Origin of the sequence: Amycolatopsis sp. lyj-112 (assembly GCF_046549055.1) — a bacterium.
Classification (GTDB): domain Bacteria; phylum Actinomycetota; class Actinomycetes; order Mycobacteriales; family Pseudonocardiaceae; genus Amycolatopsis.
Map to the genome: position 1 here is coordinate 57672 of NZ_JAJPWS010000018.1, position 106986 is coordinate 164657.

83 protein-coding genes, 1 rRNA gene and 1 pseudogene (1 of these 85 cut by a window edge) are annotated in these 106986 nt (G+C 69.4%); 26 read left to right on the forward strand and 59 right to left on the reverse strand.

Features of this window, described 5'->3' with window-relative positions; all coding sequences use genetic code 11:
* On the forward strand, window positions 1-165 hold the 3' portion of the coding sequence (locus tag ACLJRL_RS36780) for a hypothetical protein (RefSeq protein WP_410661001.1). 276 nt of this gene lie to the left of the window's left edge; 165 of the gene's 441 nt are visible here — the last part of the coding sequence; its start codon lies beyond the left edge, outside the window; it ends in the stop codon at window positions 163-165.
* On the opposite strand, the gene ACLJRL_RS36785 is transcribed toward ACLJRL_RS36780, so the two are convergent.
* From ACLJRL_RS36785 to ACLJRL_RS36800, 4 genes are all read right to left on the reverse strand, one after another.
* Window positions 137-3049 (reverse strand): BTAD domain-containing putative transcriptional regulator, encoded by a 2913-nt coding sequence (locus tag ACLJRL_RS36785; protein ID WP_410661002.1) that lies wholly within the window; start codon window positions 3047-3049, stop codon window positions 137-139. The genes ACLJRL_RS36780 and ACLJRL_RS36785 overlap by 29 nt on opposite strands.
* 23 nt (window positions 3050-3072) lie before the next feature.
* Window positions 3073-3738, reverse strand: a complete 666-nt coding sequence (locus ACLJRL_RS36790) for a response regulator transcription factor (RefSeq protein ID WP_410661003.1) — start codon at window positions 3736-3738, stop codon at window positions 3073-3075.
* Window positions 3735-4910: a sensor histidine kinase gene (locus ACLJRL_RS36795; protein ID WP_410661004.1), complete on the reverse strand. Its 1176-nt coding sequence runs from the start codon at window positions 4908-4910 to the stop codon at window positions 3735-3737. The genes ACLJRL_RS36790 and ACLJRL_RS36795 overlap by 4 nt, the downstream gene beginning before the upstream one ends.
* 119 nt (window positions 4911-5029) lie before the next feature.
* Window positions 5030-5401: an MmcQ/YjbR family DNA-binding protein gene (locus tag ACLJRL_RS36800; RefSeq protein ID WP_410661005.1), complete on the reverse strand. Its 372-nt coding sequence runs from the start codon at window positions 5399-5401 to the stop codon at window positions 5030-5032.
* Window positions 5402-5433: 32 nt separating this feature from the next.
* On the opposite strand from ACLJRL_RS36800, the gene ACLJRL_RS36805 reads away from it, so the two are divergent.
* From ACLJRL_RS36805 to ACLJRL_RS36820, 4 genes are all read left to right on the forward strand, one after another.
* The gene (locus ACLJRL_RS36805; RefSeq protein ID WP_410661006.1) at window positions 5434-5622 is read left to right on the forward strand and encodes an NPCBM/NEW2 domain-containing protein; all 189 of its coding nucleotides are present in this window, start codon (window positions 5434-5436) and stop codon (window positions 5620-5622) included.
* A gap of 146 nt (window positions 5623-5768) precedes the next feature.
* Entirely contained in the window at window positions 5769-6983 is a 1215-nt protein-coding gene (locus tag ACLJRL_RS36810; RefSeq protein WP_410661007.1) for an SGNH/GDSL hydrolase family protein, read from the forward strand.
* A gap of 59 nt (window positions 6984-7042) precedes the next feature.
* Window positions 7043-8428 (forward strand): FAD-binding oxidoreductase, encoded by a 1386-nt coding sequence (locus ACLJRL_RS36815; protein ID WP_410661008.1) that lies wholly within the window; start codon window positions 7043-7045, stop codon window positions 8426-8428.
* A gap of 26 nt (window positions 8429-8454) precedes the next feature.
* On the forward strand, window positions 8455-9717 hold the full coding sequence (locus tag ACLJRL_RS36820) for a class I SAM-dependent methyltransferase (RefSeq protein WP_410661009.1): 1263 nt from the start codon (window positions 8455-8457) through the stop codon (window positions 9715-9717).
* 19 nt (window positions 9718-9736) lie between these two features.
* Here ACLJRL_RS36820 and ACLJRL_RS36825 read toward each other — a convergent pair whose 3' ends face one another.
* The 5 genes and pseudogenes from ACLJRL_RS36825 to ACLJRL_RS36845 form a co-directional block, all read right to left on the reverse strand.
* Window positions 9737-11347: a thiamine pyrophosphate-binding protein gene (locus ACLJRL_RS36825; protein ID WP_410661010.1), complete on the reverse strand. Its 1611-nt coding sequence runs from the start codon at window positions 11345-11347 to the stop codon at window positions 9737-9739.
* Window positions 11344-12119, reverse strand: a pseudogene (locus ACLJRL_RS36830) (cyclase family protein). Before ACLJRL_RS36830 ends, ACLJRL_RS36825 begins: the two are co-directional and overlap by 4 nt.
* Before the next feature lie 325 nt (window positions 12120-12444).
* Complete coding sequence (locus tag ACLJRL_RS36835) at window positions 12445-13305, reverse strand: aminoglycoside phosphotransferase family protein (protein WP_410661011.1); 861 nt, start codon at window positions 13303-13305, stop codon at window positions 12445-12447.
* 8 nt (window positions 13306-13313) lie between these two features.
* Window positions 13314-14192, reverse strand: a complete 879-nt coding sequence (locus ACLJRL_RS36840; protein ID WP_410661012.1) for a sigma-70 family RNA polymerase sigma factor — start codon at window positions 14190-14192, stop codon at window positions 13314-13316.
* A 71-nt stretch (window positions 14193-14263) separates the two neighbouring features.
* Window positions 14264-15202 (reverse strand): glycoside hydrolase family 16 protein, encoded by a 939-nt coding sequence (locus tag ACLJRL_RS36845; RefSeq protein WP_410661013.1) that lies wholly within the window; start codon window positions 15200-15202, stop codon window positions 14264-14266.
* Between the two features lie 140 nt (window positions 15203-15342).
* Between ACLJRL_RS36845 and ACLJRL_RS36850 the strand changes: the two genes are divergently transcribed.
* From ACLJRL_RS36850 to ACLJRL_RS36860, 3 genes are read left to right on the forward strand one after another with little or no spacing between them, the layout of a single operon-like run.
* Window positions 15343-16053 (forward strand): GntR family transcriptional regulator, encoded by a 711-nt coding sequence (locus ACLJRL_RS36850; protein WP_410661014.1) that lies wholly within the window; start codon window positions 15343-15345, stop codon window positions 16051-16053.
* 51 nt (window positions 16054-16104) lie between these two features.
* The gene (locus ACLJRL_RS36855; RefSeq protein WP_410661081.1) at window positions 16105-19494 is read left to right on the forward strand and encodes a TM0106 family RecB-like putative nuclease; all 3390 of its coding nucleotides are present in this window, start codon (window positions 16105-16107) and stop codon (window positions 19492-19494) included.
* A gap of 9 nt (window positions 19495-19503) precedes the next feature.
* A complete protein-coding gene (locus ACLJRL_RS36860) occupies window positions 19504-19800 on the forward strand; it encodes a hypothetical protein (RefSeq protein ID WP_410661015.1) in 297 nt (98 codons plus the stop codon).
* A 4-nt stretch (window positions 19801-19804) separates the two neighbouring features.
* On the opposite strand, the gene ACLJRL_RS36865 is transcribed toward ACLJRL_RS36860, so the two are convergent.
* Window positions 19805-22903, reverse strand: a complete 3099-nt coding sequence (locus ACLJRL_RS36865; protein WP_410661016.1) for a BTAD domain-containing putative transcriptional regulator — start codon at window positions 22901-22903, stop codon at window positions 19805-19807.
* 130 nt (window positions 22904-23033) lie between these two features.
* On the opposite strand from ACLJRL_RS36865, the gene ACLJRL_RS36870 reads away from it, so the two are divergent.
* The 5 genes from ACLJRL_RS36870 to ACLJRL_RS36890 all read left to right on the forward strand — a co-directional run bounded on the left by ACLJRL_RS36870 (window position 23034) and on the right by ACLJRL_RS36890 (window position 27552).
* Window positions 23034-23975, forward strand: a complete 942-nt coding sequence (locus ACLJRL_RS36870) for an alpha/beta fold hydrolase (protein ID WP_410661017.1) — start codon at window positions 23034-23036, stop codon at window positions 23973-23975.
* Window positions 23976-24015: 40 nt separating this feature from the next.
* A complete protein-coding gene (locus ACLJRL_RS36875) occupies window positions 24016-24513 on the forward strand; it encodes a hypothetical protein (RefSeq protein ID WP_410661018.1) in 498 nt (165 codons plus the stop codon).
* A 168-nt stretch (window positions 24514-24681) separates the two neighbouring features.
* Window positions 24682-25371, forward strand: coding sequence for a sigma-70 family RNA polymerase sigma factor (locus tag ACLJRL_RS36880; RefSeq protein ID WP_410661019.1), 690 nt, complete (start codon window positions 24682-24684; stop codon window positions 25369-25371).
* Window positions 25372-25468: 97 nt separating this feature from the next.
* Entirely contained in the window at window positions 25469-26239 is a 771-nt protein-coding gene (locus tag ACLJRL_RS36885) for a hypothetical protein (protein ID WP_410661020.1), read from the forward strand.
* A 134-nt stretch (window positions 26240-26373) separates the two neighbouring features.
* Window positions 26374-27552, forward strand: coding sequence for a PucR family transcriptional regulator (locus ACLJRL_RS36890; protein WP_410661021.1), 1179 nt, complete (start codon window positions 26374-26376; stop codon window positions 27550-27552).
* On the opposite strand, the gene ACLJRL_RS36895 is transcribed toward ACLJRL_RS36890, so the two are convergent.
* Window positions 27549-27932, reverse strand: a complete 384-nt coding sequence (locus ACLJRL_RS36895; RefSeq protein WP_410661022.1) for a hypothetical protein — start codon at window positions 27930-27932, stop codon at window positions 27549-27551. The genes ACLJRL_RS36890 and ACLJRL_RS36895 overlap by 4 nt on opposite strands.
* A 216-nt stretch (window positions 27933-28148) precedes the next feature.
* Here ACLJRL_RS36895 and ACLJRL_RS36900 point away from each other — a divergent pair, with 216 nt between their 5' ends.
* Window positions 28149-29246 (forward strand): DUF3068 domain-containing protein, encoded by a 1098-nt coding sequence (locus tag ACLJRL_RS36900; protein WP_410661023.1) that lies wholly within the window; start codon window positions 28149-28151, stop codon window positions 29244-29246.
* Between the two features lies 1 nt (window position 29247).
* Here ACLJRL_RS36900 and ACLJRL_RS36905 read toward each other — a convergent pair whose 3' ends face one another.
* Complete coding sequence (locus ACLJRL_RS36905) at window positions 29248-29943, reverse strand: methyltransferase domain-containing protein (RefSeq protein WP_410661024.1); 696 nt, start codon at window positions 29941-29943, stop codon at window positions 29248-29250.
* 174 nt (window positions 29944-30117) lie between these two features.
* Here ACLJRL_RS36905 and ACLJRL_RS36910 point away from each other — a divergent pair, with 174 nt between their 5' ends.
* Window positions 30118-31350 (forward strand): glycosyltransferase family 4 protein, encoded by a 1233-nt coding sequence (locus tag ACLJRL_RS36910; protein WP_410661082.1) that lies wholly within the window; start codon window positions 30118-30120, stop codon window positions 31348-31350.
* Between the two features lie 924 nt (window positions 31351-32274).
* Here the strand turns inward: ACLJRL_RS36910 and ACLJRL_RS36915 are convergent.
* On the reverse strand, window positions 32275-32454 hold the full coding sequence (locus ACLJRL_RS36915) for a hypothetical protein (protein WP_410661025.1): 180 nt from the start codon (window positions 32452-32454) through the stop codon (window positions 32275-32277).
* A 3-nt stretch (window positions 32455-32457) separates the two neighbouring features.
* Window positions 32458-34161: a hypothetical protein gene (locus ACLJRL_RS36920; RefSeq protein WP_410661026.1), complete on the reverse strand. Its 1704-nt coding sequence runs from the start codon at window positions 34159-34161 to the stop codon at window positions 32458-32460.
* 76 nt (window positions 34162-34237) lie between these two features.
* Here ACLJRL_RS36920 and ACLJRL_RS36925 point away from each other — a divergent pair, with 76 nt between their 5' ends.
* Window positions 34238-35461: a lipopolysaccharide biosynthesis protein gene (locus ACLJRL_RS36925; protein ID WP_410661027.1), complete on the forward strand. Its 1224-nt coding sequence runs from the start codon at window positions 34238-34240 to the stop codon at window positions 35459-35461.
* A 4-nt stretch (window positions 35462-35465) separates the two neighbouring features.
* On the opposite strand, the gene ACLJRL_RS36930 is transcribed toward ACLJRL_RS36925, so the two are convergent.
* Window positions 35466-36413 carry a hypothetical protein gene (locus tag ACLJRL_RS36930; RefSeq protein WP_410661028.1) on the reverse strand — a complete coding sequence of 316 codons (948 nt, stop codon included), beginning with the start codon at window positions 36411-36413 and terminating at the stop codon, window positions 35466-35468.
* A 126-nt stretch (window positions 36414-36539) separates the two neighbouring features.
* Window positions 36540-40526, reverse strand: a complete 3987-nt coding sequence (locus tag ACLJRL_RS36935) for an alpha-(1->3)-arabinofuranosyltransferase (RefSeq protein ID WP_410661029.1) — start codon at window positions 40524-40526, stop codon at window positions 36540-36542.
* Between the two features lie 149 nt (window positions 40527-40675).
* Here ACLJRL_RS36935 and ACLJRL_RS36940 point away from each other — a divergent pair, with 149 nt between their 5' ends.
* Window positions 40676-41326, forward strand: a complete 651-nt coding sequence (locus ACLJRL_RS36940) for a class I SAM-dependent methyltransferase (RefSeq protein WP_410661030.1) — start codon at window positions 40676-40678, stop codon at window positions 41324-41326.
* On the opposite strand, the gene ACLJRL_RS36945 is transcribed toward ACLJRL_RS36940, so the two are convergent.
* From ACLJRL_RS36945 to ACLJRL_RS36965, 5 genes are all read right to left on the reverse strand, one after another.
* Complete coding sequence (locus ACLJRL_RS36945) at window positions 41320-43086, reverse strand: hypothetical protein (protein ID WP_410661031.1); 1767 nt, start codon at window positions 43084-43086, stop codon at window positions 41320-41322. The genes ACLJRL_RS36940 and ACLJRL_RS36945 overlap by 7 nt on opposite strands.
* Before the next feature lie 8 nt (window positions 43087-43094).
* Entirely contained in the window at window positions 43095-44693 is a 1599-nt protein-coding gene (locus tag ACLJRL_RS36950; protein ID WP_410661032.1) for a substrate-binding and VWA domain-containing protein, read from the reverse strand.
* A gap of 112 nt (window positions 44694-44805) precedes the next feature.
* Entirely contained in the window at window positions 44806-46920 is a 2115-nt protein-coding gene (locus ACLJRL_RS36955) for a diguanylate cyclase domain-containing protein (RefSeq protein WP_410661033.1), read from the reverse strand.
* A 105-nt stretch (window positions 46921-47025) separates the two neighbouring features.
* Window positions 47026-48075 (reverse strand): alpha/beta hydrolase, encoded by a 1050-nt coding sequence (locus ACLJRL_RS36960; protein ID WP_410661034.1) that lies wholly within the window; start codon window positions 48073-48075, stop codon window positions 47026-47028.
* Window positions 48076-48151: 76 nt separating this feature from the next.
* Window positions 48152-49495 carry a cytochrome P450 gene (locus tag ACLJRL_RS36965; protein ID WP_410661035.1) on the reverse strand — a complete coding sequence of 448 codons (1344 nt, stop codon included), beginning with the start codon at window positions 49493-49495 and terminating at the stop codon, window positions 48152-48154.
* A 173-nt stretch (window positions 49496-49668) separates the two neighbouring features.
* On the opposite strand from ACLJRL_RS36965, the gene ACLJRL_RS36970 reads away from it, so the two are divergent.
* Window positions 49669-50481: an SAM-dependent methyltransferase gene (locus ACLJRL_RS36970; RefSeq protein WP_410661036.1), complete on the forward strand. Its 813-nt coding sequence runs from the start codon at window positions 49669-49671 to the stop codon at window positions 50479-50481.
* 281 nt (window positions 50482-50762) lie between these two features.
* Here ACLJRL_RS36970 and ACLJRL_RS36975 read toward each other — a convergent pair whose 3' ends face one another.
* Window positions 50763-51251, reverse strand: coding sequence for a hypothetical protein (locus ACLJRL_RS36975; RefSeq protein WP_410661037.1), 489 nt, complete (start codon window positions 51249-51251; stop codon window positions 50763-50765).
* Between the two features lie 124 nt (window positions 51252-51375).
* Between ACLJRL_RS36975 and ACLJRL_RS36980 the strand changes: the two genes are divergently transcribed.
* The gene (locus ACLJRL_RS36980; RefSeq protein WP_410661038.1) at window positions 51376-54129 is read left to right on the forward strand and encodes a BTAD domain-containing putative transcriptional regulator; all 2754 of its coding nucleotides are present in this window, start codon (window positions 51376-51378) and stop codon (window positions 54127-54129) included.
* Here ACLJRL_RS36980 and ACLJRL_RS36985 read toward each other — a convergent pair.
* From ACLJRL_RS36985 to ACLJRL_RS37020, 8 genes are all read right to left on the reverse strand, one after another.
* Window positions 54122-54919 carry an alpha/beta fold hydrolase gene (locus tag ACLJRL_RS36985; RefSeq protein ID WP_410661039.1) on the reverse strand — a complete coding sequence of 266 codons (798 nt, stop codon included), beginning with the start codon at window positions 54917-54919 and terminating at the stop codon, window positions 54122-54124. The genes ACLJRL_RS36980 and ACLJRL_RS36985 overlap by 8 nt on opposite strands.
* A 70-nt stretch (window positions 54920-54989) precedes the next feature.
* Window positions 54990-56138, reverse strand: coding sequence for an epoxide hydrolase family protein (locus ACLJRL_RS36990; RefSeq protein WP_410661040.1), 1149 nt, complete (start codon window positions 56136-56138; stop codon window positions 54990-54992).
* A gap of 54 nt (window positions 56139-56192) precedes the next feature.
* Window positions 56193-58565: a polysaccharide lyase 8 family protein gene (locus tag ACLJRL_RS36995; RefSeq protein WP_410661041.1), complete on the reverse strand. Its 2373-nt coding sequence runs from the start codon at window positions 58563-58565 to the stop codon at window positions 56193-56195.
* 107 nt (window positions 58566-58672) lie between these two features.
* On the reverse strand, window positions 58673-60130 hold the full coding sequence (locus ACLJRL_RS37000; RefSeq protein WP_410661042.1) for an aldehyde dehydrogenase (NADP(+)): 1458 nt from the start codon (window positions 60128-60130) through the stop codon (window positions 58673-58675).
* A 15-nt stretch (window positions 60131-60145) separates the two neighbouring features.
* A complete protein-coding gene (locus ACLJRL_RS37005; RefSeq protein ID WP_410661043.1) occupies window positions 60146-61294 on the reverse strand; it encodes a hypothetical protein in 1149 nt (382 codons plus the stop codon).
* Between the two features lie 4 nt (window positions 61295-61298).
* Entirely contained in the window at window positions 61299-62555 is a 1257-nt protein-coding gene (locus ACLJRL_RS37010) for a glucarate dehydratase family protein (protein ID WP_410661044.1), read from the reverse strand.
* Between the two features lie 2 nt (window positions 62556-62557).
* Window positions 62558-63541: a 5-dehydro-4-deoxyglucarate dehydratase gene (locus ACLJRL_RS37015; protein WP_410661045.1), complete on the reverse strand. Its 984-nt coding sequence runs from the start codon at window positions 63539-63541 to the stop codon at window positions 62558-62560.
* 48 nt (window positions 63542-63589) lie between these two features.
* Window positions 63590-65101: a sodium:solute symporter family protein gene (locus tag ACLJRL_RS37020; RefSeq protein ID WP_410661046.1), complete on the reverse strand. Its 1512-nt coding sequence runs from the start codon at window positions 65099-65101 to the stop codon at window positions 63590-63592.
* Between the two features lie 159 nt (window positions 65102-65260).
* Between ACLJRL_RS37020 and ACLJRL_RS37025 the strand changes: the two genes are divergently transcribed.
* Window positions 65261-66076 (forward strand): IclR family transcriptional regulator, encoded by an 816-nt coding sequence (locus tag ACLJRL_RS37025; protein ID WP_410661047.1) that lies wholly within the window; start codon window positions 65261-65263, stop codon window positions 66074-66076.
* Between the two features lie 36 nt (window positions 66077-66112).
* Window positions 66113-66937 (forward strand): NAD-dependent epimerase/dehydratase family protein, encoded by an 825-nt coding sequence (locus ACLJRL_RS37030; RefSeq protein ID WP_410661048.1) that lies wholly within the window; start codon window positions 66113-66115, stop codon window positions 66935-66937.
* Between the two features lie 73 nt (window positions 66938-67010).
* On the opposite strand, the gene ACLJRL_RS37035 is transcribed toward ACLJRL_RS37030, so the two are convergent.
* The 10 genes from ACLJRL_RS37035 to ACLJRL_RS37080 form a co-directional block, all read right to left on the reverse strand.
* On the reverse strand, window positions 67011-68003 hold the full coding sequence (locus ACLJRL_RS37035) for a peptidylprolyl isomerase (RefSeq protein ID WP_410661049.1): 993 nt from the start codon (window positions 68001-68003) through the stop codon (window positions 67011-67013).
* Between the two features lie 72 nt (window positions 68004-68075).
* Window positions 68076-70367, reverse strand: coding sequence for a glycosyl hydrolase family 95 catalytic domain-containing protein (locus ACLJRL_RS37040; protein WP_410661050.1), 2292 nt, complete (start codon window positions 70365-70367; stop codon window positions 68076-68078).
* Window positions 70368-70400: 33 nt separating this feature from the next.
* Entirely contained in the window at window positions 70401-72704 is a 2304-nt protein-coding gene (locus ACLJRL_RS37045; protein WP_410661051.1) for a glycosyl hydrolase family 95 catalytic domain-containing protein, read from the reverse strand.
* A 132-nt stretch (window positions 72705-72836) separates the two neighbouring features.
* Window positions 72837-73778: a hypothetical protein gene (locus ACLJRL_RS37050; RefSeq protein ID WP_410661052.1), complete on the reverse strand. Its 942-nt coding sequence runs from the start codon at window positions 73776-73778 to the stop codon at window positions 72837-72839.
* A 145-nt stretch (window positions 73779-73923) separates the two neighbouring features.
* Window positions 73924-75336 (reverse strand): M1 family metallopeptidase, encoded by a 1413-nt coding sequence (locus tag ACLJRL_RS37055; RefSeq protein ID WP_410661053.1) that lies wholly within the window; start codon window positions 75334-75336, stop codon window positions 73924-73926.
* 21 nt (window positions 75337-75357) lie between these two features.
* A complete protein-coding gene (locus ACLJRL_RS37060) occupies window positions 75358-79233 on the reverse strand; it encodes a Pls/PosA family non-ribosomal peptide synthetase (protein WP_410661054.1) in 3876 nt (1291 codons plus the stop codon).
* A gap of 274 nt (window positions 79234-79507) precedes the next feature.
* Window positions 79508-80974, reverse strand: a complete 1467-nt coding sequence (gene der, locus ACLJRL_RS37065) for a ribosome biogenesis GTPase Der (protein WP_410661055.1) — start codon at window positions 80972-80974, stop codon at window positions 79508-79510.
* 4 nt (window positions 80975-80978) lie between these two features.
* On the reverse strand, window positions 80979-81653 hold the full coding sequence (locus ACLJRL_RS37070) for a lysophospholipid acyltransferase family protein (RefSeq protein WP_410661056.1): 675 nt from the start codon (window positions 81651-81653) through the stop codon (window positions 80979-80981).
* Window positions 81650-82354 carry a (d)CMP kinase gene (gene cmk, locus ACLJRL_RS37075; RefSeq protein WP_410661083.1) on the reverse strand — a complete coding sequence of 235 codons (705 nt, stop codon included), beginning with the start codon at window positions 82352-82354 and terminating at the stop codon, window positions 81650-81652. The genes ACLJRL_RS37070 and cmk overlap by 4 nt, the downstream gene beginning before the upstream one ends.
* A gap of 92 nt (window positions 82355-82446) precedes the next feature.
* Window positions 82447-83025: a TetR/AcrR family transcriptional regulator gene (locus ACLJRL_RS37080; protein ID WP_410661057.1), complete on the reverse strand. Its 579-nt coding sequence runs from the start codon at window positions 83023-83025 to the stop codon at window positions 82447-82449.
* A gap of 92 nt (window positions 83026-83117) precedes the next feature.
* Here ACLJRL_RS37080 and ACLJRL_RS37085 point away from each other — a divergent pair, with 92 nt between their 5' ends.
* The 3 genes from ACLJRL_RS37085 to ACLJRL_RS37095 are packed head-to-tail and all read left to right on the forward strand — an operon-like array spanning window position 83118 to window position 85211.
* A complete protein-coding gene (locus ACLJRL_RS37085; protein WP_410661058.1) occupies window positions 83118-83510 on the forward strand; it encodes a DUF4267 domain-containing protein in 393 nt (130 codons plus the stop codon).
* Between the two features lie 15 nt (window positions 83511-83525).
* Window positions 83526-84008: a cation:proton antiporter regulatory subunit gene (locus ACLJRL_RS37090; protein ID WP_410661059.1), complete on the forward strand. Its 483-nt coding sequence runs from the start codon at window positions 83526-83528 to the stop codon at window positions 84006-84008.
* A 6-nt stretch (window positions 84009-84014) separates the two neighbouring features.
* Complete coding sequence (locus ACLJRL_RS37095; protein WP_410661060.1) at window positions 84015-85211, forward strand: cation:proton antiporter; 1197 nt, start codon at window positions 84015-84017, stop codon at window positions 85209-85211.
* A gap of 75 nt (window positions 85212-85286) precedes the next feature.
* Here ACLJRL_RS37095 and ACLJRL_RS37100 read toward each other — a convergent pair whose 3' ends face one another.
* The 7 genes from ACLJRL_RS37100 to xerD all read right to left on the reverse strand — a co-directional run bounded on the left by ACLJRL_RS37100 (window position 85287) and on the right by xerD (window position 92109).
* The gene (locus ACLJRL_RS37100; protein WP_410661084.1) at window positions 85287-87155 is read right to left on the reverse strand and encodes a Xaa-Pro dipeptidyl-peptidase; all 1869 of its coding nucleotides are present in this window, start codon (window positions 87153-87155) and stop codon (window positions 85287-85289) included.
* A gap of 148 nt (window positions 87156-87303) precedes the next feature.
* The gene (locus ACLJRL_RS37105; RefSeq protein ID WP_410661061.1) at window positions 87304-88056 is read right to left on the reverse strand and encodes a pseudouridine synthase; all 753 of its coding nucleotides are present in this window, start codon (window positions 88054-88056) and stop codon (window positions 87304-87306) included.
* A complete protein-coding gene (gene scpB, locus ACLJRL_RS37110; RefSeq protein WP_410661062.1) occupies window positions 88046-88735 on the reverse strand; it encodes an SMC-Scp complex subunit ScpB in 690 nt (229 codons plus the stop codon). Before scpB ends, ACLJRL_RS37105 begins: the two co-directional genes overlap by 11 nt.
* Window positions 88732-89667 (reverse strand): segregation and condensation protein A, encoded by a 936-nt coding sequence (locus ACLJRL_RS37115; protein ID WP_410661063.1) that lies wholly within the window; start codon window positions 89665-89667, stop codon window positions 88732-88734. The genes scpB and ACLJRL_RS37115 overlap by 4 nt, the downstream gene beginning before the upstream one ends.
* Window positions 89667-90104, reverse strand: a complete 438-nt coding sequence (locus ACLJRL_RS37120) for a cobyrinic acid a,c-diamide synthase (RefSeq protein ID WP_410661064.1) — start codon at window positions 90102-90104, stop codon at window positions 89667-89669. Before ACLJRL_RS37120 ends, ACLJRL_RS37115 begins: the two co-directional genes overlap by 1 nt.
* Complete coding sequence (locus tag ACLJRL_RS37125; protein ID WP_410661065.1) at window positions 90101-91114, reverse strand: ParA family protein; 1014 nt, start codon at window positions 91112-91114, stop codon at window positions 90101-90103. Before ACLJRL_RS37125 ends, ACLJRL_RS37120 begins: the two co-directional genes overlap by 4 nt.
* Before the next feature lie 92 nt (window positions 91115-91206).
* Entirely contained in the window at window positions 91207-92109 is a 903-nt protein-coding gene (gene xerD / locus ACLJRL_RS37130; RefSeq protein ID WP_410661085.1) for a site-specific tyrosine recombinase XerD, read from the reverse strand.
* 117 nt (window positions 92110-92226) lie between these two features.
* Here xerD and ACLJRL_RS37135 point away from each other — a divergent pair, with 117 nt between their 5' ends.
* Window positions 92227-92742, forward strand: a complete 516-nt coding sequence (locus ACLJRL_RS37135) for a DUF1707 domain-containing protein (protein ID WP_410661066.1) — start codon at window positions 92227-92229, stop codon at window positions 92740-92742.
* Window positions 92743-92826: 84 nt separating this feature from the next.
* On the opposite strand, the gene ACLJRL_RS37140 is transcribed toward ACLJRL_RS37135, so the two are convergent.
* A complete protein-coding gene (locus ACLJRL_RS37140; RefSeq protein ID WP_410661067.1) occupies window positions 92827-93453 on the reverse strand; it encodes an NUDIX domain-containing protein in 627 nt (208 codons plus the stop codon).
* Window positions 93450-95150, reverse strand: a complete 1701-nt coding sequence (locus ACLJRL_RS37145) for a CTP synthase (RefSeq protein ID WP_410661068.1) — start codon at window positions 95148-95150, stop codon at window positions 93450-93452. The genes ACLJRL_RS37140 and ACLJRL_RS37145 overlap by 4 nt, the downstream gene beginning before the upstream one ends.
* Before the next feature lie 88 nt (window positions 95151-95238).
* On the opposite strand from ACLJRL_RS37145, the gene aroA reads away from it, so the two are divergent.
* Complete coding sequence (gene aroA, locus ACLJRL_RS37150; RefSeq protein ID WP_410661069.1) at window positions 95239-96525, forward strand: 3-phosphoshikimate 1-carboxyvinyltransferase; 1287 nt, start codon at window positions 95239-95241, stop codon at window positions 96523-96525.
* Window positions 96526-96532: 7 nt separating this feature from the next.
* On the opposite strand, the gene ACLJRL_RS37155 is transcribed toward aroA, so the two are convergent.
* The 10 genes from ACLJRL_RS37155 to rrf form a co-directional block, all read right to left on the reverse strand.
* Window positions 96533-97468, reverse strand: coding sequence for an aminoglycoside phosphotransferase family protein (locus ACLJRL_RS37155; RefSeq protein WP_410661070.1), 936 nt, complete (start codon window positions 97466-97468; stop codon window positions 96533-96535).
* A 93-nt stretch (window positions 97469-97561) separates the two neighbouring features.
* Complete coding sequence (locus ACLJRL_RS37160) at window positions 97562-98509, reverse strand: copper transporter (protein ID WP_410661071.1); 948 nt, start codon at window positions 98507-98509, stop codon at window positions 97562-97564.
* On the reverse strand, window positions 98506-99690 hold the full coding sequence (gene steA, locus ACLJRL_RS37165) for a putative cytokinetic ring protein SteA (protein ID WP_410661072.1): 1185 nt from the start codon (window positions 99688-99690) through the stop codon (window positions 98506-98508). The genes ACLJRL_RS37160 and steA overlap by 4 nt, the downstream gene beginning before the upstream one ends.
* 140 nt (window positions 99691-99830) lie before the next feature.
* Complete coding sequence (recN, locus tag ACLJRL_RS37170) at window positions 99831-101678, reverse strand: DNA repair protein RecN (protein WP_410661073.1); 1848 nt, start codon at window positions 101676-101678, stop codon at window positions 99831-99833.
* A gap of 53 nt (window positions 101679-101731) precedes the next feature.
* Complete coding sequence (locus ACLJRL_RS37175) at window positions 101732-102643, reverse strand: NAD kinase (protein ID WP_410661074.1); 912 nt, start codon at window positions 102641-102643, stop codon at window positions 101732-101734.
* Complete coding sequence (locus ACLJRL_RS37180; RefSeq protein WP_410661075.1) at window positions 102640-103455, reverse strand: TlyA family RNA methyltransferase; 816 nt, start codon at window positions 103453-103455, stop codon at window positions 102640-102642. Before ACLJRL_RS37180 ends, ACLJRL_RS37175 begins: the two co-directional genes overlap by 4 nt.
* A 4-nt stretch (window positions 103456-103459) precedes the next feature.
* Entirely contained in the window at window positions 103460-103708 is a 249-nt protein-coding gene (locus tag ACLJRL_RS37185; protein ID WP_410661076.1) for a hypothetical protein, read from the reverse strand.
* Window positions 103709-103730: 22 nt separating this feature from the next.
* Complete coding sequence (locus tag ACLJRL_RS37190; protein WP_410661077.1) at window positions 103731-104720, reverse strand: HAD-IIA family hydrolase; 990 nt, start codon at window positions 104718-104720, stop codon at window positions 103731-103733.
* Entirely contained in the window at window positions 104713-106668 is a 1956-nt protein-coding gene (locus ACLJRL_RS37195) for a hypothetical protein (protein ID WP_410661078.1), read from the reverse strand. The genes ACLJRL_RS37190 and ACLJRL_RS37195 overlap by 8 nt, the downstream gene beginning before the upstream one ends.
* Before the next feature lie 194 nt (window positions 106669-106862).
* Window positions 106863-106979: ribosomal RNA gene (gene rrf, locus ACLJRL_RS37200) — 5S ribosomal RNA — on the reverse strand.
* Window positions 106980-106986: the final 7 nt, after the last annotated feature.

The following is a 106986-nucleotide window of genomic DNA, read 5'->3' on the forward strand; positions in this document are numbered from 1 at the left end:
GAACTGGTGCTGTGCGACGAAGCGAACTGGGCTTGCGTCGTCCACGAGGTCCGCGACGGGGTGCACGTGACCGACGCCGGCGACGCCTACTTCGCGCGCTGGCGGACGGCGATGAACGGCCGCCGCTTCGAGATCCTCAACGCAGGTGTGCCGACGGTCTGGTGAGGTTCAGGCCTTCCAGCGCGCGGGTGCGCTGCAAGGACTGATCCTCGGGTCCGGTGGCGGTGAGCACCCACTCGAACTGCTCCCGCGCACCCGCCGGGTCGCCCGCGGCGAGATGGGTGTGGCCGAGCCGGTTCCGGATCTCGGTCTCCATCCCGATGATGGTCTCCTCGGTGACCGCGGTCAGCGCGCGCCGCTGGAGTTCGAACGCCTTGCCGAGATTCCCGAGTTCCAGTTCCGCGCTGCCCAGCCGGGCGAGGCTGGTCGCCGCCAGCAGCGCGTCCGTCGTCTCCTCGGCCAGTTCCGCGGCACGCCGGAGATCCATCGCGGCCTCGGCGAACATGCCGAGGTCGAGCCGGACCGTGCCGATATGGCACAGCGTCCTCGCCCGCATCCCGGGACTGCCGATCTCCTCGCTCAGCTCATGAGCGCGTCCGAGGTGGCCGAGTGCTTCCTCGTAGTCCCCGTTCAAGTAGGCGAGATAGCCGAGCGCGGACAACGCCCGTTCGGCGAGCCAGCCGTCCCCCACCTCCTCGGCCAGGATCATCACCTGCCGCATCCCGGGGAACGCGAGATCGTGCCGTCCCGCGATCAGGTCCACCATGGTGAGCCCGCCCAGCGCCCGCGCCTCCACCCCGCGGTCGCCTGAGGCCTGGCCGGCCAGCAGGGCGTCGTCGAACCACCCGCGTGCCTGGTCCAGGTGCCCCTGCATGCCGTAGGAGTAGCCGAGGCAGAAACGCAGCGACGAGACCATCCGTTCGTCGGCGGCCTGTTCGGCGAGCGGCAGCGCGATCTCCAGCGCCGCCCGGGATTCGTGGTACCGCTCCTGCCGGGCGAGGTAGTCGACGAGCGCCTCGGCGATCGAGCAGGCGTAATCGTCCAGCCCCGCCTCGGCGGCCTGGGTGACGACGTCGGGCAGTTCGCCCGCGAGATCGAGCCAGGTCGCGGCGACCCGTTGCCCGGTGAAGGGCCCGCCATCGGCCTCGACCGGGAACCGGGCGACGCCCCATTCGCTCGCCCGGCGCGCGGCGCTCAGGTACAGCCCGAACACTCGCTTCCGTGCCGCTTCCACGACTTCGGCGGGTTCGTCACTCGCCAGTCTTCGCGCGTACACGGCCACCAGATCGTGCAACCGGTACCGGCCGCTCGCCGGTTCCTGCAGCAGGCTCGCGTCGACGAGGCTCTCCAGCCCGCGTTCGGCCTCGGCGGGTGAGCAATCCAGCAGAGCGGCCACCGAGAGCCTGTCGAACTCCGGCGTCGGCGACAGGCCGAGCACGCCGAACGTGCGCTGCTCGGCGGGCCGAAGCTGCTCGTACGACAGTTGCAGCGCCATCTCGACACTGCGGTCCTCGGCGGTCAGCTCGCCGAGCCGCCGCTCGTCGTCCGACATCCGGTCCACCAGGTCCTTGAACGTCCACATCGGACGGTTCTGCAACCGGGCGCCGGCGATCCTCAGCGCGAGCGGCAACCGCCCGCACAACCCGGCGAGCGCGCGCACGGCGAACCGCTCGCCCTCCGCCCTCGGCTTCCCCACGATCCGGCCGAGCAGCCGTTCCGCGGCGTCGAGACCCAGCGCGCCGAGGGAGACCCGGCGATCGGTGTCCAATCCGGACAGTCGCCGCCTGCTGGTCACCAGTACCTTGCTACCGGGCCCGGCCGGCAGCAGCGGCCGCACCTGCCCCGCCGACTCGGCGTTGTCGAGCACCAGCAGCAGCCGCAGCTGCGCGGTCGCCGCCCGCCACGACGCGGCCAGTTCGTCGAGATCGTCCGGCATCGCGCCGTCTTCGACGCCGACAGCGCGGAGCAGCCGCCGCAGCACGCGTTCCGGAACCACCGGGTCGCGGCCTTCGGTGTGCCCGTGCAGATCCACGAACAGCGCACCGTCCGGATAGGACTCGCGGAGCAGATGCGCCGCCCGCACCGCGAGCGTCGTCTTGCCCGCTCCCGCGACACCGTCCACGGCGTCGACCGAAACCGCCACCGGGTCGGCACTGTCGACGAGCAGCGCGAGTTCCCGGTCGCGCCCCTCCAGCTCACCGATGGTGGCGGGCAGTTCGTTGCGGACGCGGCGCGGCGTCTCCCGGCGCTGCGCGACGCCGAGCAGCGCGTCGTCCCCGCGCAGCACCGCCTCCTGCATCTGGCGAAGTTCCTCGCCCGGCTCGACGGCGAGCTGGTCCACCAGCCGCTCGCGGACGTCGGTGAACACCTCCAAGGCCTCGGCCTGGCGCCCGCCGCCGTAGAGGGCGCGCATGAGCAGCGCGGCCAGCGGCTCGCTCGGCGGATCGGTCGAGACCAGCGCGGACAGCTCGCCGATCACCTCGTCGAACCGGCCGAGTTTCAGCTGTGCCTGCAGTTTCCGGCGCAGCAGCAGGAGTTTGCGTTCCTCCAGCCGCCTCCGCTCGCCTTGGACGAACGCGCCGGGCAGGCCGGTCAGCGGCTCACCGTGGAACAGCTGGAGCGCGTCCGCGAAGGTGTCCACCGCGGCCATGAGATCGCCGGCTTCCTCGGCCGCGGCGGCGGCGACGGCGACCTCTTCCAACCGGGCCACGTCCAGCCGCACCCCGCCGCTGGCGAACCGGTAGCCGCCGCGGTCGGAGACGATCACCGAATCCCGCGGCCGCTGCCCGGAGGTGTCCAGGCACTGCCGCAGGCGCCGGACGTAGACCGGCAGCACGTTCGACTCCGGCGGCCGCTCCCACAGCCCGTCGGTGAGTTCCGCTTGGCTGACCGTCACGTCCGGGCGCAGCAGCAACGCGGCCAGCACGGCCTGCTGCCGGACCGGACCGAGGTCCAGCCGGGTGTCTCCCTGCCAGGCCCGCAACGGGCCGAGCACCTCGAACCGAAGCCGCGAATCCGGCATCGTCCCCATCACTCCCCCGTCCCCCATCACTCCCCCATCGTTTCGCATGGCTAGCCCGGCACCACGATCCCGTGATCGAACGCATAGACGATCGCCGCGGCTCTGTCCCGCAACTGCAGCTTGGTGAAGATCCGCCCGATGTGGCTCTTCACGGTCACCTCCGAGATCACCAGCGCCGCGGCGATCTCCGCGTTGGTCAGCCCGCGGCCGACCGCTCGGAGCACGTCCTGTTCGCGTGGGGTCAGCAGCTCCGGCGAGAGCCCGGAGCGGCCGTCCCCGGCGGCCTGCCGGTAGGTGGCGAGCACCCGGGAGGTCACCCCCGGGTCGAGCCAGGCCTCGCCTCCGGCGACCACACGCACGGCCCGGATGAGGTCTTCGGCCGAGGAATCCTTGAGGACGTAGCCCGCCGCGCCGGCACGCAACGCGTCGGCCAGCAGCCGGTCGTCGTCGAAGGTGGTCAACGCGAGCACCGGCGGATGACTACCGGACCGCCGCAGCCGCCTGGTCGCTTCGACCCCGCCGACGTTCTTCATCCGCAGGTCCATCACGACGACGTCGACCTCGTGCGCGGCGAGCGCCGCGGGCACCTCCGAGCCGTCGCCGCATTCCCCCGCGATGACGAACCCGTCGCGGCGCCGGAGGATGCGCCGCAGCCCGGACCGGGCCAGCTCCTGGTCGTCGACCAGCAGGACCCGGACCTCCACGGCCGCGGTCATGACGTCACCGCCCGGGTTCCCGGCACGCTGACCTCCACGACCCACTGCCGCCCTTTCGGCCCGGCGCTGAGTTCGGCGCCGAGCTGGGTCGCCCTGGCGGCCATCCCCGCCAGGCCGGACCCGTCGTCAGACGATCGCCGGACCGTGGCGGGCAGGTTGTTGCTGACGGTGAGCCGGGCACCGGTCGACCCGGCGCGCAGCCGGACCTCCGCGGTCGCGCCGGGCGCGTGTTTGACTACGTTGACGAGAGACTCCTGCACGATCCGGTAGAGACCCAATCCTTCCGAGGCGCCGACGTGGGCGAGGTCGCCGTCCTGCGTATAGCGCACCTCGAGCCCGGCGACGCGGGTCCGTTCGACCAGCGTGGCGATATCCTCCACGCCCGGCAGCGGGCTGCTGCCCGAGGGGGTGTCGGCGAGGAGGCCGACGGTGCGGCGGACGTCGGCCATCGCCGACCGGCCCACCTGTTCGGCCTCGGTGAGCGCCTCGATCGCCTCGTCGACGTCGCGATCCTGCTGTAGCGCGTGCCTCGCCCCGGTCAGATGCAGCAGCGTGATGCTGAGCGAATGCCCGACGATGTCGTGCACCTCACGGGCGATGCGCTGCCGCTCGGCCAGCATCGCCTTGTCCCGGGCGACGTCGCGTTTACCGCGTTCGGCCTCCAGCACGCGGGTGTACCAGCGGACCACGAGCCCGCCGCTGAGGCCGAGCAGGATCGCGACCATGTACACCGGCCCGCCGATCAGCCCGCCCCAGATCCCCGCCACGACCAGGACCGCCTCGGACAGGAAGACGGTCACGACGATCCCCAGCGTCGTCTTCAGGACACTGCCCGCTTCGGTGGCCGCGACCAGCAGCAGCAACGGCGCGAAATCCGGGAGTACGGGCTCGATGAGCAGGGTCGAGGCCGCGGCGATCAGTGCCGCCATCCGCACCCACGGCACGATCCAGCCGGTGGCGACCCAGATCAGTGACGGCGCGATCACGAGCAGCCCGGCCAGTGCGAGCGGCCGCGGCGAGAACAAGGCATCCCTTTGCAGCAACGCGACCAGCGTGAACACCACACTCACCCCGGTGGCGCACAACGCTCCCCACCACGGCAGGCTCAACCCGGCCCGGGTGAGACTGACCTGCACCCGTGCCCGGAACCGGTCACGCAAGATCTCCAGCACCACCTCAGCCTAGGAAGTGGCGTCCGGCCCGTCATCCTGCGGCGGTCGGCACCCGTCTCCGCCCACGGTAGGAGGCCCGGCGAGCACGGCCGGATGAAATCCCGATGAAACCCGCCGGGTCACTCCTGGCTGAGCGCGACCCACTTCAGCTTCTCCTGCTCCCGTTTCGGCAGGCCGGCGACAACGAGGTCATAGGAGTCCTCGATCATCTCCCGGACGAAGTCGCCGGTGAGCGAGCCGTCCAGTTCGACGGTGTTCCAGTGCTGCTTGTTCAGGTGATAGCCGGGAATGATCGCCGGGTGCTCCGCCCTCAGCTGGACCGCCAGTTCGGGGTCGCATTTGAGGCTGATCCGCAGCGGCTTCGCCTTCAGCGGGCCGAGCGCGAAAACCTTGCCCGCGACCTTGAACACGCTGGTGCCCTCGTCGAAAGGGAACTCCTCGCGAGCGCCGGGCAAAGCGAGGCAGAGCTTCTTGAGAGCGGCGGGCTTCATCCGCTCAGCCTAGCGCGATCGGGCGAATCACTTTGTCCGCGATAGTCCGGGAACGGCGTCGGACTGGAGGTTGCGAAGGGCATCGGCGTGCACGCGCCGTCCGAGCTGTCGGTCTACTTAGGACCGTCGACACCACCGGCGTCCGGATGCTCAGCCTGCGGGTGACCGACGGCGGCGATGGACGGAACTTCGATCACGCCGATTGGGCGGAGGCTCGCTGACATGCGCCTGAAGGACCACAAAGCGGTACTTTCCGACGCACGACACTAGAGGACTAACCGCGGCAGCCCGCCAACCGCGACTCCCGGGGGTGATCAGTTCCATCCGGCGGATACCGTTCGCCGGAAAGCGCTGTCATGATCGAGGGATGAAACGCCTTCTGGTGGCAGTGATCTTGCTTTGGGGAGCGGTTCCGAGCGCGACGGCCGTCTCCGCGGCCCCTGCGGCGCCCGATTTCGGGTACACGGCGGCCGGTTGGGTGGGCACGTGGGCGTCGTCGCCCGCGGCCGGGGTCGCCGGCACCGAAAACGGCTATCCGAACTTCTCGATCCGCAACATCGTGCACACCAGCGCCGGCGGGCGCGAGGTGCGGGTGCGGCTGTCCAACGCGTTCGGCCGCACCCCGGTGCTGTTCGGCCACGTGACCGTGGCCGTCGCCGCCGGGCCGGACACGCCGCAGGCGGTCCCCGGCACGATGCGCACGCTGACCTTCGGCGGCGACCGCGAGGTCACCGTGCCGGCGGGCGCCGACATCCTCAGCGACGGCGCCGCGCTGAACGTGCCCAGGGACGGCGACCTGCTGGTGACCACCTACACGCCGACACCGTCCGGGCCGGTCACCCACCACCCGCTGGCCATGCAGAACTCGTACTTCACCCGTGACGGCGACAAGGCCGCCGACGAGTCCGCGACGGCGTTCCCGGAGCGGACCGCGGTGTGGCACTACGTGTCCGGAGTGGACGTCAAGGCACCCGGCCTGCGCGGCAGCGTCGTGGCGCTCGGCGACTCGATCACCGACGGCGCGGCCTCGACCTGGGGCGGGAACCTGCGCTGGCCCGACCAGCTGGCCGACAAGATCAACCGCGACCTGGGCGTGCTCAACGCCGGGATCAGCGGGAACCGCCTCCTGCTCGACGGCGGCGGCTACGGCGTCAACGCGCTCGCACGGCTCGACCGCGACGTGCTGAACCAGTCCGGCGTGCGGACGGCGATCGTGTTCGAGGGCATCAACGACATCCAGCAGACGCCCCACCAGACCGATCCGAACAAGATCATCTCGGCGCTCAAGCAGATCGCCACCCGGGCGCACGACCAAGGCCTGCGGGTGCTCGGCGCGACGATCACCCCGTGGAAGGGCTGGCGTTCGTACACCCCCGAACTCGAGGGGACACGGCAGGCGGTCAACCAGTTCATCCGGACCAGCCGGCTGTTCGACGGGTACATCGACTTCGACGCGGTGATCCGCGATCCCGCCGACCCGCAGCGGATGAAGGCGGAGTACGACTCCGGCGATCACCTCCACCCCGGGGACAAGGGATTCACCGCGATGGCGAACGCCGTCCCGCTCCACAAGCTTCGGTAGAGATATAAGAGCTGCGCGACGCGGTTTCGTGGGGCACGATGAACTGATGGCGATCAGGAATGACTAGCGGCGAGGACGGCAGACGGGCTACGGCCCGTCTGGTCCGCTTCGCTGAGCACGAAACCCGCGCCGAGGAGCTCCGGCGGCAACTGGCCGGGATCCACGGCACGATCCGGCTGGCGAAACGGACGTCGAACCTCTTCCGGTCCAGGGCGGCGACCAGTACGCCCGGACTGGACGTCTCGGGGTTCACGCACGTCCTGGACGTCGATCCGCTGGCGCGGACGGCCGACGTCGAGGGCATGGTCACCTACGAGCAGCTGGTCGACGCGACACTGCCCCATGGGCTGATGCCGCTGGTCGTCCCGCAGCTCAAGACGATCACCCTGGGCGGCGCGGTGACCGGCCTCGGCATCGAGTCGTCGTCGTTCCGCAACGGCCTCGCCCACGAGGCCGTCCTGGAGATGGAACTGCTCACCGGCGACGGCCGGGTCGTGCTCGCCCGGCCGGACAACGAGCACAGCGAACTCTTCCACGGCTTCCCGAACTCGTACGGCACGCTCGGCTACGCGCTGCGACTGAAGATCGAACTCGAACCGGTCAAACCGTACGTGCGGCTCGACCATGTCCGGTACGACGACACCGAGGAATACTTCGCGGCGCTCGACGAGGCCTGCCGTGCAGGGTCGGCCGACTTCGTGGACGGGACGATCTTCGGGCCGGGCGAGCAGTACCTGACCCTGGGCACCTTCACCACCTCCGCGCCCACGCCCAGCGATTACACCTGGCTCGACATCTACTACAAGTCGATCCGGGAACGCGAGACCGACTACCTCAGCGTCCGGGACTACCTGTGGCGCTGGGACACGGACTGGTTCTGGTGCTCGCGGGCGTTCGGCGTCCAGAGCAGGCTCCCCCGGCTGCTGATGGGCAGGCGGTTGCTGCGGTCGTCGGTCTACTGGAAGGCGGTCGCGCTCGACCGCCGGTTCGGGATCGCGGCGAAGATCCTCAAGCTGCGCCGGCTTCCTCCCGAAGAGACCGTGGTCCAGGACATCGAGGTGCCGCTGGCGCGCGCCGCCGAGTTCCTGGACTTTTTCCGCCGCGAGATCCCGATCAGCCCGGTCTGGATCTGCCCGCTGAAGCAGCGGCCCGGCGGGGTGAACTCGCCCCTCTACGAACTCGACCCCGAAACGCTGTACGTCAATTTCGGGTTCTGGTCCGCGGTGCCGCTGGCTCCCGGCGAGCCCGCGGATACGCACAATCGGCTGATCGAGGCCGAAGTGACGAAACTCGGCGGGCGAAAGTCGCTGTACTCCGACAGTTTCTATGAGGAAGAGGAATTCTGGCGGCTGTACAACGGTGACGCCTATTGGAAACTGAAGACGGCTTACGACCCGGACGGCCGCCTGCTCGACCTGTACGCGAAATGCGTGCGGCGGCGGTGATCCGGCCAGGCAGAAGAGAGACGAACATGGCTGAGACGACGCCTGTCGGCAAGATCTTCGAGCGGTTGCTCGGTGCGAGCGCCGAAGTATCGATCACCGCCTACGACGGCAGTACGAGCGGCCCGGCCGACGCACCGGTTTCGATACAGGTGCGCTCGCCGCTGGCCTTGACGTACCTGATGTCGTCGCCCGGGGACCTCGGTCTCGCGCGGGCCTACGTGTCCGGCGCGCTCGATGTGGACGGTGACCTCTACTCCGCTCTCCGCGCGCTCGTGGCGCAGGTCGATCAGCTCAGCGCCGCCGACCGCGTGTGGCTGTTGCGCCATCTCGGGCCCGCGCACCTGCGCCGCGTCGCCCCGCCCGCCGAGGAACTGCCGAGCCGCTTCAAGCGCGGCTTCGACGGGTTGCGGCATTCCAAGGCGCGCGACAGCAACGCGATCTCGAACCACTACGACGTCTCGAACCGGTTCTACGAACTGGTACTCGGCCCGTCGATGGCCTACACCTGCGCCGCGTTCCCGTCCGCCGACGCCTCGCTGGAAGAGGCGCAGGAGCACAAGTTCGACCTCGTCTGCAAGAAACTCGGCCTGAAACCGGGGATGCGGCTGCTGGACGTCGGCTGTGGCTGGGGCGGCATGGTGGAACACGCCGTCCAGCACTACGGCGTCGAGGCGCTGGGCGTCACCCTTTCCCGGGAACAAGCGCAGTGGGCGCAGAAGGACATCGTCACCAAGGGGCTCGCGGACCGGGCCGAGGTGCGGCACCTCGACTACCGCGACGTCACCGAGACGGACTTCGACGCCGTGTCGTCGATCGGGCTCACCGAGCACATCGGCGCGCGGAACCTTCCGGCGTACTTCCGTTTCCTCGCGGGGAAGCTGAAGACGCACGGGCGTCTGCTGAACCACTGCATCACGAACCCGGACACCTCCGTCGCGCACCGGTCGCGCGGGTTCATCGACCGCTACGTGTTCCCCGACGGCGAACTGGAATCCGTCGGCGAGATCACCACGGCCTTCCACGACAGCGGTCTGGAGGTCCGGCATTCGGAGAACCTCCGCGAGCACTACGCCACGACCCTCGCCGGGTGGTGCGCCAACCTCGACGAGCACTGGGACGAAGCCGTCGCCGAGGCGGGAGCGGGCCGGAGCCGGGTCTGGGCGCTGTACCTGGCCGCGTGCCGTCTCGCGTTCGAACGCCGGGAGATCGAACTGCACCAGGTGCTCGGCGTCAAAACCGGCCCGGACGGCGACTCGGAGATGCCGTTGCGGCCGGACTGGGGCGTGTAGGCCTTCTCACTTCGGGGATTCAGTGGCTGAAGGCTTCGGCGAGCCACCACGAGCCGCCGTCGCCGGCGATCTTGGCGTCGACGACGAGCGGCGCGGCGCGTGGCCCGCCGAGCCATTCGCCGACCGCGGTCAGGTCCTCGACCGACCGCACGGTGATCCCGGCGCAGCCGAAGCCGCGGCCGATCGCCGCGATGTCGGTGTCGGGGAACCGGACGGTGGTCATGTCGGCGTCGCCGAAGTGGTGGATCTCGGCGCCGTACGCTGCGTCGTTGTAGACGATCACGACGAGCGGGATTCCCAGCCGTACGGCGGTTTCCAGTTCGGAGAGAGCCATGTGGAAGCCGCCGTCGCCGACCCCGAGCACCGGCAGCCTGTCCGGCTGGGCCAGTGCCGCGCCGATCGCCGACCCCAGGCCGAGCCCGACGCATTGGAACGCCTGGGTGAAGCAGAAGCCGTTCTCGTCGGGGACGGACAGGTACGCGCTCGGGTAGCCCATGAAGTTGCCGGAGTCGATCGAGACGACACGTTCGGCCGGCAGGATCTCGTCGAGCCGCCGGCTGAGCGTGCGCGGATCGATCCGCCCGTTCCCGGACAGATCGTCATACGGGACGTCGTTCCAGCGTGCCGCCACGGCGATCCTGCCCTGGCCCTGGTGGCCGCGCCTGCCGAGTTCGGCATGGACGTCTTCGGCGGTGCTCGTGACGTCGCCGACGACGCCGAGGTCGATCAGCCGGTGGGCGCCGAGCGCGGCCTGCTCGACGTCGACCTGGACCAGCCGGGCGTCCGGGCCGAGGAGCCTGCCGTGCCGGGTGGTCCACCCGTTCAGCGCGCAGCCCCAGCCGATCACGAGGTCGGCGCCGCCGATGAGGTCCGCCGCGGCCGGTGACGAGAAGCCGCCCGAGATCCCGATCGAGAAGGGATCGCCGTGGAAGAGCCCGTGCGCCACCGCCGAAGTCGCCAGCAGCGCGCCGGACCGCTCCGCGAGGGCTCGGAGCGGCGCCGAGCTTTCCCGGGCTCCGCGACCGGCGATGAACACCGGCCGCCGCGCCGCCACGAGCAGGTCGGCCAAAGCCGTCACCGCCGCGGCGTCCGGCCGGATCGGCGCCGGACCTGGTACTTCCGGTACCGAAGCGGCTTCGGGGGCGTCCTGGGCTTGGACGTCGAGCGGGAGGTTGAGCAGGACGGTGCGGCGCCCCTGCACCGCCGTCCGGTAGGCACGGACAGTGTCGGCGACCGCGGTGACGGAGCCGTGGACGCGTTCGGGCACGGCGCCGACGGCGGTGGCGAGCGCGTCCTGGTCGACGCGGAAGTTCGACAGCACGGCCGAAGCGGCGGTGTCCGCGGTCAGCACGATCATCGGGGTGCGGCTCTTCGCCGCTTCGGTGATCCCGGTGATCGCGTTGGTCAGACCGCAGCCCTGGTGAAGGCTCAGCACCGACACGCGGCCGCTCATCCGGGCATACGCGTCGGCCATACTCGCCGCGCCGCCCTCGTGCCGCGCCGCGACGAACCGCACCCCACCGGCCCGTAACCCGTTGGTGGCCTCGAAATTGCCGCTGCCCACCACTCCGAACGCGGCTCCCGCACCGAGTTCCGCGAGTGTCCGGCCGACCAGTGTCGCGACGTTCATCCCCGTTCGACCAGCGCGTACACCCGGGCGGGCTGCCGGAACCGCCGACGATCGGGAGCGGACTGACGATCAGCACGGAACCGGTGGCCGGCAGGCTCGCCAGGTTCTGCAACTGCGTCAGGCCGTGTTTTCCCGCGCCCAGAAGGAGTTCGTGGCACGGGAAGGCGGGTTCGAGGCCCAGCGCCTGACCGGCGTCGGTCCCCACGGTCTCCACGCCGAACCCGGTGATCGGTGCCTCCTCCGCGAGCCAGCGGGCGCAATCCGCGGCGATTCCCGGCGTATGCGGACCATTCTCGTCGTTGTTGAGGAAGGCGTCCTGATCGTGCGAATGCGCGTCCCAGCCCGTCCGGTACAGCAGCCAGCCGCCGTCGGGCAACGGCCCGTGCTCGCGCTCCCACTCGCGGATGTCGTCGATCGACAGCAGATAGTCCGGATCCTCGGCCGCGCGAGCGGAGGCGTCGAGCACCACCGCCGGCGCGACCAGCGTCCGCAACGGCACCTCGGAGACGTCGTGACCGTCCTTTCCGGACAGCCAGTGCACCGGAACGTCGAGGTGGGTGCCCGTGTGCTCACCGGTGTGGATGTTGTTCCAGTACCAGCGCGGCCCGCGCTCGTCGTAGCGGCTGATCTCCTCGAGCCCGAACGGGATCGTGTTCGAGAACGGCTCCGGAAGCTGGAGTACCGGCGTCGTCTCACTCAGCGGGGCGGTGAGGTCGACGACCTCGACCGTGCCGGTGGTGATCGCGGTGGTGAGCTGGGCCAACAACGACATTTGCCTGCCTCCCGGATGTGACTGCGGTGTCCCAGCGATCACCTTAGGCCGGTTCCGAGGCGGGGGAAGCGGCCGTTGCGGCAGGTTTCGGGCGCTTTGCGGTCTGACCGGGCGGTTGCGGCCGGGCTGATGTCGCGGGACTGTATCGGCTCCGCGGTAAGGACCTGTGTGGAAATAGGGACGTTGAGTGTCCCTATTTCCACACAGCCCCGGCCCAGACGACCGCGCTTGCGAGGCCGGACACACGGGACAGACTTAGGTCGTGAGTCGCAATGCGGGTCAGAGCGGATCGCGGTTCGTGTACCCACGACCTCGCAAGCGACGTTCAGCCGACGAGGGCCTGGGTGATCTGGCGGGTGGTCTGCGCGGCGACGCGGGGATTGACGGCGGCGTAGGAGATGTAGGCGTTCAATCCGGTGGCCAAAGCCCAGCCACGACCGCGAGTCCAGGTGGCATCGTCGACGTCGAGCGCGGCGCGGAAGGTGCCTCGTGTCTCGGCCGACATGAGGGTGAAGGCGATGATCAGGTCGCAAGCCGGATCGCCCGTACCGAGCTCGCCGAAGTCGATGACGGCGCTGAGACGGCCCCTGGTCGTCAGCAGGTTGCCGGTGTGGAAGTCGCCGTGGAACCAGACCGGTGGAAAGTTCCCTTCAGGGGCGGCAAGGGCTGCGTCCCAGAGCTCGGTCATTGCCGTGGTATCGAAGGTGTCACCGACCTTCGTGATGGCGGATCGCGTCGCCGTGTCTCGTGTGGACAGCGGCCGGCCGGTGAGATCCTCGGTCTTTTCGGCGTCGAAACGGTGGAGTGCGGTCAGGAACTCGGCCAGCACGACGGCGGCCTCGTGCGAGCCGGACAGTGCGTCGGCGGTCGCCACCTCGCCGTCCAGCCAGCGGGACACCGCCCATGGCCACGGATAGCCGAAGTCCGGTTCTCCCACCTCCACCGGTACGGGGATGGCCAGAGGCAGGTGCGGGGCGAGCCGGGGCAGCCACTCGGCCTCCTTCCTCGCCTGTTTGATCGCGCCGGCATGGCGAGGGAGCCGAACGGAGAACTCCTCGCCCAGCCGGTAGATCACATGGTCCGAGCCAGCCGGGGCGTGCAGACGCAGCGGCAGCTCGGCCCACTGAGGGAACTGCGTGTCGACCAGGCGCCTCGCCAGCGCGGCGTCGATCGCCGGGGTCGTCACTGTTGATCTCACTCCTCCACCATCGCCAAGTCCAGCGCCCGCAACCGTTCCGGGTCCGCGACGACGTCGATCTCGGTGATCGTCCCGCCCTCGAACGTGAACGTGAGGACCACCGACGGCCGTCCTTCGTCGGCCATCACGAGACCGATGCCGCCGTTCACCAGCGCGAGCCGGGTGACCTGCGCCCGCACCGAAGCCGCCGCCGCCCCCCGTGCCACGACCGAAGCGCCCTGCAGGAAGATCGGCGCGCGCGAGGGACCTGCCGCCTTGTCGGCGCGAAGCACGACGTCGGGGTGCAGCAGTCCGAGGAGCGCCTCGAAGTCCCCGCCCCGGGCGGCGGCGAGATAGGCGTCGACGACCTGGCGCCGCCGGGCGAGATCCGGTTCCGCCGCCAGGGGGCGGCCCTGTACCCGGCGCCGCGCGCGGCTCGCGAGTTGCCGCGCGGCGGCCGGGGTGCGGTCGATCAGCGGGGCGATCTCGTCGAAGGGCACGGCGAACATGTCGTGCAGGACGAACGCGAGCCGCTCGGCGGGCGCCAGCGTTTCCAGCACCACGAGCATCGCCAGCCCGACCGAGTCGGCCAGTTCCGCCGCCCGCGCGGGGTCGGCGTCGGAGCCGACGGCCGGCTCGGACGACTGTGCTTCGAGTGGTTCCTCCCGCCGGTGGTCGCGCGAGCGCAGCACGTTCAGGCAGACCCGCGCCACCACCGTGGTCAGCCAGCCGCCGAGGTTCTCGATCTCGTCCGCGTCGCTCCGGCTGAGCCGTAGCCACGTGTCCTGGACCGCGTCTTCGGCTTCACTCGCCGAACCCAGCATCCGGTACGCCACCGCACGCAGCCTCGTCCGGTGCTCCTCGAACCGCACCGCCAGCCGATCCCGCTCGTCCACCGCGCTCCTCCACCTCACGCAGAACCCCGGTCCTATCTAACGTCCCGGGGGAAGGAGGCGGCGCGACCGGGTCAGCAGTTCCCGGTGCCGTCGATGTACCGCACGCCCGACGACCGGTATGACGCGGCCTGCGCGACCGCGGCTTCCGGCGTCAGGACCTGGTTCTTCGCGTAGTAGACCCAGTCCGCCTGCTCCAGGTAAGTGCTGGTGCCGCTGCTGTGCTGGGTCAGGTCGATGAACCACTGGTTGAAGTTGAGGGACATGTCCTGCCGCGGGTAGACGTCGAACGGACCGCTGCGGTCGTGGTCGGCCACCAGCGCGCCGTCGATGTAGTACCGGATGTGCCCGCCGGACACGGTCGCGACCACCGAGTGCCAGCCGTCGATGCTGCGGCGCTGGCTGTTGCTCTTGTTCTCGGCGTACCAGGGATCCGGCGTGTAGGTGTGCCAGCTGGTCTGGAAGTTCACCGGGCCCGCCTCGCCCCAACCACCGTTGGGCAGGTACTCCGAGAAGTCCAGCTCGCTGTAGATCGGGTCGTTGTTGTAGCGCAACGGGCTGATGGTGAAGAAGGTCTGGTTGATCCGGTCGCCGTCGGGGCCGGACGCCGGCGCGTCGGTGAACCGGATCCGCGCCGCGTAGGTCCCTTCGAAGAACCGCCGGTCCGGCTGCATGATCTCGGTCTGGGTGGTGCCCGCGGCCGAGCCATTGGTGGTGGCGGCGAGTTGCAGCACCTTGTCGCCGCCGGACGTCGGGAACGTGATGCCTTCGGGCGCCCACCGCGCACCCGGCACACCTGGACCGCCGCCGCCGGACCGCACCTGCCAGCCGTGCTGGGAGAGGAGCCCGTCGGTGTGCGAGGCGTAGTGGAAGTCGTCGAACAGCGCACCGCACGCGGCGGAGCCGCCGACGGCCGCCGCGCCGCTTCCGGTGCCGGCCAGCACCACGGCGGCCGCGGCCGACACGGTGGCGACGGCGGCCGCGGTGAGACGGAACTTCCTGGAGTTCGACATCACGGTTCCTCTCGGTGGGGATCCAAGGGTTTACCAGTGGTCAATCCCTAACAAGGTCTCGCCCGGAAGTGGTAAAGTCAATAGGTCTAGACAAGTTGTCCACCAGCCAATTTCCACCGACCACTGGGTAAGCTGCGATCATGCGGCGCACGGAGGTCAAGGAACGGCTGCGCGAGCTCATCGAGCAACGGCAAGCGGGCGAGGTCCTGCCTTCGGAACGCGCGCTGAGCACGGAACTGGGCGTCTCGCGCCCCACGCTGCGGGCCGCGATGGACGAACTCGCGCACGACGGCCTGCTCGTGCGCGAACACGGCCGCGGCACGTTCACCGCCCCCCGCAAGATCTCCCAAGACCTCTTGCCCGCCAGCGGCAGCGATCAGTTCGCCCCGCCCGCCGAAGGCCACTGGACCAGCCGCGTCGTCGACTTCCACACCATCCCGGCGGGCGCCCGGCTCGGCAAACGGCTCGAGGTCTCCCCCAGTCGCCCGCTGGTGGCCGTCACCCGCGTCCGCATCGTCGAAGAGGCGCCGATGGCGATCGAGCGGATCCTCGTTCCCCAGGACCTCGTGCCGGACATCGCGCGTGGCGACTTCGAGTCCGGCTCGTTCTACGAGCTGCTCCGCACGCGGTACGAAGTCGTGCCGGCCACGGCGGTGCAGATCACCGAACCGACCGTCACCGACGCCGACGAAGCCGTCCTGCTCGGAGTGCCCCAGTACTCCCCCGCGCTGCTGTTCGAGCGCACCACGCGGGACACCGGGGGCCGGGTCATCGAATACACCCGCTCGATCTACCGGGGCGACCGCTACCGGATCACCTCACACCTGAAGTTCGACCACACCTCCGGCTGACTCCGGCGTGTCGGGCGGCACGCCCGGGAGTCCATGTCAGACTTCCGGGCGATGTACACCCCGTCCGATCTCGCCGACCTGCTCGAATGCGAGCACCGCAGCATCCTCAAGCAGGCGTTCGCCGCCGATCTGCCGGGGGCGCCGCGGCCGGGATCCGGGCCGGATCAGCTCGCGGTCACGCATGGGCGCGCGCACGAGGCCGCGACGCTGGACAAGCTGCGCGGCGAGCGGAGTGCCGTCGTCGAGATCGACGAGCGCGACCCGGTCGTCGCCGCGAAAGCCACCGAAGAGGCACTGCGTGCCGGTGCACCGGTGATCTATCAGGCGGTCTTCCACGACGGCGAGTTCTCCGGCCGGGCCGACTTCCTGATGCGGGACGAAGAAGGCCGCTACGAGGTGTACGACACGAAGCTGGCCAGGCATGCGAAGCCCGCCGCCGTGGTCCAGCTGACCGCGTACGCCGACGCGCTGCGCCGCGCGGGCTGGCCCGCCGGACCGCGGATGCACCTGCTGCTCGGCGACCACAGCACCCGTTCGTTCCAGGTCGACGACTTCCTCCCGCTGGTGAACCGGCTCAGCGCCCGTGTACGGAACCGGCCGCCCACGCTGCCGGTCCCGCTGTGGGCCGACGAACGGCCCGCCTGTGGCGGCTGCTCCTTCGCCCAGCACTGCGCGAACGCCCGGGAGGCGGATCGCGACCTCTCGCTGGTGGCCGGGATGCGCGGTGACCAGCGGCGCAAGCTCGTCGCGGCCGGTCTCGGCACCATCGACGCACTCGCGGCCTCGGCTCCGGAGGACCGGCCGCGCGACATCTCGACGACGTCGTTCACCACCTTGCGCGCCCAGGCCGCGATCCAGGTCCGCCAGGACGCCACCGGCGAAATCGCCTACGAGATCATCGATCCGGACGCGCTGGCCGCACTGCCGCCGTCCGCGCCCGGCGACGTCTTCTTCGACATGGAAGGCGATCCGTACGCCCTGGCCGGCGAGGGACTCGAATACCTCTTCGGCGCGGTGACGGCCGAGGACAGCACGCTGTTCACGCCGTTCTGGGCGCACAACCGGACGCAGGAGAAGCGCGCCTTCGAGGAGTTCGTCGACTTCGCCACCGCGCGGCTCGCGGAGCACCCCGGTTCGCACGTCTACCACTACGCCCCCTACGAGGTCACCGCGATCAAGCGGCTCGCGGCCGTGCACGGAACCCGCGAAGACGCCGTCGACCAGCTCCTGCGCAGCGGCGGACTGGTGGACCTGTACGGCGTGGTGCGTAAGGCACTTCGCGTGTCGCAGCGGTCCTACTCCATCAAGTACCTCGAACCGCTCTACATGCCCGAGGCCCGCGACGGCGACGTGAAGACGGCGGTTTCGAGTATCGAGGCCTACGAGGAATACCTGACGCTGACCGCTTCCGGCGAGACCGGACGCGCGGACGAAATCCTGCGCGGGATCAGCGACTACAACGAATACGACTGCGTCTCCACGCTGCGGCTGTTCGAGTTCCTCCACAAGGTCCGCGCGGAGGCGGAAATCGAGCTCGCCACACCGCCGGAAGAGTCCGATGTGGACGCTCTGCTCCGCGAGACCGAAGAGGACGTCGCGGCTCAGAAGCGCGCCGAGCGCGCCGCGCAGCTGGCCGCGCTGGTCGATCCGCTGCTGGACGGGCTGCCCGACGATCCGGCCGAGTTCACCGCCGAGGATCGCGCCCGCGCGCTGCTGGCCGCGTCGGTCGGTTACCACCGCCGGGAGACGAATCCGGCGTGGTGGGAGTACTTCCGCCAGCTCGCCGCCCCGCTCGGCGATCTGGAGACCGACAACTCCTGCACCGTCCCGGTGGCCATGGAGGCCGGGGAATGGGTGCCGCCCTCGGGCCGGGTCCGCAAGGCCAAGCGCACGCTTCAGCTGCGCTGCGACCCGGACCGGCCGCATCCCTTCGCCCCCGGCGACGACGTCCGCCTGCGTTACGGCGCCGCCGCGCGGGACGCCAAGGTCGTCTCCGCCTCCGCCGTCGAACTGACGCTCGAAGAGAGCAGCGCGCCCGACGCGACCACCTCCGACCGCCCGGTCGCGGTCCTGCCCGGGAGCCCGGTGCGGCCTTCCCCCAAGGACGACGCGGTCGCGGATCTCGCCCGGCTCGTGGTGGACGCGTTGCCGTCGCTGCCCGCGCATCCCGGCGTCGACCTGCTCCGGCGCACGACTCCCCGGCTGCGCGACGACCAGGCGCTGCCCGAACCGGGGCCGGATCTGGTGCGCACCGTGATCGACGCCGTCGAGGTGCTCGACGGGTCCACGCTGGCCGTCCAAGGGCCGCCGGGAGCGGGCAAGACCTACCTGGCGGGCAGGCTGATCGCCCGTCTCGTGCGCGCGGGGAAGACCGTCGCGGTCACGTCGACCAGCCACAAGGCCGTGGAGAACGTGCTCTCGGCCGCGCTGAAGAACGCGCCGGACCTGCCGTGCGCCAAACGTGCCAAGAGGACGCCGGATCCGGCCGCGCCCTGGGAGCAGCCGAAGACCAATCCCGCGCTGGTGAAATGGCGCGAGGAGCACGACACCGGACATCTGGTCGGCGGGACCGCGTGGACGTTCGCGAACGCCGCGGTCCGCGAAGAGCCGTTCGACCTGCTGATCATCGACGAGGCCGGGCAGTTCGCCCTCGCCGACGCGCTCGCGGTGTCGATGTGCGCCAAGAACCTCCTGCTGCTGGGCGATCCGCAGCAATTGCCGCAGGTCGTGCAGGGCACCCATCCGGCCGGCGCCGAGGCCTCGGCGCTGGGGCATCTGATCGGCGAGGCCGACATCATGCCCGCCGAACTCGGCTACTTCCTCGACGAGACCCGCCGGATGCACCCGGCCGTCTGCGCGCCGGTCTCGCGGCTGTCCTACGCGGGCCGCCTGCACTCGCATCCGACGACGGCCGAGCGCGCCATCGACGGCATCAAGGCGGGCCTGTACCTGGCCGAAGTCGACCACCACGGCAACACGACGCGTTCGGTCGAGGAGGCCGAGGCCGTCACTTCGATCGTGGCCGACCTCCACGGCCGCTCCTGGACCGACCACTCTTCGACCGACTCAGCCGAGCCCAGGCCGATCGACGACGAGGACATCCTGGTCGTGGCGCCGTACAACCTGCAGGCCCGGGTCGTCGCCCGCGCCCTGGAACAGGCCGGGTATCCCGGGGTCCGGGTGGGCACGGTCGACCGGTTCCAGGGGCAGGAGGCTCCGGTCGTGATCACCACCATGACGTCGTCTTCGGCGGTGGATCTGCCGCGCGGGCTGGACTTCCTGCTCTCCCGCAACCGCCTCAACGTGGCACTCTCGCGGGCGCAGGCGCTCGCCGTCGTGGTCTGCTCGCCGCGACTGGTGGAAGCCGACATTCGCACGGTCGACCAGATGCGCCTGGTTTCGGGCATGCTCGGGTTGATGACCGAAGCAGCACCCTGGTAGGAGACGACGATGAGTGAGAACAGCCCGGAGAAGCAGCAGGAAGTGATCGACGCCGAGATCGTCGAAGAGCCCGCTACGGCACCCGTCGAGGTCCCGGAACCGGATTACAGCGAGGGCGGGGTGCCTTCGTTCGATCACGTGCGCGACCGGATCGAGCAGCGCTACACCACCTCTATCGGCTCGACCGAACTCGCCGGGATCGGCGGCAAGGAAGACGTCGCCTCCCTGGACAAGAAGATCGCCGACCGGGACGCGGCCGCCAAGGACAAGCTGGCCGAGATCCGCCGCTCGATGCGCGAAAAGTGAGCCGCTAGCGCTGAGATTCCAGGGCGGCGGCCGCCCAGTGCGGTGAACCCGCTCGCAGCGCGATGGCGTGCGCCCGCCGGTAATGCCCGGTGGCTTCGGGGCGGCCGAGGGCGGTGGCGAGGTCGCCGAGATGGTGCGCGACCGGGCGGAGGGTGAGCATGCCGCTTCCCGCACCGGCGATCTCTCCGGCGGCGGGCAGGAGTTCGGTGTAGAGGCGTTCCATCGCCGGCCGGTCACCGAGTTCGAGGGCGACGACGGCGTGCAGGCAGGCGCGGGCTTCGAAGAGCAGGTCACGGGGCGGGTCCGGGATCGACGGCACTTCCGCTTCGGGTGGCAGGCCTCGCTGGATCCGGTCGCAGAGCAGGGCGAGGTCGAGGATTCCTTTGTCCACCCCGGGCATCGCCGTCCCGGCGAGCCTTGCCGCCGCGGCCCGGTAGGCGGCCACCCCGCCCTGGCCGGTCATCGCGGCGCGCATCGCGCGGTACCACTGGGTGAACACGCCGACGAGCGGGAGACCGGATTCCTCGCCCAGTTCGTCCGCCGAGACGGCGTGCCGGTCCGCGGCGGCGAAATCCGCCAGTGCGCTGTGGGCCTGCATGAGGACCAGGTGCCCGAGCACTTCGAACGTCACCAGCCGGTGGCGCGCGGCGAGTTCGACCAGTTCGGCGCCGATCTCGGCTCGCCGCGGCGCGAGCCCGGCGCGTTCGAAGGACTGCAGGAATCCGGCGTTGAGCGCGAACGCCAGCAGGCCAGGGTCTCCGAGGCTGCGGGCGAGCACTTCGGCTTCCGCCGCCGCGTCCCGTGCCCGCTGTCCGCCCGCGTTCCGCAGTTCTACAGCGAGGGTGGCCAGCAGACGGCAACGCTCGGCCTCCCGCTCGACGGGTAGCGAGGCGAGGGTCCGTTCGACGATGTTCGCGATCCGGGCGGCGAGTTCGGCGTCGTCGCTCTCGGTCCAGATCGCGGGGACGTCGAACGCGCCGATCACCCGCGCCGTCAGCAACGGATCGTCGGCTTTCTCCGCCAGTTCCACCGCTTCCGCCCGATGACGGCGAGCCTGGCCGAGACTCCCGGACACGGCCGACGCGCGCGCCAGCCCCATGATCAGCTCCAGCCGCTCCCGTATGTCAGCCGCTCCGGATTCGCCGTACGCGGCGAGCGCGGCTTCCCAGAGCCGGGCGGCTTCCGTGAACGCGAAACGGCTTTCCGCTCGTTCGGCCGCGGCACGGGCGTATCGCGCGGCCTGGTCGAAATGCGCTCCGGACAACACGAAATGGTGCGCCAGGCCCTCGACGTCGTCCGGGCGCAGGCGTTCCAGCGCCTCGGCGATCTTGCCGTGCTCGCGGGCCCGGCGAGTGCGGGAAAGGTCGTGGTAGAGCGTGTCCCGTACCAGAGCGTGGGCGAACCGGAACCGGTTCGGCGCCGATTCGGTCAGAAATCCGCGCTGTGCGGCGGTTTCGAGCGCGTCGAGCGCGGTATCACCCTCGAGCGCTTCCAGCAGGGCGAGGTCGACGTCGGTGCCGATCACCGCGGCCCGGCGCAGGACGGCCTGAGCGTCGTCCGGCAGCCCGTGCAGCCGGTGCCGGACGACGTCACGGACACCCGGCGGCACCGAGTCGAGCGCGTCCCTGCCCTCGACGGCCAGCAGCCGGGCGAGTTCGCGGACGAAGAACGCGTTCCCGCCGCTGCGCCGGTGGATCACCTCCGCCGTCCTCTCGTCGACGTCGTCGCCTGTCGTGACGCGGACCAGATCGGCCACCGCCGCCTGGGGCAGGCCGCCGAGATAGAGCCGCACCGGCTCTCCACGGGCGGCGCGGCCGAGGAAGGCCGCCAGCGGCGCGGGCAGATCGGTGCCGCGGTAGGTCGCGAGGATCAGCAACGACCCGCTTCCCGGCTCGGCGAGGACCGATGTCAGCAGTGCCAAGGTTTCTTCGCCCGCCCAGTGCAGGTCGTCCAGCACCAGCAGAAGAGGCGTGGCACCCGCGAGATAGGACGTGACCGCGCGATGCCATTGCCAGCGGGCGGTCACGGGATCTTCGCCTGCCGGGCCGGCGAACTGGGCCGGGCCGTGACCGGCATCGGCCAGCGCGGTCAGAATCCGGTTCCAGGCCCAGGCGGGCGGCAGTCCCTCGTCGTCGGGATTGTTCCCCCAGGCCGTGGTCCAGCCCCGCGCGGCGAGCCGGGCGGTGAACGTCTCCGCCAGCGCCGTCTTCCCCACCCCGGCGTCGCCCGGGATCAGCACGAGACTGGACCGTCCACAAGAGACGGTCGCGGCGGCGGCTTCGGCCAGCCTGTCCAGTTCCGCGTCGCGGCCGACCAGCGGCCGCTCCACCGGCTTCACGATCGGCAACGCGGCCAGTGCGGGCGCCTGCGCGAGGATGTCGGCTTCCAGCTCACGAAGACCCGCGCCCGGGTCGATGCCGAGGTCGTCGGCGAGGATCTGGCGTGCGCGACGAAGCACCGCCAACGCGTCACCCTGGCGGCCGGACCGGTAGAGGGCCAGCGCCAGCAGCCGGGAACCGTTCTCTCGTAAGGGGTGTTCGCGCACCCGGGTCTCCAGATGCGGCACCGCCTCCGAAGCCCGGCCCAACGCGAGCAGGCATTCGGCCCGCAGTTCCTGGGCGAGCAGGCGGAGTTCGTCGAGCCGGGAGATCTCCCCACGCGCCCAGCCCTCTCCGGCGAACTCGGCATACGCGGGACCACGCCACAGATCGAGCGCTTCGTCCACTCTCGACAGTGCGACGTCCGGGCGGTGAGTGTCGATCAGCTCCCGGCACGCGGCCACCGCGTCCTCGAACCGCCAGGCGTCGACGGATTCCGCGCGCAGGGCGTAGCCGCGGGCGACCGTGACCAGCAGCCGCGACGGTTCGCGGGGCGCGCGGCCGGGTTCCAGGGCCCGGCGCAGTGCGCCGACGAAGGTCTGGACGGCGCCGACGGCGCCCTCGGGCGGACGCTCCCACAGGTCGTCGACCAGGTGTTCCACCGGCACGACCCGGCCGCGCGCGACGAGCAACCGGGCCAGCACCGCCCGGTGGCGCGGCCCCTTGAGCCCGACCTCGCCTCGTGTGTCCTCGGCCACGAGCGGGCCGAGTACCCCGAACCGCATCGCCACCTCCCTCGATCACCGACAGCGATCATCGTGCCCGGCCCGCTCGTTCGTCGCTGACCGGGTGCTGATTCGTCCTGGGGAGGCTGACGACACGGCAAGGAGCCGTGACCGACCAGAAAGGTTCCTCATGCGTATCCCCGGATTCGACTACCAGCGAGTGCCCGTGTCGGGTGAGGTGGCGCTCAGCGTGGCCGTCGCCGGTTCCGGCAGCCCGATCGTCCTGCTGCACGGCTTCCCGCAGACCCACCTGATGTGGCGGCACGTGGCCGCGGACCTGGCCGCCGACCACACCGTCATCTGCCCTGACCTGCGAGGATACGGCGAAAGCGATAAGCCCGCCGACACCGGCGAGACCTACTCCAAACGTTCGATGGCGGCCGACGTCGTCGCCGTCGCCCAGGCGTTCGGCCATGACCGGTTCGCCCTCGCCGGGCACGACCGGGGCGCGCTGGTCGCCCTGCGCGCCGGCCTCGACCACCCGGACCGGGTCGGCCACCTCGCCATCCTGGACGTGCTGCCGACCCTGGACATGTGGGACGTCCTGCACGGCACCACCGCCGCCGTGGGCTTCCACCTCTACCTGATGGCGCAGCCGCCCGGCCTGCCCGAAACGCTGATCAGCGCCGCTCCGGACGCCTTCTTCGGCCACTTCCTCGACGCCTGGACGCAGCGCGGTGACGCGATGCCGGCCGACGTCCGAGCCGCTTACCTGGAGGCATCGCGGAACGCCGTGACCTCGATCGTCGCCGACTACCGGGCGTCGGCAGGCGTCGACGTCGAGCACGACACCGTGGACCGGGAAGCCGGCACCCGGCTCGGGATGCCGGTCACCGTGCTCCAGCAGGACTGGGGCGCGGCGCTCGGCTTCGACGCCGTCGCGCGGTGGCGGCCGTGGGCGGCGGATCTGGACCACCGGACGGTCACCTCGGGCCACTTCATGGCGGAGGAATCACCCGCCGACGTGGTCAAAGTGCTGCGGGACCTGCTCGCGCGCCGGCCGTCCGATCTCCCCCTTGAGACGGCCGAACGGCACAACGCCTACCCCCAAGTGCCCCAATCCGAGGGTTGATCATGTTTAGCCGGACCGTGGCCGGGTAGAGGCAGTAGCTATGAGGCCCAGCCGAAGACCGGCGAACGTCATTGTCCGCGATCTGCTGTCGCTCACCAAGTCGGGACAGGCCGATCGGCTCGCCACCGTACTGGTGTCCACCGCGTCGACCACCCATCACGGCCCGCCGTTCGACGATATCGTCGGACGGCTGGTCGATACCTTTTCCCTGGCGACCAAGGACCGTCGCCGTTCGCTGAAGATCCAGGAGCCGTTCACGCTGCGGCTGCGGGACGACGCGGGCAAGACCGTGCGAACCGACCGGCTCGACCCCCGGGTGCGGGCGCTCGCCCGCGCCATCGCGGCGAACATCCGTGACGACCGGGACGCCTGCGCCGACCAGATCGGCGAGGCCTGCGACAACACCGATCTGGGGCAACGGCTCCGGGTGCTCGCGCACTGCCTCGTCTGGACCTCGGATCTCCTCTCGGCCGACGAAACGTCCTATCCCCCGATCCTTTCCTGTCTGAAAGGTGCGACGCCCGAACGTCCACAGTAGACATTGCGCGGTTCGGATGACTTCCTCCCGAACGTGTGGACATCCCTTGCGCGGCACGGCAAGCTGAATCACCGCGCACGAAGTCCAAGTCCCCGATGACGGGCGCAGATCCGTGACAACCCGTGGATCCGTTACGTGATTGGGACCACCCGAACCGGGAGTGAAGACTTGGATGAGGTAGCGCCATCGACGGTCCCCGCGGACTCCCGTGCCACCGCGACGGCGGGCCGGTTGCCCAACCCCGACAGCAGGCTGGTCCGCGCGGCCGTCGCCGGTGACCCGGAGGCGGTCCGGGAACTGGTCCTTTTCCTTTCCCCGCACGTTTTCCGTTACTGCGCCAGCAAGATCGGCGGCACCGAAACGGGCGCGTGCGGCGCCGAAGACTGCACACAGGAGGTGCTGCAGGCCGTCCTGATCGCGCTTCCCCGTTACCGGTACCGCCCGGACCGGTTCCTCGCGTTCGTGTTCGGCATCGCCGGGCACAAGATCGCCGACCTCTACCGGCGCCGCGCCCGCGAACCCGTCGCCTCCCTCCCCGACATCGCCGACAGCCTGACCCTCTGGGCCCGCCGCGGGCCGGACGAGATCGAACGGCTGGAGCACCGGATGCAGGCCGGGTTGCTGCTGGCCAAACTGTCGGCGCCGCATCGAGAGGTACTCGCGTTCCGCTTCGTGTTCGGCCTTTCGGCGGAGGAGACGGCCGAACGGCTGGGCCTGCCGAGCGCCGGCGCGGTCCGCGTGGCCCAGTTCCGGGCGCTGGCGAGGCTGCGCATCCTGCTCACCGAGCGGAATGCCCGGTACGCGGCCGATGTCCCGGACACCGGGAAAGTCGCCGTACCGGAGCTTGTCCCGGCATAGAACCGTCCACTTCGGACTCTCCTGCCTTTGTACGCCACATGTACGAAGGTGCCGCATGCTGTCCGCCACATCCGGGGATGACCAGTGGAGGACGAACATGAAGATCCGGTCGAGGATCGCCAGAGGCGCCATGGGCACCATCGCGCTGGCCGGGGCCATCATGCTGGGCGGCGCGGGCGAAGCGCTGGCGGCGTCGGGCACGGTGAACACCGACTCCGGTGTCGCGGTGACCGTCCGGGCGAGCCCGAACACCGGCGCGGGCTCGGTCGGCACGGTCGCGAGCGGCACCGCCGTCACGATCTCCTGCCAGGTGAACGGCTCGACGGTGACCGGGAAATACGGCACCACCGACATCTGGGACTACGTGCCGGCCAAGGGCGGCTACGTCAGCGACGCCTACGTCTACACCGGTTCGGACGGCCGGGTCGCCCCGGACTGCGCCGGAAGCACCCTTTCCTGCTCCACCTCCGGCACCGGTAACCCGAAGTCCTGCGCCGACGCCGTCGCCTGGGCCAAGGCGCACGTGCACACCAACAACAACCCGGACTACTACCGCTGGTGCGACCGGATCAACGCGTGGGCCTACGGCTGGTCCGCGAGCGGCTCGGCCACGGCCTACGTCCACTGGACCCAGATCCCCGGCTCGTACAAGCACCCGGGCGACACCCAGGTCCCCTCGGGCGGGCTCGCCTTCTTCAGCAACGGCGGCACCGGGCACACGATGATCTCGATCGGCGGCGGCAAGTTCCTGTCGAACGACATCCACGGCGCCGGCTCCTACACCGAGACCACGATCTCGGAGATCAAGAGCAAGTGGGGCATGACCTACCTCGGCTGGTCGCAGCCGTGGTTCAAGATCAACCACTGACCACGCGACGCCGCCGGACGGACGGGTCCCCGTCCGGCGGCGGGCGGGGGTTGTCAGACGCGCTCAGCATCGGAAAGCGCCCTTTCGTCGCATCGTGATAAAAAGTGCCCGCCCCGGCGGGTTACAGTTGGCGGATGGGCACTGAGGCTCTCGCTACTCCGGTACCTCGGGAGCAGCGCGAGCTCATGCAGGCGATGCTCACCCGATTACCCGAGTTCAGTGACCGGTTGGCACAGTTGCTGAGCAACGAGGACGCGTTCTACCACCAGGTGGACAGCACGTCGCCGGAGGAACTCCGCCAGGTCTGCCAGGCGAATCTCCAACGAGCGCTGACCGCGCTCGTCGAGGGCCGGGGCCTCTCCCTCGACGCGGCCCGCAAGACCGGATTGGCGCAGGCCCGCCAGGGTATCCCGCTGCCGTCCGTGCTCCGGGCGTTCCGGATCGGCGGGATCTTCGTCTACGAACGCCTGCTGGAACTGGCGGGCCCGGGGTTCATCAACCCGGCGCGCACGGTGGAGATCAACGCGGGCGTCTGGCGCACGATCGACCTCTACTCCGACGCGCTGGCCAGGGCTTACAACGAGGTCGCCGCGGAGCTTTCCCACGAAAAACTCGCCCTGCTGGACGGGTTGCTGGAGGGCCGGTTCTCCAGCCAGGCCGGACTCGAGAACGCGGCGAGGGAACTTGATCTCCCGGCGGCCGGCACGTACGTCGCCGTCGTCACCGAAGCCGTCCAGCCCGGCGAGCAGAGCGGCGTCGAGGCCCTGCTGCGCGCCAGGCGCTGGAAGTCGGTCTGGCGGCCGGGCGCCGAGGTCGGGCTGGTCGCGATCGACCGGGTCGAGGACATCCGGCGACTGCGCGACGTCCTGACCACCCTGCCGCTGACAGTGGGGATGAGCAGGCCGTTCAACGGGTTCCTCGAAGCCCCGGACGCCGTGCACCGCGCGCGGATCGCGCGCCGGTCGCTGGCCACCGGCGCCGCCGGCGTGGCGGTCTTCGGCGATTCGCCCGTCACCACGCTCGTCGCGAGCGCCCCCGCGATGTCCCGGGACGTCGTGCGCTCGGTGCTCACCGGGATCCTGGTCCTGCCCCGCGCCGAACGGCAGGTCCTGCTCGACACGCTGGTCGCGTGGTTCGCCGGGCACGGCTCGGCGAAGGAAGCCGCGGACAGGCTGTTCGTCCACCCGAACACCGTCCGGTACCGGCTGCGGCGGGTGCAGGAACTCACCAAACGCGACCTCTCCGACCCGGTCGACGTCGGCGAACTCTACGTCGCGCTGGAAGCGGTCCGGCTGGCGGACGACGCGGTCTAGGACCGCTGGTCCGGCGCCATGTCGGCGTCGATGATGCGGGCCAGGTCCAGCAGCGTGTGCCCGAGGCCGGGCCGCGCGGTGAGCCGGACCGCGAGCATGCGGCCACGCGAGGTGGTGCCGACCGGCAGGGTCACCTCGGGATTCGCCGAGCGTGTCCACTGTGGACGACGGCCGGCGGCTGACAGGACGATGTCCGGATGCGGGGACCGCCGCCCCGGGCGCCACCGTGATCTCCTGGCGTCGAGGTCTCGGATCACGTTGCCGTGCAACGAAAGCAACGCGGCCACGTCTGCGACGGCGTCGCGCAGCTCGACATCGGCGATGGAATCCGAATACGCGCCGATGTCCAGCGCGCGTTGAGCGGCAGAGTCCTGCGGCACTGAGTTCCTCTCGGCTCTCCGGATGGTCGTCCGATGGTGGTCCGGCTCACGTTGTTCCCGGGAACAAACATGTTTGGCTGATTGCGCCGAATGGCGGCATACATACCGCCTTCCGGTCCCATCGGGTACCTGTGACCACCGGTCACACCTTTGACGCTGCCAAGTCGGCGAGACACTATCTGGCGACTGATTACCGATGGGTAATCTGGATGTTTCGTGGTCTCACCAGGAGGACCGTTGCGACGTGCGTTTAGCCTGATCTTGTTGGCCTTGGGCGTCTTCGCCATCGCGGCAGCGGTGTTGCTGCCGACCTATGTCAAGCCCGAACTCGCCAAAGTCCCACTGAACCAGGATTCGACGTCGACCCTCGTGGGGACCGCGTCCAAGGTCCTCGCGGTGACGACGGTCGACGGGAAGACGGTCACGGAGATCCGCGAGAACGCCCAGCTGAAGGCGACCGCCCACGTGGTGGCGAACTTCGCGCCCCCGGAGATGCAGGAGGGCACGGACGTCGCCGTATGGCTGCTGGCCGTCTCGGTCGCCGACACGAAGGACAACACCATCGTCAGCGCCAGCAAACGGCAGGTCTGCTTCGACCGCCGGACCGCGGAGGGCTACGTGCCGCCGGGCGGTGACCAGGAAGCGAAGTGCACCGACAAGAGCAGCTTCGTCACCAGGCTGGAAGAGAAGCCCGCCAAGGAAGGCGAGAAGCCCAAGGAGGTCCAGGAGTACAAGCCGCAGCCCGGCCTGAACTTCAAGTTCCCCTTCGGCACCGAGCAGAAGGACTACCAGGTCTACGACGACAACACCGGCCGCGCCGTCCAGGCCCGGTTCAAGGGTGTCGAGGACCTCGAGGGCGTCGAGGTCTACAAGTTCGTGCAGGAGATCCCCGACACGAAGATCTCGACGAAGAAGGTGCCGGGCTCGCTCATCGGCGCCACCGGGGATTCCGTGGAGGCCGGGCAGTTCTACAACGGCACCGTCACGAGCTGGATCGAGCCGGTGACCGGGATCCAGGTCAAGCAGGAGCAGCGGTCCCACCAGGAACTGCGCTCGGCCGCGAACCCCACCCCCACCGTGGTCTTCGACGGCACGCTGGTCTTCGACGACCCGACCATCGACGCCATGGTCAAGCAGGTCGGCGACAACAAGGGGAAGCTGGACTTCATCGGCAGCACCGGGCCGATCGTGTTCGGCATCGTCGGCGCGGCCTTCCTCGCGCTCGGTGTCTTCCTGCTGGTGAAGCGCCGCGCCGAGCCGACGCCGCCGACCGGAGCGGCGCACAGCCGCCGCCCCGTGTCGTCACGGCACTGACCTAGCGTTTGCGCAACACCATCACCAGGTTCCACGACGCGATTTCCCGGACGCCGGGAACCCGCACGATCCACATGGCCCAGGAAGGGTGATAGCGCGGGTAGACCTCCTGAAGATCGGCGAGCGGCGTGGCCTTCCCCCACCGGATGGCCGCGCCGACCGAGAAGGCGAAAAGACTTTCGCCGAATTTGTTCTTCGGTTCCTTGCCGGTCTTTTCCAGGAAGCGCCGCCGGGCATAATCTCCGCCCAGGAAATGCCACGGCGCGGTCTCGTGTCCGCCCCACGGTGAATACCAGGGCGTGAACGACGCGAAAACGGTTCCCCCTGGTTTCGTCACCCGGCACATCTCGGCGAGCATCACTTCGGGTTCGGAAACGTGTTCGAGGACGTTCGACGAATAGCAGATGTCCACGGACCCGGTGCGCACCGGCAGTTTCGTCCCACTGCCGCGCACCATGTTGTCGCCGGCCTCGCCGCGCGCGGTCAGCTCGCCGACGTCGGGATCTATGCCGAGGTAGGTGGCACCGGCGGCCCGGAACGCGTCGGAGAAATAGCCGGGGCCGCCTCCGACGTCGACGATGGTTCGGCCGTCCAACGGAGTGTGCTGGGCCACTTGCCGCACCGAGTCGGCCGCCAGCACGGAGTAGAAGCCGTCGGGATCGGTCTGCTCGGTGAGAAACGTCCGGAACAGCGTCACCGATCTGCGCAGGTTGGCTCGATGCGGCGAGTTCGAATGTGCCGCTGAAAAAGTAACCGACCGATTACCTACCATCGAACCATCGCTTTCCGAGAATGATTCATCTACCGTGTACGCACCGGTAACCTAGCATTGTCGCACCAGGTTGGGAGAACCACGATGGAAAGGCCACGTGTGCTGCTCGTCAACTGGCGCGACACCGGGCACCCCGAAGGCGGCGGTTCGGAGCGGTACGTCGAGCGGATGGCCGAAGGTCTCGCCAAGGCCGGGTACCGGGTCGAAATCCAGTGCGCGGCCTATCCGGGCGCGAACGCCGGGGAATGGCGCGACGGAGTCCGCTATCGCCGCCGTGGCAACAAGTTCGGCGTCTACCTCCACGCCCTGCGGGCGATCCGGAAGGCGCACGCCGACCTCGTGGTCGACGTCCAGAACGGGATGCCGTTCTTCGCCCGCCTCGTCGCCGGGTGCCCGGTTCTCGTGCTGGTGCACCACGTCCACCGCGAACAGTGGATCAGCGCGCTCGGCGAGACCGGCGGCCGGATCGGCTGGTGGATCGAATCCCGCCTGGCGCCGTGGCTGTTCCGGCACTGCCGCTACGTCACGGTTTCCGAGATCACCAAGGGCGAACTCGCCGGTCTGGGGATCGAAAGGTCCCGGATCACCGTGGTGCCCAACGGTTTGGACACGCCACCGCGCACCGGAACGGGCCGGGAGACCGAGCCGACGCTCGTCGCCGTCAGCAGGCTGGTTCCGCACAAGCGGATCGAGCACGCGATCGACGTCGTCGCGGCACTGCAGCGGCGGTGGCCGACCCTGCGGCTCGAAGTGGTCGGCCAGGGCCCGTGGGAAGAGGTGCTGCGCCGGCACGCCCGGGATCGCGGCGTGGAAGACCGTGTCCGGTTGCACGGCTGGGTGGACGAGAACGAGAAACACCGGATCCTGGAACGGTCCTGGCTGCACCTGTGCCCGTCGGTCAAGGAGGGCTGGGGAATCGTCATCATGGAGGCCGCCGCGCACGGCGTGCCGTCGGTGGCCTACCGGGCCGCCGGCGGGGTGGCGGAATCCATTGTGGAGGGAAAGACCGGCCTGCTGGCCGACGACTTCGACGATTTCACCGCTCAGGTCGAAAGCCTGCTCGCCGACCGGTCACGCCGGAACGAGATGGGCCAGGCCGGCGTCACCTGGTCAGGCCTGTTCGACTGGGAACACAGTGTGAACAGCTTCGAATCACTGGTGCGCGACGTGGCCGGGGTGGCCATCCCCCATCCCAGGGTCCTGACGCCGCAACGCTTCCACGATCCCGTCGGCCAGTGCGGCAGTGGCGGCGTCGTCGAAGTCCTTGCGGCGAGCGCGCACGGTGACGGTGCTCGTATCCCCGACGGTCGCCGCGCCGAACGCCACTCCTGACCGGCCGCTGGCGGCGGGATGGAACGCGATCGAGGTGACCGCGTCCGCCGCGGAAACGATGCCGAGGTTCGAAACGAGGTAGGTCGAGCCGAGCCTGCTCGCCAGCAGGCGAGTGCCCAGGCGGGCGATCTTGCTGCTGCGTGCGGGAAAATCGGGTTCCGGCGGCTGGGCCGCCAGCATCGCGCGCACGTCGGCCGCCACCGGATTCCGGCCGAGCCGCAACCTGAAGAACGCGCTGTCGTGCTCGGGTTCCGGCGCCGCGCCACCACGCCAGGACGCACCGACCGCGGCCACCACCCTCGCGGTTCTCTTGCCGTGCCTGGCATTCCACGTCTCGGTCAAAGTGGCGGCCGCCGCGGCGAAAGCCGGCGAACCGAGCCTCGACCGAGGGATGTTCCTGGCCCCGAAGACGTCTCCTGGGCCACTTTCGGCTCGTTTCGGGGTAATCCGTGCGGGCGGGGCGAAAAGCGCCTCAGCGAGCCTGAGAAAGGCTGATGCGAGAAAGGAGCGATCCGTCGTGCGGGCGCCGATTCCCTTGGCGGCCGAAGAGATCGGGACGTCCAGCACGATTCCGAGCACGGCGAGCAGGCCGAGGCCGTCGAGCGCGCCGTGATGGGCGGCGATCAGCACGACGGGTTCGTCCGTGCCGACCGCGACCCGGATCAGCGGCGCACCCCGTTCGTACGGCGCCTCGGCGAAGCGGTCACGTGTCGCCGGAAGTTCTTTTCCGGGAACGGCTTCGACGTCGGGCGCGGCGCCGAGCCAGGGTCGCTCCTCGGTGGCCACGGCCAGCCGCATCCGCGCTTTTTCCGGCGTCAGCACCGAAGACAGGCCCGCTTCCAGGAGAATGCTCCAGGAAACGGTGGGGTCGCCGTAAAGCCCGACGACGCGATGCGCGTGGTCGGAGGCGAACTGCGACATCGGTCAGCGGTTGCCGTAGATGACGTGGTCCGGGCGGGTGTTCGGGTTGAACTGCTCCTTGATCTTCGCCTGCACCTGGGGTGCGGCGTCCGGATCGGCGGAGCTCGTCAACGCGTAACTCCCCCCTGCGGCCGTTGCGAGCCCGATGATGACGGCGGCGACCGTACCGATGAGCGTGCCCAAGACCTACTCCTCCCGAGACAGGGAATTCCTGCGTCGGCTCAATGTACGCACCGGTAACTTAAGGCACAACAGTGCGGCGGAGATCGACATCAGCGCTACTCCGTTTGCCAGCACCACAGGGATCGGTGATGCCGTCTCGGTCACGGCGGGTTCACCCGGAGTGCGGTAAAGCGTGAGCCAGTCACCGGACCACACCCGTTCCGTGCCGGTCAGCAACCGCGGATCGACGAACCCGGGCGTCTCGTGTTCGACCAGGACCCAGCCGATTCCCGCCGCCGCCAGGTCACCCGGCGACGTCGCGGCACGGACACGGTCCATTCTGGAATCTTCGCCGGTGACCTCCTCGCCTCCGACACGCAGGATGTCGTCGATGAGGACGGTTTCCGGCAAGGCCCGCGGTGCCGGATCCAGTTGGGTGCGATGGTCGTTCCAAGCGAAACTCCGGAACGTGGACAGCGGCAGCGCGACGACGTCGCCCGGCCGGTCGTCTTCGGCGAGCACCCGATGCACCGCGTTCCAGTCTTCCGGGTAGCTCACGGCCTCGATGCGCCCCCAGCCTCCCCAGGCGAGATCGGGCATGGTGAGCAAGGGAAAGAGCGCGGCGGCCACGACGAGCGCGATGCGTGCCGCCTCGGTGCGCAGCCGGGAGGCCGCCGCTTCGATCGCGAGCGCGAATCCGAGCGCGACCGGCAAGGCCCACCAGGCGACCCATTTCTGGGCGTCCCGCAGCAATCCCGCGCCCGGGATGTGCTCCATCGCCCACGACAGCACGGGTTCGCCGAACGGCAAGGTCGCCAGTGCGGCGAGCACGACGCCGAGAACTCCCAGCACCAGCAACGCTCTCGCCGGTGGTGTCCCCCATCGCCGGGCCAGCGGACGGAGCCCGGCCAGCGCCACGCCCAGGGTGACGAGAATCAGCAAGGGGGCCATCGGCGCACCACGGCTGCCGGGAACGACGTCGCCGTTCCAGATGCCGCCCAGCCCGAGGACGCTCAGGATCGCCGGCCCCCAGCTTTCCGCCCGGGCACTGAACGCGGCCACCCCGCCGGGGTCGGACAGCGAACCGCCGGGGTGCAGGAGCGTCGGCACGAGCCACGGCAGGTTGAGGACCACGGCGATACCGATCGTACGGCCGAGTTTTCGCGGTCCCGCCAGCACGATCGCGGTGAGCGCGGCCAGTACCCCACCCGGCGGGGTGAGTACCGCGGGCGCGCAGGCGAGCACCAGTCTCGCGAGCGCCTTCGGCTCGCTCTCACGCAGGGAAAGCGCCGCGCGCACGATCCACGGCAGGCAGGCGTAGGTGAGCAGGAGCGGCCAATGCCCGATGAACAACCGCTCCGCGAAATACGCCGTCCACGCGTAGCCGGTGGCGGCGACCATCCGCGTGCCGAGGTGCTCCGTCGGGACCAGCCGTGCCGCACCGTAGGCCGCGAGGAAAAGCGAGAGCAGGAGAACGAATTTCTGGACGACGTCGCCGGGAACGACCGCGGTCGCGAGCGCGATGACCGCGTCGGCGGGAACCGAACGAGGCAAGGCGGAACCGAGGCCCAGCGCGTCCGGGACCAGGGACTGACGCGGCGCGAACACCATGTCGTAGCTCAGGACGAATCCGCGTCCGAGCACGGGCAGGAACACCAGCAGAGCCAGCCCGGCCGAAACCGCGGCCAGGATGAGGCGTTCGCTCAGCGGCCCGTCACGTGCGCCCAATGGCCTTCCCTTTCCGCCTCGGTCGCGGTTATGGTCGCTCGATTACTCGCTGGTAATCCCCGGTATTGGAGCGTCTTTGAGCGTAGACGTCGAGGCCGATCAGACAGGAACCGACAAGCGTGTCGCGGCGATCCTCGTGTCGCTCGCGCTGGCCGGGAACAACGCCGGTGCCTACGCGCTGAGCCTCGTCGCCGCGCGCCTGCTCGTGCCGAGCGCGTTCGGTGAGCTGAGTTCGCTGCTGGCGGTGCTGGTGATCGGCGTCGTGCCCGCGATGGGCCTGCAGACCGTGGTCGCGCTCCGCGTCGCCAGGAAGCGTTCGGCCAAGGAACCGCAGGACGCCGGGACATTGCTGGCGCTCGGGCTGACCACGAGCGCGATCGTGACGACCGTCGGCCTGATCCTGATGCCGCTGCTGGTCTTCGTGCTGCACCTCGATTCGTTCGTGCCCGCCCTCCTCCTCGTGATCACCCTCGGGCCGCTGACCCTGCTCGGCCTCTTCCACGGCCTGCTCCAGGGCGGCGGCCGGTTCGCCCTGCTGGCCGGGCTCATCTCGCTCGAAGGCGTCGGCAAAGTCGGCGGGTCGCTGATCGGGCTCGCCGTCGGCGGCGACGCCACCGGCGCGCTGACCGGGACCGCGATCGGCTCGTACCTGGTCGTGTTCTGCGGCTGGCTCCTCTGCGGACGGCTGCGACCGCGCAAAGCGGGCAGGCAGGCTCGCGAGGTCCTGCACGCGGCCCAGGCGATGCTGGCGCTCGTCCTGCTGGTGAACCTCGACCTCGTTCTGGCCCGCCACACCCTGCCCGCCAACGAAGCAGGCGAGTACGCGCTGGGCGCGATCGTCACGAAGATCGCCTACTGGCTGCCCCAGGCCGTCGGCGTCCTGGTCCTCCCCCGCTTCGCGAACGGCGACGACCGGCGCCGCATCCTCCCCGCCGCCCTGGCCGTCTGCGCCGGCCTCGACGCCGTCGTCCTTTTGGTGGCCGTCGGCTTCGGGCCACGGCTGCTCTCGATCATCGGCGGCCCCGGCTACGCCGCCAGCACCATGCCGGTCTGGCCCTTCGCCCTCGCCGGCTCGATGCTCGCGCTGGTGCAGATCCTGCTGTTCTCGCGCCTCGCCGCCGGCGACCGGCGGGTGACCGTGCTGATGTGGGCGACCGTGGTCGTCGAGACGGTCCTGGTGACGACTTGGCTGCACTCTTCGGCCACGCAAGTGGTGACGGTGGCGGCTTGTTGCGTGGGGGCGCTCGCGTTGTCGGGGGCCGTACTGGAACTGCGGACGCGACGGCACAGGTCGGGCTGAGACGTCACCGGATGTGCACATCGGGTCGCGGACGTCGCTGCGCGGCTTCGTGCGCCGCGAAGAGCTCGGTCAAGACCGCGTCCGGTTCGGATCTGAGCCGGGACGGCAACGTCTGAAGGACGACGATCCCGGCCGCCGCGTAGCGGGCGTTTCGTGCGAGCGTGGCACGGAAGGCCTCCTGTGAAGCGTGGAAGCCGCAGGAATCGATTTCCCAGGCGAAACCGACTTCGTCGCACCAGCCGTCGGGTGTCGCGATGTACCTGCCGTCAGCGTCGAAGATCCGCACGTTCCACTGACATGCCGGTAATCCCGAACGCTGCCAGAGATGCCACCCGTCCACCTCGGCGACCGACTGGGCGCCGCCCAGAATCGGGACGAGCGTCGAGAACAGCGCCGCGTCCTCTGCCCGGTTCCGCTGATCGAGCTCCTCGGCCAAAGCGCACGGGAGGCAGTAGCGCCTCTGGACGGCCTCGGCCATCATCGCCGAGATCGCCTCCCCATCCGGCGTCCGGCGTGCCGCGTCGATCACCGCTCGCGGCACCGGAGCGGTCGGGATACCCGCCCTGATCCGAGGTGACGGCAAGCGCCGGGTCCGTTCGATGTGGACGAACCCGGTACTGGCGATCGACCGCTCGGCGGGCACGAGCACATGCACATCACCGGGAACCGGAAGATTTCTCAATCCGTACCGGTCGAGCGCGAGCACCCCGGTCAGCATCGATCCTTCGCGAGCGTGGAGAAGCGCCGCTTGGATACGCTGCTCAGCGGTCGGCTCACCGTTCCTGAGCAGCACCACACCGGGCAGCGGCATCCGCCAGACGCCGCCGGGCTCGCACCGGCGCCAGATCGTTCGCCTGGGCACGCCCATGGCTTCGAGCGACTTGACCCCGACCACGGCCGGTCCGTCGATTCCTGTCAGCAGCGGGTGCTGAGCCCATTCCCCTCTTCGCACCGCCTCAGCCTGAGACCGGGCACCGACAGAATCCGCCGATCTCGGCCGTGACCGGACCTGTCGTGCCGACCTGTGTGGAAATGGGGACACTCAACGTCCCCATTTCCACACAGCCCCCTCCACCCCTCACCCCTCGCGCTCTCGCCCTTCGAACCACGGCACGCACATCGCCACCATCGCCGCGGCGGCCAGCAGCAGCGAAGCCTGGGTCACCGGCCCGTAAGCCCACTCCTGACCGTTCCCCAGCAGCCGCCCCACCACCGCGACCAGTGTCCCCACGACCATCCCGCCGAAAGCGAGGTACCGCGGCGCGCGTTCGCTGAACTGGCGGGCCAGCAGGACGGCGATCAGCAGCACGATCGGCAGCATCCCGCCCAGCACGGCCAGGAGGCCGATCAGCACGACCGGGACCGCGATCCCGCCGCCGGGTTCGGTCGAGACACGTCGTCGCCGGACCGGCCACAGCACGCCGATCAGCAGGGCGAGGATCGCGACGGCGCCGATCAGCAGGCCGGAGCGGTACTTCCAGTCCGGGGTGAACTCGAACTGGATGGCACCGCCCTCGCCGGCGGGCAGGATCCAGGCCTGCTGCCAGCCGTCGACCCGCGTCTTCACCAGCGGGGTCCCGTTGAGCGAAGCGGTCCAGCCCGCGTTGGCGTTCTCCGGAACGGCCAGGATCGACTCGTCCCCGCCGGCCACGGTCGCCGTCCGGGAGGTCGCGTCCCAAGAGCCGACGGTGACGGCGCGGTGCCCGGCGGGCGCCAGGGTCTGTCCGGCGGGTTTGAGCCACAGGTCTTGGACCACAAAGGACTCCGACCGGTCCGTCCGCAGTTCGTGACCGCCGGCCGCGAGGTCGACGCCGCCCTGGGAATCGGGGCACGCGGACAGCGTCATCGGTCGGTGCGCGGCGAAATCGGCGAGGGTGCCGCGGACGGAGGTGTCGTAGTCGAAACCGTTCAGGTGGACGTTCGGCCCCGCACCGCAGGGCAGGACGAACTCCGCGGACGGCGCGGGCAGCTCGGCTCCGGTCAGGGACAGACTGCCGATCCCCCAGGAGTTCCGCGTGCGCTGGTCGTCGTCGAGACCGGCGAACGCGATCTTCAGTTGCGACGTGTCCAGCGGCGGGAACGTCGCCGCACCGGATCCGTCGAGCTCGACGGACCTGCTCGATGTCGGTGTCGTGAGTTCCAGCCGCACCGGCGCCTTCGCCGTCCCTTCCGGATCGGCGGCGACACGGATCCCGGAGATCGTCTGGGGTTTCGCCCAGTCCAGCGTCAGCGTCGGCCGGAGATCGGTGACGTCCGGAAGCCACGCGGAGGCGGGATTCCCGTCCACGGCGGAGAACGCGCCCGCGGCCGGGTCACCCCCGAGCTGCGAAGTCCCGGACACCTGGACGCCGGGCAGGGTCACCGGGCTTCGCCCACCGCCCGCGGGCAGCACCGTTCCCCCGAATTCGTAAGGACTCTGCGACGTGGTCGAGAACAGCCGCCGGATCCCGTCCGGTTCTTCGCCGTCCCGGGCCGCGGTCGGATCGCACCGGACGTGCCCGTTGTCGGGAACGCAGGCGTACCGCGGCTGCTGGCCCCGCGTGAACGCGAAGCCCGGCGCCGCACCGGCGGACAGGTCGGCGGGGACTTCGAGTGCCCGCTGTGGTTCCGTGCCGGGGATCTTGAGTTCCGCGATCCCGACGTTGCCGTCCTGCCTGCCGACCACGAGCGACAGCAACGTGATCCGCACCTTCCGGGTCACCCCCGGCGGCGCCGGATAGCTGTGCGTTCCTTCGCCCCGGACGACCTGGTGGTCGACGGAACCGTTGTCGGTGATGATCCGGATCCGGGTCGGCGGCCAGCCGACGCGGATGTCGTCGACCATCGCGAGATCGACCGCGTTCACCAGTCTCGGCGTGTCCAGTTCGACCTCGAGCCACTCGCCGATCGGACCGGTGAACGTCGAGGAATGCCAAGCGGTACGCGGATCCCCGTCCAGCGCGGCGAACGGCTGATGACTCGGATCCGAACCGCCGAACGCGTCGGCGAACGACGCCGCCGTCGACGCGCTGACCGAGCGGATTCCCCGGTACGCGGCCACGGTCTGGTGCTGCTCCCCCGGAAACGGCAGGACGTCCAGCGCGGCCCGTTGCTGGCGCGGCGCTTCCCCGGCGGTCAGCGTCTGGCTCAGATTGTCCCGCACCCCGCCGACGTTGCGTTCGGCCCGGCGCAGCCCGTCGGTGACCAGGCGCGGCCCGGTCAGCGAGCCGCCGTCCCCGGTCAGCACCGTCGGCGTGCCGGGATCGAGCTGCCCGGAGTTCATCAGCGGCAACAGGTTCTCCGGGCCGCCGCTGACGGTCGGAACGTCCTTTGTGGACGTCGCGGTGACGAGCGGTACCGGCCGTTTCACCTCGTAGATCTCCAGTGGCCCGAAGTCGGCCGCCTTCCCGATCCCGGGCGACCCGGCGAGTCCGGCGCGCAAGGTGGTGAAGTCGGGTGCGCCGACCTTGGCCCGGTCGATGTCCCCGCGCAGCATCAGGAACCGGTAGCCGGATCGCGCGAGCAGCGCCGCGAGACCCGGGTCTCCCCGGCCGTCGGCCAGCGCCGCGTCGATCGAGTCCATCAGGCGGGTATTGCCTTCCGACCCCAGCGGGACCTGGTTCCGCACGGCCCACGGACTGTCCGCGATCGCCTGCGCGGGCTCGTCCACGGTGCGGCCCCAGTCGTACTCGCCGAATCCGGTCGCGGGCAGCAGCAGCGTGCGCGCGTGGGCGTCGGTCTTGGCGACCCAGCCCATCGCGTCGTACCAATGGCCGGGGACCTCGTCCCAGCCCGGACCCGGCCGCAGGGTCAGCAGCCAGACGGGCGCGGCCATCGCCACGACCAGCAACGCACCCAGCGCGGGCCGCAGATTTCGGCGCACGGCCGGCGCGGCGGCGGTGATGCCGTGAACGAACGCCAGCATCAGCGGCAACCGCAGCACCGGTTCGAACTTGTGCACGTTGCGCAGCGGCGCGAGCGGGCCGTCGAGCAGATGCCGCACGGGTTCCGCGAGCGGGCTGTCGAGCGTCCCGACGTAGCCGACGGTCAGCAGCGTCAGCCCGGTCAGCACGCCGAGCATCAGGAAGCGTCGCTCGGGCAGGCCGCGCCGAGCGAGGCCGAACAGCCCGACCGCGGCGACCAGCCCGGTGGCCGCCATGAGCGCCGGATTGTCGATCAGCGCCCAGCCCGAGGGCCACCACGGCGTGCCCTGGACGACATAGGCGACCCACTGGTTCGTCCCGCGCAGCACCTCGAACAACGACATCGGCGCCGTGGTGTTCGTCGCGGACTCGATGTAGTCCAGGAACGGCAGGCTGTACTGGCCGAGCAGCACCAGCGGCAGGATCCACCACAGCATCGCGCCGACGACGAAGACGAACCACCAGATGACGAGTTCGACGTGGGTCGCCCGCCATTTCCGGGTGAGCAGCCACAGGCCGGGCAGCACGAGCGCCATCACGACCATCGCGCCGTTGATCCCGCCCATGCACAGCACGGCGAGCGCGGACAATCCGGCGGCGCGGCGCGGGGAGCCGATGCGGTCGGCGAGGATCAGCGGCAGCAGCACCCACGGGAGCAGGACCGCAGGCAGCATTTCCGAGGACAGCGAACCGATCTCGGTGACCATCCTGGGCGCCAAGGCGTAACCGACTGCTCCGATCAGCCGAGTCCGTTCGGTGCCCATTTTCAGCGCGCGGGCGACCAGCAGGGCGCCGGCGAAGGCGACCGAGAGCAGGATGGCGCACCACAACCGCTGCGCGATCCACACCGGCATCCCGACGGCCTGGCACAGCGCGAAGAACGGGCCCATCGGGAAGAGGTAGCCGTAGGCCTGGTTCTGCAGTTCACCCCCCGTCGCCTGGGGATTCCACAGGTGCAGCGCCCGGCCGAGGAAGGCCAGCGGATCCACCGCGAGGTCGAGTTTGGTGTCGAACGTCGTCCTGCCGGGACGCTGCAGAAAGGACAGCACGGTCAGGGCCAGCACGATCCACGTGCTCGGCCTCTTGACGAGCGTGCTCGGCGAAAACCGACGCCCGGATCGCCGCACCGTCTCGCGGCCCGTTCGTTCGCCGGTGGTTACCATCCGGTAGATACTAGGCGGAAACGTGGCTACTATGCGCCTACCCATTTCGTCCCCACGGCCTAAGCAGGTGCTTCATCACTCAGGAGCAGACACCTCTGACAGACGGTTTCGAAGCAGCGTGGGCGCTAGCCGAACCCGTCAAAGGCTGGATGACCCGGGATCAGGGGCTGGCCTTGTGGACCGCGGCGTGCCGCCTGGACAAGGGCGACCTGATCGTCGAAATCGGCAGTCACCAGGGCCGATCGACGATCGTGCTCGCCACCGCCGCCCGCACCGTCGGCGCGCGGGTGGTCGCGGTCGACCCGTTCATCGACGGCCGTCTGTTCGGCGGATCGCCGACACGCCAACGGTTCGAAGCGAACCTCAGGGCGGCGGGCGTCGACGACGTCGTGGAACTCGTGGCGGAGTACAGCACGAAGCTACGGCCGCGCTGGGACAGACCCGTTCAGCTGCTCTACATCGACGGCAAGCACGACTACTGGACCTACACCGACGACCTGCGCTGGTCCACGAACTTGGCCGACGGTGGGGAAATCCTGGTCCACGACTGCTTCTCCTCGATCGGTGTCACCCTGGGCACGATCGCGAAAGTCCTCTTCGGACGGCGGTACACCTACCTCGACCGGGCCACGTCGATGGCCCGGTTCCGGCTCTCACCGCCGTCGGCCGCGGACAGGCTGCGCGTGATCGCGCAACTGCCGTGGTTCCTGCGCAACGTCGGGATCAAGATCCTGCTGCGGTTGCGCCTGCGACCGGTGGCGAAGATCTTCGGCCACGACAGCCCCTACGACCCTTACTGAGTGAGAGGCCTGCCGACGTCGATCTTCGCGACGCAGACGGGGGCACCCTTGGCGGACAGCTGGAACCCGACCTTGTCGAACAGGCCCTCGATCGGCAGGTACATCGTGTGCAGGCCGGGCTGGAACCACACCGGCACACGCACCCCGTCGCGGTCGACGACGCCTTCGCCGCCGTCCGAGGTGAAGTAGTCGATCCGCAGCAGGTACCGGCCGAGAACGGGCGTGTCCAAGGGAATCCGGACGAGTTGCTCGCCGACGGCGTACCCGCAGCCCGCCACCGGGCCGGGCACGCCACGGGAAACGGCGTCCACGCCGGTGATCGTCCTCGCGGTACCGGAATCGTCCAAAAGGGACATCCGGCTCGTCGGCTGGTCGAACAGGATTCCCGGGATCAGGCCGGTCACGCGTGAGGTCCGGGCGTTCTCGCCGAACCAGGCGTGCAGGACGTCGCTCGGCACCGTCGTGTCGTACAGAACCAGATCAGGGTCTCGTTCCACCGAAGCACGCGCGTTCGCGAGGAACTCCCGGGAATGGTCGAAGCGCAATCCCGGCGCGAGCCGTTCGAAGCCCACGACGGAACTCGCGATCAGCGCGAGGCACAACGCCAGGGCGAGCGGACGTCTCGCCGTGGACGGTTCCGGATCCGGGACGAGGCCGAACGGTTTCGGTGTCAGGAAGGCGAACGCGACACACAGCGCGACCACGAGGGCCAGATCGGCGACATAGCGCGGATCACTGCCCAGTTCCGGGCCGACCTCGGTGAGCCGGGTGGCCGCCGAGAGCCCGACGTCCACGGCGAAGACCAGGCCCAGCAGGAGCCACGCCTTCCGCGCTCGGAGACCACGCGTGCGCACACCGGCGACCAGGACCACGACGGCCGCGACCAGGAGTAGAATCCTGACCACGACGGGGGAAGCCGCGAAGGTCGCACCGGGACCGGGGCCGGTCCAGGGGCCGCCGAGCATCCCGGGTACCAGGGTGTCGCCGATCATCCGGCCCGTCATGTCCGCGACCGTGCCGACCGTGACCGGGCCGGTCCCCTGCCCGACCTGGCTCGTGGTCAGCGCGAGGAAAGCCGCGGCGTACCCGGCCAGCACGGCGCCGAAAACACCCCAGAGCACGACGTGCCGGCGCAACGAGACACCCAGCAGCACGGTGATCCCGGCGACCAGGAGCGGGATGAACACGGCCTTTTCGTAGAAGGCGAGCCCGAAAACGGTCCACGCCACGGTGGCGATCGCCCAGCGGCCGCCGTCGGCGAGATACCGCACGTGTGCGTGCAGGGCGGCGGTGGTGGCCAGCAGCACGGGCGCGATCTGGATCGCGTAGGCCCACCACAACGTCGGGACGAGGAGCAGCGTCGACGTCGTGAACATCGTGAACGGGACCAGAATCCCCCAGCGGCGCCCGAAACACCGCACCAGCACCGTCCACAGCAGGACGGACGCGGCCGCCTGCATGAGCAGGAACGGAGCCATCAGCACGGCGAAGTTCAGCGGTGCCCACGCCGTCAGCAGATCGGCGAGCAGGAAGCCGCCCGGCGCGAGATGTCCGTGGTAGTCCTGGAAGAAGTAGCCCAGGTCGAACGGCCCCGCCATCGCGGCGTGATAGGTGATGACGAAGTCGTCCTGCGCGAGACTGCCGCGCAGCGCCGCCCACGTGTGCAGGACGAACGGGACCACACCGGCGAGAAACGCGGCCAGCGTGACCGGCGAAGGTCTGTACAGCCCGACCTTGTGCTTCTCCCCCAGTACCACCACTTCGTGCCTCAATTCTTGCAGGTCGGCGGCTGGCACATGATCTTGCTCAGCGCCTGGTAGAAGACATCGGAGATCTTCCGCGGATCGGGGGTGGTGAACGAATCCCCACCGGTGGCGGTGGAAACCTGCCGCAGTTCCGACGCGTCGATATCCGGGCCGATGCCGATTCCGATGACGGGCAACGGTTTCCGCGGGTCCTGGAGCTTGCCCAGTTCTTCCAGCAGCCGCGGCAGGCCGATCGTGTCGCCGTCCTCGTTGCGACCGTCGGTGAGCACGACGACCAGGTTGATCCGGCCGGGTTTCCAGTTCTGCCTGGCGTTCTGGTACGCGGCGAGAATGGAGTCGTAAAGTCCTGTCGCCCCACCGGGTTTCGGGCGCACCGCCTGCAGCTGCTCCACCCCGCCGGAGGTCTTCTGCTCGGCGATCGTCCGCATCGGCAGCAGGACGCGGTAGTCCTTGTCCCCGTCGAGTTTCGTGGAGAACAGCCACATCCCCAGCTCGGTGCTCGGCTTGAACAGCCCGAGCCCCTGGGTCGCGGCCTGCAGGGTGAGTTCCATCCGGCTCTTCCCGGCGCCGGGAACGGTGGCGGCCATCGACCCGGAAACGTCGAGCAGCACCTGGACACGGGCGCTGAGGTTCGCCCCGGCCCACGCCTGCAGCACCGCGTACATGTCCGCGGCGGGCGGCGGTCCTGGAAGCTGGGCCGTCGGGTCGGTCCGGCTGTCCTGCGCCCGCGGGACGGCGAACTGCCCGGTGGGCGCACGGAATCCCGCGTCGGCGAAGGTCGCGCCGGCGAGCGGATCCAGCAGCAGCCGCAAAAACCTCTCAGCCGCGCCCCGCGACGCTTCCGATGCCTTGGGCAGCACGACATACGGGTAGTCGAAACCCTGCACCGGGACACCCGGGTACGACGCCACCAGCTTGCGGGCGAGCACGGACTGTTCGGTAGCGGGGAAGGCGGCCGGGAACTCCGCGGGCGCCTGGTTCGGCACGGAAAGCTTCCGCATGCCGGCCGTGAAGGCCGCGGCCGGGTCCGGCGCCTTCTCGGTCAGTTTTCGCAAGCCGAGCAGGGTCGCGATACCCAGCGGATCACGGGCCGGATCCGGCATCCCGACCGGGGAACCGTCGAGGACCTCTTGCCAGGCAGGCTTTTTCCCCGGCCAGCCGAAGCGCCGCGCGGTCTCGTCGGGCATTCCCAGTACCACCGGCGAACTCGCCACCGATTGCCCGGATTCCGGCAGGTTCCACGCCCCGGCGTCCCTGGCCTGCAGCAACATCGTGCTCGACTCGGGGACCCAGACGTCGGGCCCGGCGGAGGTATTCGTCCCGAGCGCGTCGGCGGTCTTGGCCGAATCGCTCGAAGTCACGTTGACGCTGAAGCATTCTTCCTGCGGAACGGTCCTCGCGAGACGCGTGAGCACCGGCGCCATATCGGGCGCGGCGGTGATCTCGACCGGGGTCAGCTGGTCACAACCGTTGCCCGCCAACCGGGCGCGAAGATAGTCGACGCCCCACCAAGCTCCGAGGGCGATCACCAGCAACAGGCTCAAGACGACGACGGGCGCGTTGAAACGCCGTCCACGCCTCGGGCCTACCTGCATGTGCATGCCTCCGAGGTGCGGTGCGAGACCTGGGATGTTGCCCAATCCGTCCGCGCACGTCAACCCTCGGGTAACTTACGCCCGCGCGAGTGCGGCAGATGGCCTAACCGCGGGACCTTTAACCGAAGTAGCCGCCGATGCCGATGTCCGCGCCGGCGAGCCGCCACCATTCGGCGTCGCCCGCCGTCTCGATCCCTTCGACGGTCACCGTCACCTCGGCCGACCGCGCGGTGTCGATGAGGTTCCGCAAGGACCGCTCGGCCAGCGGTTCCGTCCGGCGGGTGGCCAGGCGAGAAGCGATCCGGACCGTCTTCACCGGCACGTCCACGAGGCAGACGACGTCGCCCGCGGCGCCGAAGTCCTGCAGTTCCGTGCCGACCCCGGACCCGGCGAGCAGCCGCATGTTGTCCACCGTCGCACCGAGCCCGGCGAGCACGGCACCACTCGGGAAGCCGAGCCGCAGCCGCGACGGCGCCAGTCCGGTGTCGTCGAGCAGGTGCTGGACCGACCCGAAGAGATCCGGATCCGCGGCCTGATGCGAGGTCAGCCCGGCGACGAGCGGAACCTCGTCGCCCCACCGGCCGCACGAGGTGCGGATCAGCCATTCGCCGAGCGGGACGATGAGCCCGGTGTCGTCGGCGAAGCGGACGCAGGTCTCGTGCCCGATCCGGCCGTGCCGCGGATGGTTCCAGAACAGCCTCGCCTCGGCGCCCGCGATCGCGTTGTCCGCCAGCCACACCAGGCGCCGGAAGCCGACCTCGATCTCGCCGGTCTCCCAAGCACCCGCCATCGCCACGGCCAGGCCGAATTCGTGCCGCTCGCGGGTGTCGAGCGCGGAATCGGACAGCTTCCACTGCCGGTAGCCGTTGGCCTGCGCGCGGCGCAACGTCATGTCGGAGGCGCGCAGCAGTTCGGCCGGGGAGATATCCCTCGGCGGCCGGTGCACCACGCCGACACAGGCGGAGACCGCGACGCCACTCCCGCCATCGAGATAGACGGGTTCGGAGAGATCCTGGTTGATCGTGCCGATGACGGTGGCCACGTCCGGGGTGGTGGCGGTGTTCTGGATGAAGATGCCGAACTCGTCGCCGCCGATCCGGGCGACGAGGGCCTCTTCGTCCTCGACGACCGTCCGTAGTTTGCCGGCGACCCGCTTGAGCAGGTCGTCACTCAGTCTCTGGCCGAGCCCGGCCGCGATCAGCGAGAACCCGTCGAGGTCGAGGTGATAGACCGTGATGCCGAACGCGGGATCGGCGTGCCGCAGCGCCTTCTCGAGCCGGGTGCCGAAGAACTGCCGGTTCGGCAGGCCGGTCAGCGGATCGTGCAGTGCCTGACGGCTCAGCTGCCGCTGGAGCAGGGAAACGTCGGTGTCGCCGTCGACGAGCGTGATCAACTGCTGCGCCTCGCCCGCCGGGTCCCGGATGACCGAGCCGGTGAAACCCGCCCACATCAGTTCGCCTTCGTCGGCGACGAGTCTTCGCAGGATTTCGAGCCGGTGGCTCTTGCCCTCGAGCAACCGCTGATGGCCCTCGCGAAGACCGGCGGCGTCTTCGAGGTGGACCAGGTCGTAGAGGTTCAGCCCGGTCAGGTCGGCGACGGGCCGGTTCAGCATCTCGGCGAAGGCCGGGTTCACCCGCTGGATACGGCCGTCCACCCTGGTGACGGCCACCCCGGTGGCCGAGCCGGTGAACAACTGCTCGAACCGTGCCTGCGTGAGCACCAGTTCACGCCGGGTCTCGCGTTCGATGGTGACCAGCGTGCGGCTGAGATCCTCTTGCTGCGTCTGGATGCTCTCGCGCAACGCCTCGCCGTATCCGGAAGCGAGCGCGCCGAGGACCTGCAACACCCGTTCGGGGAGCGACTTCACGCTCCGCAACTCCGGCTCGGCCAAGAGGCTCTTACCGAGTATTTCCATCGTGCGGCGGAGGCTGTCCGGCCCGACGCACCTGAGCGCGACGAGGCGCGCACCGACTTCGATGGCCTGCGCGGGCTCGGCGTCGTCACCCAGCACCGCCGCGAACACCTCGTCCAGCAGACCGGCGAAATGCTCTTCGATCTGGGCGTGGGTATAGGGAAGATACGCCGTGGCGCTGACCAGGTAGGCCCATTTACGAGCAAGGGTGGCCCGGGTCGGTGCGGCATTCTTCTTTTTGGACGATGCCGTGGATGGAGTTTTCCGGGGGTCGCCCGGCGACACGGGGTACGCGTCACCGTTCGGCAATGGGGCAGTCACGTCTGCCGGTCCTGGGGTCGTTTTCGCATTCCGTGGTGGAGATTCATCCTCCACGATTCTCTGACCATACTCACGGTTTACCGGTCACCCGATCGGGTGGTGACCCTACGGTACTGCAATTCCGACCTGATCGCGCAACCAAGCGCGCGTGGCATCCCGGTAGGCGGACGCGTTGCGGTGTAACGCCAGCGAATGTCCGGCACCGGGCAGAACATACGTGGAAAGCTTGGCCTCCGGCCGGTAATACGGCGCTTCCGACGGCCGCAAGGTTCGGGCGCTCGAACAGTTCCGTAGCGCGAACAGGCCGCAGAACAAGATGTCCTTCTCGCCGATGGCCTGGAAAACGGGCACGCGGATCGCCTTGGTCGCGGGCAGCACGATGCCGAACACCGCGACGGTGCCCATTCCCGGGACCGAAACCTGGTCCTTGGTGGCCTCATCGGCCTCGATGACCCGCGGGTCGGCATTTTCCGTCGCGTAGAACAGTCCGGTACGCGCTCCCGGTTTCGTCGTGAAATACAACGGATCGCTGCCGAGAGAACCGAGTCGATCGTCGGCGAACGCGGGCTGTAAACCGAACAGCACGCCGAGTGTCAGCGCCGGAACCGAGGGCAGGTGCGTCATGCCGGAGAGGATCACGCCGTCGACGTCCTGGTAGGTCGACGCCTCGGCGGCGACGATGCCCGAGCCCACCGAATGCCCGACGATGACGACCTTTTCGAACGGCGCGCCGCCGGCCCGGCCGGCGCGCAGATGCCCGATCACCTCGTGCATCGAGCGTGCCAGCACCGGCAGCAGGAGCGGGAGACTGAACGGTTTGCTGCTCCTGCCCGAACCGAGCTGATCCGCGGCGAAGGTCGCGTAACCGTTCTTGGCCATGTCGCGCTGGTACGAGTAGCGACCCGGGTCGTAGGGAAGATCCCAGTAGGAGCTGTTGTAGGTGCCGCCATGCACCAGCAGCTGGACCGCTTTCGGGGCCGGGCCGTCGGGCAGGCACAGCTGTCCGTGCACCGTGGCCGGTTCACCGACGGGGCCGGTGACCGGCAGATCCACGCCGGAGCAGCGGATGTCGACCGCGGCGGCCGGGGCCGCGGCCAGGAAACCGCCGAGGAGTACGCAGCAGGTGGCCACCGCCGTGGCCAGTTTGAGCGGCATTCTCACAGAACCCTCTCCGGAATCGGGACGCTCGGAAGGAGCATGAACCGTACACCCGGTAACCGAACGTTCACCGTCAGCCCCGTTTTCTCGCCACCACGGTCATCGGAAGGCGGTTCGGCTGCATCGTCGCTTTGATCTTGGGATAGACCTTCACCCCAGGTAACGGCTTCAGCCGCCATCGCGATCCGATCGTCGCCGCGACGAGCGCGATCTCGGTGGGCGCGAACTGGTGACCAGGACACAGGCGGGCGCCCGCCCCGAACGGGATGAACGCGCCCTTCGGCAGCGCGGCGGCCCGTTCCGGCTCCCACCGGTCGGGGTCGAACCGCTCGGGATCGGGGAACCAGCGGGGATCGCGGTGCAGTGTGTGCTGGCTGACCGCGACCTCGGTACCGGCGGGGATGCGCACACCGCCGAGTTCGACGTCCTCCCGCGCCCGCCGCATCAGGATCACCGGCGGGGTGCGGCGGACGACCTCGCTGATGATCCGTTGGGTGTAGACCAGCCGCGGCAGGTGTTCGAACAGCGCCGGCCCACCGGCGAGGACCTCGTCGATTTCGGCGTGGAACCGCTTTTCGATCTCCGGCCGGACGCCGATCTCGTGGAAGAACCAGGCCAGTGCGACCGCCGTGGTCTCGGCGCCGGTGGTGAGGATCGTGATGACCTCGTCCTCGACCTGCTTGTCGGTCATCTTCTCGCCGGTCTCGTCGTCCTTGGCCAGCAACAACATCGACAGCAGGTCACCGTGGTCGCCGCCCTGTTCCCTGGCTCGGAGGACGGCGTCGCCGATGACCTTCCGGAGCCGGGCGGCCGCGGCGTCGAACTCGCGATTCGCCGGGATCGGGAGTTTCTCCACGAATTTCGGGGAGAAGGCCCGGACCATGACGTACTTCAGCATGATCGGGATGGAGCGCTGGATCTCCGCGAGCGCGTCGTCGCCGAGTTCGGTGGAGAACAGGGTGCGCCCGGAGATGCTCAGCGCGAGATCCTGCATCCGGCGGTCGAATTCGACCACCTCGCCCGGTTTCCACGAGTCCGCGAGTTCTTCAGCGAGCTTCGTCATCGTCGACTCGGCGTAGAGTTCGAGACGGCCGCGTTTGAAGGCGGGCAACATCATCCGCCGTTGCCGCTGGTTGAAGGCACCGTTGGAGGTGGCGAGGCCGTCGCCGAACAACGGCCGCATTTTGTCGAACACGATGCCTTTGTCGAACTTCGCGGCGTCGACCGCGAGCAGGCGCCAGGCCAGTTCCGGTGTGGTGACCAGATAGACGGGCATCGGGCCGAAGTCCAGCCGGACGACGTCACCGTGCGAACTCAGTGACGACAGCAGTTTCAGCGGATCGCGGAGCATCGGGACGGTGTGCCCCAGCAGCGGCCAGCGGCCGGGTGCGACCGCGACGTCCGGAGGTGGTGCCATCGTGCTCGTCTCCCGGTGCCAAGATCGGTGAACCCGGCCACGATAGGACCGGCGGACGGCGGACAGGGTTCCGCGCGGGCACATCCACACGATCGGACGATGGCGGCCCGGAACCAGGTGCCCGCTACACTCCTGTGCCCCAACGGATTCCCCAAGGAACGGCGGCGACGACGGTGACTTCGAACCTGAGCTGGGTCCCCCCCGAGGTCGATACGACCGTGCCGAATCCCGCGCGGGTCTACGACTACTGGCTCGACGGCGACCACAACTTCCAGGCCGACCGTGACCTGGGTGAACAGGTACTGAAGATCATGCCCGGGGTCCGCGACGCGGCACGCCTCAACCGCGCCTTCCTTCGCCGTGCGGCGCTGCACATGGTCGAAGCGGGTGTGCGGCAGTTCCTCGACATCGGTTCCGGCATCCCGACGGTCGGCAACCTGCACGAGATCGTCCAGCAGGCCGACCCGGACTGCCGGGTGGTCTACGTCGACCGCGAGTCGGTCGCCGTCGCGCACGCCAAACTGCTGCTGCGCGGGAACGACCGCTGCGCGGCGATCCAGGCCGACCTGCGCGACGCCAACGACATCCTCGACTCGCCGGAGGCCCGCGAACTGCTGGACCCCGACCAGCCGGTCGGCGTGTTCATGTTGCTGCTGCTGCATTTCGTACCGGATTCGTGGGAGCCGCTGGAAATCCTGGCCCGCTACCGGGACCGGATCGCCTCCGGCAGTTTCCTCGCCATCTCCCACGTCGCCGCCGACGCCGACTCGAGCGGGCTCGACGAGGCCATCGAGGCCTACAAGAGCACACAGAACGACCCCATCCCCCGGACCCACGACCAGGTGGAGGCGTTCTTCGAAGGTTTCGACCTCGTCGAGCCCGGCGTCGTCGGCTGCGCGATGTGGAACCCCCAGGGCGCCGGCGACATGTCCGACGACCCGGAGATCAACTCGCTCCCCTATGCCGGAATGGGCCGCAAACCCTGACCCTGTGACCCCGAAACCTTCCGAACAAACGCAAGTAGAGGGCTAAATGCTGTTGGGAAAGTCCGGGTGGTCACGATCCCTGAAATGCCCAGACCGGTCCATAAAGGACACATTCTGAAGAGAATTGTCCGCTTAAGTATTACTTGTCCGTATTCTCAAGTCCGTGAAGGCCCCCTTGCCTACCCTCAGGGTAGGGAAAGAGGCCTTCACGCACTCCGCGGCCCGTACCCAGACCCGGTCGCGATGCCGCGTGCCCCCTCGGCACGCGGCGCATCCCCGGATCAGGGCACGAAGTCGGTCACGGTGTCCTTGATGACCTGCCACTTACCGTGCTCGCGGACCAGCGTCAGGCTGATCGTGTAGTGCCGGTTGACGTTCTGCGACGGCACCTTGTAGTAGGCGTCGAGGATCGCGAAGCCCATCGAGCAGTTCTCGACGACGGTGTGCGTGACCGTCCACGGCATGCTCCACTCGTACGGGAGCTTGAACTGCTCGTTGACCACCGGTTCCACGTTGGCGGCGTAGCCGATGTAGAGGTTGCCCTTGCGGCCGACGGTGACCATGTTCTGGTGGATGATCGCCCGGTAGCGGGCCTCGTCGCGCTTGTTGTAGCTGTCCATGTCCTCCCAGACGGCGCGGTCGAACGCGCGCTGGCAGGACTTCCGCTCATTCTCGGCCTGCTGCTCGCCGGCGGTCGCCGCGGCGGGCACGCCGATCCCCGCCGCCGCCACGACCAGTCCGGCCAACGCCGCGTAATACCGCTTGCGCATAGGGTTCTCCTCATCACGTCCGGTACTTCGTCCACCGGCAGCTTCTCCGGACGGCGCATCACAGCTGCATCACTTCCGCACCGGCACGGGCGCGCGGCCGGTTAACCTCGCGAGAGGGGGTGCGATGGAGTTCCGGGTCTTGGGGCCGGTGCAATGCCGGAGCGGAATGCGGCCACTGAAGCTGGCGGGTCCGCGGCAGGAACGCATCCTGGCCGCGCTCTTGCTCGACGCCGATCGTGTCGTGTCGGTCTCACGGCTGGTGGACGTCGTCTGGGACGAGGACCCGCCCGCCACGGCCACCCGCCAGATCCGCAACCTCACCACCGCGCTGAAACGGAGCCTGGTCGCCGCGGGAGCAGGCGAAGACGTCCTGAGTGCCGAAGGGCCCGGCTTCGTTCTGCGGCCACCGACCTTCGATCTGCGCGGTTTCGAGGAGCACGTCTCCCGCGGGGAGTTCCGCGAGGCACTCGCCTGCTGGCAGGGACCCGCGCTGTCCGGTGTGGACAGTCCCGCGTTGCGCGGCGAGGCCGACGAACTCGACGAACGCCGTCTGTCCGTTGTGGAGCGTTGTCTCGACGAGGAGATCACCGCCGGGGAGGACGCCGTCGCGGAACTGACGGCACTGGTGGCCGAACATCCGTTCCGCGAAGGATTCCTCGGCCTGCTCATGCGGGCCTTGCACCAGCAGGGCAGGCAGGCCGACGCGCTGAACGCCTACCGGCGGGCGCAGACGCGGCTGGTGGACGAACTGGGCATCGATCCGGGGCCGAAGCTACGCGAACTCTACGAGCGGATCCTGCGCGACGAACCGGAGTACGGCAAGGCCCGCAGCTTCCTCCCTTACGACGTACCGGATTTCACCGGACGCGAAGGCGAGCTCCGGCGGCTCCTCGACGCGGTCCGGCTCGGCCGCCCGGTGGTGGTCGACGGGATGGCCGGCGTCGGGAAGACTTCGCTAGCCGTCCACGCCGCCCACCGGCTCGCCCCCGATTTCCCCGACGGACAGCTGTTCGTGGATCTGCACGGCCATTCCCCGGCCCGTGCTCCGCTGCCACCCGAGGCAGCCCTCGAAGCCCTGCTCGGCCAGCTGGACATCCCGGCGAGCCGGATCCCGGGCGGGGTGGACCGTCGCGCCGAACTGTGGCGGGCCAGGACGGCGGGCCGGTCGCTGCTCGTCGTGCTCGACAACGCCGCGAGCGCGGATCAGCTGTGGCCACTTCTGCCCGGTTCGGCCACGATCGCGCTCGTGGTCACCGGCAGGCGCAGGCTCGCCGCCGTCGACGGTGCCGCCTCGATCAGTCTCGACGTCTTGCCGGACGAACAGGCCGGCGCGTTGTTCGCCGCGGCGTCGGGGCAACCGGACGACGGGGTGGCCGCTTTGTGCGGGAACCTGCCGCTGGCGATCCGGATCGCGGCCGCCCGGCTGCAGAATCGTCCACAGTGGACCGTGACGAGCCTGGCCGATCGGCTGGGTTCGGAACACGACAGGCTGGCCGAGCTGAAGGTCTCCGGCCGTGACGTGGCCGCGGCGTTCACGTTGTCCTATCAGGACTTGGACACCGCACAGCAGCGTATGTTCCGTTTGCTGGGGCGGAATCCCGGCATCGACATCGGCGTCCCCGCGGCGGCGGCACTGGCGGACGTCGGCGAGGCCGAAGCCGAACGGCTGCTGGAAGACCTGCTCGACGCCCACCTGCTCCGGCAACCCGCGCTGGGCCGGTACTCGTTCCACGACCTGATCGCCGAGCACGCACGTCACGCCGCCCTCGACGAAGAATCGGTTCCGGCACTGGGCAGGCTGCTCGACCACTACCGCGACGGCGGAGGCGACGACTGGTACGCGGCGGAACGGGCCAACCTGGTCGCGGTCACCCGCCACGCCCTCGACGGCGGCCAAGACGAGCACGCGTGGCGGATCGCCGAGAACACCGTGGCCTATCTCCGGGAAACGGGCCACCTCGACGAACTGCTCGCGGTGGCCGAAACGGGCCTGTCCGCCGCCCGCCGGATCGGCGACCCGCTGACGATCCAGCTGAGCCTGGCGAGCCTCACGTCGGCCTACTGGGAGAACGGGCGGCTCACCGAAGGAATGGACTGCGCCCTGCGGCGGCTCGACGTCGTCCGCGAGTCCGGTGATCGCGGCGCCGAAGCGATCGCACTGTCCAAAGTGGGCGCTCTGCACAGCATGCTGGGCGACTACCCCGAAGCGACGCGGTTCTACCTCGACGGCTTGGCCGTGGCGGACGAGACCAGGAGCCTCGAAGCGGCGGGACCGCTCTGGAGCAACCTCAGCAACGCGCAGGAGACCCTGGGCCTCTTGGACGGCGCGCTGACGTCGGCGCGGCGGTCGGTGGCCATCCGCGAGGAGATCGGCGATCCCCGCGGCACGATCCAGAGTTCGGCCCAGCTCGGTCTGGTCCTCGCGCGCCTCAGCCGGTTCGAGGAGGCGTTCGACGTCACCGATCGCTCGATCCGCGCCGCGCAGCACCTCGGCTATCTCTTCGGCGAGGCGTGGAGCCGGATCGACCACGCGGACGCGCTGCTGCTCGCCCACCGGCCCGCCGACGCCCGTGAGCACGCCGAACGCGCGTGCGCGATCCTCACCCGGCTCAACCACCCGCTCCTGCTGATCATGGCGGCCAACAGCCTCGGTACCGCGTACCTCGCGCTCGGCGAGGCGGAGGCGAGTCTCAGGCGGCATCGCCTCGCGCTGGAGACGGCGAGGCGGATCGGCTACCGCCTGCAGGAGGCTCGCGCTCTCACCGGGATCGGCCAGGCTCGCGCCGCGCTCGGCGTCGACGCCGAAGCCGCGTTCCGGGCGGCGCAGGACCACTACACCGCGATGGGCCTGCCCGCCGCGCCCTTGGTCGTCACCTGAGGAACTCGGTGAGCAGCCCGCGCAAGGTGTCCGGCCGGCGGAGAACGCCGTGGTCCTGGCCCTCGACCGTGGCCTGGCGAGCGCCGGGGATCGTGCCGGCGACGGCGCGGGCGCCGACCCGCATCCAGCCGTCGCTCTCCCCGCCGTCCAGGACCAGCACGGGCACCGTGATCTTGGCGAAGCGATCGGTGGGCAGCATGTTCCCGGGGCCGCAGAGCGCGAGGTCGTAGGGCAGGGTGTGGGCGAGCCCGGTGAACCAGCCCCAGATCTCGTTGTCCCGCATGCTCTTGACCGCCTCGGCCGGGGTGGCCGTTCCCTCGACGAGGAAGAGTTCCGCCGCGTCGTCGCGGTTGCCGTCGGCGATCAGCGCCCGGACGCGGTCGAACAGATCGGCACCAGGCCGGGGACGGCTGTCGTCGACGATGTACGGCGGCTCGTAGACCGCGAGGCAGGTCATGGACACGCCCCGGGCAGCGGCCTCAAGGCCGAGCACCGCGCCCGACGAGTGCCCGAAGACCGCTGCCGAACCGCCCACGTGGTCGATCAGCGCCGCGAGATCCTCCACCTCACGTTCCACCGAATAGACCGCGCCCGCACCACTGTCGCCCCGGCCGCGCCGGTCGTAGGCGATCGCGGTGAAGTCCGCCGAGAGCGTCGCCGCCAAGCCCGCGACGGTCGTCCGGTCGTTGAACGCGCCGCCGGCCAGGATCACCGGCGGCCCGTCGCCGGTGCGCTCGAAGGCGATCGGGGTGCCGTCGGCCGAGGTCACGATCTCGGGTGAGGTGGTCATCGGGTCCTCCTGAAGGGTCACTCGACTGTATCCGCGTCCCTGGGTCGGAGCCGACGACCACCGCTCGACATCACTTCCCGAGTGAGCCGAAGAACTCCCGGATCTCGGAGACCAGGTCGTCCGGGACGGCCATCGCCACCATATGGCTCGGGCTCTCGCGGTCCGCCCAGCGCACGATGTCGTTCTTGCGCGACGCGATCTTGCGGAACGCGGACGGCCCGCCGTGCGAGACACCGGTCGGCACCACGGTCTGGTCGATCGGCATCCCGGCCGCGCCTTCGTAGTAGGTCCACGACGACGTCCCTCCGGTCGCCGTCAGCCAGTACAGCGTCGCGTTGGTGAGCAGCAGGTCGCGGTCGATCGGCTCGGCGGGCGCGGCGCCGTCCGGCCAGCCGTCGAACTCCTTGAACCGCTCCACGAGGTAGGCCAGCTGCGCGACCGGGGAATCGGTGAACCCGAAGCTCAGCGTCTGCGGCCTGTTCGTCAGGTACGGCGCGTACCCGCTGCCGCCCGCGAACCGCGCCGCGAGTTCCTGCACGCTCGCCTGCTCTTCGTCGGTGAGCCCCTCGAAATCGGCCGGATCCCCCATCGGCACACCGAGTCCCGCGGTGATGTGCGAGCCGATGACGTGCTCGGGCGCGTGCACCGCGAGACACGGGGTCACCAGTGCGCCCGCGTCGTTCCCGTGTGCGCCATAGCGTTCGTAGCCGAGCCGGCCCATCAGGTCCGCCCAGGTCCGCGCCACCCTGGCGATGTCCCACGGCCGCTCGTCGGCGGGCTCGGGGAACTGCGAGAAGCCGAAACCGGGCAGCGACGGCGCGACGACGTGGAAGGCACGCGAGGGGTCGAGACCATGGGCCCGCGGGTCGGTGAGCGGGCCGAGGACGTTCAGGAACTCGGCGATCGAGTTCGGCCAGCTGTGCGTCATGATCAGCGGGATCGCGTCCGGTTCCGGCGAGCGGACGTGCAGGAAGTGGATCCGCTGGCCGTCGATCTCGGTGGTGTACTGCGGGAACTCGTTGAACCGCTTCTCCCACGCGCGCCAGTCGTAGCCGTCGCGCCAGTACTCGGCCAGCTCCTTGAGGTGGCCGACAGGGACACCGCGGCTCCACTCGGCACCGGGCAGCGCCGACGGCCAGCGAGTGCGGGCCAGCCGGTCGGCCAGGTCGTCCAGATCGGTCTGCGGGATGTCGATGCGGAACTGCTCGATGTCGGTCATGGGGAGACCGTATGGGCCGTATAGGACAGATCATGTCCTATACGGCCCAGGAGATCATCGGCCGAGCGGAACGATCTGAGTGGCGCCGAAGGTGTTCTTCACCGGTACCTCGACCACCTTGCGCCGCACCGTCACCCGGATGACGTCCTGCAGCTGCGTCGGGTCGGAAACCGCCAGCTGCCAACCGTTCTTGACACGGCCCAGCGCGACCGACGCGGGACCGGACACCGACACCTCGTCGACCGAACCGGCGGTGAAGAAGTTCGCCAGCAGCGTCGCGTCCCACAGCCGGATGGCCTGCACGGCCACCGTGTTGGCCCGCACACGCCAGGCCAGCGCCGAGGCGACCGTCTCCAGCACCGACGCCGTGGGCAGCACCGCGTACCCATAGCTCGCGCCCGCGGGTTTGACGCCGTGCTCGATCACCAGCTTCTGGTAGCGCCGGGTGTAGGGCACCGTGGTGCCCTTGGTGTTGGCTCCCTTGTCGACGTCGCGCCAGGTCCCGGTCCGGTCTTCGCGCAGCGCCGTCACCTCGGAGGCGTCGAGCAGGACGTACCCGCCGACCTTTTCCAGGTGCAGCCATCGCTTGCGCCGCAAGGACTCCGCCTTGCCGAGCGCGGTACCGGCCAGTCGTCCGTCGACGAGCAAGGCGGCCGAACCACCCTCACCGAGGTTGCGGTTCTCGATCGTGGTGCGGACCTGCTCGCCCGAGGTGTCGGTGATCCCGGCGCCGAGGCAGACGACGCCGCCCGGGGTGAAGAACCACGACTTCTTGGCGGTCAGCGTGCCGTCCTGCGAAACGAAGTCGAGCGCCTGCGCGCCGTGCCGCGCGTCCCAGCGGACGCCGCCGCAGTGGGCCTTCGTCGTCAGCGGCACCTGTTCCAGCGTCGGGGTCGGCCCGGATTTGGTGGTGACGCCCGGAAGCAGCCGCGGGTCGACGGTCGGCCAGTAGGCGTCGGTGAAGTGGCCCTTGGCCTTGGGCAGGAACAGATACAGCGAACCGTCGCCGGTGTACCAGCCGTGCAGGTTCATGGAGTTGACCGACTCGTACCGCGAGATCCGCGTCGAGGCGACGCCGAGCGAGGCCGACCAGCCTTCGGTGACGTGCACCATCCGGTCCTGCTGACCGAATACGCGATGCGTCGCGACCGTCGGCGTCGGCCGGATCTTGGTCGCCAGCAACTCCTGCGCGAACTCGATCCCGGGGATGCCGACGAGGTCCGGCCCCGGCGCGAACCGCTCCGGGTCGGGGATCTTCAGGTAGGGCGCGAACGTGTCCTCGGTGATCCACTTCGCGGCGAGTCCGCCGAGTTCTTCCTTGCGCTTCCCGCTCGCCGAGCGGGCCAGCAGTACGACGGCGCCGGTGAGCTGATGCCCGATGTCGTGCGCGGATTCCCCTTGCCGGGAAAGGAACCGGCCGCGGACCGACTCCATCAGCGCGCCCGCGTACACGAACGGCGCGAACGTGTCGGACACCAGCGCGTACGCCGCCTCGCGCACGTCGGCGGCCAGTTCGAACTCCGTGCCCTGGGTGACGTGGATGGCGGACGCGACCGCGGTCAGCAGGACGATCCCATAGTGCCCGGGATACGGCACCGAATCGTGCTGAAGGAACGAGCCGTCGGTGTGGAAGCCGTCGCCGGCCGCGCGGTGGAGTTTGGCGATGACGCTCGCCACTCCCCCGCCCTCGACGTCGGTGAACGCCCCGACGCCGCGCCGGATCCGGTCGCCGTCCCCGAGCATCGCGCCGGAGACGATGGAGATCGTCGACTTGTCCGCGCGGTTGGCGCCGGTCTCGACGACACTCGGGTTGTTGGTGCGAAGGTTCGGGTTCCCGGAGAACTTCAGCACCGGCTTCAGGTATTTGACGAGTTCGTCCTGGGTCAGCTCGTCGGCCACCGTCGCGAGAATGTGCAGCAGGTAGAGCGGGATGCCGATCTCGTAGGTGTACCAGTTGCCGATCTCGGCGGTCTTCTCGCTGTACTGGTCGCTGGTGTACAGCAGTTCCAGCGCGCCCTTGATCCGGCCGAGCACGGCGGGATCGCCCGAGAGCGCACTGCCCGGAGTGCCCCAGTTGACCGTGATCGCCCGCAACCGGGCGTACATCGACGTCGTGAATTCACTGCCGGGGCCCAGCGGCAGATCCTTCCACAGTGGACCTCCACCACCGACAGTCATGCTGTCGTTGTAGGCTTTCGCGACCCGGTCCAGATTGGACAGTGCCGCGGCGCGCTCAGCCGAGGGCCGGTCGATCCCGGTCTGCAGTTCGCGGTAGCCGGTGACGATGGACGCCGTGCCCGCGGGAACCGGCGACGCGGCGAACGCGATCGCGGGCCGCGCGACGGTGGAGGTGAGCGCGACCGAAGCGGCCGCGACCGCGCCTCCACGCAAGGCGGTTCTCCGGTTGATGTGACCGAATCCGGGCATGACAGGGCCTCCCAAGAGGTCAAAGACGGCTACTAGGGGCGGCGGCGTGGGTGGGGCCTCGTGAGTGGTAATGACGGCTAGAACCGTCATTACCACTCACGAGCTTTCTAGCGTTTCCCGTCGGTCCTGCGAGGCAGTCCCCACGGGTTGTTCTCCTGCAACGGTTCCGGCAGCAGTTCGTCGGGGAACCCCTGCCAGGCGATCGGTCGCAGGAACCGCTCGATCGCGGCGGTGCCGACGGAAGTGCTGGTCGGCGCGGTGGTCGCCGGGTAGGGACCACCGTGTTCCTGTGCCCAGCTGACGGTGACGCCGGTGGGCCAGTCGTTCCACAGGAGACGGCCGGCGATCCGGGTCAGCGACGGGATCACGCCCCGCATCCAGTCCACATCGGACTCTTCGCCCTGGATGGTCGCGGTGAGCCCGGGTTCCATCACGTCGAGCAGGCTGATCAGCTCGGCCTGATCGGTGTAGGTGACGATCAGCGACGCCGGGCCGAAACACTCCTCGCGAACGGTGTCGGCGTCCGCCAGGAAGTCCTTGGCGGTGGTGGCCAGCAGCGTCGGGCCGTGCGAGATCCCGTCCGCGGCGTCGTTCTCCGACAGCACCTCGACACCCGACACGTCACGCAGTTTCGCCAGCCCGTCGGCGAAACCGGCCGCGATGCGCTCGTTGAGCATCGGCTGCGCCGGGATCGCCGAGACGGCCTCGCGTAGCACGTCCTCCAAGCCGTGTCCCTCGGGAAGGAACAGCAGACCCGGCTTGGTGCAGAACTGCCCCGCGCCGAGGGTGAACGAACCCGCGTAACCCTGGGCGATCGCCTCGCCCCGCGCGTCGATCGCCGTCTGGGTCACGACCACCGGGTTGACGCTGCCCAGTTCGCCGTAGAACGGGATCGGCGACGGCCGCGAGGTCGCGATGTCGAACAGCGCGCGCCCGCCCGGGACCGAGCCGGTGAACGACGCCGCCTGGATCCGCGGGTCCTTCAGCGCCGCCACGCCGTTCTGCTGGCCGTAGATGACCGCGAAGATCCCTTCCGGCGCACCCGCCTTGACCAGTGCCTCGGCCAGGACCTCGCCGGTACGAGCGGACAGTTCCGGATGTCCGGAGTGCGCCTTGAGCACGATGGGACAGCCCGCGGCGAGCGCGGAGGCGGTGTCGCCGCCCGCGACGCTGAACGCGAACGGGAAGTTGCTCGCGGCGAACACCAGCACCGGGCCGATCGGCGTGAGCAGCCGGCGGATGTCCGGGCGCGGGCCCATCGGCCACGCGGCGTCCGCGTGATCGACGGTGGCGCCGAGGAACGTGCCGTCGGCCAGCACCTCGCCGAACAGGCGCAACTGGAACGTCGTGCGCTTCAGTTCTCCCTGCAGGCGAGGGGAAGCCGGGAGGTGCGTCTCCGCGGCGGCCAAGGCGATCAGTTCGTCCGCGGACGCGTCGAGGGCGTCCGCGGCGGCGTTCAGCCAAGCCGCGCGCTCGACTGGGGTCGCGGCCGCCGCCGTGCCTGCCGCAGCGGCGGCGGCCGCGAGGATCTGTTCGAGCGTGGCGGGATCTGTTGCCTGGCTCATGTGCTTCTGCTCTCCCTAAAAGAGTTCTTGCGCGGCGCTGGTGGCGGCGATGAGATCCGCCCAGCGCCCCGGTCCGGCGAGGCCGAGGTGGTACAGGTGCAATTCGGTGGCGCCCGCCTTGCCCAGTTCGGAGGTGTAGGCCTCGATGTCGGGCACCGGGCTCGGCGCCACCGCGGTGATGTAGCTGCCGACGGCGACCTTCGAAGGCAGCTTCGCCCGTGCCGTCGCGACAGCCTCCCGGCTGGCGTGACCGGGTGCCCAGTTCTGCAGCACCACGGCGTCGACGTCGTCGGCGACCGACGGCGTGAGCCCGGGAAGCGCACCGGTGACCCAGGGGTCCATCGCGCCGTGGAGCACGATCCGGGGCCCGGCCGGGATCTTCGCGAGCACCTCGCGCCGGAGCGCGTCGGTCGCCTTCTGCCGTGTTTCGAGCAGGACCTGCCTCAGTGTCGGCAGGATCTTGTCCTCGGTCACGCGGAGCTCACCGCTGTCGATCAGCCTGCGGGCCTCGGCGCGCAGCTTGCCCAGCGCCTTCTCCGGCTTCTGACCCGCCGCGGCCCAGTTCTCCAGGCAGGCGTCGCAGCAGCAGACGGACAGGATCCGGGCGGTCGCGGGAGACCAGACGCCGTCGGTCTTTTCGTGCTGGTGCTGGTGCACGGCGCCGAGCGGGCCGCACGCCTCGAGGATGACCGAGGCGAAGTCCAGTCCGGCGAGGCTCTCCGCGGTCACGTTCGCGGCGTACTCGCGCACCGCCGGCTGCGCCGGGCACAGCGCCCACGGGTACCGCTCACCGAAACAGTTCCGCATGGTGGACTCGGGGAACTCCGTGCCCAGCTGCGAATTGTGGGTCAGCACGATCCACGCCGCGGCCGGGATCCCGGCTTCGTTCAGCAGCCGGACGGCGTCGCCCGCGCTGTCGCGGCTTTCGACCCAGTCCGGTTCGGCGGGCCGCAGCTCACCCCAGGCCTCCTCGCGCACCGGCCGGTACAGCGCCGCGTGGCGCGCGACGATCGACGTCCGCTCGGGCGACCAGGGCGTCGCGGCGCGGGCGCTGTGATACGACACGGCGACGGCGACCTCGTCGACACCGAGTTCACGCACCCGCTCCACGAACCCGGGATCGTCGACGACGTCCCAGGGATAGGCGTATCCGGTGACCTTCACGCCGTCACCACCGTGCCGTATTCGGTTCGAAGTCTCCGACGAACTTCCGCATATAGGTCACGTCATCCCGTTTTGTCTGTCCACAGCGGACATAGTCTTCATGGGCCCGCGCCAGCGCGTCGGGGTCCAGTTCGACCCCGAGCCCCGGCTTGTCGGGCACCGCGACCGCACCGTCGACGAACTCCAGCGCACCCGGCGCGATGACGTCGGCCGTCTTCCACGGCCAGTGGGTGTCGCAGGCGTAGGTCAGGTGCGGCGTCGCCGCGGCCACGTGCACCATAGCCGCCAGACTGATCCCGAGATGACTGTTCGAATGCATCGAAAGCCCGACGTCGAAGCACTCCGCGGTGATCGACAACGCCTGGGTGTCGCGCAGACCGCCCCAGTAATGGTGGTCCGACAGGATGACGCCGACCGCCCGCTGCCGGAACGCCGGTTCGATGTCGGCGAACCGGACCACGCACATGTTGGTGGCCAGCGGCATGTTCGCCTTTTCGGCGACCCGCGCCATGCCTTCGATCCCCGGCGTCGGGTCTTCGAGGTACTCCAGGACGCCGTCGAGTTCTTCGGCGACCCGGATACCGGTCAGAGGCGTCCAGGCCGCGTTCGGGTCGATCCGCAGGGGGTGGTCCGGGAACGCCTCGGCGAGCGCGCGGATCCCGGCCATCTCCTGATCCGGGTCGAAGGCGCCGCCCTTGAGCTTGATGGAACGGAAACCGTACTCGTCGACCATGCGCCGTGCCTCGCCGACGAGCGCCTCCGGCGTGACCACCTCGCCCCACGAGTCGTCCTCGGCGCCGAGATGGGCACCGAACTTGTAGAACAGGTAGGCGGAGAAGTCGACGGCGTCGCGTGCCTTGCCGCCGAGCAGGTCCACCACCGGCCTGCCGAGGTAGTGGCCCTGCGCGTCGAGCGCGGCGACCTCGAACAGCGAGTACACGCTGGCGACGGTCTTGCTGACGGAGAACCCGCCGGTGAGCCCGTGCGCGTCGGCGAAGACGACCTCGCCGAGCGTGGTCGCGACCGTCCGGCGCAGGCCGGGCAGGTCGAACACGTCCTGGCCCTTGAGTTCGGGCAGCACCTTCCTGACCTGGTCGAGGAAGGCGAGGTCGCCGTAGGACTCGCCGAGGCCGACCACCCCGTCCTCACAGATCAGCTGGACGACGCCGCGCAACGCGAAGGGCTCGTGCACGCCCATCGCGTTGAGCAGCGGCGGGTCGGCGAAGGCGACCGGGGTCAGGACGACGTCGAGAACCTTCATTTTCAGGCACCGGCCTCGACGGACTTGAGGATGGCGAGTCCGTCGTCGACGATCTTCTCCAGCCGCGCGATCTGTTCGGCGGACGGTTCGACCAGCGGCGGCCGGACCGAGCCGACCTTGTCGCCGCGCAGCCGCGCCGCGGCCTTGACCAGCGACACCGCGAAGCCCCGACCCTCGTCCCGCAGCGCCACCAGCGGCAGATAGAAGCCGGCGAGCAACGCTTCCATCACCGCGTCGTCGTTCTCGGCGAGCGCGCGGTGGAAGCGGGCCGCGATCTCGGGGGCGAAGCAGTGCACGGCCGAGGAGTACCGCGCCACGCCGATGGCGGAGTAGGCGCGCGCGGACACCTCGGCGGTGGGAAGCCCGTTGAAGAACAGGAACTCCCGGGCCCGGTCGGTGTCGACCGAGCGGATCGTGGTGACGATCCGGCTCATCAGTTCGACGTCGCCGAAGCCGTCCTTGAGGCCTGCCACCGACGGGATGTCGAGGAGGTCGACAGCGGAGTCCGCGGTGAACACCCCCGGCGAGCGGTGGTAGACGATCACCGGGATCGAGGAATCCCCGACGGCGTAACGGACATGGTCGACCAGGCCCGAAGGCGGACCGGTCACCAGGTACGGCGGCAGGAGGAGGACGCCGTCCGCGCCGCCCGCCTCCGCCGCCGCGATCCCGGCACGGGCCGTCGCCGCACCGCCGCCGGCTCCCACCCACACCGGTACGCGCCCGGAAACGACCTCGCGAGCCCGACGCAGGATCTCCGCGTGCTCGTCCGGGGACAGCGAGCTGAATTCGCCGGTACCGCAGGCGACGAACAGCGCGCCGGCTCCGGCGGCCACATGGCTCTCGACGTTTTCAGCGAACGCGTCGAGGTTCAGTTCCAGACCCTCGGTGAAGGGTGTCAGGGGGAACGCCAGGAGGCCGTCGAGCTCGACTCGTGCTGATGAGTTCTCAGCGGGAGAACGTGCCTCGAACTTGGGCTGTGCCATGGATTTTCTCTTTCGTTCTTTGTCGGTTGGTCCCGGTGTACCGGTTCCTTATGCGGGCACTGTGGCGCCCTTGTCGGTCTTGTCGTGCGTGACGTCGTCGTCTCCGTTGATGGTGTCGATGATCTCGTCAGTGCTCGCCTTCCGCTCGGGCATGAGATAGCCGAGCCCGATGTAGAGGGCCAGTGACACGAGGATCGGCGTGGACACGGTGACCGACAGCGTCGCGTTGAAGCCGTAGTAGGCGATCGCGTAGGCGATCAGGCCACCCGCCCAGGAGACCAGCGCGGCCCGCGAACCGGACCTGCGGAACCAGGGCAGCATGCCCAGCAGCAGTGGCACCGAGATCGGCCCCATCAGCGCGGCCACCCAGAGCACCACGATACCCAGCACACCACCGAGTTTCGGCGCCTGCGTGGCGACGGCCATGGTCAGCACGATGAAGACGACGGTCGTGACACGGGCCGCCAGCAACCCCTGCGTGTCGGTCCACTGCCTCGTCTTCTTGACCAGTACGGGGAGCATGTCCCGGGTGATCACCGCGGAGATCGCGTTGGCGTCGGAGGAGACCATCGCCATGGTGTGGGAGAAGATGCCCGCCAGCACCAGGCCGATCAGCCCCGTCGGCAGCAGCTCGGTGGTCATGATCGCGTACGCGTTGTTGGGGTTCTGGATGTCCGGGAACAGCAGCGGCGCGGCGAACATCGGGAACATCATGAACAACGGCCACACCAGGTAAAGGATCGAGGACAGCCGGGCGCCGCGACGAGCCGCGTGAGTGTCGGGCGCGGCCATGTAGCGCTGCGCCAGGTTCCACATGCCACCGTTGTATTCCAGTGTCTTCACCAGCACGTAGACGAGCAGCACGACGGTGGTGAACTTCGGCGTCGTCGGGTTGAGGTGGCTGGGGGGCAGCTGACCCCACATCGTCCACAGGCCGGAAATGCCACCGAGCCTCTCCAGCACCACCCAGAGCATCACCAGCGCCGCGATGGCCTGGATGATGAACTGGCCGAAGTCGGTGAGCGCGTCGGCCCAGAGACCGCCGACGGTGCAGTAGACGAGGGTGATGGTGCCGGTGATGATGATGCCCCAGGTGTAGTCCACCCCGGCGAAGACGTTGAGGATCGTGGCGATGGCGAACCATTTCGCCGCGATGTCGAAGATCTTCAGCAGGCTGCCACTCCAGGCGAGCGCCTGCTGGGTCGGGATGTTGTACCGCTTCGCAAGGTATTCCAGCGGTGAGGCGACGCCCAGCTTCGACCGCAGCCGGTTCCAGCGCCCCGCGAACAGCCAGCTACCGATACCGACGCCGATACCGATACTGGCCATGCCCCAGAAGTAGACGGTGACACCGTCCGTGTAAGCGACACCGGCGTAGGCGACGAACAGCACCGCGCTGTAACCGGACATGTGGTGCGAGATCCCGGTCAGCCACCATGGCATCTTGCCCCCCGCCGTGAAGAAGTCCTTCACGTCGTGGATCCGCTTGTGCGACCACCAGCCGATCACCACCATCAGCGCGAAATACGCGCACACCATCATCCAGTCGAGAAAGTGCACCGCTGACTCCTCTCCGCGTCCACGATGATGCGATTAAGCCCGACCTATTCACATCCATGAACGGAGTCTGTTATAGTGATTATGTTCATCCATAAGAACGCTGTTCGGGACGCTAATATGGCCGGAGTCACAAGTCAACGGCCGGATGGAGGAGCGCGGATGCCACAGCAGGAAGCCGCTGTCACGGTGTCGAACGGCGCGACCACCGCGCCGGAGCCCGCCGGGGTCAAATCGGCGCGCCGGGCGATCGATCTGATCGAGACCTTCGCCGCCAACGACGTCTGGCTTTCCCTGTCGGATCTCCACGCGCGGACCGGTTTTCCCAGGTCGAGCCTGCACGGGCTGCTGCGCACCCTGCTCGAAGCCGGCTGGCTCGAGGTGGACACCAACACCGCCCGGTACCGCCTCGGCGTCCGGGCGCTGATCTGCGGCACGGCCTACCTCGACCGCGACCCCGTCGTCCCGTTCGCGACGGAGGCACTGGAGCGGATCCGGGAGAAGACCGGGTTCACCGCGCACTTCGCGCGGCGCAAGGGCACCGACGTCGTCTACCTGGAGACGCGCGAGTCCCGGCACTCGACACATCTCGTCTCCCGCGTCGGCCGTACCCTGCCGACCCACGCGACCGCGCTGGGGAAGGCTTTACTGGCCGAACTGACGCACGACGAGATCAGCGAACTGCTGACCGGCGAGCTGTCCGCGCTGACACCGAACACCATCACCACGCCCGAAGTCCTGCACGCCGAATGCGCGAAGACCCGCGAACGCGGCTATGCGGCGGAAATCGAGGAAGGCAGCCTCGGTGTCCGGTGCGTCGCGGCGGTGATCCCCTACCGCATCCCCGGCACGGACGCGATCAGTTGCTCCATGCCGATCACCGAGGTCACCGACGCCGACGCCCAGCGCGTCGGCGAACTCCTCGCCGAAATCACCGCGGAACTCGGCCAGCAGCTGCGTCGCGCCGGTATCCGCTGATCGCTTATCACTCGTACTTTCCTCGAAGGGGCACCCATGGCAGACCAGCGCGTCCTGATCACCGGCTCGGCGGGCATCGTCGGCACCCTCATGCGGCCGCGCCTGCGCCGTCCCGGACGGGTGCTGCGGCTGCTCGACCTCGCCGCGCAGCCCGAAGCCTCGGGAGGCGAGGACGTCGAATTGATCACCGCGTCGGTGACCGACCCGGAGGAGATGGCGAAGGCGTGCGCCGGGGTCGACGCGGTCATCCACCTCGGCGGGCACAGCCGCGAGAACTCGTGGGAAGCGACGCTCGACGTCAACATCAACGGCACCCAGATCGTCCTCGACGCCGCGCGGGCGGCCGGTGTGCCGCGGGTGATCCTGGCCTCCAGCAACCACTCCGTCGGTTTCCGCCGCAACGACGAGGCCGGTGAGAGCGGTCTGCCCGCCGACTCGACGCCCCGGCCCGACACCTACTACGGCGTCAGCAAGGCGGCCATCGAATCGCTGGGCAGCCTGTACCACTCGCGGTTCGGCATGGACGTGATCGTCATCCGCATCGGCTCCTGCTTCGAAAGCCCGCTCGTCCTCGGCCCGCGCGGCCTGACGACCTGGCTCTCCCCCGACGACGGCGCCCGCCTCTTCGAGGCCTGCCTGAGCTACCCCTCGCCCGGCTACCGGCTGATCTGGGGCGTCTCCGACAACACGCGCCGCATCTACTCGCTCGCCGAAGCCGAGGAACTGGGCTACAAGTCGCTCGACAATGCGGAGACCTACGCGGACCAGCTGGCGGACAAGCCGGCGCCGACCGGCGTGGCGGCCGAGTACGTCGGCGGACCGTTCTGCACCGCGCCGCTCGGGGCGGCCAACCCGCTCTGACACCGCTCCTGGCGTGCTATGAACGGCCCGTTACTTGCAAATTTCGCAAGTAACGGGCCGTTCATAGCATCGCTCAGCCGACGGTGATGCTCTGGAACGTCACCGGGATGAGCGGCGGCCCGGTCCCGTCGCCGGGGCCTCCGGACTCGTTCACCCCACCGCGCGCGACCTTGTCCAGCACCTGCAGGCCCGCGTCCGAGATGCTCCCGAACACCGTGTAGTTCGGCGGCAGTTCCGCTTCACCGAAGACCAGGAAGAACTGGCTACCGCCGGAGTCGGGCGCCTGGGTCTTCGCCATGGCGAGGAGACCGCGGCCGTACTTGAGCGTGGAGAAGATCTCGTCCGGGATGGTGTAGCCGGGTCCGCCCATCCCATCGCCGCCCGGGTCACCGCACTGCAGCATCTGCAGCCCCGAGGCACCGAGCCGGTGGCACGAGTGGCCGTCGTAGTACTTCTGCTGCGCCAGCGAAAGGAAGTTGGCCACGGCGCACGGCGCGAGCGCGCGGTCCAGGGTCAGCCCGATGTCCCCCGCGGTCGTCTTGACCGTGACAGCCACCGTGCCCGAAGCCTGCGTCGGGCCGGCCGCCGGCGGGTCGACCTTCTTCGCCGGCTCTTTCGTGGTGTCCGCCGGGTAGGCGCAGTTCGTCGGATCCGCCAGCGGAGCCGAGCGTTTCGGCAGTTCGGTCCGTGCCGTGGGGATCTGCACCGGGTTTTGCGACGGCCCGTCCGGAGCGCTCGACGACGGCGCGGGCGTCGAGGACGACGACGCGGCCGTTCCCTCGCTCTTCGAATCGGACAGGAAGAACCCCGGTGCCACGAAGCCGGTGATCGCCACTACGGCGACCACCACTACCAGGCCGAGCACGCCCAGCCCGACCCACAACGCCGTCTTGTTCTTCGACGGCGGTGGCTGCTGCGGCGCCCCGTACCAGCCTTGCTGCTGGTACGGCTGCTGCGGGTATGGCTGCTGGTGCTGCTGCGGGTAAGGCTGCTGCGGGGAGGGCTGCTGCCAGCCGGGGGCAGGGTCCTGGCCTTCGGGCTCGCCCGGCTGCGGCGGCTGGGACATCTGTGCTCCTGTCGTCCGGATCGAAGTTCAGGAACACTCTCGCCTATCACTACCGGCGGAGCCACGGCGGGCTCAGGGCATTCCCCATGGCGCGGTGGGCCCGTTCGGCGTGACAGGGCGGATTTCGAGGTCGGGCCGGTCACCCTTGCGGTGCACCAAGGCCTCCTCACCGCGCCGCAGGTCGATCCGGACGTCGCCGTTCGGCAGCCGCCGCCACCGTTTCGGCCTCCCCTGACGGTCGCGCACGGTCAGCTCGCCCTCGATGTCCGTCCGCAGCACGCAAGGCGCGCCCGCCTCGCTGGTGAGCTTGACCCAGCGGGTCTTCCCACCCTGCCTCGAGGCGCTGAGCAGGAACGCGCCCTCCGTGCGGAAGTCACGCAGCGCCGCGTCCGCCCATTTGGCCGGGACGGCGGGAAAGAGCCGGATGACCCCGCCCCAGCTCTGCACGAGCATGTCGTGCAGCGACTGCGCCGCCGAAAGCGGTGTTTCGATGACCGGGCCGGATTCCTTGTACATCGTGTTCGGCTGGATGTAGCGCCGTTGCAGTTCGCCGAGGTAGAACTCCGCCTTGTCACCGCGCAGCATCTGCGCCGACATCGACGCGGCGCCGGTGAACGTGTAGCCCTGCAACGCGCCCTCGAAGCCCACCCAGTGATCGAGCGAGGTCTCGATGATCCGACGGTTCTCCGGCCGCTCCCAAGTGATCTCGTACAGCGGGTACACCTGCAGCAGATGCGAGTAGTGCCGGTGCGACTTCGCGAACGGTACCCCCGCGCCGATCATGTAGCCGTTGACGTCGGCCGGGTACGGGGTCAGCGTGGCGAGCACCTCCCGCCACCGCCCGGCCAGCGGATCGTCGATCCGCAGTTCCGCCGCCGATTCCAGCAGGGTCTTGCACCCCCAGCGGATCAGCGCGAGGTCGTAGTTGCAGTCGGCCGCGTTGACGCCGTACTCCGGTGAGAACGTCGCGGGCAGGTGCAGCTTTCCGTCCGAGCCGGGCGCGAGGAAATGCAGGTAGTAGTTGATCGCCTTGCGCAGCAACGGGAACAGCGTGTCCCGCAGGAGACGCCGGTCCATCGTGTGCCGATAGGACAGCCAGACGTTGTGCAGTGCCCAGGTGAGGTTGCCGACCTCCGGGGTCGGCGTCTCCTTGCCCGGGATGCCGACCGGGAAGCCCGAGTTCGTCCCGGCCGCGCCGTTGAGCAGGTTCATGTCGGTCGTCCGCGGGATACCCGCCGAATCGTGCTGGTACTCCTCGGCGACCTGGCTCGTCAGGTTCGCGCGGTACTTGCCGAGCGCGTGACCGACGGCGTCCAGTTCCAGATGGTTCGAGCCGTGGATGAGCCAGTACTCCAGCTGGACGTTCAGGTTCCACCACGTCGCCGGCCACGGGGTCGGTTCCAGCCACGGGCCGCAGGTCGCCATCACCGGCGCCTCCTTGCGGGCGGCCGCGGCGATCTTGTACAGCTGGATCCAGTAGAAGCCCTGCAGACGAGTGTCCGGAATGGACAGGAACCCGCGCCGGTAGTAGTCATGCCACCAGCGGCGATGCTCGATCGTCAGGACACCGAACGGCTCCGCGCGGCGGACGGCCTTCAGCGCCTCGCGACCCGCCGTCTTCTTCGGATGCGACCAGGCCACCGACGCGTACAGCGTGCGCCGGGAACCCCAGGTGATCTCGCGCCATGCCGTCACGTGCTCGCCGCCCGCCAGCAGGCTCTGCACCGAAAGCCGGGCGTCACCGCTCGTTTCCAGTGTCGCGGGCGGATTGGCGACATACCCGGCGGGCGGCGGTTTACCGAACTTCGGGTCCGTTCGAGGGCTCACCGCTTCGGCGGGATGGAACACCCACCGGAAGCCTCGCTCCCCCTCGGTCGGTTCGATCTCGACCGCGAGCAACGACTGTCCGGTGTGGACGATGGCCCGCAGCGACAGGCTGCCCGCCGCCGTGGTGATCGTGCCCCTGAGTTCGGCGTTCCAGAGGTCCATCCGCCAGTCGATCCCGGTGATCGCGCCGACCGGTTCGAGGGTGAAATAGCCGATGGGGAGCCGGGAAAGACCGAACAGGGATCCGAACTCGGGCCGGTGATCCTGCACTTCACTGTGCTGGACATTGAATCGGACGGCGTTCTTCCCTGGCTCGGCGTAGATGCCCGAGCCGAGGAAACCGTTGCCCAGGAACGGACCTTCGTACCAGGTCTTCGGCATCCTGCGCCACAGCATGTCCGCGGAGCCGAGGAAGCCGGGCCAGTCGAGGCCGCCGAGCGCGAAGTCGTCCTCCACCGCCGACGCCGACGGCGCGAGCCCGGCCGCGGCCACGCCGGCCAGCGCTCCGCCGAGCACCGTTCTGCGAGTGATGTCCATCTTCAGACCTCCTTGTCGTGAAGGGAAGATCGCTCAGGCAGGCAGCCCCCACGCCGGAGCGGTCCCGTCGGCGGGCACATCGCGCGGACGGAGGTCGGGTCGTCCGCCACGCCGGGTGATCACGGCCGTGCCACCACGGCCGAGCGGGATCGAGATCGTGCCCGGACCTTCGGCCCGCCAAGGGAGTTGTCTCCCGCGGGCGTCACGAACCTCGATGTCACCGGGGATACCGTGCTGGAGCGTGAGAGGTTCCCCTGCCTCGCTGTGCACACGGACCCACTCGGTCACGCCGTTCCGCCGGGACGCATCGACGAGGAACGCGCCCTCCGCGCGCAGGTTCTCGAAGGACGCCTCCGGCCAGGACGACGACACCGACGGGAAGATCTTCAGGACCCCGTGGTCGCCTTGCAGGAGCATGTCCACCACGGACTGCGCGGCGGTGATGGGACTTTCGATGGCGAGGTTCGCGCCCTCGCGGTACATCGTGTTGGGCGTCAGCTGGGTGTTCGCCACGATGGTCCCGTCGAGGAAGACCTTCAGATACCGCAACGCTTCCTCGGGTGAGTCCATCACCGAACTCATCGACGACGCGGCGGCATAGCTGTAGCCGTGCCACTTGTCCTGGATACTCGACCAGTGCGCGAAAGTACGACGCATGAGGTCTCGATCATCGGGACGATCCCAGATTTTCTCGCGCAGCGGGTAGAGCCACAGCAGATGCGAGAAGTGCCGATGTGACTCGGCCAGCGGGACGCCGTCGCCGATCAGCACACCGTGGGCGGGATCCTGGTGGTACGGCACCAGTTTCTCGCCGATCTCCCGCCACGCGGGCACCCGCGGGTCGTCGATGCGCAGCTTCGCCGCCGACTCGACCAGAGTGCGCGCCGCCCAGCGGATCAACGAAAGGTCGTATGTGCAGTCGGCCGCGTCGGCGTATTCGGGCGAACGCGTCATCGGCAGACGCAGAAGGCCGTCCGCGCCGACGGTGAGGAAATGGCGGTAGTAGTTGAGTGCTTTGGCGAGCGTCGGGTACAGGACGTCGCGCAGGATGCGGATGTCCATGCTGTGCCGGTACGCGAGCCAGACGTTGTGCAGCCCCCAGATCAGGTTGCCGGTCTGGTCGTTCTTCGTCTCCGGCCCGGGAATCCCGACCGCGCGGGTGCCGCCGGGCCGCAGCCGCCAGTCGCCCGGATGTGAGAGGGCGTAGGTGTCGCCGTCCCGGTAGGCGGGAGGGACCGAGAGTGCGAGGTTGGCGTGATCGCGGCGGAAGGTCGCGGTGACCGCGTCGAGTTCGGGATGGTTGCTGCTGTTGACGATCGGGTAGGTGACCTGGACATTGAGGTTCCACCACACGGCCGTCCAGCTGTTGCCCGTCTCCGGGAACCACGGCCCCCATTCGGCGACGACCGGTCCGTTCGCCCGGGTGGCCGAAGCGACCTTGTACAGCTGGATCCAGTAGTACCGCTGCACCTTTTTGTCCGGAATGGACACCAGGCTGCGCCGGTAGAAGGCGTTCCACCAACGCCGGTGGTCCGCGACGAGCACGTCCGGATTCGTCGCCGACGCCCGCTGAACCCGGGTGATCGCTTCCGGCGTATGGGTCGGTTTGGGAAAGCCATACGCGACCGTGGCCGCGAGCAACCGCCGAGTCCCGATGGTCCGCTCGCGCCACGCCGTCGTGTACCCGCCACCCGCGTGCAACGGCTGCTCGCAATAGTGGACGGCGCCCGCGGTCGCGAGCTTCGGATCGGGATTGGCCGTGTACTCGGGCGGTTTGCGGATCGTCCGGGTCGTCGCCGACGGCAACGGCGTGAACCCCCAGGCCGCGGCCGCCTCGCCGATGGTCGGGGTGAGCGAGACGAGCAGGAGATCCTGGTCGTTGTGCACCAGCGCGGAGAACGCGACCGTGCCGCGAGTGGTCGTGATCGTGCCGTTGAGTTCGGCGTTATACAGGTCCAGGCGCCAGTCCACCGCCGTGATCGCGCCGGCGAAAGTGAGGGTGAGATACCCGATCGGGAGGCGCGAGTACCCGATCGCCGCCTCCCACTGTCCACGCTGGTCCTGGACCTGGGAGTGGCTGACCATCACCTTGAGGACGTTCGGCCGCGCACCCGCGTACAATTGGACGCCGAGGAAGCCGTTGGCGAGGAACGGGCCGTCCTGCCAGCTCCGGGGCAGGCGCTTCCACACCATGGTCGCGTCTTCGACGATCCGCCGATAAACGTCGCCCGCGGCGTGCGCCGGAGGGGCTCCTTGCGCCCAGATCCCCCCGAACGTGGCCACCCCCGCGGCGACGGAGGCACCCTTCAGCATCGAGCGCCTGGACAGTTCAGCCATGGGTCGCCCTCCAGATTCATACTACGTTTGACGTAGATCAAGCCCTGGCGGACGGCATGTTTCCAGACAGAGTCCCACTTTGACCAGAGCACTCACCCGGAAAGCCGCAAATACATCCGATCTCTCGGCTGGTCAGGCGGCACGGTGCGCGCGGGCCTCGGCAGCGCGGTACGCGGCGACGAGCTCGTCGGCGACTCGCTGAGGCTCGGATCGCAAGCGGCTGGGCAGCGTCTGCAGGACGACGATGCCCTCGGCCGCATACCTGCCGTTTCGCGCCAGCGTCGCGGCGTACTGCTGTTTGCCGAAGTGGAAGTCATACGAGTCGACCTCCCACGCGAGACGCACCTTGACGAAATAGCCGTCCGGCGTCGCGATGTATTCGCCCGTTTCGTCTCGCAGCTCGTGGTTCCATCGCGGTTCGGGCAGACCGGTCAGCTTCCACACCCGCATGGCGTCGACCTCCGCGGCCGACCGGGCGCCATCCGCTATCAGATGGAGAGCCTCGCGCGGGATCGCGGTGCCGCGACGGCTCCCGGCGTCGAGTTCAGTGAACAACTCCGATGGGCTCAGCCCGCGCTGAACCGCCTCGGCAAGCAGGGCCGAAACCGATTGCCTCGAACCGAGTCGGCGACATTCATCGAGAACCGCACGGGCCAGTGGCACCAGTGGTACTCCGTCCAAGACGATCGACTGCGGCAGCCGTGTCGTCCGCTCGACGATCACGTGACCTGAACTGCCGACCTTGTGTTCAAGCGGAACGAGCAGATGGACGCGAAAAGGATGGACCGGGAGCGCGCGTAGTCCCTGCCGCCGGCAGGAGGCAGCTCCGGTCACCACCGCATCCGGACCGCCGTACAGCAGCGCCGCATCGACCAGCTGCCGACGGGTCGGCACTCCAGAGCTGAGCAGCAATACACCCGGCAATAGACGCTGCCACGGCTTTCCTGGACGGCAGCGCCGATAGCAAGTCATCGACGGAACGCCGAGCTCGATGAGCCGCGCGACGGTGATCACGCCGCCACGGCTGTACTGGTAGAGGCCCTCGGGATCACGGGCCCACTCGCCGGTTTTCACCCCACGATTGTCAGCGGCTCACGCGCCCCCGTGCCAGTACCTTCTGCCGATCTGTGGATAACTTCGCGGGACGTTGTGAAAGCCACTTTCGCAACGTTGAACGTTGCGAAAGTGGCTTTCACAACGTCCGGCGGGCACTCGAACCTCAGAGAGTGGGGAGCGGCGGCAGCGCGGGTTGGGTGAGCCAAGCGTCAAAGAACCCAGTGAGCGAACGGCCCGCAAACCGCTCGGCCAGAGCGACGAAACCGGCCGTGGTCACCAGACCGTGCCGGTTCTCCACCGCCCAGGCCTTCACCAGCGGGAAGAACACCGCATCGCCGACGGTACAACGCAAAGCGTGCAACAACAGACCGCCGCGTTTGTACACGCGCTCGTCGAACATCCGCGCCACGCCGGGATCGGAAAGGCGCAGGTCTGCGGGTTTCGCTTTCATCCTGGCGTGCCACGTCTTCGCCCACGCGTGCGCGCTCTGCCCGCCGGATTCCTCCGACCAGAGCCATTCCGCGTAAGTCGCGAAGCCTTCGTTCAGCCAGATGTGGCGCCAGTCGGCGACGGTCAGGCTGTTGCCGAACCACTGGTGCGCCAGTTCGTGGACGACGAGCCGCTCGTGGGTGCGCCTGCCGTCGACGTGGTTGGCGCCGAAGATCGACATGCCCTGCGCTTCGATCGGGTCGTCGAGGTCGTCGTCGGCGATCACGATGACGTACTCGCCGAACGGATACGGCCCGAACAGCCGCTGCAGCGAGTCCATGATCCGGCCCTGGCGCCCGAAATCGCGTGAGAACGGCCGACGCAGGCGCGGCGGGACGGCGGCCCGTTGCGGGACGGCGGCCAGCACCTGATCGCCGTCGAGGCTGATCCGGAACGCCGAAACCGAAGGTTGCGACGACCAGCCGGGCCGGGGTCCGGAGACCAGTTCGACGTCGTCGTACCGTCCGATTTGGACACTCATCAGATACGTCGGCGTCGGCTCCGGCCGCTCGTAGACCCACTGCGTGGTGCTCGCGCGGACCTGCCGCGAAACCAGGTTCCCGGTGATCGCGACGAGGTACGGCGACGACGTCGTCAGCGCGACGCGGTAGGTCGCCTTGTCCGCCGGGTGGTCGTTGCACGGGAACCATGACGGCGCGCCGACCGGCTGGCTCGCCACGAGGGAGCCGTCGGTCAGTTCGTCCCAGCCGATGTCTCCCCACAGCCCGGCAAGCGGGCGCGGGTTGCCGACGTAGTGGATCTCCGCCAGGAACTCGGCCCCCTCGGGCACCGACTTCGCCGGCTTCACCTGCAACTTGTGCCCGCGCCGGACGTACTTCGCCGGTCTTCCGTTGACCAGTACCCGGTTGATCCGGAACTCGCCGAAGTCGAGTGTGAACCGCGACAGCGCCTGCGTCGCCTCCGCGGTGATGGCCGCGGAGGCCGAAAGCCGGTTGGGACCGATCTTGTAGTCCAGCTCCAGATCGTAGTGCCGGACCCGGTAACCGCCGTTACCGTGATGGGGCAGATAGGAGTCGCCGGAGGTGTCCGCGCCGGGCAAGGGCTGCGCGGAGGCCTTCGAAATCACCCGCGAAGAACCCCGCTTCCCTTACTTCGTCCAGGCCGAGATGGGATTCCCGAGCCAGCGCGAGTCGGCGGGAACCGCGTCACCCCGGGTCACCAGAGACCCCGGTCCGACGGTCGTCCGCGCGCCGATGCTCGCGCCAGGCAGCACGATACCGTGTGGCCCGAGCGTCGCTCCCTCGTCCAGGGTCACCGGCGACATCGTCATGATCCGGTCGTGGAACAGGTGCGTCTGCACGACACAGCCGCGGTTGATCGTCGCGCCGTCGCCCAGGCTCACCAGGTCCGATTCGGGCAGCCAGTACGTCTCCAGCCAGGCACCCCGGCCGATCTTGGCGCCCATGGTGCGCAGCCACGCGGCCAGCAGCGGCGTGCCGCCGAGCGAACCGACCAGCCATGGGACGGCCAGCACCTCGACGAAGGTGTCGGCGAGTTCGTTGCGCCAGACGAACGAACTCCACAGCGGGTGGTCGACCGCGCGGAAGCGGCCGACCAGCAGCCATTTCATCGCGGTGGCGGTCAGCGCGGCGGCGGCACCGGCCGCGAGCATCAGCGGGCCGCCGAGCGCCACGGCGACCAGGAAGCCATAGGCCGAGGCGAGCGCGAAGATCCCGGCGGCGACCAGCACGGTGAGCGCGACGCCGCACATCACCGGCACGATCCGGCACAGTTCGACGAGAGCGCGGGCCACCTTCAGCCGCAGTGGCGGCGTGAAGGTGCGGCTCGTGTCGGACTCGCCGACCGCCCGGCGGACCGCCAGCGGCGGCATCCCGAGGTACGACGAGCCCTTCTTCGCCTTCAGCGGGGCCGAGGACAGGACGCCGACCAGACCGCGCTTGGGCACCGAACGGCCGGGCGCGGCCATCCCCGAGTTGCCGAGGAAGGCCTGCTTGCCGATCCGCGCCGGGGCGACGTGCAGCCAGCCGTGGCCGAGTTCGTAGGTGGCGACCATGGTGTCGTCCGCCAGGAACGCGCCACTGTCCACTTGGGTCATCTTCGGCAGCGCGAGCACGGTGGACGCCTCGACGTTGCGGCCGACCTTCGCCCCGAGCATCCGGAGCCACACCGGGGTGAACAGGCTGGCGTACAAGGGGAACAGTCCCTCTCGTGCCATGCCCATCAGCCGCTCGGTCGCCCAGACCTGCCAGGCGACGCGGCCGTGCACGGGGTGGTAGCCCTCGACCATGCCGATGCTCAGCGATCGGACGCCGACGAGCACGAGCAGGGCGTAGGTCAGGAAGTACGCGATGGTGGCGAGCGGTGTGAACAGCAACGCCTGGCCGAGCGCGGCACCGAGCGACGAGGTACCGGCGATCGCGTATCCGAGCACAGCGACGGCAGGCAAGGCGGCGACGCCGGGCAGCAGTCCCAGCGCGACCGAAGTCGCGCCGTAGACCGAAGCCCACAGCCGTGAACGCGGCGGGCGGCTCAACGGCCACTTCAGCGCGTCCTTGGTGACCCGGGCGGCGGGCACGCTGCCGCGGACGGTCGACCCGGGCGCGATCTCCGCGCCCTTGCCGATCCGCGCACCCGGGAACAGCGTGGTGCGCGCGCCGATCCGCACGTCGGCGCCGATCCGGACCTTGCCGATGTGCACGAGATCGCCGTCCACCCAGTGCCCGGACAGGTCGACCTCGGGTTCGATGGCCGCGCCGCGGCCGAGTTTCAGCATGCCGGTGACCGGCGGCGGCGAGTGCAGGTCGACGTCCTTGGCGATCCGCGCACCGAGTGCCTTGGCGTACGTCGTCATCCAGGACGCGCCCGCGATACTGTCCGCACCGCTGAACTCGGCGAGCTTCTCGGCCGTCCACAGTCGCAAGTGGACACTCCCGCCGCGCGGGTAGCTGCCGGGACGGACCCCGCGCAGCAGCAGCCGCGCACCGGTCGCGGAGATCGCGATCCGGCCGGCCGGGCTGAACAGCGCGACCCACGCGACGGCGATCCACGCCCAGCTCAGGGTCGGCGCCCAGGCGAAACCGGCCAGCGAGAGCACGTTCGACAGCGCCGCGGCGATCGTCGTCCAGCGCAGGCCGACCAGGCCCATCAGCGGGATCATCAGCAGGGACTGGATGATCCCGGCCTTGCGCGGGGTCGGCGCGATGTCCCGGCGTTCGGTCTTCTGCCCGCTCAGCGCGTCCAGCGTCGAAGCCAGCGCGCCGAGTTTCGGGTTGGCGTAGATGTCGTTCACCGACACCTGCGGGTGCCGGGTGCGGATCCGCGCGATCAGCTGCGCGGCCGTCAGGCTTCCCCCGCCATGGGAGAAGAAGTCGGCCTTCGGGTTGTCGACAGCGACGCCCAGGATCTCCGCCCAGCCTTCGGCGAGCCAGCTTTCGGTGGGCGACAGCCCGGCCTTCGCGGCGTCCACAGTGGACAGCGGCCACGGCAGGGCGTTGCGGTCGACCTTGCCGGAGGTACGGGTCGGCAGCTCGCCGACCAGCGCCAGCAGCGGGACGAGCGCGGCAGGCAGCTGCTCGCGCAGCCGGGTCGAGGCTTCGTCGTGGTCGAACTTCACGCCGTCACCGGGCACGACGTACCCGACGAGAACCTGGTTGCCTGCCTTGGTGCGGCGGATCGCGGCGGCGGCGCCCTGCACGCCCGGCAGCGCCTGGAGTGCGGCGTCGACCTCGCCGAGTTCGATCCGGCGGCCGCCGAGCTTGACCTGCTCGTCGAGGCGGCCGAGGAACAGCAGGCCCTCGGCCTCCGCGCGGACCATGTCACCGCTGCGGTACGCGCGGCGCCAGCCCAGCGAGGCCAGCGGCGCGAACTTCTCGGCGTCCTTCTCCGGGTCGAGGTAGCGGGCCAGGCCGACGCCACCGATGACCAGCTCGCCGGTCTCCCCCATCGCGACCGGCTCGCCCGCGTCGTTGACGACGGCGAGCTGCCAGCCCGCGAGCGGCAGGCCGATCCGGACCGGTCCCTCGCCGGTCATCTGCGCGGCGCAGGCGACGACGGTGGCCTCGGTCGGGCCGTAGGTGTTCCAGACCTCGCGGCCTTCGACGGCGACGCGTTCGGCCAGTTCGGGCGGGCAGGCCTCACCGCCGAAGATCAGCAGGCGGACGTCTTCGAGCGCGTCGGCGGGCCACAGCGCGGCCAGCGTCGGGACGGTCGAGACGACGGTGATGCCCTGGGCGACCAGCCACGGCCCGAGGTCGACACCGGTGCGCACCAGCGAACGCGGCGCGGGGACCAGGCAGGCGCCGTGGCGCCAGGCGAGCCACATCTCTTCGCAGGACGCGTCGAAGGCGACGGACAGACCGGCGAGGACGCGGTCACCGGGGCCGATCGGCTCCTCGGTGAGGAACAGCTGCGCTTCGGCGTCGACGAACGCGGCTGCGGAGGCATGGGAGACGGCGACGCCCTTGGGCTTGCCGGTCGAACCCGAGGTGAAGATGATCCAGGCGTCGTCGGCCGGGACGGGACTGCCCTGGACGTCACCGGGGCTTCCCAGGACGGTGATCGCGCCGCCGTCGGAGACGACGGCGGCGACGTCGGCCTCGCCGAAGACCAGGTCGGCGCGCTCGTCCGGGTCGTCCGCGTCGACCGGCACATAGGCGGCGCCGACGGACAGGATCGCGAGGATGGCGATGTACAGCTCCGCGGTGCCGGAAGAGATCCGGACCCCGACCCGGTCGCCGACCCCGACGCCGTTGGCACTGAGCTTGTGGCCGTAGGCGTCGATCTCCTCGACGAGCTTGCGGTACGACAGCGTGGTCTCGCCGTCGTCGATCGCGCCGGCGTTGGGGTGCCGGAAGGCGGTCTCGGTGAGGATGTCGATCAGGGTGCGCTCGCCGGCGCCGAGGCCCGACCAGAACAGGGCACGGTCGGCGACCGGGGCGGGCGACGGGGAGACGGTGACGTCGGCGACGCAGGGGATCGGCCGGGAGTCCGCGGTCAGGGTCATCGGGCCATCACCACAGGCAGAATAGAGCTGGGCCGAACAAAGCTGGGCAAAACAGAACCCTGGGCGCGCAAGCCCATCACACCTTTCACGAAGTGCGTCATTCGGGCTCGCTCTCCGAATGAGGCGCCCGCTAGCAGACCTATTACTTTACCGCAGGTCAACGGCATATCTCGGTAGGGTCTCGCCAGAGTGTCGAACCTCACCGGCGGGCACGTCGAAGACCGAGGTCATCGACGTGCCCGCCCGGTGAAATATTCACCTACATTGTGGGAAATCAGCGAGTCTTGGGTTTCGTCGCTTTACCGCCGACCTTGGGCCTCTGCTTCTTTTCCCGGACCCGGATATTCACCCGGACGGGGCTGCCTTCGAAGCCGAAACGCTCACGGAACTTGCGTTCGATGAACCGGCGGTAGCCCGCCTCGAGGAATCCGGTGGTGAACAGGACCAGCGTCGGCGGCCGAATGCCCGCCTGGGTCGCGAACAGCACCTTCGGCTGCTTACCGCCACGCACCGGCGGCGGGGTCGCCGCGACGAGGTCGGCGAGCCAGCCGTTCAGCTGGCCGGTGGGAACCCGCTGGTCCCAGGACTTCAACGCGGTCCGCAGCGCCGGCGCGATCTTGCGCACGGAACGCCCGGTGAGCGCGGAGATGTTGACCTTCTCCGCCCACGGCACCCGCACCAGACCGCGCTCGAGTTCACGCACCATGGCGTGGCGGCGGTCCTCGTCGACCAGGTCCCACTTGTTGAACGCGAGCACGCACGCGCGGCCCGCCTCGACGACCATGGTCAGCACCCGCAGGTCCTGCTCGGAAAGCGGCTCGGCGGCGTCCAGCAGCACGACCGCGACCTCGGCCGCGTCGATGGCGGTCTTGGTCCGCAGCGACGCGTAGTACTCCGCGCCATTGGCCGAGTTGACGCGCTTGCGCAGACCCGCCGTGTCGACGAACCGCCAGGTGTCGCCGTCCAGTTCGACCAGCGAGTCGACCGGGTCGACGGTGGTACCGGCGACCGAGTCCACCACGGACCGCTCTTCGCCGGAGATCTTGTTCAGCAGGCTGGACTTGCCGACGTTCGGCTTGCCGACCAGCGCGACCCGGCGCGGGCCGGCGGTGGCGCGGTCACCGTCGCGCGGCATCGACGGCAGGGCCTTCACGATGGCGTCGAGCAGGTCACCCGAGCTGCGGCCGTGCAGCGCGCTGACCGGGTACGGCTCGCCGAGGCCGAGCGACCACAGCGACGCGGTGTCGGCGAGCAGGCGGTCGTCGTCGACCTTGTTGGCGGCGAGCAGCACCGGCTTCTTCGAGCGGCGCAGCACCTTCGAGACGGCCTCGTCGGTCGCGGTCGCGCCGACACTGGCGTCGATGACCAGCAGTACCGCGTCGGCGGTGGCCATCGCGATCTCGGCCTGCGCGGCCACGGAGGCCTGCAGCCCGGTGGCACCCGGTTCCCAGCCGCCCGTGTCGACCAGGGTGAACCGGCGGCCCGCCCAGAAGGCGTCGTAGGCGACGCGGTCCCTGGTCACGCCGGGAACGTCCTGCACGACCGCCTCGCGGCGGCCGAGGATGCGGTTGACCAGCGTGGACTTGCCCACGTTCGGCCTGCCGACGACGGCGAGGACCGGCTGCGCGAGCTGCGCCTCCTCCTCGGCCTCGCCTGCGGCGATCTGGGCGTCCAACGCGGTGAATTCGGACTCTTCGGACCAGGAGCCGTCGATCTCGCCGACTCCGTCAAGCTCAGTCATTCTTTTACTTCACATTCTGTCGCGTGTCTTGGAGCCCGTGCTCCAAGCGCCATTCGTCCAGTGCCTTCACGAGGTCCGCGAGCGCGCTGCGAAGCTGCTCGGTTCCCTCCTCCAGCCCTGTCTTTCCCTTCCCGATCACGGGAGTGAAAGGTTCGCCGACCATGATGTCGACGTGGGGCCGCCAACGCCTCTTGGCGCCGGCGGGTTTGTACGTCCCTCGAGTGGCGATCGGTACGACCGTCGCCTTCCCGGCGCGGACCAGGAAGGCCGCGCCGCGCTCGAAGCTTTCAGCGTCCCCGAGGCCGCGGGTGCCTTCGGGGAAGATCCCGACCGCACCGCCGTCCTCGAGCACCTTGACCGCCATCATCAGCGGCTTGCGGTCCACCGCGCCCCGTTTCACCGGGATCTGGCCCAGTTTCGGGAAGAACCATCCGACGAACCCCCGGAAGAGTTCCTCCTTGACCATGAACGCCGTGCGCCGCGACCACATTCCGAACAGCAGCGCCGGTTCCGCCATCGAGCTGTGGTTGGCGATGAACACCACCGGCCCGGACGGCGGCACCCGGTCGGCGCCGTGGACCCGGACCCGGAACGCGGGCCGGACGAGGAACTTCGAGATCCCCCGGCCGAAGGTGTGGAACGGGTCGGTCGCGCCCTCGGGCAGGCCTTTCGCGGTCACCGCGCCGCCTCGGCGGGGCAGCCTTCGAGAAGACCGCGGTGCAGCGCCAGTTCCGCCAGCGCGACGATGACCTGGTCGATGTTCAGCTGGGAGGTGTCCACCTCGACGGCGTCTTCGGCCGCGCGCAGCGGTGACGCCGCGCGGGTGGAGTCCAGGCGGTCACGCCGTTCGACCGACTCGCGGGCGCCGTCCACAGTGGACTCTCGACCGGCGGCGGAGTCCTGCGCGCTGCGGCGCGCGGCGCGGACCTCGGCCGAAGCGGTGAGGAAGACCTTGAGCGGGGCGCCCGGGGAGACGACGGTGCCGATGTCGCGGCCTTCGACGACGATGCCGCCGACCCGGCCGAGTACCTCGTCGATGATCTCCCGCTGCCGTGCGACCAGCAGTTCACGGACCGCGGGAACGGCCGAGACCGGGGAAACGGCGGTGGTGACGGCGCCGCCGCGAATCTCCGCGCCGACGTCTTCGCCGTCCAGCGTCACCGTCGCCTCGTCGGGCCTGGTCCCGATACCGAGAGCGGCCTTCTCGACGACGTCGAGCACGGCGGGCGCGTCGGCCGGGTCGACCCCGGCGCGCAGCACGGCGAGGGTGACCACGCGGTACATCGCGCCCGTGTCGAGATAGCCGGCGCCGAGCTTGGTCGCGAGCTTGCGCGAAACCGTGGATTTCCCGGTTCCGGACGGGCCGTCCATCGCGACCACACCACGTAGGGCTCCCGCCACCGAAACTCTCCCTCGCCTCTTCATCGCTCACCTGATCGAGGACCATTCTGCCTGGTGACGAACGGCGCGCCTCAGCCGCCCACGGCGAACCGGTCGACGAGCATCCCGATCCGTTCCGCGCGCGCACGCGACGGCAGCCGCTCGCTCCGTTCGAGGGCGACCAGGCCGTGCAGGGCGGCCCAGAAGGTTTCGGTGTAGAGGCCGGGATCGTGCTCACCCGCCGCCGGACCCGCGGCTTCGAGCAGGGCGCCGAACGCGTCCCGCAGCGCGGGAGGGCTGTCCGGACTGGCGAAGGTCAGCTCGGTGGCGAGGATGAATATCGCGTCGTAGAGCGCGGGTTTGCGGTCGGCGAAGTCGAAGTAGTTCTCGGCCAGCCGCCGCAGGGCGCTCCGCGAGTCCTCCGCCGTCCCGACTCCCTTCCGCAGGTCCACGGCCATTTCGGCGCATCCCTCGAGCGCGGCGGCCGCCATGATCGCGCCCTTGCCGGAAAAGTGGCTGTAGAGCACCGGCTGGCTGTACTCGATCTTCGCCGCCAGACGGCGGGTGGTGACCGCGTCCCAGCCCTCCTCTTCGGCGATCTCGCGGGCGGTCGTGACGATCAGCTGTTCGCGTTGCGAGCGGTCCCGCTCGCGCCGGGGGTTGGTGACCATGCCCACAGCTTAGCATCGCTAGACAAACTAGCGCCGCTAGCGCTAGTGTTCACCTCGTTCCTAGCACTGCTAGCTTTCTGGAGAAGAAGACCATGACCAGGATCAAGATCGCTTACACCCTGTCCGCCGCTCTCGTGCTCTTCGTCCTCTACTTCGGCACCGGTTACGTGTTCTTCCCGGAGACCCAGACGGGCGGCTTCGGGCTGCCCGTGATGCCTTCGGCAGGCGACCCGATCCTCGCGGTCAAGGGCGTCCGCGATATCGGCACGGGGCTCACGCTGCTCGCTCTGCTGCTGTTCCGGAACGTCCGCGCGGCGGGCTGGGCGCTCCTCGCGATGGCGTTCATCCCGGTCGGCGACATGCTGATCGTGCTGACCCACAACGGATCCACCGGCGCCGCGCTCGGGATCCACGGCGCGACGGCCGCCTTGATGGTGCTGATCTCGGCATTGTTCCTGATCCGCCCGGCGCAAAACGGACAGTGAGTTACTGTTGACATCGTGAACGTCGAAGTGACCCCGCTCCCCGGAATAGGCGTCCGCAAGGACTTCGCCACTCGCTACGGACGTCGTGTCGGCGTGGTAACCCATCGCGATGGGCACGTGGAACTGATCGTGTCCAAAACGGATGATCCGGACGCCTGCCTGGCTTCACTTCCGCTCACCACCGACGAGGCGGGCGCGCTGGCGAACCTGCTCGGCGCGCCCCAGCTGGTCGCCCAGCTCACCGAGGAGCACCGGGATCTGCCGGGCATCGTCACCAAGCAGCTGCCGATCAAGGCGTCGTCCCCGTTCGACGGACGCACACTCGGCGACACCGCGATGCGGACGAGGACCGGCGTCTCGCTCGTCGCGGTGATGCGGGCCGGGCAGGTCCACCCCTCCCCCACCCCGGACTTCAACCTGACCGCGGGCGACGTGCTCGTCGCGGTCGGCACGTCCGAAGGGCTCGAGTCGGCCCTCAAGATCCTGAAGTACGGCTGATCGCGGATGGATCACACCGCACTGTCCTTGATCGAACTGGGGGCGGTCTTCTTCGGCCTGGGCGTGTTGGGACGCCTGGCCGGGAAGATCGGGTTGTCCCCGATCCCGCTGTACCTGATCGGTGGCCTGTGTTTCGGGCAGGGTGGCCTGATCCCGCTCGGCGACATCGTCGATTTCACGCACCTCGCCAGCGAGATCGGCGTCGTCCTCCTGCTCCTGCTGCTGGGACTGGAGTACTCGGCGGCGGAACTGTTCACCGGGCTGAAACGCTCGTGGATGGCGGGACTGCTCGACATCGTGCTCAACGCGGCGCCGGGCGCGATCGTCGCGCTGATCCTCGGCTGGGGGCCGATCGGCGCGATCGTGATGGCGGGTGTCACCTACATCTCGTCGTCCGGGATCATCGCGAAGGTGCTCGGGGATCTCGGGCGGCTCGGTAACCGGGAAACCCCGGTGGTGCTGTCGATCCTGGTGTTCGAAGACCTGGTGATGGCGCTGTACCTGCCGATCCTGACCGCGGTGCTCGGCGGCGTCAGCTTCCTCGGCGGGATGAAGGCCGTCGGGATCTCGCTCATGGTGATCACCGTCGTGCTGGTGATCGCGCTGAAGTTCGGCCGGTACGTCTCCGCGGCGGTGGACAGCCCGGACCGCGAGGTCTTCCTGCTGAAGGTCCTCGGTGCGGCGCTGCTGGTCGCCGGGATCGCGTCCGCGATGCAGGTGTCGGCCGCGGTCGGCGCGTTCCTGCTCGGTATCGCGATCTCCGGTTCCACCGCGGAGAACGCGACACACATGCTGGAGCCGCTGCGGGATCTGTTCGCCGCGGTGTTCTTCGTGGTGTTCGGGCTCAACACGAACCCCGCGTCCATCCCGCCGGTGCTCGGCTGGGCCGTCGTCCTGGCCGTCGCCACGACGCTGACGAAGGTCGCCACGGGCTGGTGGGCCGCGCGAAAACAGGGCGTCGGGAAAATGGGCCGTGCGAGAGCCGGCGCGGCGCTGGTGGCCAGAGGCGAGTTCTCGATCGTCATCGCCGGCCTCGCCGTGGCGGGCGGTGCGGTGACCGGAGAACTGGCGGCGCTCGCGACCGCCTACGTGCTCCTGATGGCGATCCTCGGCCCGACGGCCGCCCGGGTGGTCGAGCCGGTGGCCCGCGCTCTGCAGCGCAAACCGACCGGCACGAAGAGCCCCGCCTCACAGACGAGCTGACCCACCCCCTCCGCGTGCTATGAACGGGCCTTTCCTTGCAAATTTTGCAAGGAAAGGCCCGTTCATAGCATTCGCCTAGCCGCGTTCGAGACCCGAAGTGGTGACCGGTGCGAGCTGCACCGGGGCCGACGGCAGCGCGGCCGGAGTGCTCACCGGGCCACCGCCCGCGACGGGCAGCGCCAGCGACGTCTTCGCCAGGTCCACCGTGATCTTCGGGTACTGCGCCGGGCCCGAGATGAACGACGCGTCCGTCCCGCCGATGATCAGCGCGAGCTGATGTCCTTGCGGGACCACGTGATCGGTGCTCGCCAGCCGGAACGTCATCGTGTACGGCTGCCCCGGCGTGAGCGGGGTCTCCTGGCTCAGCGACCGGTGGTTGGCCAGATCGGCCCAGCCCCGGCTGATCACGTTCAGCCCGACGGACACCGCGTCGACGCTCGTGTTCAGGTAGCAGGCGTCGTTACCGGACGAACTGGATCCCCAGCACGACTGCGTCGTCTCGTTCTTGATGCCTTCCTTGGACCCGGTGTAGTTCCGGATCGTCGCCGGGCCGTAGTCCACGAGGATCGCCGAGAGCCGCGCGGACGCCGTCGAAGGTGTCGCGGTGACGGTCACGTTCGCCGTCCCGGACACGTGCAGATCCTTCGCGAGCGCGCCGGTGCTGAACAGCACGCGTCCGTTCGCGGTCTCGGTCGGCCTCGCCGCCCAGCCTGTCGACGTCTGTCCCGAGGAGTCGGTGAACGACGCCGTGCCGGTCCCCGCGGCCGTGCCCAGCGTGCCGACGCCCGGGGTGGTCCCGGACGCGGGGCGCAGGGTGACGGCACTTCCCGCCGGCCACGCCGCCTGGTCCGCCCAGACGTCCGGGGCGCGTTCCACGCTCGCCGAGGGGGTCTTCTCGATCCCGTTGTCGATGCCGAGCAGGTAGTGGTCGAACCACTTGTGCAGGGTGTCGACCCACGCCGAGCGGCGGTAGTCGAACGGATCGACGTGCCCCGCCTGCGTCAGCCACAGCTTGCGCTCGACCTTCAGCGCGTCCCACCACTGCCCGAAGTTGATCGTCTTGACGTTGAGGTCGCCGAGGCCGTGCGAAGCGAGCACGCTGGCCTTCACCTTCGACGCGCTCTGCACGTGGTCCCGATCGAGCCAGAACGAGTTGTAGTCGCCGTTCGAGGTCGCGCCCTCGGTGAGCTTCCGGTTCGCCGCACCGCAGTTCTGGCCGCCGTTGCGCTGGGAAACCGTCTGCGCCAGCCCGGCCGGGCTGCCCTGGCGCAGGCTCGCGCCGTCGGAGCGGTAGTAGTCGTACCAGGAACTGATCGCGCCGATCGGCACGATGGTCTTGAGCCCGTCGACACCGGTCGCGGCGACGCCGTTGGCGATCGTGCCGTCGTAGGACTTCCCGATCATGCCGACCGCGCCGGTCGACCACGACGGGTTCTTCTTGGCGGATCCGGTCGCCGTGGTGTACCCGTTGGCGCGGCCGTTCAGCCAGTCGACGACCTTGCGTGCCGACCCGATGTCCGACGCCCCGCCGATGTCGGTGCAGCCGCGGGACTTGTTGGTACCGGCCAGGTCCACCAGGACCACGGCGTACCCGCGGGGCACGAAGAAGTTGTCGTAGTAGAGCGGGAACCCGACCGGCCTGCCCGCCGGGTCGTAGGTCTTGAGTTCGCTCTCGTTGCCCCGGCCGCAGCACGAGTAGTACGGGCTCGCGTCCATGATGACCGGGACCTTCTTGCCCTGCGCCGCCGGTTCCTTCGGCCGGATGATGTCGGCGGCGACCCGGTCGGACCGGCCGTCACCGTCGCCGTCGAGGCCGATGTCCACCCAAGCCGTCTCGCGGACGGCCTGGGCGAAGTCGTACACCGGTTCGCTGCCTCGCGGTTTCGCCACCGCCGTCGGCGCCACGACCACGGCCGCGGCGACCGCCAGAATCCCTGCCAGCACAACAGTTTTCACGGTTGAGCCCTTCCCCGTCGGCTGAAAGCCCGTCAGAGAGAGCTAAACGCGATGATCACTCGCGCAGTAGAGCGGAAAGTCTTGACAGTCAGGCGCAGCCTGTCCGTTGAGGGTGGTGGCGGGGCGGGGTCCGGGCTTACAGATCGACGGCGCGGTAGAGCGAGCCGACCTCACCGCGGTTGAGCCGCCGGACGGAACCCGACCGCTGGCTGCCGAGCTGGACGTCGCCGAGCGCGGTCCGGACCAGCTTGCGCACCGGGTGCCCGGTGGCCGCCATCAGCCGCCGGACGATGTGCTTGCGGCCTTCGTGGATGACCAGTTCGATCTGCGTCCGGCCGGCCAGCATGTCCTTGACCCGGAACTGGTCGACCTTGACGATGCCGTCCGGCAGTTCGAACCCGGCGCGCAGTTCCTTGCCCAGCCCGCGCGGCACGATGCCCTCGACCTCGGCGAAGTAGGTCTTCAGCACCTGGAACGACGGGTGCATCAGCCGGTGGCCGAGGTCGCCGTCGTTGGTCATCAGCAGGAGGCCTTCGGTGTTCTCGTCGAGCCTGCCGACGTGCACGATGCCGGGAGTCTCCTCGAACCGGCCGCGCAGGTAGTCGCCGACGCACGGGCGGCCGCGGTCGTCGCTCATCGTGCTGTGCACGCCCTTGGGCTTGTTCAGCACGAGGTAGACGAGGTCGTCGCGGACCTGGACGCGGGTGCCGTCCACGTGGATCACGGAGTTGTCCGGATCGACCCGGCGGCCGAGTTCGGTGACCACCTTGCCGTCCACGCTCACGCGGCCGCGCACGATCAGGTCCTCGGCCGCGCGCCGCGAGGCGACCCCGGCCTGGGAGAGGACCTTTTGCAGCCGAATGCCGTCGGGATGCGGGTCAGATGTCATCGATGGTGTCCACTTCGGGTAGCAACGGAGCGATGGGCGGTAGGTCGGTCAAGGACGAGAGGCCCAGTCGCTCCAGGAACAGCTCGGTCGTCACGTACAGCGTGCCAGTGGTTTCGGGGTCGGACCCCATCTCTTCGATCAGGCCGCGTGCCAGCAGCGTCCTGATCACCCCGTCCACGTTCACGCCTCGGACGGCGGCGACCCTGGCCCTGGTCACCGGCTGCCGGTAGGCGATCACGGCGAGGCTCTCCAGAGCGGCTCGCGTCAGCTTGGAACGCTGGCCGTCGAGCAGAAGCTTCTCCACGAACGGGGCATAGACGTCCCTAGTGTAGAACCGCCACCCTTCGCCCACTCGGCGCAGGTCGATTCCGCTGACCCGGTCGGTGAACTTCTGCGCCATCGTGCGCAGCGCCACGGTCACCCGGGGCACCGGCTGGCCGACCGTGTCGGCCAGCGATTCCTCGTTGATCGGCGAGTCCACGACCAGCAGCAGCGCCTCGAGGGCGGCTTCGAGTGCCTCGTCGGAGGTGACGTCCGGGAAGTCCCCGTCGCCCGCCGCGACGAGATCCGGCTCGGCCTCCGCTTCGGGCTCTGCTTCGGGTTCCGGAGCCGCCTCGGTCACTTCGGGTGCCTCGGGCGTCTCGGTCTTGTCGGGGTTCTCGGTCTCTTCGGGGCTCACCCGTACTCCTCGTCCTCGACGGCGGCGCGGTCGTGTTCCGCCTCCACCACCGCCTCCGCCACGGACCCGCCGGTCCAGCGCACATGCAGTTCGGCGAGCGCCTCCGACTGCTCGAACTGGACCGTCGCTTCGCGGTACAGCTCCAGCAGCGCGAGGAACCGCGCCACGATCTCGACGGTGTGCTCGCAGTCTTCGACGAGCTCACTGAACGTCGCCTCGCCCAGTTCCGCGAGCCGCAGCCGTAGCAGCGCGGCGTGCTCGCGCACCGAAACCCGGCCCATGTGGAGATGCGCGATCGACACCGTCGGCGGCGGTTTCGGCTTGAACACCGAGACCGCGATCTCGGCGAACTTCGCCGTGTCGACGCCGAGCATCACCTCGGGCAGCAGTCCCATGAACCGTTCTTCGAGCGCCACCGACCTCGGGTACCGCCGCAACGCGCCGGCCTCGAGCTCGCCGAACAGCGCCGCGACCTGTTTGTACGCGCGGTACTGCAGCACGCGCGCGAACAGCAGGTCCCGTGCCTCCAGCAGGGCGAGGTCGTCCTCGCTCTCCACTTCGGCGGCGGGCAGCAGCCGCGCCGCCTTGAGGTCGAGCAGGGTGGCCGCGATGACCAGGAACTCGGTCGTCTCGTCGAGATTCCAGTCCGAGCCGAGCGCACGGGTGTAGGCGATGAAATCGTCGGTGACCCGGTGCAACGCGACTTCGGTGACGTCGAGCTGGTGCTGGGAGATCAGCTGGAGCAACAGATCGAAGGGGCCCTGGAAGTTCTCCAGGTTCACCTTGAACCTGGACGTGCTCAGCTCTTCACTGGCCAGTCCTTCCGGGACCATCCCGCCGTGCACGGTCTCGTGCGCGGCGGGGGTCTCGTCTGTCGCGTTCTGCTCGACCGGCTCTGGGCCACGCTCAGCAGCCACGGCCGGGTCGTCCATCAGTTCTCGGTCTCTTTCCCGTCCTCGGTGCCCGCCCGCAAGCGCTGGACGAGTACCGACTCCTCACCGTTGGTGTCGAAATCGGCCAGGAGAACGGCCACCGCCTCGCGGACCAGCCTGCCGCGGTCGAGCACGAGGCCGTGCTTCGCGCGGAGGTTCAGCCTGGCCTGCTCCATCGCCAGCAGTTCGTCGCCGGAGACGTAGACGGTGATCTTCGCGTCGTGCTTGGTACGCCCTGAGCCGCTGCGCGACGCGCGGTTCAGCTGTTCCTTGTGTTCATGCCCGGCCCGGTCCGCGGAGCCGTTCCCGCTGCCATTCCCGTTGTCGTGGCCCGATTCGGGCACGACGGGTACGGGTTTGGGCGGGAGATCGAGGGCCGGGCTGGAGGTGATCCTGAACAGTTCGGACGCTCCGGGCAGGGAAGCTCGCCTGCTCACCGAGCGATCACCTCACGTGCCAGCGCGCGATAGGCTGCCGCGCCGGCGGATTTGGGGGCCCAGGTCGTGATCGGTTCGCCCGCGACGGTCGTCTCGGGGAACCGCACCGTGCGGTTGATCACCGTGTCGAACACGATGTCGCCGAATGCCTCCACCACTCTCGCCATGACCTCCTTCGAGTGCAGGGTTCTCGGGTCGTACATGGTGGCGAGAATCCCGGTGATGTCCAGTTTGGGGTTGAGGCGTTCCTGCACCTTCTCGATGGTGTCGATCAGGAGCGCTACGCCTCGCAGACTGAAGAACTCGCACTCCAGAGGGATGATCACACCGTCCGCGGCGGTCAGTGCGTTCACCGTCAGCAGGCCTAGCGAGGGCTGGCAGTCGACAAGAACATAGTCGTAGTCGTTCATCACCGGACGAAGGACCCGTAACAACGTGTGTTCGCGCCCTACCTCTGCGACCAACTGGACCTCGGCGGCGGACAGGTCGATGTTGCTCGGCAGCAGGTCGACGCCGTCCACCCGGGTCTTGCGGACGACGTCGGTGATGCTGACCGAGCGCTCCATGATGACGTTGTAGACCGTCTGGTCCAGTTCGTGCGGCTGGATGCCGAGACCGACCGAAAGCGCGCCCTGGGGATCGAAGTCGACCAGCAGCACCCGGCGGCCGCATTCGGCGAGCGCCGCGCCCAGGTTGATGGTCGAGGTGGTCTTGCCGACGCCACCCTTCTGGTTGCACATGGCCATTACCAGTGCGGGGCCGTGCTTCTCCAGAGGCGGCGGTTCGGGGATCTCGCGGTACGGACGGCCGGTCGGGCCGATGCCGTCGTCTTCGCGTTCCTGCTTGGCGGTTTTAGCGCGCTTGGCCTTGCGGCCGCGTGAAGAGATCGTGTCCTCCGACGGTTCGTCGCCGTCGTGTTCGGCGGGGGTGGCGATGGTGACCTGACTGAGGCTCGCCGCGGCCGAACCGGCGGACGCGGACGGCTTCGCCGGCTCGTTCGGTGTCGACATGGCGGGAAAGCTCCTTCTCGGCAGGGTCCTCGGCAGCCTATGCGCGGATCGCGAATCGAGCCAAAGAGGCTCGCCGGGGCCGAGGGGGTCGATTAACCGAGCGCACGAGGATGTGCTGTCGCGTAGACCTCGCGGAGCGTATTGACCGTGACCAGGGTGTACACCTGCGTGGTCGTCACCGAAGCGTGGCCGAGCAGTTCCTGGACCACACGGACGTCGGCGCCGCCTTCGAGCAGATGCGTGGCGAACGAATGGCGCAAAGTGTGCGGGGAAACGCCGGCTGTGACGCCCGCGGATTCCGCCGTGTCCTTGAGAACCTGCCACGCGCTCTGCCGGGAAAGCCTGGTGCCGCGGGCGTTCAGGAACATCGCGGGTGTCCCCCGGCCGTGGGTGGCGAGGGCGGGCCGCGCCCGGACGAGGTAGGCGTGCACCGCTTCCAGCGCCGGACGCCCGATCGGGACGATGCGCTGTTTGCCGCCCTTCCCGTCGAGCAGCACGGTCCGTTCGGCGTCGTCGATGTCGTCGACGTCGAGCCCGACGGCCTCGGAGATCCGGGCGCCGGTGGAGTAGAGAAGTTCCAGCAGGGCCCGGTCCCGGAGCGGTCGCTCCCCTTCCGGCGGCGGGGTTTCCAGCAGTTTCAGCACGTCGTGCACCGGCAACGCCTTGGGCAGCCGCTTCGCCGCGGCAGGCGGGCGAACCTCCCGCGCGGGGTCGTTTTCAGTGATGCCGTCGGCATGCGCGAACTTGTGCAGCCCCCGCACCGCGACCAGCGCCCGGGCCGCCGAGGACGCGGCCAGCGGGCGGTGCTCGTCGTCGCCTTCCCGGAGTGCCGCGCCGAACGACGTGACGTGCGCCGGGGTGACGTCGGTGAAGCTGCCGACCTTGGCGTCGCCGAGATACGCGGTGTACCGGCGCAGATCGCGGGAGTAGCTGTCGAGGGTGTTGCGGGCGGTTCCGCGCTCGACCACCAGATGGTCGAGGTAAGCGGCGACCACCTGGGCGACTCCGGCACCGCCAGCCTGTGACACACGGACACTGTAGGACCACCGGGGCCGTCTCGGGAGTTCGCCGCGCGAGCGGCGTTCTCAGCGTGAAACGGGTTACCTTGGGATATGGCCCAGCAACCGGACCCGGGTGAGATGCGCATCGGCACCGCCGAGCGCGAAGAGGCGGCGCGGCTGCTCGCCGACCACTACAGCCAGGGAAGGCTCACGCCGGACGAGTACGAAGGCCGCGTGATGGCCGGATACGAGGCCGTGACCCTCGCCGAACTCCGGCCGCTGTTCCAGGACCTGCCCGCGCCGCATCCGCCGTTCCTGGCGCCGCCCGTGCACTACGAACCGCCGCCGTTCCCCCGTCCGGCCTACGGCGGGATACCCGCGACGTACCAGCAGCAGGCGTCGCTCGTGCCGTACTCGCCCAAGTCGAAGATCGTCGCCGGGGTCCTGCAGATCGTGCTGCCGTTCGGCGTCGGGCGCTTCTACACCGGGCACATCGGGCTCGCCGTCGTGCAGTTGGTGGTCGTGATGGTGACCTTCGGCGTCGGCGCGATCTGGCCGCTGATCGACGGGATCATCCTGCTGGCGAACGGCGGCACCGATCCGCAGGGACGCCGCCTGCGTGACTGAGGCCGGGTTCCGCAAAAGGCTATGAACGACTCGTTACTTGCAAATTTTGCAAGTAACGAGTCGTTCATAGCACTGCGAAGAGCGCTACAGACCGCGCGAAGCGAACTTCGTCGGACGGTCCTCCCAAGGCGCGTCCGCCGGCCGTGACGACGCGGCGCCCGAAAGCACCGCGTGCGCGGCCAGCACGCCGCCGACGGTCGCCCCGTTCACCAGTTCGCCTGCCAGTGCCATCCGGACCGCCTCGGCGAGCGGGAACTTCCGCATGACGAGGTCGGCCTCCTCCTCGCCGAGGATCTCCCTGTCCACTTCGGACAGTTCGCGGGCGAGGTAGACGCGGACGACCTCGTCGGTGAACCCGGGCGACGCGGCGATGTCGACGAGGGTCTCCCAGCTTCCCGCGCTGAGCCCGACCTCCTCGACGAGTTCACGCTTCGCCGCCCCGACGGGATCTTCCCCCGCCTTGTCGATCAGGCCGGCGGGCAGCTCCCACAGCCGCCGCCCGATCGGGTGGCGGTACTGGTGGATCAGCGTGACCGCGCCGCCGGAGTCGAGCGCGACGACGGCGACCGCGCCGAGGTGCTCGACGACCTCACGGCGAGCGGTACCGCCACCGGGCATCACGACGTCGTCGACCCGCAGCCCGACAACCCGTCCGATGTGGACGTCCCTTGTGGACGCGACGGTGAAATCGTGCTTACCGGGCTCGGTCATCGAGTTCCAGTCCGAGTTGCTTCGGCCAGCTCGACCGGGAGCCGCTCGGCGACCTTGCGGTCCACGACGGCCTTCACGAACGCGCTGAACAGCGGGTGCGGCCGGGTCGGGCGGCTCTTGAGCTCGGGGTGCGCCTGGGTGCCGACGAAGAACGGGTGCTTGTCGGCGGGCAGCTCCACGAACTCGACCAGGTGATCGTCGGGCGAAGTGCCCGAGAACACCAGACCGGCCTCGGAAAGGCGCTTGCGGTAGGCGTTGTTGACCTCGTAGCGGTGACGGTGCCGCTCGGAGACCTCGGTGCTGCCGTACGCCTTCGCGACCTGCGAGCCCGGCTTGAGCTTGGCGACGTAGGCGCCGAGCCGCATCGTGCCGCCCATGTCGCGCTCCCCCGCGACGACGTCGCGCTGGTCGGCCATCGTGGAGATGACCGGGTTCGGCCCGTCTTCGAACTCGGCCGAGTTCGCGTCCTCGATACCCGCGAGGTTCCTGGCCGCGTCGATCACCATGCACTGCAGGCCGAGGCACAGGCCCAGCAGCGGGAGACCGTGGGTGCGGGCGTAGGCGATCGCGCCGACCTTGCCCTCGATCCCGCGCACGCCGAACCCGCCGGGCACCAGCACACCGTCCACATCGGACAGCGCGGCGGCGGCACCGGCCGGGGTCTCGCAGGTGTCCGAGGCGACCCACGAGATCTCGACCTTGGCGCGGTGGGCGAACCCGCCCGCGCGCAGCGCCTCGGTCACCGAAAGGTAGGCGTCCGGCAGGTCGATGTACTTGCCGACGAGCGCGACACGCACGGTCTCCGACGGGTTGTGCACACGATCGAGCAGGTCGCCCCACACCGTCCAGTCGACGTCGCGGAACGGCAGCCCGAGGCGGCGCACTACGTAGGCGTCGAGCGCCTCACGGTGCAGCACCTTCGGGATGTCGTAGATCGACGGCGCGTCGGGACAGGCGATGACGGCCTCGGTGTCGACGTCGCACATCAGGCCGATCTTGCGCTTGAGGTCCTCCGGCAGCTCGCGGTCCGCGCGACAGACCAGCGCGTCGGGCTGGATACCGATGTTGCGCAGCGCCGCGACCGAGTGCTGGGTCGGCTTGGTCTTCAGCTCGCCCGACGGGGCGAGGTAAGGAACCAGGGAGACGTGAAGGAAGAAGCACTGATCACGGCCGACGTCGTGGCGGACCTGACGGCAGGCCTCCAGGAACGGCAGCGACTCGATGTCGCCCACGGTGCCGCCGACCTCGGTGATCACGACGTCCGGGCTGTTCCCGTCCTCGTCAGCGCCGGCCGCGGCGGTGATCCTCGACTTGATCTCGTCGGTGATGTGCGGGATGACCTGCACGGTGTCACCGAGGTATTCCCCACGACGCTCCTTGGCGATGACCTCGGAGTAGACCTGGCCGGTGGTGACGTTGGCCTTGCCGTCGAGGGACCGATCGAGAAAGCGTTCGTAGTGCCCGATGTCCAGATCGGTTTCGGCGCCGTCGTCGGTGACGAACACCTCACCGTGCTGGAACGGGTTCATCGTGCCTGGATCGACGTTGAGGTACGGATCCAGCTTCTGCATCGTGACCCGGAGCCCACGTGCGGTAAGGAGCTGACCCAGGCTGGAAGCCGTGAGTCCCTTACCCAGAGAGGAGGCAACGCCTCCGGTGACAAAGACATACTTGGTAGCCCGCGACTGAAGTCCCACGGGCTTCCACCTTATCGCACGCCCGCAGAAGCGCTCACCGGCCACGCCGCAAGCGTCCGATGGAGTGGAAAACCGCTAGTCTCGCGGCGTGACAGACGCGCACGACACCTGGACGGCACCGGTCGCGGAAGGCCCGCTCGACGCGGACATCCGCGTCCCCGGCTCGAAGTCGATCACCAACCGGGCCTACGTGCTCGCGGCGCTCGCCAGCGCGCCGACCCGGGTGCGGACCCCGCTGGACTCCCGGGACGCGCGGCTGATGCTCGGCGCCGTCTCGGCGCTGGGCGCCCACTCGCAGGAGAGCATCGGCGGGTACCTCGTGCACCCGCTCGGCCCGGGCCGCGTGCATCCCGAAGAGACCGTGCGAGTCGAACTCGGCAACGCGGGCACCGTCGCCCGGTTCACCCCCGCCCTGGCCACCCTGGGCACCGGCCCGGCGCTGTTCGACGGCGACGAGGCGATCCGCCGCCGTCCGATCGGCCCGCTGCTGAAGGCGCTGCGTGATCTCGGCGCCCGGATCGACGACGACCGCCGTGCCGCACCACCGTTCACCGTCGAAGGCGAAGGCGGCCTGCGGGGCGGCAAGGTCGACCTGGACTCCTCGGCGTCGAGCCAGTTCCTGTCCGCGCTGCTGCTCGCGGGGCCGTCGTTCCAGCAGGGCGTGACCGTGCGCCTGGTCGGCGGCGCCCCGCCGAGCGAACCGCATATCGCGATGACGGTCGAGATGCTGCGCCGCTTCGGCGCCACTGTGGACCGTGAGGGCTCCGAATTCCACGTCGCCCCGACGCGGCTGTCCTGCCCCGAGTACATCGTCGAGCCGGACCTCTCGACGGCCGCCCCGTTCGTCGCCGCGGCCGTCGCGACCGGCGGCACCGTCCGGATCGCGGGCTGGCCGCAGCGGACGACCCAGCCCGGCGACTGGCTCCGCAGCCTGCTGCCGGTGCTCGGCGCGACCGCCGAACTCGACGCGGGGGGCCTGACGGTCACCGGCGGCGGGGCGATCCCCGGCGTCGAACTGGATCTGCACGAGGTCGGCGAGCTGACCCCGGTGATCGCGGCGCTGCTGTGCTTCGCCGAAGGCCCGTCGATCATCTCCGGGGTGGCGCATCTGCGCGGCCACGAGACCGACCGGCTGACCGCGCTGGCCACCGAACTGTCCTCGCTCGGCGCCGACGTCCGCGAGACCGAGGACGGCCTGCGGATCACGCCGGCGCCGCTGCACGGCGGGAAGTTCCGCACCTACGACGACCACCGGCTCGTGATGGCGGCCGCCGTGCTGGGCCTGCGCGTCGAAGGGATCGAGGTGGAGAACCCGGGGACGGTCGGGAAAACCTACCCCGGATTCGCCGAAGCCTGGACCTCGATGCTCGGCTAGCGCTCGATCAGGCCAGGTCGCCCGCGAACGGCGAGGCGCGCCACTGGTCGATCATCGGTTTCATGCCTTCCACCAGCATCGGCAGGTCCGGGGCCATCGAGAGGCAGGCCATCAGCTGCAGCATGGCCACGGCCTCCAGCGCCTGCCGGACCCGGTCGTCCGTCGTGCGCAGCCCGGACCGTCCGGCGGCGGCGTCGTACGCCTCGAAGCCCTCGGGACCGTTGAACGCGAGATCGCGTTCGACCGGGCCGCGGTTGACGAGTTCGAAGTCCGAACAGAGCTCACCCTCGGGGGTGGCGATCAGGTTGTAGCCCGGAGCGTCGCCGTGGATCGGCTGGACGGTGATCCCGGGGAAGGCCTCGGCGAACGCCTCTTCGGACGCGAACAGCGGCCGGAGCGCTTCCCATTCGCGGCTCGCCCGGTCCAGGTCCTCGGGGGACAGGAGATCCGGCCGGTCCTTGAGCTGCTCGAAGCCGTCGGGGATGAACGGGTCCAGCCCGCCCAGGAACGCGAGGTCGCCGTCGTATTCGCGGAGCGCGGCATGCAGCCCCGCCACGATCTCGGCCGTGCGCTCCGGGCCGATCTCGACGTCCTTGCGGTGCTCGACGAGCTGCCAGAACGTCATCGAGAACCCGTCGCGCTGCACGGGTTCGGCGGGGACGAGCGGGCTCGGCGGGACGACCGGATGCCCGCGCCGCGCGAGCCAGCCGGTGACGGCGAGTTCACGCCGCTGGTCGATCAGCTGCGTCTCGAGGGTGGTCGTCCGCGGCAGGACCGTCGGCACGCGCACGATCACCGGTGAGGGTGACAGGCGCACGATGACCGAAAAGACGTCGTACAGGACTTCGGGTTCCTCGACGGTGATGCCGAGGTCTCGACCCGCGGCGACCGCGGCGGCCACCGCCCGCGCGGTGCGGGCGGCCCGTTGTTCATCGGAGATCATCCCCCGAGTCTGGCATGGGCCCACGCAAGTAGTCCTCTAGTTGCGGTAGTTGCCTGTGCAAGTACCGCAACTAGAGGACTGAACGCGAAGGAGTCAGTTGCCGTCGGCGGCGATTCCCGGGGCCGGCGCCTGGGCGTTGCCCGCGATGCCGTAGCGCCCCGCGCCGCCTTCGAGCTGTTCCCGCAGCGCCATGATCGTGGTGACCCGGCCGGCCGAGGTCTCCGCGTTGTCCACAGTGGACAGGATCGACGTCGACGAAGTGTCGGCGCGCACGACGCCGACCGCGCCGGTGCCGTCGGCCGAACCGGTGTCGCCCGCCAGGACGGTGCCCGCGCCGGATCGGTCGAGCTGGGTGGCGAACCGCGCGATGGTGGAAGCACGGTCACCCGCGCCGTCACCGGTGTACTTGGAGCCGGTGAGCACGATCGCGAGCTGAGCGGGCTTCACGTCCTGGCCCGCCTTCAGGAAACCGCCGTCGGTGAGCCCGCCGAGCGCGGCCGCCAGCTCCACCGGAGAGGACTGCGGCTGCGCGTTGTCCTTGTTCAGCAACGCCACCGAGCCGAGCAGTGCCCCGGCGAGCGTGCCCGGGTCTCCCGCCGTCGGGAACTGCACACCGGCCGGCTGCAGGCGCGTCACGACGTCGCGCAGCTGGTCGGACCGCATCGGGTCGGAGAACGCCTCGGTCAGCTGGATCTCGCCGGTGACCGACGCGCCGGACTGGCCGATGAGCTGCTTGAGCGCGTCCCGGTCCGCGGGCTTCGCGTCGTCCGTGGTCACCAGCACCACCGAACGCTTGTCCAGCTGGGCCGCGACGACCTTCGGCCCCATCGCCCCGGCGAACGCGTCCGCGTCACCGAGCCGGGCGTTGAGGCTGTTGCGCTGTGCTTCGAGATCGGCGACCTGGGTGCCGAGGTCCTCCTTCTGCCCGGCGAGGCCGGACAGCAACGTGCCGTTGAGCGCCGTGGACCCGAGCACCACGCCGATGGCCAGCGCCAGGAAGCAGGCGGCGATGGAAACAATGTGGTACCGCAGAGAAATCACGTGAAAAGCCCCTTGCCCCAGGCGATGAACGAGTTCCAGGTGTCGCGGATCCAGTCGAGGTAGACCGAACCCACGTCGGAGACGAGCAGCGCGGCCGCGACGGCCACCACGGTCGCCAGTACGAGCAGCACGATGGCGCCGATCGACACGCGGCTGCGATGCAGGGTGGCGACGGCCTTGCCGTCGACCAGTTTCGTGCCGAGCTTGAGCCGGGTGAGGAACGTCGACGGGTTCGACCCGGACCGGCCGTGGTCGAGGAATTCCCGCAGCGTCGCCTGGAAACCGACGGTGACCACGAGGCTCGCCTCGTGCGCGTCGGCCAGCAGCAGCGCCAGGTCCTCGGCGTTGCCCGTGGCGGGGAAGGTGACCGCGCCGATCCCGAGGTCCTGGATGCGCTCGACACCCGGCGCGTGCCCGTCCGGCTGCGCCGGGACCACGACCTCGCCACCACTGCGCAGCGTCTCGGCGCCGATCCCGTGCGGGTCACCCACTATGACGTCGGGCAGATAACCCTGCGCGCGCAGCGTGTCCGCCCCGGCGTCGACGCCGATGAGCACGGGACGGTGCTCGGAAATGTACTTCTTCAGTTTCTTGAGATCTTCGGCGTGACCATTGCCACCCGCCACCACCAGGGCGTGCCGGTCCCGCAACGGAACCCGGATCTCCGGCACCCCGACGCCGTCGAGAATGAGACTGCGTTCCCGGCGGAGGAATTCGATGGTGTTGGCGGAGAACGCCTCCAGCTGGGTGGACATCCCGGCCTTGGCTTCGATCATCTGATCCGCGATGCTCTCGCGCGTCTGCTGGATCCCCGAACCGATCTGCCGCTCACCGATGTAGACGACGCCTTCGTGCAGGCGGAGTTTCGTCCCGTCCTTGACCTTGCGCAGCAATTCGCCGCCGACGGAATCGACCAGCGGGATCCCCGCCTCGAGCAGGATCTCCGGCCCGAGGTTGGGGAAGCGGCCCGAGATCGACGGTGAGGCGTTCACCACCGCCGCGACTTCGGCCTCCACCAAGGCATCGGCCGTCGACCGGTCGAGATCCAGCTGGTCGAGGACGACGATGTCCCCCGGGCTCAGCCGGCGAAGCAGCTCACGCGTACGCCTGTCGACCCTGGCGACTCCGGTGATCCCGGGGAGGACCTCTTGGTTACGGGTGAGCAAGCCGGTGAGCTTCATGCGACCGATAGTGACAAATCGGTGCGGCCTTATGCGTCCGCCACGCCGAAGGCCGAGCCGATTTAAACCCGCGCCGATTTACCCACACCGGTCGGGCCACTCCAGTCGTCCCACGAAGGGGTTCACCCGATTTCGGAGCGTTATTTCGCCTTCTTGCGCTTTCCGCCGCGGCGGGCTTTGGGCTTGTCCGGCGCGCTCTTGTCGGCCTCCGCGACGGCGAGCAATTCCTCGGCGTGCGCACGGCCGGTCTCGGTGCTCTCCATTCCGGCGAGCATCCGCGCGAGTTCCACCACCCGTTCGGATTGTTCGAGCACGCGCACACCACTGCGGGTCACTCCGCCGCTCGTGCCCTTGTCCACCACCAGATGCTGATCGGCGAACGCGGCCACCTGCGGGAGGTGCGTGACCACCAGGACCTGGTGGCTGCGCGCCAGCCGGGCGAGGCGCCTGCCGATCTCGACCGCGGCGCGGCCGCCGACCCCGGCGTCGACCTCGTCGAACACCAGGGTCTGCACGGTGTCCGCGTGCGCGAGGACGACCTCGATCGCGAGCATCACGCGGGAGAGCTCACCGCCGGACGCGGCCTTGTGCACGGGCAGCGGCGGCGCGCCGTTGTGCGCGCGGAGCAGGAGTTCGACGTCGTCGATCCCGTCCGGGCCGGCATGCACGAGCCTGCCGTCGACCTTCACCGCGTGCGAATCGCTCTCTTCGACGGTGCGCCGCTCGACGGTGATCTCGATTTCGGCCTGCCCCATGGCGAGCCCGGCCATTTCGGCGGTGATCGCCTCGGCCAGTTCGGCGGCGGCTTCGGTGCGCGCCTCCGACAGGACGGACGCGTGCTCGGCGAGGGTCACGGCGAGCGCGTCACGACGGGTGGCCAGCTCGGTCAGCGCCTCTTCCGAGGTGTCCATCGTGGACATCCGGCGGCGGGCGTCGTCGGCCCACGCCAGCACACCGTCCACATCGGCCGCGTACTTGCGGGTGAGCCGCTTCAGGTCGGCCTGGCGCGCGAGCACTTTTTCCAGCAACGCCGGGTCGGCGTCGAGCGTTTCGAGGTAGCTGCCCAGCTCGGTGGCCACTTCGGACAGCTGCACCGAGGCTTCGTCCAGCCGGGGCCCGAGGTCCCGCAGCACCGCGTCGTCGGAGCCGGTCAGCTGGCGCGTCGCCTCGCCGATCAGCCCCAGCGCGCCGGGTGCGTCCGGGTCGCCGTCGGCCGAACCGGCGACGGCGGCGTGCGCGGCACTCGACGCGGCACGCAGTTCGTCGACGGCGGCGAGCCGCTTGATCTGTTCGGTGAGTTCGGTGTCCTCGCCGGGTTCCGGCGCGACGGCGTCGATCTCGGCGAGGCCGTGCCGCAGCAGGTCGGCCTGCTGGGCCATCTCGCGGGACCGGGTGGACCGCTCGGTCAGTTCGGCGACGACGGCCAGCCATTCGTCCCGGACCGCGCGGTACTGCTCCAGCGGTTCAGTGACGGCCTCGCCGGCGAACCGGTCGATCACCGCGCGCTGCTCGGCGGGCCGCAGCAGCCGCAGCTGGTCGTTCTGCCCGTGCACCGCGATCAGCTGCTCGGACAGGTCGGCCAGCACGCCGACCGGCACCGAACGGCCACCGAGGTGGGCGCGGGACCGGCCATCGACGGAGACCGCGCGCAGCGCGATGACGCTGCCGTCCTCGTCGACCTCCGCCCCGGCGTCGGTGACGATCCGGGTGGCGCCCTCGGCCCCGCCCAGCTCGAACCGGCCCTCTACGAAGGCTTTCAGCATTCCTGTTCGCACCTTGGACACTTCGGCTCGGCCGCCGGAGAGCAGGTGCAACCCACTGACGACCATCGTCTTGCCCGCACCCGTCTCACCAGTGACCACGGTGAAGCCAGCGTGCAGTTCCAGCAGGGCGTCCTCGATGACTCCGAGGCCCTGGATGCGCATCTCGGCCAGCACGACGCCCACCGTAGCGGCCCACCCCGACCGTTCCCGCACCCGCCACGTCATGAAAGGGTCTTTCAAGACGTTTTTCGTCTTGAAAGACCCTTTCATGACATCCGTCAGCGGGCGTGGCGCTCCCGCCAGCCCTTGATCGGCAACGAGAACTTGTGCACCAGCCGGTCGGTGAACGGGCCTTCCCACAGCCGGATCAGCCGCACCGGGACGCTGCCGCAGGTGACCCGCACGGCCGCGCCGGCGGGAAGATCGAAGGTCCGCGATCCGTCGCAGGTCAACACCGCCGGCGAACCGTCCGGATCGATCGCGACAGTGATCTCCGAGTCGCGGGAGACGACCAGCGGCCGGGAGAACATCGCGTGCGCGTTGCTCGGCACCACCAGCAGCGCCTGGACGTCCGGCCAGATGATCGGGCCGCCCGCGGAGAACGCGTACGCCGTCGAACCGGTCGGAGTGGCGCACAGGACGCCGTCGCAACCGAAGGAGGACACCGGCCTGCCGTCGACCTCGATGAGGGCGTCCAGCACCCGCTCACGCGTGCTCTTCTCGACGCTGGCCTCGTTGAGCGCCCACGTGTTGACGGTCTCCTCGCCGTCGACGCTGACCGAGACATCGACGGTCATCCGCTCTTCGACCTGGTAGTCGCCGTCCACCGCCCGCTGGACGGTGTCGGCCAGCTTGTCCGAATCGGCCTCGGCGAGGAAACCGACCCGGCCGAGGTTCACCCCGAGGACCGGAACGCCGTTCGGCCTGGCCAGTTCGGCGGCCCGCAGCAGCGTGCCGTCGCCGCCGAGCACGAACACCAGCTCGGTCCCGGCGGCCGGATCCTGTTCCGGCGCCATGACCGTGCAGGGCGCGCCGATCCCGCCGTCCGCCTCGAGCATCTGCCGGACGTCCTCGTCGAGTACCCGAAGCCGTACACCGGCCTTGGCGAAACGGGCCGACACCTCGCGTGCCGCGTCCCGGGTCGCGTCCCGGTCCGGGTGCACGACGAGCAGCACCTCGCGATCGCTCATTGGGGTCCCTCCAGGACTGCGGTCCGGACGAGCCGCTCGGCGTCGGTGCCGAGGGTCTCGCCCGCCCCGCGGGTAAGCCAGACGAAATATTCGACGTTCCCGGACGGCCCGGGCAGCGGGCTCGCGACGACGCCGCGCAGGCGCAGGTCCAGCTTCTCGGCCTCGGCGAGCACGCCCAGCACCGATTCGACCCGCAGTTCCGGATCGCGGACCACGCCGCCGCTGCCGAGCCGGTCCTTGCCGACCTCGAACTGCGGTTTCACCATCGGCACCAGATCGGCGCCGTCCCGCGCGCAGGCCGCCAGCGCGGGAAGCACGATTTTGAGCGAGATGAACGAAAGGTCCCCGACCACGAGGTCGACCTGTCCACCGAGGTCTTCCGGGGTCAGGTTGCGGACGTTCGTCTTGTCGAGCACGACCACCCGGTCGTCGGTGCGCAGGCGCCAGTCCAGCAGTCCGCGGCCGACGTCGGCGGCGATCACCGTGGAGGCGCCGTTGCGCAGCAGGACATCGGTGAAGCCACCGGTCGAGGCACCCGCGTCGAGGCAGCGCTTTCCTTCGGTGGACAGGCCCTGCGGAGTGAAGGCGGCGAGCGCGCCCAGGAGTTTGTGCGCGCCGCGGGACGCCCAGCCGGGATCGTCGCCGTCGCGCACCACGATCGGCGCGCCGGACTCGACGCCCGTCGCCGGCTTGGTGGCCACCATCCCGCGCACGGTGACCTTGCCGTCGGCGATCAGCGCCGAGGCCTGCTCCCGGGAGCGGGCGAGACCCCGCCGGACGAGCTCCGCGTCCAGGCGGGCGCGTTTGGGCACGCGGTCAGACCTTGTCGATGGTGGACAGCGCCACCGTCAGCTCGGTGTGCACGGCTTCGAAGCGGTCGACGTGCTCCGACAGCGGCAGAGCGGCCAGCTCGTCGAGACCGGCGACGGCATCGTCGATCCCGGCACGCGGGTCCGTGTCCTGCTGCTCGAACTGCTCCGGCGCGCTCGCCATCGGCGGGGGCCCGGGTAGCGGCGGAGGGCCGGGCATCGGCGGTCGTGGAACGGGTGAGAAGTGGTCTTGCACCCCACCAAGTTAGCAGCGCTGGTCAGGTGAGGCGCAGCTCGGCGAGCGCGGCACGGGCACTGTCGTCTTCACCACGGACGGCGGTGCTCCCCGACTCCCAGGCCACCGCGCACAACGCGCGCAGCAGGTCCAAGGAGTCCCCTTCACCCTGAACGGTGAGTACGCCGTCCAGGGCGGAGACCTGCCAGCCGTCCTTGGGCCCGATTTCGAGCAGGTCGGGCCGCTGGTCCAAGCCGGCCAGATCGGCCGAGAGGTAGCGCGGCCGCTCCGCCGACGTCGCTTTGAGCAGGGACGCCGCGTCGGCGACCCCGGTCAGGACGCAGAGCGAATCGATCCCGGCCGCGACGGCGCCTTCGATATCGGTGTCCAGCCGATCTCCGACGACGAGCGCGCGCTCCGCGCCGGCGTCCCGTGCCGCCGTGGTGAACAGCAGCGGCGCCGGTTTGCCCGCCACCAGCGGTTCGACGTCGGTGGCGGCGCGCAGGGCGGCCACCATCGATCCGTTGCCCGGCAACAGGCCGCGTTCGGACGGCAGGGTCGCGTCGGTGTTGGTCGCCACCCACAGCGCGCCCGAGCGGATGGCGAGGCACGCCTCCGCGAGGGCGGCCCAGGTGTTCTCCGGAGAGTGGCCCTGCACCACGGCGGCCACGTCCGGACCGGCTTCCCGGACCGGACGCAGCCCCGCCGACGCGATCTCGGCGGCCAGCGACTCCGTGCCCACGACGAGCACGACGGCGCCCTGAGGCAGCCGCTCGCCCAGGAGGGCGGCGGCGGCCTGAGAGCTCGTGTGGACCTCGTCGGGACCGGCGGGCAGGTCGAGCGCCTCGAGATGCGCTACGACCTCCGCAGGTGCCTTGGAAGCGTTGTTCGTGACGAACCGGATCGCGGTGCCGTGGTCCCGAAGCGCCCGGAGTGCCTCCGGTGCGCCCGGGATCACCTGGCTGCCGCGATAGAGGGTGCCGTCGAGGTCGAACAGGACCGCGTCGTACCCGGCCGAGAGAGCGTCAGCCATTCGTGAGCTCCGCGGCCCGCTCGGCGGCGTCGGTCTCGTCCTCCTCGTCGGCTTCTGCCGCGTTCAGGAACCAGCGGATCGCTTCTTCCTTGCGGTCGGCGGCGGCGAGGTTGTCGGCGTAGGCGTAGAAGAGCCGGGCGCTCCAAGGATCGCGCTTCTCTTCCTTGAGGTCGTCGCTCTGCAAGGAGACGACGGCGGCGTCCAGCTGGCCGAGGTCACGACGCGCGCCGGCGGCGACGATCGCGAGCTCGACCTGGGTCTCCTTGGACAGGCGGTCCTTGTCGACCTCCTTCGCGAGGTCCAGCGCCCGCTCCGGGCGCCCGATGGCACGCTCGGCGTCGGCGATGATCGCGATGTGGTCATCGGCCCTCGTCATCCGGCGGACCGCCCGCAGCTCGGACAGGGCGTCGGACCAGTTGCCCGCGTGGTAGGCGACCAGGCCGAGCGCCTCGCGGACGATCGGGACCCGGGACGCCTTGGCCTTCGCGTACTTGGCGTGCGCCATCGCGGCCTCGGGGTCTTCGTCGACCAGACCGCCGGCCGCGACGAGGTGCTTGCCGACGGTCTCCGCGAGTGCCTTGGGCAGGGTGCGGAGTTCGCGGCGTGCTTCCTCGTCGAGGTCGGAGAACTCGATGCCTTCGGGCAGTTCCGGGGCTTCGAGCAGCTCACGCGCCAAGGTCTCGTCGTCGACCGGCTTGTCGTCGACGCGGGGCGAGGAACGGAAGTCCTTGCGGCCCTCGGAACGGTCACGCTGGGGTCGGTCGTCGCGCTTGCGCTCGAACCGGCCTTCGCCGCCACGGGAGTCGGTCCGCTTGTCGTCGTACCGCTTCTCCGGACGGTCACCGGAGGGCTTGCGGTCGGGACGGTCGCCGGAGGGACGGTAGCTGCCACCACGGCTGTCGCTGCCACGGTTGTCGCTGCCACGACTGTCGCGGTCACCGTAGGACTTGCGCTCGAAGCCACCGCTGCTGGGACGACGGTCGCCCGAGGAAGGGCCACGCTTGTCATCCCCGCGGTCGCTGTTGTAGCCACCGGAACGGGAACCACCGCGGTCGTCGCGGTAGGACGGACGCTTGTCATCACTGCCGCCGCGGTTGTCACGGTCGCCGTAGGACTTGCCCTGGGGGCGTCCTTCATAGCGGTTGCCGGACGGACGGTCGTCGGAACGGCCGCGGTTGTCCGAGCCGTAGCCGGAACGGGCCGGGCGGCTGTCGGGGCGCTTCTCGTACCGGCTCTCGGAACGGTTGTCCGAACGGCTGTCCGAACGATTGTCGGAGCGGTTGTCGTAACGACGCTCGGGGCGGCTGTCGGAGGAGCGGTACCCGCCGCGGTCGCCACCCCGGTTGTCGCGGTTGTCCGACGACCGGTAGCCACCGCGGTCGCCGCCACGGTTGTCCCGGCTGTCGCGGTTGTCAGATCGGTAGCCACCACGGTCACTGCCACGGTTGTCGCTGCCACGGTTGTCCGGCCGGTAACCACCACGGTCACCGCCGCGGTTGTCGCTGCCACGGCTGTCGCGGCTGTCGCGCCGGTCGTCGGAGCGGTAGCCGCCGCCACGACGGTCGTTGTCGCGGCTGCCGGACCGGTCGTCACGACGGTCGCCGGCACCGGGGCCGCGACGGTCGTCGTTGTTGTTGTAGCGCGGACGGTTCTCGTCGCGCCCCTGACCGGCGAACCGGCTGCTGCCGCCCGAGCGCTGGTCACGGGCACCTTCGCCACTGCGGGCGGGCTTCCCGGAATAGCTGCTCGAACCGCGGGCACCGCGGTCGTCACGGCGCGGACGGCCCTGGTAGCCGCCGTCGCGACCGCCTCGGTCCTGTCCTCCGCCGGCGGAACCGCGCCGGTCACCTCGCTGCGCATCAGACCGGCCTCCGCGGGGACTGTCGTCCCGGCGACCCGACCGGCCGGACGCGCCATCATCTGAGTCACGTCGACCGAACTCGGACACCTGGCCTCCTGCCACTATTGAAAAAGGTCTGAAACTTGCGGACCCCCTGGGGGGCCAACTCACCATCTTAACGGTCGCTTCGGCGCCGGCTCATGCGGCCGGTCCACCACGCGTACATGAAAATGGAACAGGGCCCTGACCTGGGGAGAACCTGTGGGGTTCTCAACCCTGGTCAGGACCCTGTCCTGAAGTTAGTCCGGCGGTGTCCTACTCTCCCACAACCCTTCGGTTGCAGTACCATCGGCGCTGTCAGGCTTAGCTTCCGGGTTCGGAATGGGACCGGGCGTTTCCCTGACGCTATGACCACCGAAACACTAC

Excerpts from the sequence above, each read along its gene's own strand:
- ACLJRL_RS37085 (WP_410661058.1), top strand. The coding sequence starts at position 83,118 with ATGACCAGGATCAAGATCGCTTACACCCTGTCCGCCGCTCTCGTGCTC.
- ACLJRL_RS37045 (WP_410661051.1), bottom strand. The coding sequence starts at position 72,704 with ATGGCTGAACTGTCCAGGCGCTCGATGCTGAAGGGTGCCTCCGTCGCC.
- ACLJRL_RS37115 (WP_410661063.1), bottom strand. The coding sequence starts at position 89,667 with ATGGACGACCCGGCCGTGGCTGCTGAGCGTGGCCCAGAGCCGGTCGAG.
- ACLJRL_RS36810 (WP_410661007.1), top strand. The coding sequence starts at position 5,769 with ATGAAACGCCTTCTGGTGGCAGTGATCTTGCTTTGGGGAGCGGTTCCG.
- ACLJRL_RS36845 (WP_410661013.1), bottom strand. The coding sequence starts at position 15,202 with ATGTCGAACTCCAGGAAGTTCCGTCTCACCGCGGCCGCCGTCGCCACC.
- ACLJRL_RS36935 (WP_410661029.1), bottom strand. The coding sequence starts at position 40,526 with ATGGTAACCACCGGCGAACGAACGGGCCGCGAGACGGTGCGGCGATCC.
- ACLJRL_RS36820 (WP_410661009.1), top strand. The coding sequence starts at position 8,455 with ATGGCTGAGACGACGCCTGTCGGCAAGATCTTCGAGCGGTTGCTCGGT.
- ACLJRL_RS37190 (WP_410661077.1), bottom strand. The coding sequence starts at position 104,720 with ATGGCTGACGCTCTCTCGGCCGGGTACGACGCGGTCCTGTTCGACCTC.
- ACLJRL_RS36960 (WP_410661034.1), bottom strand. The coding sequence starts at position 48,075 with ATGCCGCTCAAACTGGCCACGGCGGTGGCCACCTGCTGCGTACTCCTC.
- ACLJRL_RS37080 (WP_410661057.1), bottom strand. The coding sequence starts at position 83,025 with ATGGTCACCAACCCCCGGCGCGAGCGGGACCGCTCGCAACGCGAACAG.
- ACLJRL_RS37135 (WP_410661066.1), top strand. The coding sequence starts at position 92,227 with ATGGCCCAGCAACCGGACCCGGGTGAGATGCGCATCGGCACCGCCGAG.
- ACLJRL_RS36885 (WP_410661020.1), top strand. The coding sequence starts at position 25,469 with ATGAAGATCCGGTCGAGGATCGCCAGAGGCGCCATGGGCACCATCGCG.
- ACLJRL_RS37175 (WP_410661074.1), bottom strand. The coding sequence starts at position 102,643 with ATGAGCGATCGCGAGGTGCTGCTCGTCGTGCACCCGGACCGGGACGCG.
- ACLJRL_RS36815 (WP_410661008.1), top strand. The coding sequence starts at position 7,043 with ATGACTAGCGGCGAGGACGGCAGACGGGCTACGGCCCGTCTGGTCCGC.
- ACLJRL_RS36975 (WP_410661037.1), bottom strand. The coding sequence starts at position 51,251 with ATGCGCAAGCGGTATTACGCGGCGTTGGCCGGACTGGTCGTGGCGGCG.
- ACLJRL_RS36980 (WP_410661038.1), top strand. The coding sequence starts at position 51,376 with ATGGAGTTCCGGGTCTTGGGGCCGGTGCAATGCCGGAGCGGAATGCGG.
- ACLJRL_RS36860 (WP_410661015.1), top strand. The coding sequence starts at position 19,504 with ATGAGTGAGAACAGCCCGGAGAAGCAGCAGGAAGTGATCGACGCCGAG.
- ACLJRL_RS37015 (WP_410661045.1), bottom strand. The coding sequence starts at position 63,541 with ATGGCACAGCCCAAGTTCGAGGCACGTTCTCCCGCTGAGAACTCATCA.
- ACLJRL_RS36995 (WP_410661041.1), bottom strand. The coding sequence starts at position 58,565 with ATGCCCGGATTCGGTCACATCAACCGGAGAACCGCCTTGCGTGGAGGC.
- ACLJRL_RS37035 (WP_410661049.1), bottom strand. The coding sequence starts at position 68,003 with ATGTCCCAGCCGCCGCAGCCGGGCGAGCCCGAAGGCCAGGACCCTGCC.
- recN (WP_410661073.1), bottom strand. The coding sequence starts at position 101,678 with ATGACGTGGCGGGTGCGGGAACGGTCGGGGTGGGCCGCTACGGTGGGC.
- ACLJRL_RS36790 (WP_410661003.1), bottom strand. The coding sequence starts at position 3,738 with ATGACCGCGGCCGTGGAGGTCCGGGTCCTGCTGGTCGACGACCAGGAG.
- ACLJRL_RS36965 (WP_410661035.1), bottom strand. The coding sequence starts at position 49,495 with ATGGCACCACCTCCGGACGTCGCGGTCGCACCCGGCCGCTGGCCGCTG.
- ACLJRL_RS37000 (WP_410661042.1), bottom strand. The coding sequence starts at position 60,130 with ATGAGCCAGGCAACAGATCCCGCCACGCTCGAACAGATCCTCGCGGCC.
- ACLJRL_RS36950 (WP_410661032.1), bottom strand. The coding sequence starts at position 44,693 with ATGCACATGCAGGTAGGCCCGAGGCGTGGACGGCGTTTCAACGCGCCC.
- ACLJRL_RS37025 (WP_410661047.1), top strand. The coding sequence starts at position 65,261 with ATGCCACAGCAGGAAGCCGCTGTCACGGTGTCGAACGGCGCGACCACC.
- ACLJRL_RS36785 (WP_410661002.1), bottom strand. The coding sequence starts at position 3,049 with ATGGGGGACGGGGGAGTGATGGGGACGATGCCGGATTCGCGGCTTCGG.
- ACLJRL_RS36985 (WP_410661039.1), bottom strand. The coding sequence starts at position 54,919 with ATGACCACCTCACCCGAGATCGTGACCTCGGCCGACGGCACCCCGATC.
- ACLJRL_RS37125 (WP_410661065.1), bottom strand. The coding sequence starts at position 91,114 with ATGTCGACACCGAACGAGCCGGCGAAGCCGTCCGCGTCCGCCGGTTCG.
- ACLJRL_RS36800 (WP_410661005.1), bottom strand. The coding sequence starts at position 5,401 with ATGAAGCCCGCCGCTCTCAAGAAGCTCTGCCTCGCTTTGCCCGGCGCT.
- ACLJRL_RS36870 (WP_410661017.1), top strand. The coding sequence starts at position 23,034 with ATGCGTATCCCCGGATTCGACTACCAGCGAGTGCCCGTGTCGGGTGAG.
- ACLJRL_RS36990 (WP_410661040.1), bottom strand. The coding sequence starts at position 56,138 with ATGACCGACATCGAGCAGTTCCGCATCGACATCCCGCAGACCGATCTG.
- ACLJRL_RS37140 (WP_410661067.1), bottom strand. The coding sequence starts at position 93,453 with ATGACCGAGCCCGGTAAGCACGATTTCACCGTCGCGTCCACAAGGGAC.
- ACLJRL_RS37155 (WP_410661070.1), bottom strand. The coding sequence starts at position 97,468 with ATGATCTCCGATGAACAACGGGCCGCCCGCACCGCGCGGGCGGTGGCC.
- der (WP_410661055.1), bottom strand. The coding sequence starts at position 80,974 with ATGACTGAGCTTGACGGAGTCGGCGAGATCGACGGCTCCTGGTCCGAA.
- ACLJRL_RS37105 (WP_410661061.1), bottom strand. The coding sequence starts at position 88,056 with ATGACATCTGACCCGCATCCCGACGGCATTCGGCTGCAAAAGGTCCTC.
- ACLJRL_RS36855 (WP_410661081.1), top strand. The coding sequence starts at position 16,105 with ATGTACACCCCGTCCGATCTCGCCGACCTGCTCGAATGCGAGCACCGC.
- ACLJRL_RS37030 (WP_410661048.1), top strand. The coding sequence starts at position 66,113 with ATGGCAGACCAGCGCGTCCTGATCACCGGCTCGGCGGGCATCGTCGGC.
- ACLJRL_RS36825 (WP_410661010.1), bottom strand. The coding sequence starts at position 11,347 with ATGAACGTCGCGACACTGGTCGGCCGGACACTCGCGGAACTCGGTGCG.
- ACLJRL_RS37040 (WP_410661050.1), bottom strand. The coding sequence starts at position 70,367 with ATGGACATCACTCGCAGAACGGTGCTCGGCGGAGCGCTGGCCGGCGTG.
- ACLJRL_RS36890 (WP_410661021.1), top strand. The coding sequence starts at position 26,374 with ATGGGCACTGAGGCTCTCGCTACTCCGGTACCTCGGGAGCAGCGCGAG.
- steA (WP_410661072.1), bottom strand. The coding sequence starts at position 99,690 with ATGAAGCTCACCGGCTTGCTCACCCGTAACCAAGAGGTCCTCCCCGGG.
- ACLJRL_RS37060 (WP_410661054.1), bottom strand. The coding sequence starts at position 79,233 with ATGACCCTGACCGCGGACTCCCGGCCGATCCCCTGCGTCGCCGACGTC.
- ACLJRL_RS36865 (WP_410661016.1), bottom strand. The coding sequence starts at position 22,903 with ATGCGGTTCGGGGTACTCGGCCCGCTCGTGGCCGAGGACACACGAGGC.
- ACLJRL_RS37095 (WP_410661060.1), top strand. The coding sequence starts at position 84,015 with ATGGATCACACCGCACTGTCCTTGATCGAACTGGGGGCGGTCTTCTTC.
- ACLJRL_RS36875 (WP_410661018.1), top strand. The coding sequence starts at position 24,016 with ATGAGGCCCAGCCGAAGACCGGCGAACGTCATTGTCCGCGATCTGCTG.
- ACLJRL_RS37010 (WP_410661044.1), bottom strand. The coding sequence starts at position 62,555 with ATGAAGGTTCTCGACGTCGTCCTGACCCCGGTCGCCTTCGCCGACCCG.
- ACLJRL_RS36850 (WP_410661014.1), top strand. The coding sequence starts at position 15,343 with ATGCGGCGCACGGAGGTCAAGGAACGGCTGCGCGAGCTCATCGAGCAA.
- ACLJRL_RS36940 (WP_410661030.1), top strand. The coding sequence starts at position 40,676 with ATGACCCGGGATCAGGGGCTGGCCTTGTGGACCGCGGCGTGCCGCCTG.